This is a genomic window from Paenibacillus planticolens (genome assembly GCF_013141725.1).
GTDB lineage: Bacteria > Bacillota > Bacilli > Paenibacillales > NBRC-103111 > Paenibacillus_E > Paenibacillus_E planticolens.
Window position 1 is genome coordinate 1 of sequence record NZ_WHNZ01000045.1, and the last position, 115,343, is coordinate 115,343.

A 115,343-nucleotide genomic window follows, 5' to 3' on the forward strand; every position below is an offset into this window, starting at 1 on the left:
CTGACTTGCTCAATTGACTTGCTAGCGAGATTATTCATCTCATTTATAGTCGATTACTCGACTGTGCTTACTCACTCGTTGTTCAGTTTTCAAAGATCAAGTTTTCTTGTCCAACCCGCTCTCTTTCGAAAGCCGGAAGACCAATATACCATACTTGTATTTCTATTGCAACTTGTTTTTCTCGAGTTACTTGTTATTCCCGCGTGTCTCAGCGGCAACTTTTATAAGATACCACAGATACTTCAGCTGAGTCAACCCTTCAAACAACTGTATTTTTTTTCCACCTAAAGTAAGGTTAGTTTTAAGCCTACGAGGAGCAGAAGCCCAGGCACGCCTAGAACCGTTACCGTCCCTATTGTAGCCGTATTAATCGGCAGGTCCATATGCGTGTAAGCACTCAGTAGATTCAATGTGTATAGGAGGAATGCCGCCACAACAACATTTAATCCAAGAGCAGATAACAGCCTGCCACCGCCACGGTTACGCAAAACAATAACAAGCAGCATTAGTGAGGACAGCACGAGTAATCCCCATACCGCGTATTTGATATACACGTTTTACACCTCCAATAATCGATCCGTATCAATCATGCTCAGATTTAGCTTCTTAGCTTGCTTAATTAGCATTTCAAACCTTTTTTCTGCGGCTTCCATCGCATAGATGGCATAATCAATCTGATCCTTGTCCAATGCAAATTCAAAATGTGCCTGAGCTGCCACCCAATTGGCATGAGCCGTACGAATTTCTTGAATCAGCATCTGCTTGTCCCTCAAAAGCTCCTCTTTCACGCTTTTTTTGGTTTGTGGATTTTTCCGTCCATACATGCCTAATAATGCTGGTCTCATTCAGCAAACCCTCCATGACCCCAAATGCGGGTTAATCTATCCTTATGCATATGGGAGGAAAGGAACAATTAGAACTTTTGCACTTCTTTTACATAAACAAAAAAGAGAGCTTTTCAGCCCCCTTTTTTTACAGAACTCTATTTATAATTCCCTGCGGCCTTCCATAGCTTTGGACAGCGTCACTTCATCCGCATATTCCAAATCTCCACCCACAGGCAGTCCGTGTGCGATACGCGTAACCTTGAGACCGAATGGCTTCACTAATCTGGACAAGTACATAGCCGTAGCTTCGCCTTCGATATTCGGGTTCGTTGCCAAAATTAACTCCTGTACGGTTTCATCCCCCAACCGCTTGAGCAATTCTGCGATATGAATTTGATCCGGTCCGATCCCCTCCATCGGGGAAATCGCACCATGCAGAACATGATAGTAGCCTTCGAACTCTTTGGTTCGTTCCAAAGCGACCAAGTCCTTAGGCTCCTGCACGACGCAAATGACAGAACCGTCCCTGTTCTTGTCTTGACAGATCCGACATGGATCAACATCCGTAATGTTGCAGCAGACTGAACAATAGTGGAGGTTCCTCTTCACATTGACGAGCGCCTTCGCGAAATCAATCACGTCTTCTTCTTTCATGCGAAGTACATGAAAGGCAAGGCGCCCCGCCGTTTTGGGGCCTACTCCCGGCAACCGGGAGAAAGCATCGATTAACTTGGAAATCGGTTCGGGGTAATACAAAGGAAGTTCTCCCTCATCTTTCAGATTTGTAGCTCATGGTTGTGACTAGAACAAGCCAGGGATGTTCATTCCGCCGGTAAATTTGCCCATATCTTTGTTTGCGATCTCTTCCGCTTTGGCCATTGCATCATTTACTGCTGTCAGCACGAGATCTTGCAGCATTTCAACATCGTCCGGATCAACAGCCTCAGGCTTGATTGTGATGCTTTGCACTTTCTTGTGTCCGTTTACGATACAAGTAACAACACCGCCGCCAGCTGTACCTTCAATAGTTTTTGTACCTAGTTCTTCTTGAGCCTTCATCATTTGCTCTTGCATTTTCTTCACTTGCTTCATCATTTGATTCATGTTATTCATAGTCGTTTGCTCCTTTGTATTTAGTCTAGTCTTCTTTAATGGTTACTAACGCTTCGCCAAACAATTGAATCGCTTCGGAGATCCACTCTTCTTTGGGAGGAGCTCCGGGACTCCCCTCATCCGCCACGAGTTCCATGACTTCAGGCGGGGAACTGGTCGCTTCATTCTTGGCGTCGTCCCACTCTTTGCGCATAACCGTAAGCAGCCGCATTGGCTTGCCGAACACAGAGGTCAGCACTTGCTCAATAATGAGCTTGTTCTCCGGTTTCTCCGTGGTGTTGCGGTGCATCTCATTTTTGAAAGCAACCAATACCACATCGTCCAGCATCGATACCAAATCACCATTCACAAACCAAGCATGGACAGTAATCTTCTTCTCCTTGACCAGACCCAATACCTGGCTCCATTTCATTAAAGCCGCCTTGGTTTCCGGACCTTCCGAAGCTTTCAAGTAACCATCCAGTTTGATGCCTGACTTCTTAGATGGCGCCGAAGCCACCGGTACTCTGGGAGCAGGCTTCGCTTCAGCCGGCGCACCCGTTACTCCCGATTTTACCAGTCCGGCTATCTGATCTTCAAGTTGTTTGAGCTTTTGGCTCATTTGGGCAAAAAGATCGCTTTGAGGCATCCGACTGCCTGCATCCGCCGCCTGGCTTACAGAAGCACTGCCTTCGCCTCTGTGGCCGCCGCACATTTTCATAATGGAAATTTCGAGCAGCGTTTGGGGCTGTACGGAGTATTTCATTTCACTCTGATAATGATTCAGCGTTTCGATCATACCCATCATTTCACTTGGCGTGAAGTGACTGGCAATCTCGCTGAGCTCGCTCATATCAAAAACGCGTTCTGCAATGACCGGCGAATTAGGAACCATGCGAACCATGAGCAAATCGCGGAAGTAATTAATCAAATTCTCGATACATTTGTCAGCGCTTTTGCCTTCCTGCATAAACGTATCGATAAGCTCCAGCGCGGCTCCAAGATTCTTCTCCTTAACCAAGAGCACGAGCTTCTTGAATTGATCGGAAGCCACACCGCCGGTGATGGACAAAATGTCTGAGAGCTGCACTTCACCCGTCGCAAAAGACGTCGCCTGATCCAACAGACTAAGCGCGTCGCGCATTCCGCCATCGGATAGCCGTGCAATATAATGAAGAGCTTCCTCGTTAATCGAGATCTGTTCCTGGTCGCAAATATATTTCAGCCGCTGCACCTGATCATCCATCGAAACCCGCCGAAAGTCGAAACGCTGACAACGGGAAATAATCGTTGCCGGAATCTTATGCGGCTCGGTCGTCGCTAATACGAACATGACATGGGCCGGCGGCTCCTCAAGCGTCTTAAGCAGGGCGTTGAAAGCCTCCGTCGTGAGCATGTGCACTTCGTCAATGATGTAGACCTTCTGTCTGACTTCGGTAGGGGCATACTTCACTTTATCCCGAATATCCCGAATTTCTTCAACGCCTCGGTTGGAAGCGGCATCGATCTCTACCACATCCATGACAGCGCCATCCGTAATCCGTTCACATGCGGAGCAAGCGTTGCAAGGCTCCTCAGCCGGGCCGTTTAAGCAGTTAACCGCTTTGGCTAATATTTTGGCCGTACTTGTCTTCCCTGTTCCCCGTGGACCGTTGAACAAATAAGCATGGGTAAGGCGATTTTCCCGCAAAGAATTCTGCAGTGTCTGCGTGATATGTCTCTGACCGACAACTTCACGAAACGTCTGAGACCTCCACGTTCGATATAGAGCAATATGTGCCATAGTGTTCCTCTCCAATAATCCCTGCGTGGAATGCTGAATCCATTATACTATAACCCACCTGGGGATGAAATAGAGGATCAAGCATAGGCTTACCCGGACAAAAGAAAAAACGCCCTGCGAGATGGCGTTCTAGTTCAAATTCATATTGGATAATCATAAAACCGTGCACCTGTTATTGATAAAGTGATACAAGCGAACTCTTATCGTTAGCTCAAGTCAGGCAGCCCTTCGGCACATGAAACATCTCACTTACGGCTGCTTCCTTCCGGACCTGACCGGATTCATGAGCATCCATTGCGAAGGACCCAACTCTCAACACCACGTGTAAGAGCCAGACCTCACATCACAGTACCGCTAACAGGAATTCAACCTCGCTACAGCGGATTGCGAGTTACAGGGCACCGCTACCTCCCCGTCTAGCACAGTAAAAATAGTATAGCCGATTCCCATCCAAATAGCAACTAAGGGGTAAAATCTACCTAAGTCCGGCTTCCTACATCGTTTTCACGGTAATTTTGTATCGTGGCATATTCGTAACCAAAGCATTTCGGGCTTGCGAGAGCAGCTCTTCGACCTGAGCCGCCGTCATATTCGGTTTCGGTTTTATTTTCACCCGAGCATTCGGTCCGTTGATGGCAATATTGGATTTCTCAATTCCTTGAAATTGTGAAAGTACACCCTTCATTAAGTTCGCATCATCCTCATAATGATGATACGTAGGGTTAAGCGGATCGTTCGGATTCACACTTGTGATTCCCAAATAGCCGTCCTTCTTGTAGTGCTGCGCTTTATACTTGGCCTCATTCGTCTGCGGCGGATTCTTGTTATCCGAACTAATACCGCAACCAACCAAGCTCATGGCAAGCAGGATGGCTGCTGTTATTCTAAGCATACCCCTGAACATAAAAACACCTCCCATTGGCCTCTAAGTCTAAGCTTAGGATGACCAAGGAAGGATGTCTTATGCTGATTGGCAGCAAAGAAATTGATACCAATTAGATTCCGTATTTCTTTTTGAACTTGTCGACACGGCCGCCTACATCGATAAACTTTTGTTTACCAGTGTAGAAAGGATGGCAATTGGAGCAAATCTCAACGCGAAGATTTTGCTTGATTGAACCCGTTTCGAACACATTACCACAAGCGCAAGTCACTGTGGTTGCATGATAAGTAGGATGAATACCTGCTTTCATGTTGGTTCACCTCTTTCCGCCCTGAATCATTTGCTGAAACAGAGTTAATGGACGTACTTTTGCATTGTAGCATACCCGGAAGTTCTATTGCAATGGAAAAAACAACTAGAAGCCTCTCTCTTAGAGAACCATTGTCGCATTTCGATCGCTGGTGTAGAACTTTGGCGTATGCGAGTAAGATCCAAGCACAACATCCGGCAATTCCTGTTCGAAAATCTCGATCATTTGCTTCATTCCGAGCAGCTCGCCGCGAGCTTTAGGGATAATCCCCAAATAACTTTCAGGATCAATATTCAGGTTGCGCAATTGAATTAATTTTAATCCCGTTCTGCGCACGAATTCGATCATCGCTTCAATCTCTTCCTCCCGATCAGTAACACCTGGAAAAACGAGATAGTTAATCGAGGTTATGACACCTTTGTCGGTAGCGTAGCGGAGAGATTTCTCCACATTCTTGAGCGTATACGCTCTTGGCTTGTAATACGCATTATAATGATCATCCAAAGCACTGATCGTACTAACCCGCATCAGATCAAGCCCGGCATCTACGATGCCGCGGATATGGTCTGTCAGCCCGGCATTCGTGTTGATGTTAATGTAGCCCATCTTCGTCTGCTCGCGCACCTGCTTAATCGCCGGAATAATGAGCGCAGCCTGTGTGCTGGGCTCCCCTTCACAGCCTTGACCGAAGGAGATAATGCTCTCCGGTGTGCGCAGATGCTCCAGCATGATTTGGGTGATCTCTTCGATCTGCGGTTTGAAATTCATGCGCGTCTGCGGCGCCACAAAGCCGCTCTCATCAGGCTGTTCCGATATGCATCCGAAGCAGCCGGCGTTGCAGGAATAGGAGACCGGAACGGCCCCTTCCCAACGCTGGAGAAACGTATTGGAAGCGGTCAGACACTCATAGCCGAGCGCGCAGTTGGACAAGTGGGCATACAGACGATTTTCCGGATACTTGGCCGTCAAGGTCTTGACCTGGGATTCCAGCTCCGTAACATCGCAATGAATCGGATTCCAGAAGTATGGATTATCCGTCAAACGAGCGGCTACATAGAAAGCGTCATCCTTCCATACAACGGCGGTATAACCGAACAGCGGCAGTGCCTTGGTCTTGTCCGATTTGACATAGCCGGGAAGCAGCAGGCGCGTGAAGCCCTGCGGCAGCAGTGCGCCAACGGCATGATAGTCGCCCGGAACGAGCTTCATATCGCCAGTCTCAGCGTCAATGCCTACCGGTCTTGTAAAAGGAAGACTGACAAGTGTTGCCCCTTCAGGCAGCGGAATCAGCTCGTCTTCCATAATTTCTGTTATCATTTCCGCGTTTCGACCAAGCGCCAGATAATCCGGATGATCAAACACGTTTCCTTGTGAGTCTGAATAAACCAAATTCATAACGGTACTCCTCTATATGCGTTAAGCATCTTCCGCATCGCTTTAGGATGCAGAGTTTTTCACTTTCCCTTTGCTTGCACCACCTGATGAACCGCCGGCTGAAGGAGATGCCAAAGAGTCCAGGAACTCTTGATTCGTCTTCGCTTCGGCAAGCTTCTTGATGAAGGATTCGGTATATTCATGGGAATCGTTCATGCCTTTGCGGAGTGCCCAAATTTTCTCGAGTTCTTCCTTGCCCAGAAGCGCTTCTTCGCGGCGCGTACCGGATCTGCGAATGTCGATTGCAGGGAAAATACGGCGCTCCGCCATTTTACGATCCAGATGAAGCTCAAGATTCCCTGTCCCTTTAAATTCTTCATAAATGACGTCATCCATACGCGAACCCGTTTCTACGAGCGCCGTGGCGAGAATCGTCAAGCTGCCGCCTTCCTCAATGTTACGGGCAGCCCCGAAGAAACGCTTCGGACGATGGAAGGCACCGGGATCAATACCCCCGGATAGCGTCCGGCCTGTAGGCGGAACGACAAGGTTATACGCCCTGGCCAAGCGGGTGATGCTATCCAGCAGGATAACAACATCTTTCTTATGTTCAACTAAACGCATAGCGCGCTCTAGGACTAGCTCCGCAACCTTAATGTGATTCTCAGGCAGTTCATCGAACGTAGATGCAACAACCTCACCTTTCACAGAACGCTGCATGTCGGTAACTTCCTCCGGACGCTCATCGATGAGCAGAACGAAAAGCTCAATGTCAGGGTAGTTGGTGGAAATACTGTTGGCGATCTCTTTCAACAGCAATGTTTTACCTGCTTTAGGAGGCGCTACAATCAAGCCTCGTTGTCCCAAGCCTACTGGAGCAAGCAAATCCATGATGCGCATGGATATTTTATTAGGCTCTGTTTCCAGGGTAATGCGCGTGTCCGGATAGAGCGGCGTCAACGCTGGGAAATGAAGCCGCTCAGCGGCCGTTTCCGGCTTCTCACCATTGACCGCTTCAACCTGAAGAAGCCCGAAATAGCGCTCATTCTCCTTAGGCGGACGGCATTTGCCCGAGACAATATCCCCGGAGCGCAAATCAAATTTGCGAATCTGGGACGCAGAAATATAAATGTCCTCTGAGCTTGGAAGATAGTTAATTGGTCGCAAGAAACCGAAGCCCTCTTGAAGGATCTCAAGGACACCTTGCATAAACATTAGACCACTCTCAGCAGCTTGTGCACGTAAAATTGCAAAGATGAGTTCTTTTTTCTTCAGCGTACCGTAATATGGAATCTGATGTTTCTTAGCTAGTTTATATAATTCAGTAAGCTTGAGTACTTCAAGCTCAGCAAGCTGCATGCTCATGATTCAACCACCAAACTATTAAATTTTCAATTGGATTCTAGCATTGCCTGTTGTATGGAACTTTATTCCTTACTCCGCGTTCTCGCGCCAAACCTCGGCACCAAGGGAAGACAGATTGAACACCAAGTTCTCATACCCTCGGTCAATAAACTCAACGCCTGACACTTCGGTGATACCGCCCGTTCTTACACTAAGACCGGCAAGCACAAGCGAAGCTCCCGCTCTCAAATCCGTGGCTCTGACTTTAGCCGAGCTAAGCTGAGAACCTTCGATAATCGCAGAACGTCCTTCGACTTTCATTTTCGCTCCCATTCGCACAAGCTCAGGGATATGTTTGAACCGATTGCTGTACACATGATCCGTAAGTATGCTGACTCCTCTGGCTTGGCACAGCAGGCTTGCCATCGGAGATTGCAAATCGGTTGCAAACCCAGGGTAAATTAATGCTTTTACATCGACGCTTGAGTATTCTGGCTGACCTACTACACGAATGGACTCATCCATCTCGTAGATATGTACACCCATTTCTTGAAGCTTCGCCGTCAAAGCCTCCATATGTTTAGGAATGACGTTGTCCACGGTTACATCGCCGCGCGTAGCCGCTGCAGCAATCATATACGTCCCCGCTTGAATGCGGTCAGGAATAATGGAATGACGGCAGCCATGCATTTCCGTTACCCCTTCGATCCGAATGGTATCCGTACCGGCTCCCTTAATTTTCGCACCCATCGAGTTTAAAAGTGTAGCCACATCTATAATTTCAGGCTCTTTCGCCGCGTTTTCAATAATCGTGTTGCCTTTCGCGCGCGAGGCTGCCAACATAATATTAATCGTCGCACCGACACTCGCCATATCCAAGTAAATTTTCGCGCCTCGGAGCTCTTTTGCCCGAATTCTTAAAGCGCCATTCTCATTGCTCACTTGAGCTCCTAAAGCTTCAAAGCCTTTGATATGCAAGTCGATCGGACGCGGTTCGAAATTACATCCGCCCGGGAGACCGATGTTAGCTTCACCGAATCTTCCAAGCAGCGCTCCCATCAAATAGTAGGAGGCTCTCAATTTCTTAACTTTCCCATTAGGCATCGGCAGGGATTTCATCCGGCTTGGATCAATCGTCATCCGGTCTTCATTCCAATCGATCGTAGCCCCTAAATCCGTCAAAATTTCTGTATATGTAGCCACATCACTCAAATGCGGCAGATTATCCAACGTTACCGGCGTTTCAGCAAGAATCGCAGCTGGAATAAGTGCAACTGCACTATTCTTAGCTCCGCTAATTTGAACAGTCCCTCGCAGTGGACGTCCCCCGACCACCATTAATTTCTCCAACATCATTCTCCCCCTAAATCCAGGTGCCATCCTGCAAAAGCAAACTCTACAACTCTATGAACATAAAAAGGGCTCTAACGACATATAAAAAAATGATAATAAAAAACGCTTACAGCTCCCATGAAGAACAAAAGACAAAAAACAGAAGAAGGAAACGCTCGTAAGAACACAAACGATGGATATTTCGTCATCCTTCGTCTGCGCCTTACTGCATTTCCTACTGCATCTATACAATTAATGATTAAGCTTGGTTGCTGCTTCCGAACAATTGAATTTTGGATTTTACAACTTCGACCATTGCGTTACGAGCTGGGGTGAGATATTTACGAGGATCATAAATTTTTGCGTCCTTGTTCAGAGCCGCGCGGATCGTTTCTGTGCATGCCACTTGGTTTTCAGTGTTAACGTTGATTTTGCCAACGCCTGCTGCGATCGATTTGCGGATCATTTCGTCAGGTACGCCGGATCCGCCGTGCAATACAACCGGAACTGGAATCGCTTTGGAAACTTGTTCGATAATATCAAAGTGAATGTTAGGCTCGCCAGCGTACATACCATGTGCAGTACCTACTGCGATAGCCAGACAGTCAACGCCTGTTTCTTCGTAGAAGCGGATTGCTTCTTCTGGTTTTGCAAGGTTAGCATGCTCTTCGTCCACCGAGATGTCATCCTCAACACCGCCGATTGTTCCAAGCTCACCCTCAACGGATACGCCCATTGCACGAGCAGCTTTAACAACTTCTTTCGTCAAGCGGATGTTTTCTTCGAATGAATAGTGTGAGCCGTCGAACATAACGGAGCTGAATCCTGCGCGGATACATTTCATTGCTACTTCAAAGGAGCTGCCGTGATCCAAGTGCAAAGCAATCGGCAAACCGGATTTTTTAGCTGCTGCTTCCGCAATTGCTACTGTAAATTCGATACCCATATATTTCAGTGCGCCTTCGCTTACACCGTAAATGAAAGGGGATTTCAGTTCCATTGCAGCTTCCACGATCGCTTGAGCAAATTCAAGGTTGTTCATGTTAAATTGACCTACCGCGAATTTGTTCGCTTTTGCCTTAGGTAAAAACTCATTCATTGAAACCAATGCCATGTTTCTCTTCCTCCTAGAACCTTTTTGTAGTTTTGCGTTGACCGCTCTTGTCATACCTGAGTTATTATAGCACATATATTTTCAAATGATAACCAAGCCCTTGCTTCTCAGCCACAAAAAAAGACCCTATGACTAGGATCCCACTGCAAAACCGCTGCTAGATTCATTATTTAACTGCATATTAACCGCCATGCGCAACTCATCAATATCAAACGGCTTCGTAAAATGCATAATTGCACCCAGATCCGTCGCTTCTTTAATCATATCCAGCTCACCATAAGCCGTCATCATAATTACTTTGATAGAGGCATCGATTGCTTTCACGTGCTTCAAAATATCAAGGCCGTCCATCCCGGGAATCTTCATATCCAATAATAGTAGGTCAGGCGAAGAATTTTTGACGATTTCTAAAGCCAGTTTACCATTAGAGGCTTGATAAGTATCGTATCCTTCGTTGCTGAATACCTCCATTAACAGTACGCGAATTCCATTTTGATCATCGACAATCAGTACTTTCTTCTTCATCAGCCTAGTTCCCTCCCGAAAAAACGAATAGCAAATCCCCTGCACTTCACAGTAGATAAGGTATTCGCTATTCATTTCCGTTTTCCTTCAAGAGGGATGGCCAAATTGAAAACTTTTACAAATAAGTTGTTTTTCAGGAGGCGCTTGGCCTCACCTAGTGTTGGATACCCTGAGCCGCCTTCACAAACTCACGGAACAACGGTTGCGGACGGTTCGGACGGGATGTGAACTCCGGATGGAATTGCACCGCTAGGAACCAAGGGTGGCCTGGAAGCTCTACCATTTCGACCAAGCGGCCGTCCGGCGAAGTACCGGAAATGCGCAAGCCGGCAGATTCAATCAACTCGCGGTATTCATTGTTGAATTCATAGCGGTGACGATGTCTCTCATAAACAAGCTCATCATTGTAACATTTCTCCGCCAAAGAACCTGGAACGATTTTGCAAGGATACAGACCAAGACGCATCGTACCGCCAAGATTCTCGATATCCTTCTGTTCCGGCAGAAGATCGATAACCGGATAGGATGTCGTTGGATTGATCTCGGAAGAGTTCGCACCATCCAAACCGGAAACGGAACGCGCATACTCGATGACAGCCACTTGCATGCCCAAGCAAATACCGAAGAATGGAATTTTCTTCTCACGAGCATAGCGGATTGCAGATACTTTGCCTTCAATACCGCGATCGCCGAATCCGCCAGGTACCAGAATGCCTTGAACGCCGGAAAGGAGCTCATCCACGTTATGATCGAAAACTTCTTCAGCGTTGACCCAACGAATGCTAATCTCGGAGTCGTTATCAATGCCCGCATGTCCAAGAGCTTCAACAATACTCAAATAAGCGTCATGAAGTGCAACATATTTCCCTACAATTGCAATTTCGGTTTTCTTCGTTAAGGATTTCACTTTGCGAACCAGACTTTCCCACTCGGTCATATCCGGATCGTTCGTTTTGAGCTTCAGGTGATTGACGACATAATCGTCAAGTCCTTGCTCGCGAAGCATCATCGGCACTTCGTACAATGTTTCCGCATCTTTACACTCGATCACTGCCGCCGGATCAATATCGCAGAATAATGCAAGCTTACGCTTCATCTCTTCCGTCAAGGAGTGTTCGGTGCGGCAAACGATAACGTGAGGCTGGATGCCTAAGCCGCGAAGTTCTTTCACACTGTGCTGCGTCGGTTTGGTTTTCACTTCACCGGCCGCTTTAATATAAGGAATCAGCGTAACGTGAATGTACATCACATTCTCGCGGCCGATATCATTTTTCATTTGACGAATTGCTTCTAGGAAAGGAAGGCTCTCGATATCGCCGACCGTACCGCCGATTTCCGTAATAACAACATCCGATTGCGCTTCACGACCTGCACGCAGGACACGATCTTTGATTTCATTCGTAATGTGCGGGATAACCTGAACGGTGCCCCCGAGATATTCCCCTCTGCGTTCCTTGGTAATAACGGAGGAATACACTTTTCCTGATGTTACATTGGAGCTTTTGGACAGGTTGATATCGATGAAACGTTCATAATGGCCTAAGTCCAAATCCGTTTCTGCTCCATCATCGGTTACGAAGACTTCACCGTGCTGGTAAGGACTCATGGTCCCCGGATCCACGTTAATGTACGGATCGAACTTTTGAATCGTAACCTTCAGACCTCTGTTCTTAAGCAGTCTTCCTAAGGAAGCTGCCGTAATTCCTTTGCCAAGGGAAGAAACTACGCCTCCCGTAACGAAAATGTATTTTGTCACTATGTACGCCTCCTTTTAGTTTTCGCCAGATAACTGGCGTCGTGAGCTCGAGCTGGTTGTTTGCCAACTGTCTTTCTATGCAAAAAGCTTACAGCGTAAGCATTCGCTATCGTTGTTGTGATGCCACTGCCTCGGATTTAGTTTCTACTAAATGAGGGTTTTCATGAAAATATGGTGAAAAAACAGCCTGAAAACAAAAAAAAGTGACACCCGTAGTGACGGGGCACTTTTTTGAACGCTTGCGCGATTTGTTAAGATTCTTTTAAAGCCCATGCAATAGTTTACTCTGAACGGGCAGCGGCTGTCAAGACAAGTTATTTGTCGTCTTCCTCGTCATCCACATCGGAATCGTCCTCATCCAGATCGGCATCGTCGTCCAAATCGTCGTCTTCCTCATCGTCGGACTCCTCAATGCCTTCTTCGCCAATATCCTCTTCGATCTCTTCATCCTCAAAGAATTCAGTATCCTCTTCCGCTTCTTCCTCTTCGGATTCCGTACCAAACGCATCGTACTCGTCTTCCTCAGCGTATGTATCTTCTTCCTCAGCGTAGATGTCTTCATCCAGATCGTCGTCTTCATCGTTGATGATTCTCGGACGCTTCGCGTTACCGACCGCATCGTCTGACTTCTCGACAGGATACCAGCGTTTCAAGCCCCATAGGTTCGTACCTACGCAGGCAAAACGTCCATCGATGTTGATTTCCGTATATAGTTGGGCAATCACTTGCATCACATGCTGCTCGGACAACCCTTTAATTTTTGCAATTTCTGCCATCAAGTCACGGTAATAAAACGGCGTATTCGCCGACTTCAGTAATTCAAACGCCAAATCCACCATCGGCATTTCGCGTGCTTGTTCTGTGGTGATTTTGAGTGTGTATTCGCTACTCATCTAAGGCACATCCCTTTCGACCGTCTTCTTCACTTCTTCTATCTACCTTATCCAATATCTTCATTAAGTAAAACCTATTTTTTCTAAAAATGCAACTACCCTCAAAAAACCTTACGGACAGCCTGCCTAAAATGAATACAAGCGAAGGTCCCCCTCCGCTTGTGACTGTATCCTAAGGAAACGATGTGAGCGAATCACAGGCGTTTCCATTACCTGAGGAAGAGACACTCCTGCTCGCGCCTCTCTATTTATCCTATGTAAAAACAGCTCATCTGACACGGCTTCGCACCCATTTATTTCTATAAAGGCTATCACACGGTCAGAAGAGGTGACCTGTACATAAGATAGGGGAGACTCGATTCTAAGTTGTCATGGGGGGATGGCACGTATGGATATAGCCACCTTTCTTCATTTGCTGCATGAGGAAATCGGACTCACCAAGCAGTCGGGCAAAAAGCACATGATCCGTTTCTCATCGGCTAAGGAGTACTACGCATGCAAATCCCAGCTAAAACGAATGAGATCCCGGCTCAGCAACCTCTCCAAGGTTCGTGCTCTAGACATCATTCATGCCTTCTCCTGCACGCTCCGTCCCGATTCGAAACTTAAGCATTCTGCAGGCTGCCCGGTCATCGAAGAAGATACGAAAGTTACCGTTCACCAATTGATCGGCAGCAAACCCACTATTAAACGCGCAAGCGCGCAATCCGGTTCCGGCTCCAACACAATCCCTTGGGGCGTTAATCAAATTGGGGCGCCTGAAGTTTGGAACAAGTCATTAGGTTTAAACGTCCGGGTAGGCGTCATCGACACTGGGATCGACTACAATCACCCTGACTTACGGAATTCAATCTCACGGGGGATCAATCTATTAAACCAGAGTATGCTTCCTTTTGATGATAACGGCCATGGTACGCATATCGCAGGCACCATCGCGGCAACCGGCCGTCAAACAGGCATCATCGGCGTAGCGCCCAGGTCCATCATTCATCCCGTCAAAGCATTCGACCACAGCGGAAGCGCTTATGTTTCAGACATTATTGCCGGCATCGATTGGTGCGTTAACAACGATCTCGATATTATCAATATGAGCTTTGGCATGAAGTCATACAACCGCGCCCTGGAGCAAGCGGTATTGAACGCCTACTACAGAGGCAAAGTCATTGTTGCCTCATCCGGCAATGACGGCAAAAGAAAAACGATCGATTACCCCGCCCGCTTCCCGCAGGTCGTCTCCGTAGGAGCGACAACACGGCTGGGCCGTATTGCTCCTTTCAGCAACCGCGGAAAACAAATTGATATTTATGCACCGGGAGAACGCGTCTATTCTTCCTGGCTTCACGGCAAATACAACGAGCTCAGCGGCACTTCGATGGCTACCGCTCATGTCAGCGGCGTTATCGCCTTGATGCTGTCCGTCAAGCCCTTGTCGCCGCAGCAAATCAAAAGCGTGCTGCGCCGCTGCGCGATTGGCATTAACAAGCGCGAGAGCAAGCGCTGGCAGCCCGGGCATCTTAATGCCCGGCGGGCCTTGCGTGCTGCGAGACAGGTGTGAGGCTCGAGAGACATGAAAGGAGTTAAGCGGCGTGCTGCTGCTTAACTCCTTTTTGGGGTGTATGGATTGCTGAGCGGGTTACATCCGCTCAGGTGCGGACACGCCAACCACGCGAAGCGTGTTGGCCAGGGTCGTGCGCAGTGCGCCAAGCAGCGCGAGGCGCGCTTGAGTCAAGGCAGCGTCCTCCGTGATGACGTAATGGCCTCTGTAGTAGCTATGGAACTGGCTCGCCAGTTCGTAAACATAGCGGATCATCCGGTGCGGCGCGTACTGTTCCGCCGCAATGGCGATTTCCTCCGGCAGCTCGCCGATCTTGCGCAGCAAGTCGAACTCAGCTTCCGAGGAAAGCTGGTGCAGGTCAACCTGCTCCAGCGGGAGCACCGCGATGCCTTGCTCTTCCGCCTGGCGGAAGATGGAGCAGATCCGTGCATGTGCGTACTGCACATAGTAAACCGGGTTCTCATTGGACTGGGAAACCGCTAAGTCCATGTCAAAATCCAGATGCGAGTCCATGCTGCGCATCGCGAAGAAATAACGGATCGGGTCGACGCCAACCTCGTCCATGAGATCCTCCATCGTGACCGCTTTGCCGGTCCGCTTGGACATTTTGACCTTTTCCCCGTTTTGGAAAAGGCTCACCATTTGCGCGATCAAGACGACGAGTCGATCTGCCTCGAAGCCCAGCGCCGTCATAGCCGCTTTCATCCGCGGGATGTAGCCGTGGTGGTCGGCGCCCCAAATGTTGATCAGGCGCTCGAAACCGCGCCCGAATTTGTTTCGGTGGTACGCGATGTCAGGCGTCAGGTAGGTGAAGGAGCCGTCGTTCTTGATCAACACGCGGTTCTTGTCGTCACCTAGCGGAGTGGTATTCAGCCATGTCGCGCCTTCTTCTTCATAGATATGTCCATTATCGCGCAGTTCTTGCAGCACGGGCGGAATGAGATTGTCTTCATAAATCGACGTCTCGGAAAACCAGTTGTCGAAACGCACGCCAAAGCGGCCTAAGTCGCGTTTGATTTTGTCGAGTTCCTTTTTCAAGCCATAAGAACGGAAAAACACGCGGCGCTCCTCTTCAGGCAAGCTGAGCAGGCGGTCCCCTTCCTCTGCGGCAAGGTCTGCCGCAAAGCCTTTGATGTCTTCTCCGAAATAGCCGTCTTCCGGCATTTCAGCCTCTTGACCCAGCGCTTGCAAATAACGGGCTTCGATCGATTTGGCCAAATTCACGACTTGGTTCCCCGCATCGTTAATGTAGTACTCCCGGGAAACGTCGTATCCTGCAAGGTCCAGGACGTTACACAGCACGTCGCCGACTGCCGCCCCGCGGGCATGTCCTAAATGAAGAGAACCTGTCGGGTTGGCGCTGACAAACTCAACTTGCACATTAAGCCCTTGACCCACGTTTCTCGCTCCGTAACGCTCCCCCTGTTGAAGAACATCCGCAATGATAGGGTAAAGGTATACTTTATTCATTTTAAAATTAATAAAACCCGGTCCGGCGATCTCCGCTTCTGCGATATTCGCTTTATCCTTCTGCAGATTAGCAATAATCTGCTCTGCGATTTGCCTTGGATTCTGCTTCGCAATCCGGGTTAGCTGCATCGCAATGTTCGTTGCGAAATCTCCGTGCGTTTTCTCCTTCGGCACTTCAAGAATAATTTCCGGCAATTGCGCCGCATCCACAATCCCCGCAGCAGCAACTGCGTCCGCAATCGCTTGTTTCACTATGACTTTGACTTCGTTTAATACGTCCATTCTTCCTACTCCTCCTGAATTAACAACTTAATCCTGTATGTCCCCGCGTGCGTGCCGGAGGCATATAAATCATATTTCCATCGTGTGATTCCGATGCCGTGCTCGGCCTCGCTTGTCAGCTCATGCGTGTCGATTTCGAGTTCCAAGCGGCCTTGCGGCGTATGATAAAATCCGATTCGTTTCTCGCCGGGCACAAACGTTTGCTCCGCTTGTACGTCTCCTTGGCGGACGATGCGGATTTGATTCTCTTCCAGCTTGATGAGCGTCACCGTTCGTCCAAGCTTGCTGGGTTCTTCTTCATAGCGAATGTAGGTGTGAGTGCCTTTGCGGTAGAGCTCTCCCCGCGCCTTCTGCACCGTTGTCTCGCTCCCGCTCCGACTTTCAATGCGAATGCGCACACGCGCTTTATCCGTCATGATTCGTCATTCTCCTATTCTGCAGGTCCTCTTTGCACCTTATGTCAAGATAAGGCAAGTTAGGTATTAGTTTATATGAAAGGATCGACGAATTCAATGCATTGCCACGTCCAGTCTGCGGAACGCCGTCGAAGACAGGGCTTGTCTCACGCAAAAAAGCCTCAAATTTCACGAAATCGTGAAAACTGAGGCTTTTTGTTCGCTATTATAGGGCTGGAATCGGCATCCCCATGCTTGCCCACTGCTCCTTGGCAGGACCATAGGCGCCGATCACAGGCAATCCCGCTTGACGCATCAAAATGGTGAGCTGTCCGCGATGGTGAATTTCATGCTTCAGGTAGGCGAACAACGTTTCGCTAATTGTCCATTGCATGCCGAACATGTTCACAACTTCCTGCAGTTTAGCGTCCGTAAACTGCGTGCGAACAGCTTCGAGAATGCCGGCTGTTGTTGTCCGGTAGGCATCCGCAATGGCTGCGGCTTCTGATGGCGGCATGCTGGCCGCGGATGGCGCTTCGAACTTCAGGCCAGTTCCAAGCAGCATGCCACGATCAGTGTGGACCAAATGCCACGCTATATAACCAAGCGGCCTGTAGCCTTCGGCTTGCGGCTGATTCAAGGACGCGTCAGTTAAGGTATCTAGCAGTTGCTGGGTTGTATTCGACTCCCGCTGATACTCGTTAATAAAGCTTTCTACGGTTGTAAACATGTAAATTACCTCCAGGAATGTTGGATTGATTTCTTTTCACTTCATGTACCTAGTATATCCGAACGACACTGACATCAGTGTGGCAGCATTGTAGAGGCAGGAGGGATTTTTTTAGTCGGAGCTGCTAGTTGGCTGGGTGCGGAATAAGGGGGTCAGGTGCGGGTGGGTTCGTGGGTCGGGGTGTGGTGTGTGTGGATTCAGGAGTCTGGTGCAGGTACGGGTGGGGCGCTTCGGAAGGCTGATTGATGAGCTGCTGTTAGTGGGATCAGGGTACTTTAACTAGTTGGCGCTTTTGGTGGTGTTCATGTTACTATGACCGCCATGTTACCGTCTGTGATTCTCTGGCGGCTAACGGACTGAGATAACTCTATTGGCTACTTTTGGGATAGGATTAGCATCTAACGGACACACGAGCCGCTAATGGCCATGAAATTGTCTTTAACAGTGACAAAATCAATAGATAACGGCTCCTCAGTCCGATAGCTCCTCATATATGCTGAATTGGCGGAATAACGGCCTCTGAGTCCGTAAAAGATTGGCTACTGTCGGGGTTGGGGGGCGGGTACGGTTACAGGTGTGGTTGGGGTTTAGTGGGGTCGCTGCGGTGGGTGCTAGGGAAAGCTGACTGATGGAGCTGCTGTTGGTGGGATTATGGTACTTTAACTAGTTAGCTGCTTTTGACGGTGTTCAAGTTACCGTTGGGGTTGGGGTTGGGGTTGGGGTTGGGGTTGGGGTTGGGGTTGGGGTTGGGGTTGGGGTTGGGGTTGGGGTTGCCTTTGCGGTCGCCGTCGCCGGTGTGGTTATCGTTGCTGTTGCGGTTGCCCACGCTCAGAAGCCCCCCCTTCTCATGTGAAAGGGAACTGGAGTCCTCTATTTCAAAGAAATCGGTATGTTTCACCGTTTAGACGGAACTACAGGGCCTTATTTGCCTGATTGTCCCCTTTTTCAGCTCGAAATGGCGAAATAGCGGACCATTGTTCCCCCTCGTCTGCCAAAGGGCAATTTTGGGGCAGAATAGCGCCCTCCAGTTCCCTATAAACCTGCCGCTCGCCCTAGAGCCGTTATTTCGCACGATCCGCACACGCCAATCTACTAAATCTCAGCATCTCGCCCCCTCCTCGTTCGCCCGTTGCCTGTTCACCCATTCGCTGGTTCGTCCTTCCGTCCTTCCGCCCGTCCGTTCACCCGTCAGCCCGCTCCCCCCTCCACCCCCGATCAACACAAAAAAGCCGCCAACTCCTCCTGTTTCCAAGACGGGTGACGGCTTTTCCTATTATTTAATCAAATCTTCAACAAATCTAGGCAAAATGAACGCTGCTTTATGCAGGCGTGCTGTGTAGTACTTCGTTGGGAATTCCGGAATGGACGCTTCTTCAACTTGAAGAGGGTCGTGCTTTTTGCTGCCCATCGTGAACGTCCATAGACCGCTTGGGTACGTAGGGATATTCGCGCTGTATACGCGTACGATAGGGAAGATTTCTTTTACATCACGGTTAACCGTTTGGATCAAATCTGCTTTGAACCAAGGGTTGTCCGTTTGCGCAACGAAGATCCCGTCTTCTTTTAACGCATCATAAATACCTTGGTAGAAACCTTTGGTAAACAGTTCAACCGCCGGACCAACAGGCTCCGTGGAATCGACCATGATGACGTCGTATGTATTTTTGTGATCATGAATGTGCATGTAACCATCGTTTACGATAACTTCAACGCGCGGGTTGTCCAGTTCGCCGGCAATCGTTGGCAGGTACTTTTTGGAGTACTCGATGACTTTCCCGTCGATGTCGACCAGAACGGCCTTTTTAACTTTCGGATGCTTCATAATTTCACGGATCACTCCGCCGTCGCCGCCGCCTACAACAAGCACGTTCTCAGGGTTCGGGTGAGTAACCAGCGCTGGGTGCGCCACCATTTCGTGATAAACGAACTCATCTCTTACGGTTGTCATAACCATGCCATCAAGCGTCAGCATCGTTCCCCACTCTTCGGTTTCGATCATCGCAAGGTCTTGAAAGTCCGTTTGCTCTCTCACGTAAGTCTCTTTCACTTTCGCTGTAATGCCGAAGCTGTCCGTTTGTTTCTCTGTGTACCATAAATCCATGTTCATACCTTCTTTCGCTTCTATATTGGATGAATAATGACTGGCATTCGTTATCTCTAACAGTGTTCCACCGGTTGGAAAAGTCATGCAAGGACCGCTAGAATTTCCCGTCCCTTCATACGCACAAATTGTATTATAGTTCATTACCCCCAAAATGCAATAATTTCCTAGGGCTTTTACCTATTTCATAAAAAAAATTTACAATTTGTTGAATACGGACTTCCATGCTTTTCCATACTGAGTAATACAGCCTTTGGACACAAGGGTAAAAAGTCAATGGAAGTAAGGAGGTAGGAATCGATGTCCGAAAATGAAAACAACCGTCAGCCATCCAAAGGCAATACGCACAAAGCAAAGGAACAAGAGATACCTGCGTCTATGCGATGGATGCGCCGCATCAAGAAAATGTTCTCCTTTTTCTTCACTTCCTGCGTCCTTCTGCTCATTGCTGCGGCTGCCTTTTTCGTGTATTTGCGCGCACAGACGCTGCCTGTGACCAAGATGCTGCAAACCTCTCAAATGTTTGATACGCACGGCGAACTCATCGACACGTTCTATTCCGGACAAAACCGGCAGGTGGTCTCACTGAATGAAATTTCGCCATATCTCATAAAAGCAACACTTGCTGTAGAAGATCAGCATTTCTACGATCACTTCGGCGTCGACGTGAAAGCGGTAGCTCGGGCGGCGATTGTCAATGTGCAGGCGATGGCGAAGGTACAGGGCGCAGGCACGATAACCCAGCAGTTAGCGCGGAATTTATATCTGAATCACGATCGTACGTGGACGCGTAAAATCAAAGAAACGATGTATGCGGTCCAAATGGAAATGCAGCTAAGCAAGGATGAAATTCTTGCGAATTATTTAAATCAAATTTACTACGGCCATTCGACCTATGGCATCGAAACGGCTTCCGAGCTGTTCTTTGGCAAGCACGCCAGCGAATTGACGTTAGCCGAGAGCGCCTTGATCGCCGGTGTCCCGAAAGGGCCGAGATACTATTCACCCTATTATGATATGAAAAACGCGCTGGACCGGCAAAAAATCGTGCTGCAAACGATGGTGCGCAGCGGGTTCATCACGCAGTATGCGGCAGATGCCGCCGGCAAAGAGAAGCTGACGATTCAACCGCTGACGAAAAAGAAGCCCGCAGCAGCCCCTTATTTCCGGGATTATGTGCGAGCGCTGGCCACGGAAAAGCTCGGCATCCCTGAGGAACAGTTCGATGAGGGCGGCATACGCATCTACACGACTCTCGACAAGAAGGCGCAGGAAATCGCCGAAAATGTCGTCACCCAGCAGCTTAGCGGCAAAGCCGATCTGCAAGCCGCCCTCGTTGCCATCGACCCGCGCACCGGGGAAATCAAAGCGATGGTCGGCGGACGCGACTATACCGAGAATCAGTTTAATCGGGCCTTGTCGAATACGAGACAGCCGGGGTCTTCTTTCAAGCCAATCGTGTATATGGTAGCCCTGCAGAACGGGTACACCCCCGTCACACAAGTGAAAAGCGAGCCGACGGTATTCACGTATGATGAAGGACGCCAGCGGTACACGCCGAGAAATTTCAACGACCAATATGTGAATGCGAATATCGATATGCGGCAAGCGATTTCCAAATCGGACAACATCTATGCGGTCCATACGATTCTGGATGTCGGCCCTGCGAAGGTCATTGATTTGGCCCGCAAGCTGGGCATCGACTCTCCGATGAAACCATTGCCGTCATTAGCGCTCGGTTCCTTCCCTGTTAGCCCGCTTGAAATGGCCTCGGCCTTCGGCACGATTGCGAATCAAGGCGTTCATAAGGAAACGAACGCGATTATGCGAATTGAGGATGCCAATGGCCGTATTCTATATGAGGCCCATCCGAAAACAGAGCAAGTGCTGAACCCGGCCGTTGCTTATGTGATGACGAATCTCATGGAGAGCGTGTTCGAGGAGGGCGGCACTGGCAACCGCGTAGCCAGCACGATCAAACGGCCGATCGCCGGCAAAACCGGCACGACCGACACCGACGCTTGGCTGGTCGGCTTCACGCCCGAGCTGGCAACGGCCGTATGGGTCGGCTATGACAAGGACCGGGACATCTCAACCGTCGAGTCGCATCTGGCTTCGCCCATTTTCGCCGAATTCACGGAACAAACGCTGGAGGCCATACCGCCTAAGCTGTTCCAAATTCCGGAAGGTGTGGCAAGTGTCTATATTGATCCCGCGAGCGGAAAGCTGGCTAATGAGGACTGCCCGAACTCCCACCTTGAGGCTTTTATTGCCGGTACGGAGCCAACGACGTACTGCACGGGCAAACCCGCCAAGCCCGCTTCGGGCGGAGATAAGAAAGATTCGTCAAAAGGCCAGAACAGTTCATGGTGGAATGATATCAAACGCTGGTGGAACGACTGATTCGCAGTCCCCACGCAGCTTCCAGACAACACAAAAAGGCAGAACTAAGCGCGTCTTAGTCTGCCTTTTTGCTGTCCTAGTATATGAGGTAACATACACTAGGGTCTAGTATACTCGGTTCACATGAACGTAACAATGGATGACACATAATGTTCATAACTTCAAATTATGCCTTGGTACAATTACGAAAGGGCATCTTTCAGCGCTTGATCCGAGCGGTTCCACCATTCTTCGTTGTGTGCGATCAGCTGTTTTTTCAGGGCTGCGCGCTCACTGTCGGACAAACCGTCAAGAATGAATTTACGCTTCATGGCGCCATCCATCTTGTTTACGTGTTCGGCCAAAATCTTCCATCCCCTGCGTGCTTCAGTATCAATCAGCATCTCGCATGCCGACATTCCGGCGTAGTACGCTCCCTCTTCGGTGCGATCTACCGCAACCCAGATAATCCACGCTTTGCGTCCGTTCGGCACATCCTCTTTGTTCGTTGAGAATTTGATCCCTTTCTCAATTTTGCTCTTGGCGTGCAGCGTACCTTCATCGAGATAAGCTTCATCCCCGTCGATAATAATTCCCGATATGTTGCTAAGATCAATCGCTCCCGCGCCGAATCCTTTGTGATTGACTTTGGAGCTTACTATATTTAAGGCCAGCTTCTTTTTATCCGCTTCCATAAGGGCACCTTCCACTCTTCGTAATGTTAAAATAACGCTTTGCTTTTATTGTAGCTAAAGTCCTCCACGAGAACAAGAGCAGAGGAACGCCGCTTGGCCTAAGCCCTCTTTTGAAGCGAACCAACAAATCTTTTCCACTCACAGAAATATTCCCTAGGTTGTCTACATATACATGCTGTAGATGCTTGTTAGGCGGGGTGAATCTATTGAGTGTTTTATTCAAAAACCGCAAGGTACAATGGTTCGTTGTCATGCTCCTTGCAGCAGGCACAGTCTTGCTGTCTGAAACTTTGCTCCCATCTGCAAGTAAACTGACGGTGCCCGTCGTCTCTAAGGAGGAGCCGTCAGCTCCGGCGCCGGACATGCAGCCTGCAGATCGCGGCAAATCTTCGGACAAACAAACACAGGAGCCGCTGAGCTACCGCATTGCGGAATATCACATGAACGTTGCCTACACGCCTGAAACGAGGCAGCTCCAAGGGCAGCAAACGTTAACGTGGGAAAATCCGGGAACGGTTCCTGTGCAAGAACTTTATCTGCATTTATATCCGAATGCATTCGCATCTAAGAAGACGACGTTTATGCGGGAATCCGGCGGCAAGCTTCGGCAGGACGAAGCCACGGCTGACAGTATCGGCCGCATGGACTTGCTCTCTGTGAAAACGGCTGACGGAGAGGATCTTACACAGCGAATGGCTTTTGTACAACCCGATGACGGCAATAAAGACGACCATACCCTGCTCAAAATCCCGCTGCTGAAGCCGGTAGGAGCCGGCGAGCGAGTCACCATCAAGACGGAGTTTCTCGTCAAAATGCCGCAAGCCTTCGCCCGAATGGGCTATGTGGACGACTTCATTATGGCCGGGCAATGGTTCCCTAAAGTAGCGGCCTATGAACGGGCGGGAACAAGAGGACGTACCGAGCCGGGCTGGAATCTCCACCAATACCATGGGAATTCCGAGTTTTATGCGGATTTCGGCCTGTATGACGTGAAAATTCAAGTGCCGGCGAACTATACCGTTGCCGCAACCGGTTTCCCTGTGAAGCCGGCTGTGACGGAGAACGGAACCAAAACGTATCAGTTCTATGCCGATGACGTGCATGATTTCGCTTGGTCGGCTTCGCCTCACTTCGTGTACGTGGAAGAACCGTTCTCTACGCCGCAAATTCCCGGGGTGAAGATCAAGCTCTATCTGGATCCGAACCATCAGGAATTAAAAGACCGATATATGTACGCTGCCAAAAAAGCTCTCTCCCGCTACAGCCAGTGGTACGGCACGTATCCTTACTCGACCCTTTCCGTTGTCGTCCCTCCTCCCGGAGGCAACGGCGCAGGTGGAATGGAGTATCCTACATTGGTAACCGCTTGGGGCGCAAGCGACAAGAAACCGGATCTCGAATTGGAACGCGTTGTCGTGCATGAGATCGGGCATCAGTTCTTCTATGGCCTTGTGGCCAGCAATGAATTCGAAGAAGCTTGGCTGGATGAAGGCTTTACCTCCTATATCGAGGACAAAGTAATGGAAGCTGATTTCGGGACATCCCCTAATTTGCCGATTGAATCCAGCTATATCACATCTCCCAGTTCGCTCCGGCAAAATGCATGGGACTATACCGGACATGATCAGTATGCTGAAAATGTGTATACAAGGGGCAAGCTCGTGTTGAAGGAAATCGAGAAACAGGTTGGCGTTAAAACGATGGATCGCATCATGCGCACTTATTTTCAGAAGTGGGAATTCAAGCATCCTTCTACCAAAGACTTTCAAAACGTTGTCGAAGAAGTAACCAAAACGAATTGGGACGGCTTCTTCAACGAATATGTCTACGGCTCAATGATGATGGATTACTCTGTTGAGAGTATCCGTGTGAAAGCCACTGGCAGCAAAGGGACAGGGCCTTACGAGAGTACGATCCTCATCACCAAGCGCGGCGGAAATTCGCCGGAAGTGCCGATCCAGTTCCATTTCGCTGACGGCACCGTTCTCGATAAAACATGGGACGGCAAAGAAAGCAGCATCGAATTCAAACTAACCCATGCGACGCCTGTCGATTGGGTACGCATCGATCCGCACTACTCGCTCATTCTGGAGAACAAACATATTAATAACTTTATGAAAACGGAAGTAGATACCAAGTGGAAAATCCGCTGGAATCTCGGCATTATTCAGTTCCTGCAAGCAATTTTCGGGTGGGTCGCCTGGTAGGCGCCCACTCAACCTATGCTTACGAAGATAGTTAAACTCTTAGGAGGGACACCCATGACAACCTATCTCAAATCCGGCTTTAGGGCGGCTCTGCGGCAGCCCTTCGCTACGATCGTCTTATTCATGTACCAAATGTGCTGGGGCATCCTTCTCTATAAGCTTGTGCAAGGGGTGCTCGTCCCACTCATGCACCGCTTTCCCGGCGGCGACCAGCCGAAGGAAGCGCTCCGGCTGTTTCTCGCCGAGAGCCAGTTCCAACTGCTCAAAACAGATCTCAGTCATCCCTATTTGAGATGGCTGGCTGCACTGCTCCTGGCTCGCATGCTGCTCACTCCGATATTGAACAGCGGCGTCTACTATTCGCTCACACATTCCGAGCAAAATGCCGGCTATCGCTTCGTACGCGGCGTTAAGGAACTGACACTCCCCTTCCTCCTCACCTATATCGTCCGAATCGCCTTGTCCCTTCTGCCCCTCATCTGGGTGCTGCCCAAAGCGCAGAAGGTGTTCGCACACAGTACATCCTATGAACAGGCCTCCCTAGATTTACTGCCATGGCTGATGGGCTTCTTGGTTTATGGCTTTCTGCTCCACCTGCTCTTCATGTATGTGCAATTCGCCATTGCCGCACACCTCGGCATTTTATCCACCGTCATTACATTCATCCGGTTTTCGTTTCCGATCATCGGCCTTTCTCTTATTCTTTTGCTCAGTTCAGGACTTTTGGCAGGGATTACAGTTACTGCGACCTATATCTGGGCAGGTCTGTTAGCGCTAATCATTTATCAGCTCTTCCCGCTCTTCCATATTTTCATGCAAATGTGGGCCATAACCTCGCAATTTCAGCTTCTTTCCGCCAAAATGAACCCCTAAAAAGCAATAAATAAAGCTATATATGGTTTATATTTGTTCAATCCCCTTGCAAAAGGGGATTTTTTTGTCTGGAAAGCGAACGATAGCACATTTTTCCGGCCCAAATTGCGCTCTAAAGGAGGAATTTCGATGTTTATGACGAATTACAGTGATTAGCATTAAAAAACCAAATATTTCATGCCGAATTCCTCATTTCTTGGGGAAACGGGGGAACCACTACCCGGGTGAATTGATCTTGCAAGACAGGGATCATAGGGAACCTTCAACCGAACCCTCCAGCTAACCTCGTAGGCACCGGAAGGAGACAAGCAGTTGAAAAAGGTTGTTGCTCTTTTTTTTAGTCTTGTTTTGTTTTTGAGTGTAGCGTTAGGAAGTGCTTCTGCGTCACAATCTAAGTTGGATGAAACGGTTGACGGATTGCTCGGAATTCCGTACAAAGATGCGGGAACGACAACAAAGGGCTTTGATTGCTCTGGGTTTACCTCATACGTTTTCGACCAATTCGGCATTGACCTTCCTCATAGTTCTGCTGCTCAAGATAAAGAGGGCTATTGGATTGACAAAAGTGATCTTCGCAAAGGCGATCTTGTGTTCTTCAACACAGGCGGCAAAGGCATTTCTCACGTTGGTATCTACCTTGGCAACGGTGAATTCATTCATTCCGCTTCCAACGAAGGTATCGTGAAAAACAAGCTAAGCGAATCGTATTACGCGAAGAGGTATGTATCCGCCAGACGTGTTCTGTGGGATGATATCTACAATCAACTAACTGCTGAATCCAAGTAATTTTTTTGTACTTATGAATAAAGCCCCGGCAAGCGCCAGCTCGTAAGAGCTGCTTCCAGGGCTTTTATTCATGAGTGCTCATGCTGCCTCATTGACTAGAAGATACAACTTGACATAGCGTGTGAGCCGTCCTATAATAACGGCATTAAGTTTTCTAGGGTTCCGTGGCGCTGCAGCGTCAGTCTGGTCCGAGAGAAAACACACAGCGGATACGCTGTGGTCACGGAGGGAGAAAAGCCCGGGAGTCATATCGCACAGCGATATCGCTTCCGGGCTTTTTTTCTTTTTACCGCGGCCTTACACCGCATCCAAGTAAACTGCTTAAGGAGTGATTCATTATGGCATGGTTGTATCTCGTCATTGCAGGTGTTTTCGAGGTGGTTTGGGCCATCTCATTGAAATTTTCCAATGGTTTTACCCGACTGATCCCGTCCGGCGTAACAATTGTCGGCATGATTATCAGCTTTTATTTTCTGGCCGTCGCAACGAAAACCTTACCCATCGGCACAGCCTACGCGGCTTGGACAGGAATTGGCGCAGTCGGGGCGATTATTATCGGCACCTTATTTTTAAATGAGCCCGTCAGTTTGCTGCGCATCCTATTCATGATTCTCATCTTGGTCGGTGTTCTCGGCCTAAAATTCACATCCGGACACTAGTTACATGAGCTGGCGTTCGCTGCCATAGCGGCGCTTCAACTGGCTTAAGAAGAATTGCAGCGAGAGGAAGAGCAGCGAGAAGCTCGCTCCTACGCTCAAAATAATCCAAGGGTGCAGCCTGATGTACCGCGAGCCGTAAGCGATAAGGGAAAGCCATTCTCCTGATGTCGTAATGGTAATGGAATAGCCGGCGTCGCTGTCGCCGATTGTTTCCATGCCGCCCAGTACGATGTTAAAGACAGCGAGCTGCCCTAATAGGAAAAGCACCTGCATGAATTCGCTAAGGAAGATGAACAATATTTCATTTCTCATGCAGGGGACCAGATGCCGGACCGTGCGATGAAAAACAGTACCTCCCATCAAACGGGAAGCCTCAATAAATAACTTGTCGTTATAATAGCGGGTCCGTTCGGCTATTTGATGAGCTAACGGGAATAGGCCGATGAACGTGACGAGAACGACGAAGGTAACGGAGAAGAGCATCTTATACTGCGGATCCGCTTTCACCCACTGATCCAGCCGCAGCCCGAAATACATGCCGGCTAGTGGCGGAAACAAGAATACAAAGGCCGGTACAGAAGCGACTACCCACTGCATAGCCTTGAGAATGCCCCACCCTTTGCCGGTAGTCCCGCTCCACATTCCCCAAGGGACCGCAATAACAAAACGGAGCAGCGTTAGCGCCAGTGTCGTGCCCAGCGTATACTTCAACCCGTTAAGCAACAGGCTCAGCATATCAAAGCCTCGATGTTCCGTCCCGAGCAGGAACGTGCTGTTCGGTGAGAACGGCGGAATGCTGTAGCGTGTTTTGCCGTCTTGTTGATATTGAAGCATGTTGATTTTGTCCTCCGGCGAAATGCCGTGAGGCTTCAGCCATGTGCCGAAGAGAGCCACAAGGAGAATTAGAACGATAAGTGCAAGGGAGATATAGAATGCGCTTGATGAGCGTTTGATCATGATGAGACGGCCTCCCCCGTACGAACGATAAACTTTTTACGCAGTAAGGCGTACAGCACGTGAAATGCCATAGCAAGCAGAGCGAGCGAGATGCAGATGACCGACATCGAGGAGACGCTTTGCATAACAGGCGAGATAATGAAGCCCCCCAGGCCGGAAATGCCGCAGATGGCTTCCGCGACCGCCATGCTCGCCAAGGCCAGCGTCGTCGCCTTCGGCAGGACGGAAAGCAAGTCCAGCATCACGTTGCGCAGTACATGGGCGACAAGCACCTCGCCACGGGTTAACCCTTTTGCTTGCGCGGTGATAACATAGTCCTGGCCCAGCTCACGCGCAATGGCGACGCGCATCGTGCCGTAAATCGTAACTGACGGAATAAGCGCAATGGTGAGAAACGGGATGAGGAACGGCGTTTTATCGCCGACTTGTACGATCAACAGCACATAATGACCCAATAGCTTCGTCGCATAAATCGCGCCTAATTGGATAAGAACAATTAAGAAAAAGTCCGGCAAGCCCACAAGCAGAGCGTGCACGCCATCCAGTAAGGCACCCAGTCTGCGCCACATGGACGCCAGCATCGCCGTAAGCATGCTAAGCACAATGGCCATCAGTAAGCCAGGGATGAAGTACGTGCATGTACGAAGCAGCATGATGGGAAGCTGCTCAATCACAGCGACCTCTTTGCGGTTGAACGGATTACGGAATTTGCCAAAATCCCCATGAAGGAAGCCCTGAATTTGGTCTTTCACCGAATACGCGTAATAGCGCCATGAAATGACAGGGCGTTCCAGAGGAATGCCGGTCGCGCGAAAAATACCTTTGATCGTCATCGTCTTTCCGATGTAGTCCCATGTCTCGCCGTAGGGAACGGCTAACAGCCCCGTTTTCTCATTGAGTACGCGGCTCCCCGGCAACTGCTCGCTTACTTTCTGGATGCTAGTATCCGGTCCGACAGTAACCCGAATCTGATCTGGTTGGGTAGACAAGAATGCATTTCGGATGTTACTCAGTAAGAAGATGCACACAAGTGTAAACACTCCGAGTAACAGCCACCGAATCGTTGACTTCAACTATTGTCACCTCATTCTTTTATTCACCGTTGGTAGATTACCATTTTCATATTTTACCATGATTCATTTGGGAGTACTATCCATTTTATTTGGGAAATATGCGCGTTTGTTTAAACCAAAAAACCTGACGAACGATCCGAAGATCGCCGTCAGGTCTCCCTTAAGAGCTAAACTGCGCTTGATGCAGACGGCTGTAAACGCCGCCCACCGCGATAAGTTCCTCGTGGCCGCCCTGCTCGGTAATGCCCTGCTCCGTCACGACGACGATGCGGTCGGCATTCTTGATCGTGGCCAGCCGGTGGGCAATCACCAACGTCGTCCGGCCCTGCGACAGCTCGGCGAGCGACTGCTGAATCGCCGCCTCGGTCTCGGTGTCGAGCGCCGATGTCGCCTCATCGAGGATAAGAATCGGCGGATTTTTCAAAAACATCCGCGCAATCGCAAGGCGCTGCTTCTGTCCGCCCGACAGCTTGACGCCGCGCTCGCCGACAACCGTGTCCAGCCCCTTCGGCTGGGACTGGATGTAACCCTCCAGCTGCGCACGTCGCGCAGCTTCCCAAATCTCGGCATCCGTCGCGCCCAGCTTGCCGTAAGCGATGTTCTCCCGCAGAGTGCCGGAGAACAGGAACACGTCCTGCTGCACGATGCCGATTTGGCGGCGCAGCGATTCCAGCTGGATACGGCGTATATCCAACCCGTCGATGGCAATGCTGCCTTCATTGACATCGTAAAATCGGGGCAGCAAGCTGCAGATCGTCGTCTTCCCTGCGCCGGAAGGACCTACGAAAGCAACGGTTTCCCCTGCCCGAATGGATAAGGAAATGTCGTTCAAAACCCGGGCTTCATTCCCATATCCGAAGGAAACGGAATCAAATGTAATATGGCCTTCCAGATGGCCAACACGCACAGCGTCGGGCCGGTCAGACACCTCGGGCTCCGTATCCATGACTTCGCAATACCGTTTAAACCCGGCAATGCCTTTGGGATAGCTCTCAATGACGTTATTAATTTTCTGAATCGGGCCCAGAAACACATTGGTCAAAAGCACGAACGCAATAAATTCCCCATAGGAAATTTGTTTATCGATCACGAACCAGGTTCCGCAAATAAGGACGAACACTGTCACCAAGCGCATGAGAATGTAGCTTAAGGATACGTTCCATGCCATGATTTTATAGGAAAGCAGCTTCGTTATACGGAACCGCCCATTATTGTCCTCGAACAGCTTCTTCTCATAAGACTCATTCGCGAACGCTTGAACGACACGAATGCCTCCGATGTTATCTTCCACTCTGGCATTAATATCGGCGAGATCCCCCATCATCCGGCGGAACGTTTTCGTCATTTTTTGATTAAAATACACAGCAATCCAGAGCAGAACAGGAACGATCACAAAAGTTAACAGCGCCAGCTTCACATTAATACTCAGCATCAGCAGGAGTGCGCCGATTAGCGTCATAACTGCAATAAATAAATCCTCGGGGCCATGATGGGCAACCTCGCCAATCTCCAGCAAATCATTCGCCATTCGCGACATCAATTGACCTGTTTTGTTATTGTCATAGAATCGGAAGGACAGCTTCTGCAGATGATCGAACATCTTTTTCCGCATATCCGTCTCGATATTAATACCCAGCTTATGACCCCAATACGTGACGATGAAATTTAGCACCGTGTTTAGCCCGTAGACGGCAAGAAGGCCTGCGCAAGCCCATAGTATCCACGTCCAATTCCCGGCAGGCAGCAATTTATCGACAACCTGATTCACAGCAAGAGGAAAACCAAGCTCCAGAAGCCCGGCCACAACCGCGCAAGTAAAATCCAAAATAAATAAGTGCTTATAAGGCTTATAGTACGAAAAAAAACGCTTTAACACGTGACTTCACACCTCCTCCGCTTATTATACATGAAAGAAAAATGGATTGACGTAAAAAAATAGGCCGTTAACCGAAGACAGATGTCCACTATTTTTCATATATATAGTTAAACAGCATTCTGTGTTTGTGTGGAGGAACTGACCATGCTAATCAACTCATTGGACATACGAACCGCCATCTTCTTAGCCGCTATGTGCAAACAGAGCTACGAGCTGCTTGAGAAAGGTCCGGAAGGCGTCATTTTGCCCCGCAATTATCGGATGGTTTCTCCCTTTACGGCAACCTCGATCCTTAGTAGGAAAGAGCTATTCGGTTTTATTGCGGAGTCCGATAGGCAGATAGTGATTGTCTTTAGAGGCACATATGGGGCGTCGGATTGGATTTCCGATGCCATAGCCAGGCAAACCGTATTTCCTTATGCCAAAGACGGCGGGCTCGTGCACAAAGGCTTTCTCGATATTTACAACAGCGCCCGCAAGCAGATTATGGCCGTCACAGCCAAGCTTTCTGCCCGTAAAACCCTCTATCTCTCCGGCCACTCCCTCGGAGGATCCCTCGCCTCCTTGTGTGCTGTTGATCTTGCTGCCAACACCAAGTTTAATGAACCTTCCATCTATACCTACGCCTCTCCGCGTGTCGGAAATCCGGACTTCGCTAGTCTTTTTAACCGGATAACCGGTCCGCGCTATCGCATATACAATACCAATGATATCGTGCCTGAACTTCCGCCTATCATATATAAATCCCCCCGGACCGACCAAGTCTACCATTATCTGCATGTCAAAAAAGGGGCCGAACTCACCTTCCAGGCAGGTTCCGTGTCCGCCAATCATGCGATTGGCAATTATTTCACCGAGCTGGCCAAACTTGATCCCCGCTATGCGGAGCAATTGCAAAGTCGAACTCCCGGCTTTTGCCCGTGAAAAATAAACATACCTCCGGCAAATAATCCTGACAGACTCTTGTCAGGGTTATTTGTTTATACTTCATTTATATCCAAATAAGATGGAATGAAAGGAATGGATCACCTGATGAAATCGACGAACCAAACCGGCATCGTTGTAGCCGGATTATTGCTCGCCATTCTCATGGCTTCAATGGACAACACCATCGTCGCCACAGCTATGGGCTCTATCATCGCAGACCTCGGAGGGCTGGATAAATTTGTTTGGGTCACATCGGCCTACATGGTCGCAGAAATGGCGGGAATGCCGATCTTCGGCAAGCTCTCGGATATGTATGGACGCAAACGCTTCTTCATCTTCGGCATCGTAGTATTTATGCTTGGCTCCGCGCTTTGCGGAACCGCTTCATCCATTGTGCAGTTAAGCATTTATCGCGCTGTTCAAGGGATTGGCGGGGGTACCTTGGTGCCTATTGCTTTTACCATCATGTTTGATGCGGTCAAGCCTGAAAGCAGGGGCAAATTAATGGGACTATTCGGCGCGGTTTTCGGCATGTCCAGTATTTTCGGACCGCTGCTTGGCGCTTATATGACCGACTATGTGAAATGGGAATGGATTTTCTATATTAATCTTCCACTAGGCTTTATTGCCTTCCTGATGATTGCCATTTTCTATAAAGAATCGCTCCAGCATGTTAAGCAGCGTATTGATTGGTCCGGTGCCTTAACGCTTGTAGGCGCAATCGTCTGTCTCATGTTTGCTATGGAACTTGGCGGTAAGCAGTACGCCTGGAATTCCGCTTTCATACTTGGACTGTTCGCCGCATTTGCCTTGCTGACCGTCTCTTTCATCTACGCGGAGAACCGGGCAGAAGAACCGATTATCTCCTTTCGCATGTTCCGGAACCGTTTGTACGCCGCAAGCAACGCCATTGCAATGTTAAGCGGTGCCGCCTTTATTACTGCATCGGTCTATATTCCAATCTTCATTCAGGGCGTTCTCGGCGGAAGCGCCACAAACTCCGGTCTCGTGCTGCTGCCCATGATGTTGGGAACCGTCGTTACCGCTACGGCCGGGGGCTTCCTGATTAGCAAATTTACGTATCGCGCTATTCTCCTTTCAACCCTCGTGCTGCTTGTTGGGGGAATGGCCTTGCTCATGACGATAACTCCGGATTCAACGCGTTCGACGATCACACTCCATATGATTCTCGTGGGCCTTGGAATCGGCGCTTCTTTCTCGGTTCTGAGCAACGCCGCCATTCACTCCGTTCCTGCCACCCAGCGGGGAGCAGCAAGCTCGACACTGAACTTTCTCCGCTCACTGGGCATGACCATCGGGATTACCGTCTTCGGAATTATTCAGAGCCATTCGCTGACGAAGCATTTGGCGGAAGCCTTCACAGGTGGCACTTCGGCTTTGCCGCAAGGCTTTGATGTGAAAGATCCGCATGCGCTGCTCGACCCTGCAACCCGTACCCAAATTCCCGCAGGGGTGCTCGGACAAATTTCGGGCAGCCTCTCGTCATCTATCGCAACCACGTTTGCTTGGGGACTCATCCCTGCCGTACTCGCTTTAGCTGCCGCATTTGCCATGAGCAGAGAGAAACTCGAAATCCAGCCAAACACCGAGACAGAAACGGCTTCCCTTTAAAAAAATAAATGCCCTCTTCCACTCATCAACGAGTCGGAAGAGGGCCTTATCGATTGTTATGCTTTTTCCTTCACGGCAAAATGCTTCTGGATCAAGGAAATTTGCCCGGCATGGATGCCTGTATGGTACATCAAGCGTCCAACCGCTTCCAGCGGCGTAGACGTACCTATCGATGTTTCAACGGGAATAAGCCATTTATCTTCCGGCAATTCACGCATAGCTTCGATCAAATAGGCGTTTGAAGCTGTCAGCAGGTCGATCAGCTCCTCTTTGTTCGTAAACACCGCTTTACTCGCAGAAGGACCACCGCTCGTTTGCAGCTTAAGTCCTTCCGGAAAGCTCCGGCCAAAGAACCAATTGGCGAACATATACTCGACTTCTGCATTATGACGAAGCATATATCCGATCGAGGCCGAACCCAGTTCAAGGGTCAAATCGGCCTCGGGTAATTTTTTCATCGAAGCATGAAAACGGTCTTGAATCGCATTCCAAATCGGCAGTACGGTTGTGAAACTCATAGCCATTACACTTCCTTTTTAAGAGAATTTATTAGGAGGACTTAGGTTGTTGGTGGCCATCTCTGGCTACATGATCAAATCGCTCTGCCGTCAAGTCGATATCAAACGCTTGCCCGAAGCCGGCAACATAGCGACCTTCTAAGGTCGTCAATTCAAACAACGAGAAGTCGAGCGTCTTCAATACATTAATCATAGGTTTGCCGAAAGCTTCGCCGAAAAGATCAAAAATCTCCTCATGCCCTTCATTGCCGATGTTCTCAGCTTGGCATACGAAACGGGCGCGTTGTCTGGCAAACAAATTTTCAGAGGAGGCTTCGTCCTCAATCAGCATGACATCCACAGAGGGATTGGATTCCAGATAGCGGAAATGGTTGGCGATGCGGCTGATATAGATGTACAACTTGCCATTCTTTTTGACAAAAGGAGCATACGAAATGAACGGCTTTCCATTCTCATCGACCGTGCTCAGCATTAATGATTTAAGACTGTCTGTGAAATTCAGGTATTGAAGTTTAATGCTTTCTTTGTCTAATTGTTTCATAGGGGATCCCTCAACTTTTCTTTAAAATATGTATACGTGGACCGGCACCGTCGGAGGTATATTGAATATCGGTTTCAACCTCGTAGACGTGCCTAATCAAATCACTTGTAAATACCTCTTGCGGCTTGCCGTACTCATACATCGCACCGTTTTTAATGACACATACCCTATCGCTGTAGGCACTGGCATGATTCAGATCGTGAAGCACCATGATGACCGTCAAGTTAAGCTCGCGATTCAGCTTGCGTACCAACTCCAGCACATCCAGTTGATGCGCAATGTCCAGATAAGTGGTCGGCTCATCCAACAGCAGAACCTTGGGACGCTGAGCGAGCGCCATGGCGATCCAAGCGCGCTGCGCTTCTCCTCCGGATAGAGAAACTACCAGGCGGTCTTTGTAAGCAAGCATGCCTGTTTGTTCCATAGCCCAATGAATAATTTCATAATCTTCCGTATTAAAACGCTCATACCACTTCTTGTGCGGAACCCGGCCATAGCCGACAAGCTCTTCGATCGTCATGTCCTCAGGACTTGTGTTAGACTGGCACAGCATGCACATCATGCGTGAAATCTGCTTGGTGCTAAGGGATTGAAGCTCCTGATTGGCAATGCAAACGCGACCGCTCTCACAGGGGATGAGTCTGGAAACCCCTTTGAGAATCGTCGATTTCCCGGAACCGTTCGGTCCGATAATGGAAACGACTTCCCCTTCATTAACGTCCAATGAAAAGCTGTTTACAATGGTGCGCTCTGCGTACCGAATCGTTAAGGATTGCACCTCAAGCACGTGCCCCATCCCCCTTTCGCATCAAATAAAGAAAATAAGGGCCTCCAACCATCGCCATTACAATACCGGATGGAATTTCTAACGGAGCAAATGCGGTACGTCCAAGCGTGTCGGCGATAAGCAAAATAAGCGCGCCCATCACCAAACTTAGAGGCAGCATTTGCCGGTAATCCGATCCGATCAGCATCCTTGCGATATGCGGGACAACAAGTCCTACGAAACCGACAAGACCGACAGATGAGACCGAGATTGCCGCCAAATAGACCGCAATGAATGAAAGCGTGACGCGGATGCGCGTCAGGTTCTGCCCCAAATTGTGAGCCGCTTGTTCACCCAGCCGCAAAATATTCGCCTGACGGATGCACAGGAACGCTGCAATCCAGCCGATGATCGAATACGGCAGGATCACGAGGACACCGCTCATCCCTTTACCGGAGAGACTCCCGTTCATCCATTGCAGCGCAGCCGGGAGCTTATCGCTGTACAAAATGGTCAGCAGGCCAATCCCCCCGCCAAAAACGGCATTCACAGCCACGCCTGATAAAATGACACGGATCGGCGCAAATCCGCTGCGGCGCTTCCAGGCCCAGATGTACACCATTGCTGCAGCGCCCGCTCCTCCGACGATAGCTGCCAAAGGAACCATGGAGGAATAGCTCGGCAAGACCAGGAGGATGAACAACACGGCAACCGCTGCGCCGCTAGATACCCCCGTAAGCCCCGGGTCTGCCAGGGGATTCTGCATGACCGCTTGGAGCAGTGCGCCTGACGCCGCCAGATTCGCCCCGATGAGCAGTGCAAGAAATACTCTGGGGATGCGAATATCCCATAGAATCGTATGGTTCGCACTCTCCCCCTGGCCGATAAGGGTTAAGACCGTTTCTTGAAGGGTGAGGCGAACGCTGCCCAAACCGATTGAAAGCAGGGTAGCCACGAGTAGTAATAGACAGGCGACCCCAATCAATGTTGTTTTTCTTTGCTGCTTCCCAACCACTTGCACTCCCCCGGTCTATTGGTACAGGACTTGCGATAACTCTTTATAAGCGGCAGGCGCATTCACAATGGATGCAATGCCGAATAAATTATAGTCGAGCGTTTTCATCTTCCCGTTTTTGAATGCGTTTAGCTTTTCCCAGGACCCGTTCTTCTTAACATCTTCTTCGAACTTCTTAGCCGCAGCTGCAGGGTCGCCATGCGCAACGATGAGAATGGCATCCGGATTAGCAGCGACAATGCTTTCCATATTTACAGGAGCATAGGGCTCTTTCAGCTTCATGACGTCGCTCACCACATTGGAGGCGCCTAATTTCTTAGCAAGACTTCCTGCAAATGTATTCTCATTCATAAGCATGAGAGATTCGGCAGATCCGAACAGGAAAAGCACTTTCGGTGCCGTTTTCCCTTTGGCTGACTCTAGTGCAGCCGACTCTTCTTTAGCCACTTTATCCAAAAAAGCTGTTGCCTTGGACTCTTGTTTGAAAAGTTTGCCAAGCACGGTCGTTGATAATTTCAGCTCATCCAAGGAATCAACCGGTATGTAAGCAGAAGGCAAATTTGCAGGTTTAAACTGTTTCTCAAGATTATCTTTAATGGAAGCCGGTCCAAGAATGACATCTGGCGATAGCTTCGCGATTTGCTCCAAATTAGGCTGATGGGAGGTCCCGATTCGAGCCACCTTGGCAAAGGCATCCGGCAGCTTGCTGCTCGAAGTTGGCACACCAACCGGCTCCACACCGAGCTCATTCAAAATTTCAGTGATCGAAACGGAAATTGTCGCCACCTTTGCGGGTGTTTGGTTGTTGAATTGCGCCAAGATTTCGCTTACTTTCTTCTCATCCACAGTTGACTCGGCCACCGGCGCTTTCGTTGCCGCTGCCGTTGCAGCAGCTGCCGGTGCTGCAGATGCTTGCGGAGAAGCCACACTGGCAGATTGGGATTGACTGCATGCTGCCGTCAAAGCCGCCATAATGACAATGAGGCTAACTTTCATTGAAGCACTTTTCATTCTGTTTCCCCTTTAAGTGATAATGGTTTTCATTATCATTATATTGATAATGAAAACCATTATCAATACTTAAATAAAATTTTGGCTGCACATTTTTTTATTGACCTTATTTTTAGCAAACTTTTGGCAAAGGTTTACAAAAATCTTGTTTTAATTTACAATTTTCTACAGGATCATTAAAATTTCGACACAAACCTACAGAAGGTAAATTTCGATAGGGGCAATTAAGTATGGATCTATTGATAAGCGAGAATCGCAGTCAGAGAAATACGATTGCTTTGCGGTTAATGCTTTTTAATTTCACGATATTAATGACGGTCTTCTCTTTTGCATACCTCAAACTTGGGTTATCTGCTCCCCATTATTGGTATATGTTTACGGCCAATATGCTGAGTCTATCCGTCTACATCATATGTTATTGCTACCGCAAGGATTCAGGCTGGATCGGCTATATTCCTATTTTCGGACAGTTTCTAAACACGATGTTGATTATGCTTTTCACACCTGCTGTCACGAATACATTCAGCAGTGTTTACATTGTCGTTATAGCAACCGTTTTTATGCGTAGAAAGGTGATTTATATCGCCATTTCGCTTGCTTTGGCAGCGAATGCTTACTTTTTTTTATTTGTACAAGCCGAAAGGCTGGCATTATCCACTCACATGCTTATAGGCACCCTAATGTGGTCGCTGATGATTATTTTCAGCTTGCTCATGGTGTCCAGCAGCAATAGGAAGCTCATGGCGCGCTTCTTCACATTACAGAAGGAAACGCTGGATAAAGCCGAACAAGTCAAGCTCCTGGCTACCACTGATACGTTGACTCTTCTTCCCAATCGGTTCTCGGCTTATGAACATCTAGAAAATGCGATCCAGAAAGCTTCAAGCTCCGACGGCCGGATCTGTGTGATTTGGGTCAATGTCGATAACTTCCAAATGATCAATGATTCTCTTGGGTATGCCACAGGCGATCAATACCTGCGATGTTTTGCGCGTAAAATGGTACATGCGCTTACTCCCGGCATACACATTTCCCGTTCAGGAGGAGACGAGTTTAACCTCATTTTGGATGTTGGCAGCAACGATTCGGACTTTAGGAGCACTGTTCTTTCGATTTGGGAAGCCTGCCAATCTCCTTTTCAGGTAGCCGGCGTTTCTTATCCGCTCAAAGCAAGTATGGGAGTCGCTTTGTTTCCGGATCATGGCCATACTGCCGAGCAGCTGCTCAAATGCGCCGATGTCGCTATGCGTAAAGCAAAAACCGGCGGAAAGCATCAGTTCCGTATTTTCGATGAAACGATGCAATTAAATCTGCTTCATAGACGTAAGTTGGAGGATGCGCTGCAAGGGGCTCTTGCGCAAAATCAATTCACTCTGCATTTTCAGAAACAAGTTCATGTGCCAAGCGGAGAGGTTAAAGGATACGAGGCTTTGCTGCGCTGGCAGCAGCCGGACGGGCTATATATTCCCCCTGCGGAATGGATTCAGCTGGCCGAAGAGACCGGGCTCATCGTGCCCATCGGCTACTGGGTGCTGCAAACGGCCTGTCGAACGGCCAAAAAGTGGCAGGACGCCTCGCAGACGTTTTTTACAATATCCGTTAATATTTCTGCCCTTCAGTTAATGCAGCATGATTTTGCGGATCAAGTGCTGGTCATCATAGCCGAGACTGGGCTCGACCCCCGCCACCTGGTGCTGGAGCTCACCGAGACCCTGCTCATTCAATCCATTGAAACCTCAACCAACCACTTAAACTTCCTTCGGGATAAAGGTGTGCGAATCGCGCTCGATGACTTTGGAAAAGGCTTTTCTTCCCTAAGCTATATCAAGCAACTGCCTGTGGACATTATTAAAATTGATAAATCCTTCATTGATCATATTGACGATTGCTCCGAGGACAGGGTGATCATGGAATCCATCGTCTCGCTCGTTCAGCGAATTCATAAAGAGGTTGTCGCCGAAGGGGTCGAGAAGCAAGAGCAGCTTCATATTTTGCAAGCGATCGGTTGCGATTTTGTGCAAGGGTACTATTTCAGTAAACCGCTGCCCGAGCATCAGGCTTTCCATGCACTCGTTCAAGCCTAGTATGAAAAGACCGCTCCCGGTATGGGGCGGTCTTTCGCTTATATTATGAAAATGACTCTTCAATTACTCGTCGAACAGTGCTGTAGACAAATAGCGCTCGCCGGTATCCGGCAGGATGACCACAATGTTCTTTCCTTTGTTTTCCGGCCGTCTGGCGATTTCCGTCGCTGCGAATGCGGCTGCTCCGGATGAGATGCCGACCAGCAGCCCCTCCGTCTTGGCCAGCGTGCGGGCCGTCGCAAACGCATCCTCATCGGATACGCTCAAGATTTCATCGACAACGGAACGATCGAAATTGTCCGGCACGAAGCCGGCGCCAATGCCCTGAATCTGGTGAGCGCCACGGCGGCCGCCCAGCAGCACGGGTGAATGGGATGGCTCTACGGCAACGACTTTCACGGATGGATTTCTTTCCTTCAAAATGCTCCCTACCCCTGTAATCGTCCCGCCTGATCCCACACCTGCAACGAAAATATCGACTTGCCCTTCCGTATCCCGCCATATTTCCTCTGCCGTCGTCTTTCTGTGTACCTCTGGATTGGCAGGATTGCTGAATTGCTGCGGAATGTAGGAGTTCGGCAGCTCAGCCGCCAGTTCCTCCGCTTTCTTCATCGCCCCCAACATCCCCTCCGAGGCAGGCGTAAGCACGACTTCCGCGCCCAGCACTTTTAACAACTTCATTCGCTCTATACTGAACGATTCCGGAATCGTAATGATTAGGCGATACCCCAATGCCGCAGCAGCAAAGGCAAGACCAATCCCTGTATTTCCGCTGGTTGGCTCTATGATAACAGTGTCCGGATTTATTTTGCCGGCTTTCTCCGCTTCTTTGATCATGGCGAAACCGATACGATCTTTGACACTTCCAGCCGGGTTAAAGTACTCCAACTTCGCCAATATTTTAGCTTCAACACTCTGCTGTTTATTGTAATTCCAGAGCTCTAATAGCGGCGTATTGCCGATTAGCTCTGTCAAATTCGTATAAATGGTCGCCATCTCGTATGACCTCGCCTTCTTTTATATTAAACCCATGAACTTACTCGGATAATAAAAGTATAGCTTGTAGAGGTTCAGAAATGAAATCAATAATACTGATGGCGGAGCAAGGTATTTTCTTATATATCGGCGATTTGGTATACTGGTGTAGACGAAGAACGTCCTTTCGCCTTGTGGCGCGAGGGCGTTTTTTTTATTTTCACAGGGAGGTTGAAGGAATGGATTTTGAAAGTTTACATGCATCGTTTATCACGGGCCATGCAGCACTTCGGAGCGGTGAGCGAAAGGGGCGGCTGCTCAGGGGACATGCGTATGCGGAGAAACTTTTTCTCCAGCAAGTGTGGGTGCCGCTGTTCGGGCATTTCGACAATTTGCACCCCGAATATGAAATCTATGATTGGAACCGTAAATCCCAATTTCTCGATTTCGCTTACCTCACGCCCTTTGGGAAATTTGGCATTGAATGCGACGGCTTTCAGAGCCATGTCAAGGATATGGATCGCGAAAAGTTCAGCTACGCGCTGAATCGTGAAAATTTTCTAATTGCTATGGGCTGGAAAATGGTGCATTTCTCATTTGACGATATCCAAAGCCGTCCCGAGGTATGCCGGATGCTTCTGCAAATGGTTATTGGACCTCAGATGATCAGGAATGATGCCGCTGTTCTACTGTCTATCATGGAGAAAGAAGTGCTGCGGCTGGCTTGGATGCATGGCCGATCGATTCGCCCCCGGGATGTCATCGACCATTATGGAGTCGATTTCCGCACTGCCCGCAAGTGGCTTCGCGCTTTGGTGGAGAAGGGCTGCCTGTCCCCCGGATCTCGGGGGAATGGCGTTCGCTTTTATGAGCTGAAGGAAGGATCGTGGGAGCATCTTTGACGCAGAATCCAGCGGGGATGGAGCGCGCGGAGCGAGACCGAGGCGCGTGGCGCGAGCTGACCCCGACGGGCGTTACATTGGATAAAATCCAATGTAACTGGCTCAAAAGCTGCCAAACCGCTGCTTTCATTGGATGAAATCCAAGGAAGTGCTCTGAATTAGGGGTAAAAGCGGCTATTTCAGAGGCTCCTATTGGAAATCGTCCAATGAGATTGCCTTTTTAAGGCTGAAAGAGCAGCTTGCATTGGATTTCGTCCAATAAAGAGAGGACGGGGTGGCCCAGGTCCAGCTTAATCGACTCCCCTCTCCATCCACATGCCCTCCAAGTCCAACTTATGATACACTATAACGAGAAATCATGTGAACGTAAGGAGAATATGGACGAATGAAACTGGTATCGTGGAATGTGAACGGGTTGCGAGCATGCGTGAATAAAGGCTTTCTGGGCTATGTCGAAGAGACGGGAGCCGATATCATCTGTGTGCAGGAGACGAAATTGCAAGAGGGACAAATCAACCTCGAGCTGGGCGATAACTACAAGCAATACTGGAATTATGCCGTCAAAAAAGGCTACTCCGGCACCGCCGTTTTTACGAAAATCGAGCCCCTTTCCGTCCGGTACGGCATGGAGGAAGATGAAGAGCCCGAAGGCCGGATCATCACGCTCGAGTTTGAGGACTTTTATCTGGTGACGGTGTATACGCCGAATGCCAAACGCGACCTTTCCAGGCTGGACTACCGGCTGGAATGGGAGGATCGCTTTCGCAGCTACCTTCGGCAGTTGGATGCGAAAAAGCCGGTTATCGCCTGCGGCGATCTAAATGTCGCTCATCAGGAGATCGACCTGAAAAATGCCAAAGGCAACCACAACAACTCCGGTTTCACCCTGGAAGAGCGCGGGAAAATGACCGAACTGCTGGAAGCCGGCTTCCTCGATACGTTCCGGCATCTTTACCCCGACCGCACCGATGTGTACAGTTGGTGGTCGAATATGCCCGGTGTGCGCGCAAGGAATGTCGGATGGCGAATCGACTATTTTATCGCTTCTGCGAGGCTGAGTCCGAACATCGTCAGTGCTGACATCGACTGCGATACAATGGGCAGCGATCACTGTCCCGTTCGTTTGGAAGTGGATTTCAACCGGGGAGAAGACTAGATCCTTCTCTCGGGGGCTCATCTAAGTTGAAACAAACAAAAAGCTCTTCAACCATTGGCTGAAGAGCGCTCCATTTTAATAGTCATATGTCATTCTTCTTCGTTGACGGAAATAAGTCCTGATGCATCTGTACATATAAAATATGAGCAGAGACATTTCAAGTCCCCATATGATATAGGTCGACGTTTCGCTAAGTTCGATTTGCAAATAGTCAAAATCCGCAAACTGTTTTCGCACAAACTGGTCAGCCACCATCTGCGCCACATGATCGACAATCGGCACGAAGTCGCTGCCGTAGCCTTGTGCAGTCATATAATCCTGAACCTCGAGCTTGAGCATATCGACTTCACTCCATGAGAAGGCATGCACCCACCTCATCGATCCGTCCGCAGCCGGGCTAAAGCTCACGACGAAATCGTTCTTGTTGCCGTTCTGCCATTTATCCTGCAGGGCGTAACCATATTCTTGCGGCATGTCAGTCCCCATATTCACAAAAATCAGGTTCACCTGCTTCCACGACTTGGTCTCTCCGGGATGATCCGGGTCGGGCACCGCTTTGTTCAGCTCGGTATTCCAGGCTGCCAGCGCCTCCAAAGCTTTCCTCTTGTTGGGCACAGCACCCACAATTCTGTCGACATGAAGGACCTCCGAGACGAAGCCCGGGTATTCCGGAAGTTCGGGATAATCCTTCAAATCAATGTCGCTATGCTTAAAAAGGCTGTAAGAACCCCTCACCTTATTCACATACAAATGTGTGGAAGCCGAAGGCGTTCCCAGCGGAAACAATTTGGCCAGCTCAGCTGTGCTATTCGGGTAACGATCCGTAAACCGGGTCCTCCCGTCCATGGACTCGTTCACCTCGAACCATCCGTTATCCGAGGTTTTTATTTTGTTCTGAGCATCGTGGTGCTTGTAGTGCCCCGGCTCTTTGGTGCAGCTTTTGCGGCCATTGCTGTCCGTCGAGCATTCCTCGCTGCCTGCGATCCACTCGTCCCACTCCTCTTTGTGCTGCCAGTCCGTAACGGCCCCCGACCAAACCTCCGTATCGACCGTCCGCAGAAAAAAATCACTGACTGTCACACCCGCGAAAAGGATGACGGCCAATACCGATACCAGCACATATCGCCACCACTTGCGGCTTGTCACAAGCTCCATAGCGAAACCAACCACCAGTACAAGAAACAACGCCGCCCAATACGCCATCTGCTACCTCAGCTTCACTTCGTTGTCTTTGCCCGTTTGATAAGCGTCACTCGTACGGTCCGAAGTAATGATATATTTCTCTGCATCCAGCGTCTGAAAATGGAAAATCGCATTCATCAGCACGTGCTTCCGAATATGCGTGTTATATTCCCGAACCTGATCAGCAATTTTCTTTTGATTCCGGTCGAACTCTGTACGTGCCGCAGAAATTTCATTTTGGAGCTTGGTATAAAGATCTTTGCTCATATTCGGATTTTGTTCTTGCACCACTTTAAAAAGCAACTGTGTATCCGTGTAACGGCCGGCGATGAGGTCGGTGTACACTTTCTTGATATCATCGGCTTGCATATCAGTAACTTGCGCCATCTCTTTGAACCGTTTCCACATGTTGTCGTAATTGGATTTATTCGCGACGTGCTGCGATTTGATTTGCTCATCCAGCGCAATCGCCGTCCCCCGTTGCCCCCATACAACAGCCGCCGTGATGATCGCAATCAAGACCAGTAAACCAATGAAGCCCAGGCAACCCACCGCGAAAATCCCACTCTTGTTTCTCATGCTCGAACCCCTCTGCATATGATTTCCATTGTTTCTATCATTCTAGCATATCGGGATAGCAGATTAGGTCAAGTTTTTACAAAATTTTCGCGGTTTCCGCCAGTTCCTGCAACTACGACTCTATTGCTACTCCTCCGACAAGGAGCGCATCCGCCGAAGCGATGGGAACAGGTACATCCATAACCCTGCCACAACGAGCGTACCGATGCCGCCGACGAAGGCGGCTGGAGCCGCGCCGAGGAATCCGGCCACAATGCCCGACTCGAATTCGCCGAGTTGGTTCGATGTCCCGATGAACAGCGAGTTGACCGCGTTCACTCGGCCTCTCATGTCATCCGGTGTCTGAAGCTGCACCAGCGACGAGCGGATAACAACGCTAACGACATCCGACGCGCCGATGAAGAACAAGGCTACGAGCGATACGACCAGATTCGTAGAAATGGCGAAAAGCATCGTAGCGAGTCCGAACACGCCCAGCGCAGCGAACAGCTTGAGCCCCACGGATTTGCGCAACGGGAAGTAGGCCAATACAATCGACATCAGCAGCGCGCCGACCGCCGGGGCCGTACGCAGCAACCCGAGACCGACCGGACCCGCATGCAAAATGTCCTGAGCAAAAATCGGCAGCAGCGCCGTCGCCCCGCCCAAGAGCACCGCAAACAAGTCGAGCGATATCGTGCCCAGAATCATCGGATGCCGATAAATGAACGACAAGCCCATGAAGACGGATCGCAGCGTAACCGGCTCGAACTTGCGCTCAATCGGCTCTGTGCGAATGAGAAACGTCAAGATCGCCCCGATGAAAAGCGCGGCCGCCGCCGTGCCGTATACGGAAACCGGCCCCAGCGCAAAGAGCAGCCCACCCAAGGACGGGCCCAAAATTTGCGTCGTCTGTCCGACCGATGTACTCCAGGCGATCGCTTGCTGCAGCATCGCTTTGGGCACGAGCTGTGGCAGCAGGGCCGACGAAGTTGGCCCTTCAAATGCCCGGCAAGCGCCAAGAATGGCCGCCGCCGCATAAATCGCTTCCTTGCCCAGCCAGCCGCCTACATTGCCGAACAGGAGCAGCCCGGCGATGAGCGCCTCGATCAGTTGGCAAATAAACACGATCCGGCGGCGATCGAAGCGATCCGCAACCTGTCCCACTACAAAAGTAAGCAGCACCATCGGAATAAACTGAGCAAGGCCCACGAAGCCCAGACTGAACGCATCGTGTGTCAAGTCGTACATCTGCCAGCCAATCGCGACGGAGAGCATCTGGAACGAGGTCGAGGAGAACATGCGCGAGATCCAGAATTTGTTGAATGACGGATGCCGCAGAATGGAATCTTTCTCTTTAAACAACATGGTCACGCCCTTTTCTTCATGAAGTGAACATCACAAAGCGGTGGGGCTTGTCCCTTCCCTGCAAATGGATTCTTTCTATTATACGACTGTCGCGCGGCGTAATGGAATGCAGGAAACAAGAAAACAATTGGAAAAAATTTTATACCATGTTAGTATCCGGAATGTAGTCGAATTTGCCGAGAGAGGATGTAGAAAAGATGGATTTCAACGTCGAAATGATTCCAAATTATCGGATAGCCTATGTACGTCAAGTCGGCCCCTATGGCCCAGCCAATGTACAAGCCATGCAAAAGTTAAAGCAATGGGCAGGGGAGCGAAACTCGCTTACCCGATCTGCGATCCTATTCGGAATTCCGCAAGATAACCCCCTAACAACGCCGCCTGACAACTGCAGATACGATGCCTGCATCGTCCTTCCAGAGACGGAGCCTATCGATCAGGCTGTTTGCGAAGGCAAGTTCGCCGGCGCCACCTACGCCGTTTGTAAAATAAAACACACGACCGAAGAAGTCCAAAAAGCATGGGCTGAAATTTTTCCAGCCTTACAAAGCGGCGGGTATCGCATCGCTGACAAACCCATTGTGGAAAGATATACGGGGGATTTGCTTGATACTGAATTTTGCGAAATTTGCGTGCCGCTCAGTGATAGCCGCGACCGCCAAGAAAGCTAAACAAGCTGACGTCGGCAGAGTACCGACATCAGCTTGCAGCATTGGACTTTTTTCATTGACCGCTATTAGGAGAGCTTCTGGCATTGTTTAAATGATGAAAAATTACAGCGGATTATTGCACGTCATCTTCCATCTTTTTCAACCACGAAGTGACACTCATCAACCATAACCTGTTCCAGCTGCCGGACTATGGTTAACTCCGAGTCGCTTGTAACTGCTTTACTCGGGTTCTGTTGAACGGAAAACCCAAAAAGGGCCGCAACAACCTGCCTCTCGGCAACCTGTTACAGCCCCTAAACCCATGCACGACGCGATTTTTAGCTTACTCTTCCTCCCCCGTCGCCACCGGGTTGTCTTCCCAACTAATCCAATCGCTCCAGCTTCCGCTGTAGAGCTTCACATTGTCGAAGCCCGCTTCGCTCAGGCCCAGCACGTTCGGACACGCCGTCACGCCGGATCCGCAATAAACGATAATTTCATCGGCATCGCGCAAGCCGGCAAAATGCTGCTCCTGCTTCGCCGCAGCCAACCATGAGCCATCCGCGCCGAGCACGCCTTTCCAGAAGTAATTCCGTGCGCCAGGAATGTGGCCGGCTACGGGATCGATCGGCTCTTCCAAGCCGAGGTAACGGCGCTCCTCGCGCGAGTCTACGAGCACAACGCCCGGACGGCCAAGTTTGTCCTTGACCTCGTCCATGGAAGCCAGCATCGTGCGCTGCACCTTCGGCGAGAACGTCCGCGGATATACAGCGGGCACTTCATCCGTTACGGGATACCCGGCTGCTTTCCAAGCGGCGTACCCTTGGTCGAGAACGTAGACCTCTGAGTGCCCGAGGAATTTCAGCATCCACCATAAGCGTGAAGCCATGGCTCCGCCTTGATCGTCGTAAGCGACGACGGTTTTCGTGCTGTCGATCCCGAGGCTGCCGACAAGGATGGAGAAAGCCCCGAGATCCGGGAGCGGATGCCTGCCGCCGTGCGCCATTTTGGCACCGGATAAGTCTTTCTCCAAATCAACGTATACAGCTCCCGTTATATGATCCTGCTCATAATTGTTTCTGCCGGATTCAGGTTGTCCTAACGCAAACCGGCAATCCGCAATGACGATGTTGGCATCGCCCAGCTGCCCGAGCAGCCACGATTGGCTCACGATATTTTCCACAGATTCTGCCACCTTCCTCTACCTGCAATAACTTGCCCATTTCACTTAACCTCCACTTATTTTATCGCAAAAGTCTTGCGCACGGAAGTTATGTTTGGAACTTGGCTGCGGTACATTCAGCTACCTATAAGAAAGACCGTCAGGCTGTGAGCCTAACGGTCTAATGGTCTCTTCTATGTTGTATTTTATACAACCATTATGGGTCTGATGAGGCTAAAGCATCCTCTACATTGTATTTTATACAACGCGAAGGGCTGTAGACTGTTGATTTCAAGCCATTTGGGCTGAAATGGTTGCACTTTATACAATGAGATGCCACTTCGCAAGTCACAGACACCTTTTATGTTGTACTAAGAACAACATAGGCCAGCAGCTGTGAAAATCCCCTAACACAGCTGCCGGAGCATCCTCAGTCCAAATGACCTCCTCCCCCATTACCCGCGATCAACCGCCGGCGCAGAGACTGGTGTTGGGGCTGCATCGGTTGGATCTTCTTGCGGTTTCACCTTACGGATGAAGAACGCAAGTACAAGCGCAACAACACTCAGCCAAGTAGCGATGACGAAGGAGTGATTGATGCCGTAGATCGTTGCCGCTTGCGTGACTTCTACCATTTTGGCTTTGTTGCTCGGATCGATTTGGCCCGAGATGATAAGCTCTTTTGCATGAGAAGCCGCTTTGTTCGTCATGAATGTCACGAGAAGCGCCGTTCCGAGCGCGCCTGAGACGTTACGAAGCGTCTGCGACATCGCAGACCCGTGTGCATTCAAGCGCCGCGGCAATTGGTTCATACCGGCTGTCTGAATCGGCATCATGAGCATAGACATACCAAACATCCGCGTTGTATATACCAGCATCAAATGATTGTAAGTCGAATCTGCTGTAAGCTGGCTGAACTCGTAAGTGGTGATAGTTGTAATGATAAGGCCGATAACAGCCAACCAGCGAGCGCCTACTTTATCGAAAATCATCCCCGTAATGGGGGACATAATTCCCATCAGGATAGCTCCCGGCAGTAAGAGCAAACCGGATTCCAGCGGTGTGAAGCCCCTGATGTTCTGCAGGAAGATTGGAAGCAGAATCATGCCTGAGAACATTGCCATCGTAATAATGGCATTGATTAGTGTCGTTAGCGAGAACATCGAGTATTTAAATACGCGGAACTCGAGCAACGGCGTCTTGCCTTTTATCGAGCGTAGAACGAAGAGCAGCAAGGAAATCCCGCCCACGACAAGACAGGTAACAACATTCGCGCTTCCCCAGCCATCGGCCCCCGCTGCACTGAAACCGTAAAGAATCCCACCAAAACCGAGCGTTGAAAGAATAACACCCAGGATATCGAGATTCGGCTTTGAAGTTTTAATAACGTCCTTCATAGAAATAGCGCCGAATATAACAGCAAAAATTGCGAGTGGCAGAACGATATAAAACAGAACATGCCAATGGTAGTGCTCCACAATCCATCCGGACATTGTCGGTCCAATGGCTGGCGCAAAAATCATCGCGATCCCCATCATGCCCATGGCTTTACCGCGTTCAGCGACAGGGAAAATCGTTAGAACCACAACGGACATCAGCGGCATTAGAATCCCAGCACCGACAGCTTGCACAAGACGGCCAGTCAAAAGCCAACTGAAATTGCCGGATAATGCACATATAATCGTTCCGATAGCGAATAACGTCGAGGCTGTTAGAAATAACCTGCGCGTTGTGAAACGGTTGATGAGGTAGGCACTGATTGGAACAAGAACACCGTTCATGAGCATATAGCCGTTTGACAACCATTGGATCGTGCTTTCATTCACGTTCAAGTCAGTCATCATTTTGGGCAATGCCACATTTAAAACCGTTTGACTTAATAAGGCCACGAATGCTGCGATCAGCAACGAAGCCATGATAGGGCCTTTGCGTAGCGTTGCATTAACCATGCTAGTCATTGAGATCATCCTCACTTATGTTCTTTAAAATCGTTAAAATCTCATTTTGAACCCGGTTGAGCTGCTCTTGATCCTCTTCAGACAAGCTAAGCAATGGCCGAAGGAGTGCCATACGCGTTGCATTGGATTCCTCCCACAGCGCCGCTCCTTTGTCCGATAGCTTCAGCGTCATCGCCCGGCGATCATTTTCGGTGCGTTCACGCGTCACCAGCCCCGATTTGAACATCCGATCAACGATCCCGCTCGTCGTGCTGTTCCCAAGTCTCAGCTTCTCAGAAAGCTCCATAAGCCTAATTCCCGGATACTCTTCAAGTATTCGAAGTACGATGAGCTGGAGCGGTGTAAGCCCATGACGTTGAGCAACCCTAGTCATAACTTGATAAAAAGCCTGATTGACTTCCCGGTACGTCTGGAAAATTTGCATAAAGCGCTGCTGTTCGTCCAAAAGAGCCCCCCTAATTATTTCGTATACGAATTAATATTATGTTCCAAACTTAATGATATGTCAATTTTTATATATGGAAAACTTGGAGACATCCTTAGTATTTGTGATTCTCCCTACATTATGAAAACGATTTTCAGGTCGCATCTGTCGAAAAAACTTCACGCAAAAAAACCTCCAATCCCTAGAAGCGGAGATGAAGGTTAATCAGTTATAGGGATGAAAGGTTCAGAATGGTGAAAGATTAATCGCCGATCCCAATCGTCGGATTCACAGAATACGTGAGCCAATCGCTGCGATCTCCGCCCACTTTGTCATAAAAAGCTTGCGCACGGAAGTTGTCCTTGGCCGTGGTCCATGATAAATTGGCATATCCATGTCTGGCCGCATACCCTTTGCTAGCTGCGAAAAGCTTCGCCGCCGCACCTTGGCCGCGCTCTGCTTCAACGACGTAGAGATCGTTCAAGACCGCTATTTTGGAAGCACGCAAAGTACTGAAGGTAAAATATAAGGTCGCAAAACCGACCAATGTCCCGTCTTCCGTCTCGGCCACGAATTGAATGCCGTCCTTTTGCTCCAACAGATGATGGATCAATCCGTTCAGCTTCTCATCCTCAGGCTGGCGATATTGATAGAAGTCCACGATATAAGCGAGCATTAACGTTTTTAACTGAGAAATATCTTGTATAACAGCTTCACGAACTGTAACTTGGGTCATATAAATGACCTCCTCTTCCAAATAAAAATCTTTATCTTCATTGTACCCAAAAACGGTCTGTCACATGGATCGAACTTCAACAACAAACGACTTACAGCTCATCCATCTCCTTGCGATACAACAAGTAGAGCATCCACACCAGCACGATGCAAAAGCCCGCAGCCCAATAGAGTATGGACGCCACATGCATGGATACTCCATAATAAGCCGAAGAGAATAACACAAAAGCAGTCAAAAGAGCGGGAAAAAACACATAGTTCTGCGGATGCCGCACATTCCTGACGTTCCAGACCTTCCAAACCTTCCAGGCGTACCGAGGATCCCTGGCACTCCCCGCATTCTTCCCATGCCGCTCCAGCCGCAAAGTAAAACCTAATCGGTTCATATGCAAGAGCAGTGCGGTAAGGCACGTAAGGAACGCGGCATAGATTTTCAGCGGATGAAATAACGAGTCGAGCCTGTCAAAATAATCGTACACGGGAACACCCGTCCCTATGGATACGGCAAATAAAACAATAGCCAAATAAACGCTATAGCCTACTGCCCCAATCATTACGATCATGAGCGCATGAAGCCCGCGCAATCGAAATAGATAGTGAACGCAGACGGCTTCCAGTACAATAACAAGCATAGGACTCCAAGACTTCGTACCCGCCATTAGGGTGAATAGTTCGATACAAGAGGAGATACCTGCGGTGCAGATAAGCGCAATCGGCCATTTTTTATTCACCGAAATACGAAATGTATGTAATCCTAACATGAGCATAGAAAACAGAATACATGAACTACCTGGAATATGTAAAAGCCAACCCATGTGAACCTCCAGCAATAGAAGAAAGGGTGATAGTAAAATGGCCTATGCAGGCTTACCCTGGCAAGTCGTGCCCCTAACTGACACGCACTGCGTAGAAGTATGTACATGGAAATACCCGTCTCCCTATGAGCTGTACAATTGGCCATCATGGGACATTATGCTCCGGGAGCAGACCGAATTCGCGGATGGGGACATTCGAGCTGAACAATACCGAGCCATCGTCGATGAAAAAGAGAGCCTATGCGGCTTCGTTCAGTTCTTCCCGATGCTTGGCGTCACACGCCTGGGACTGGGCCTCCGTCCGGATCTCTGCGGGAAGGGCAAGGGAATCGGCGAACAATTCGTGCGGCTCATTACCCGCGAAGCGCTGCGGCGAGCTCCAGGGCAAGAGATCGATTTGGAGGTGCTCGTTTGGAATGAGCGCGCCATCCGCACTTACGAGCGTGCCGGTTTTTCCATCACCGATACGTATGAAAAGAGGACGCCTACCGGCATGGCGCTTTTTCACTGCATGGTGTACGACGATTACTCAAAGTCATAAGCAACCGCCTCGGCCTCGCTCTCTCCCGCATACGTGCGAAGAAGATCGAGGAAAGGCTTCCCGTAGTTGCGGTATTTAACCTCGCCGACACCTTTGATCCGCAGCATGGCGGATTCGGAGGTCGGACAGCTCTCGCTCATTTCACGCAGCGTGCTGTCGGAGAATATAATATACGGCGGCACTTTTTCGCGTGCGGCAATTTCCCGGCGAAGCAGACGAAGCTGCTCGAACAAGGTATTGTCGACGGCAGCGGCTTTGACCTGCTGCTTGCGCACCTTTTGGAATACGGGCAGCTTCCCTTGAAGCACTTCCGCTGCTGGCTGCATCAGCCTGACCACCGGGTACTGGCCTTCGGACAGCTGCAGGAACCCTTCCGATATCAGCACATTGATCAGATCGGAAATCTCTTTTTCCGGCAAATCCCGCATAATGCCATGCGTCGGCAGTCGATCGAACCGATATTCGACAATTTTCTTCGCTTTGGAACCCTTGAGGACAGAAGCAACCATCGAAATGCCGAAGCGTTCGTTCATGCGGCGGATGCAGGAGAAGATTTTCTGCGCTTCAACGGTAATATCGACCGTATCGCGGTCGTCTTTGCAGGAGGAACAGTTGCCGCAGGTGTCTTTGATATTCGTTTCATCAAAATAGTGCAAAATAACATTCCGCAAACACCGTGGCGAATAGCAGTAATCGATCATCGTCTGCAGCTTCTTATACTCGTTCGCTTTGCGCTCAGGCGAAAGCTGGTTCTGTTCGATAAGGAATTTCTGCGTCATAATATCCTGCGCACTGAACAGCAGAATGCATTCGCTCGGCTCCCCGTCTCGCCCTGCGCGGCCGGCTTCCTGGTAATAGGCCTCCATATTTTTCGGCATATTATAGTGAATCACATAGCGCACGTTCGATTTATCGATGCCCATTCCGAACGCATTCGTCGCGATCATCACCCGGATATCGTCATAGAGAAACGCTTCCTGCATATAAGAGCGCTCGTCATCCGTTAAACCGGCGTGATATTTGCCTGCGGCGTAGCCTTTTTTCCGCAAGGACTCGTACAGCTCCTCCACATCTTTACGGGTAGCAGCATAAATAATACCTGGCTGATGCGTATGCTCTTTCACATAATTGTGGATGTAATCTCGCTTATTCTCTCCGCGGAGAATCGTAAGCTCCAAATTATCGCGGGAAAAGCCGTTCACGAAGATGCCCGCTTGATCCAACTCCAGCAGCCTTGCGATATCGGCCGTCACCTCTGCAGTGGCTGTAGCGGTAAAGGCCGCTACGATCGGACGATTCGGAAGCTCGCGAATAAACGGAGCAATGGAGACATAGCTGGGGCGGAAATCATGCCCCCATTGGGACACGCAGTGCGCCTCGTCAATGGCTACAAAAGGAAGATTCAGCGCCGCCATCCGCGCGCGAAACCGCTCCGATTCAAGCCGCTCGGGCGCAATGTACAGCAGCTTGTATTTGCCCTGCATCGCGCCCTGCATCCGTTGTTCGACTTCTCTGGCTTCCAGCGTGCTGTTAATGAACGTAGCCGGAACTCCCAGCACACCCAGAGCATCCACCTGATCCTTCATTAAGGAAATCAGCGGCGAAATGACGAGGGTCACGCCCTCCATCAGCATCGCGGGAACCTGGTAGCAGATTGATTTACCGCCACCCGTCGGCATAATGCCAAGCGTGTCCTTCCCCTCGAGTAGATGGGTGATAATATTTTTCTGCCCTTCGCGGAATTCGGGGTATCCATATACTTGTTGTAAAACCTTCCGTGCACCATCCAGCATAGCTTGTATACACCTTTCTTTATCTCACTAAAAACACATAACAGACTCTATCTAAACCAAGTAAATGACGGAAACCAGCTTTTCCCCATCATGAACCTTCAACACATGATTTCCCGGGTCGTGGCGAACCGAGCCCACACCGATCTGCATCACAGGGCTGCTTCCTAATCCATAGAAAATATCGTCAGCCAACGTACGCAGGCATTCCTCCTGCTCATTCTGCTCAAGCTCCTGCCAGTCGTCCGCGTTCATGTCCAGCAGCTCATAGAAACCGTCCACCATCTCAATGCCGCGCACGAAATCCGTCACAATGTCCTTATATTCTCTTCCGAATTTTATACCCATGATCAAGTCTCCCTTCGGTAGCTAACCTTCTGTCTTCACTTTATCATATTATAGGTTGGAATGCAGGGTTAACCGATTTTCCCCCGGATAAAAAAATACCGTTTGGCATAAACTGTGGAAATGGGCAATTTCGGAAAAAATCTGTTACTATGGAAGAAGGAATGTACCGCTCGGAGGGTAGGAAAGCACACATGCTGAAACTGCAGATTCCCAAAAATCGAATGAACTACCTAATCAAGCAAATCCCGCTGCATTTCGATGCTGCCGTTCTGGAGCAGGGCTGGGAGTACTATCATAAAGGCCGTGTGGCGGATGTCGATCTGAAGGGCACCAGCATTCAGGCGACGGTTGCAGGCAAGAGACTGCACAACGCGACGGTGAATTTGGAACATTTTGCGGACAGCTCCTGCAGCTGTTCCTTTGATGGCTTTTGCCAGCATATCGGGGCAACGTTCTTCAGCTTGTACGCCCCTTATGGACGGCCGGAGCTGCTTCTTCAACAGTTAAAGCAACAAATATACGCCCGGAAAAGGCCCGTACGCGGCGCTTCCCCGGCACAGGAACGCAAAGAGGCCGCCAAGGCGAACAAACCCGAGGAAACGGCTCTGCCCGCTGATTGGCATCGTTTTTTCGAAGGCAGATTTCATGGCTTTTCGATTTCGCATCAGCACTCCATTGAAACGTTCTATGACTCTGCGTTGGAGTCGCTGCCAGGATTTGCGGCCGATTGGAAGAGCTCGATGCGCGAAATCTACATGCTTCATATCGTGCTTTTCATGATGCGCAAAATCGAACAATTTTATCAGGAGACCAAAAGCTCCTATTTGTCTTATTATCACGAAAACGGCTGCAAAATCGCCGCAAAAAACTGCGAAGACAAGCTCACCGAGCTTGCCCAGGGGATGGATATGAACGCCATCTTCGCGGCTGAGCCCAAACACCTTCTTGCTACGCTGAAAATGCTCGGGGAATTCGCGCTGCAGGGCAAAGACAGCCCGATCGACTGGCTGTTCGTGTATCGCTTCATCTGGTGGAAGCTGTCCGGCCAAAAAGAGGCGCAGAAAGAGGAGATTCAACGACTTGATGCCCTGCTTTCAAAAAAGGAACAGCTTGCCAGGAAGAAAGATGCGCTGATTGCAGCAAGAGCTCATTTTCACATTATTCAGGGGGATACGGACAGCGCCTTCAAGTTGCTGGAGCTTCTGGCTCATCCCAACGCGAAGGATTATTTCCTGTACCTGAATTATTATTATAACGATAAACAGTGGAACAGCATGCTGGTATGGCTGCGCTGGTTGTTTAAGTCCATTGCGCAGGCCAATCACGATGATTTCCGGACCTTTTGCCAATATTGGCTCGATACCACGAAGCACTTGGAGTCCGATAGCGAATGGGTACAGGTCATGGAGTCTCTGCTGCCTCGCTCGTATTATTATTACACAGCCTATTTGCTGCAGACCAAACGGTACCGCCAATGGGTGGATTTACAGCTCGCAAACCGCATTTCGCCACTGAACCTGTACACGCTGGAGCTGAAAGCGATCGAAGAGCACGATGCAGCTTTGCTCCTTCCTCTGTATCATCAAGCGGCGGAACGGGCCGTTCTGGAGAAAAACAGAGCTTCCTACAAGACTGCCGTCCGTCTTCTGAAGAAGCTTCATGCTCTTTACAAACAATTAGGCCAAAACGATCGCTGGGAGCACTATGTGTACCGTTTAGCGGATAAATTCTCACGCTTGCGTGCCTTCCAAGAAGAGCTCAAGAAAGGAAAATGGATCCGATGATCGAAACCAGCGCGCTGACGGTTCATGTCAATTCCCTTCCCGGCGGCTCCTTGTTCCTATGGGGATCTCGCGAGAACGGCGGCATTTGGGACGCCCTTGATTTGAAAAATATGCTCTTTGCCTGGCACCGCTCTTCCTTCTACGGCACCTTCATGGAGCCGAGCGAATGGCAAAATCGCGAAGGCATTGAGCTGCAGCCCCTTGAGGCGCTTGACTATTTCAGCGATCCGCAGCCTGTCCAGCATCTGCAGCTGAGCTGGCATCAAGACTGCGCGGATTTCATTCGCTTAGCGCCTGCGGTTCGCGAGGCACTGGCAGCCGGAAGCTTCATGCCGGATTATGAGAAATGGAAAGCGGGCGAGATCGGCTGGAAGCTACAGCTTCCAACCGACCTGCAATCGCTGGAATCGCCAGCCGTTTCCCGCTGGATTCATGCGCTCATCCCCGAATGGGTGGACGCTGACGGCATGATGAAAGATAATTTGCGCAAACTCGAATCCGCTTATCCGCTCATGCGCCGCGGTGAAATCGCCGCCGATCTCTGGCTCGACGAGGAGGACTGGCTCGTCGCCATCGGTTGGCGCCAAGACCGGTCGCCTATGCGCACGTGCCTGCAGCTCGCAGAGCCGGACCTGGCGCACAGCGCCGGCTGGCAGCTGCGCGTACTGCTGCAGGACCGGCTTGCGCCGGAGGTGCTGCGCACGGTGACGCCCGCCGGCGAGCCGGTGCCGGGCGAACTGCCGCTGCCGGAAGCATGGCAGCCGGAGCTGAGCCGCGTTGAGCGCGACGCGGCCAAATGGGTACGCATCCTGCCGTGGCTGGATGCGGGCGAAGGCGCCCTCCGTCAGACGCTGACGGAGGAGGAGGCTTGGCGCTTCCTCGCAGAGGGAAGCGTGCGGCTCGTGGAGGCCGGGACGAGTGTGTTCCTCCCGGCCTGGTGGGAGCGCATCCGCAAGATGAAGCCGAAGCTGCGCGCGAAGATCAAGTCTTCCGTCGGTTCGGGACGGGAGACGATGTTCGGGCTCACCCAGTTGATGCAATTCGACTGGAAGCTGGCTGTCGGCGACTTGGAGCTGACGGAAGAGGAATTCCGTCTGCTGCTTGAGGAGAAGCGCAAGCTGATTCAGATTCGCGGCAACTGGATTCAGCTCGACCCGAAATTCATGGCGCAAGTCGAGCAAATCATGAAGCAGGTGCAGAAGAAGCAGGGCCTCTCCTTCCGCGATGTGCTGGAGCTGCATTTCGCCGGCGATGCAGCCGGGCTGCTTCCTGAAGAGGACGATCCCGATGCGATGCGCTACATCGAGATGGAGGTCGAGCTGAACGAACAGCTGCGCCACATGGTCGATCAGCTGACACAAACGGCGGCGATTCCTACGGTGGAGCCGCCGCCCAGCTTTCAAGGCTCCCTGCGCCACTATCAAGTGGACGGGATTTCTTGGCTGCTGTTCCTGCGGCGCTTCGGCCTCGGCGGCTGCTTAGCCGATGACATGGGGCTCGGCAAAACGATCCAATGGATCACCTATCTGCTCACGGTCAAAGAGACCGAGCAGCCTGTCGCACCTTCCCTGCTCATTTGCCCGACCTCTGTTCTTGGCAACTGGCAGATGGAGCTGAAACGTTTTGCCCCCTCGCTGAAAGTGCATCTGCACTATGGACCTCAGCGTTTAAAAGGAGCTGCCTTTACAGAAGCAGTCGGCAACATTGATTTAGTACTGACTTCATATACGCTCTCCCATCTGGATGAAGCGGAGCTTGGCGGCATCGCCTGGAACTCCATTTGTCTGGACGAAGCGCAAAATATAAAAAATGCTTATACGAAGCAAGCCTCTGCGATCCGCCGCTTGAACGGCTACCACCGCATTGCTTTGACGGGTACGCCGATCGAGAACCGGCTCACGGAACTATGGTCGATCTTCGACTTCGCGAATCCCGGTTATCTCGGCACGGTGCGCGAATTTACGCATCGCTACGTGAATGCGATCGAGAAAACGCGCGATAGCGAGATCATCGGCAAAGTTCAGAAACTGATCCGCCCGTTCCTGCTGCGCCGCGAGAAGAAAGACCCGGCGATTCAGCTGGATCTGCCCGAAAAGAACGAGTCCAAAACGTTCATCTCGCTGACCGCCGAGCAGGGCTCGTTATACGAAAACTATATCCAGGACATGTTCGACAAGTTGGATACGCTCTCCGCGATGGAGCGGCGCGGGCTCATCCTCGCCGCGCTGACGAAGCTCAAGCAGGTGTGCAACCACCCTGCTTTGCTGCTCAAGGAAGGACTGTCCGCCCCGTGGAGCGGACGCTCGAACAAGCTGGAGCGCCTGCTGGAAATGGTCCAGGAGCTGCGCCAAGAAGGCGACAAATGCCTGATCTTCACGCAATTTGTCGAGACCGGCAACCTGCTTCAGCATGTGCTCCAGCAGGAGCTGGGCGAACCTGTGTTGTTCCTGCATGGCGGAACAACCAAAACCGGGCGCGATAGCATGATCGCGCACTTCCAGGATACTGATGACCGGCCGGCGGAGGAGCAGCGCAATGTGTTTATTCTTTCGCTGAAGGCCGGGGGCATCGGACTCAATTTGACGGCGGCGAACCATGTGTTCCACTATGATCGCTGGTGGAATCCCGCCGTCGAGAATCAAGCGACGGACCGCGCCTTCCGTATTGGGCAGACGCGCCATGTGCAGGTGCACAAGTTCGTCACGCTCGGCACGCTGGAAGAGCGCATCGACGAGATGATCGAGCGCAAGCTCGGCCTCAGCCAGCAGATCGTCGGCTCCGGCGAGAACTGGATCACCGAGCTGTCGACTGACGAGCTGCGTGATTTGTTCTCGCTGCGCCGCGAGTGGGTTGAGGCGTAGGCCGTGCTGAGCGCCGTGGATGCGGCGGCCCCGGTGGTCTCGGCGGATGCTGGTGCAGAGGCATCAAGCAGCATCGTCGCGACGGACGTATTGTTCCGTTAGCGGACTTTGTTTGAACCATGCGCGAGTCCGCGCTATATAAGGGAACTGCAGGCCGCTATTTAGGCCAAAAACGGAGTTTTCACAGTTTCAGGGGAACTGCAGGGCCTTATTTCACTGAAATGAGCCCTTTTCTAACCAAAACGGCAAAATAGAGGATCACAGTTCCCCATCGCTGGCTCCAAGAGCTATTATCGGTGGAATAGCGTCCTCTCGTTCCTTTAACTTTGAAGGGAGCTGGGCACGCGTTTTATGCGTCTTTTGTGCCTCCCCATTCCCATGTGACAAGAAAAGACCGTCTAGCTTAATGCCTGACGGTCTTTCTCTACGTTGTATGTCGTACCACAGTATTGCTGTATTGTCTCTTTGTTCCACTCTATGTTGTACTTTGTACCACAGCATTCCTGTATTGTGTCTCTGTTCCACTCTATGTTGTATTCCGTACAACATTATTTCTGTATTTCCGCCCCTGCTCCACCCTATATTGTACAAAGTACAACGTTTCGGGCTGAATTAGACTGTTTTCGGGCTATTTCATCAAAATGAGTGTATGTTGTACAATGAACGGCGGGATGGCGAGGTGAATACCACCTTTACATTGTACTTTATACAACGAAGCCAAGCGTTAAAGAGGCATCTCTACCTTGTCGTAGTTGTGCCTCTGCCTAAATCATCAAATCCAAAAACAAATAATACCCATCACCCAACGCACAGGAGTAGGTCTGAATTTGATGCGAAGTATCCAAATCTGTGTATACTTGTGATAAAGTTCCTTGCTTTTGCAGGTTCATCATAAGGATGTTGGAGATGAAATACGGACGCCACGTCCAGTTCGCTCCGCGGTAGCTTTCATCTTTGTTCCAGGCATCGTTTTTGCGGATGTAGTTGGAAGAAATTTGAGAGCCGTCCTCCATGCATATGTAAATCCGTATACAATTACCGGTCACGGTATTAATCGTATGTTCAATAAGCCGGTCCGCATCTTCCGCCGATACAATTCGAGAAGCCGATTGGGTGAGTGCGTCCAAATTTCGATGAATGGCTGACAGGTGGCTGTTCCGTTGAAACTCGCCTTGGCCGAACAGGTTCATTTCTTCTTTGAGCAGCGGCTTGAAAGCATCCTTATATTGCAGGTACGGCTCTGCTTTGGAAAAGAGGTAGCCTTGAACATACCTGGCTCCCACTTGCAGCGCACTGTGCAGCTCCTGCTTCGTTTCAACTCCTTCCACGAGCAGGGAGGCGCCCATTTGAGCCGCCAGAATGGAGAAGGATTGCATCAATGCTTTATAACCCGCGTGGATCGCGCTTTTTTTCAATATATTCAGATCGATTTTCAATATTTTTGGCTGTAAGCTGGCGATGCGGTCAAAGTTGCTGAATCCGCTGCCTACATCATCTATCGCGATGGTACAGCCGAATTCCCGATACAGTTCCACAATTTGGGTAAGCTCATGCAGCTTCCCTGTGAACTCTTCTTCCGTAATCTCAATCACGATACGCGCCGGATTGATGTCATATTTTCGCAATAGTTCTATCGTAGGCAGTACACCCGTGCGTTTATAGGTCCGATAAATCCAGGACGGTTTTAAATTAATAAATAATGAACTTTGGTCGTGCGTGGAGGCAAGCTGTTCAATCGCCAGCTCCCTTAGGTGTCGATCGATGAGTAGCTGCACATCTTCCGGAATATCAGGGTTTTTGAAAAAAGGCCCCAAGCTTTCGACATGATCTCCGCCAATTCGCCTGCCCAGCGTCTCGTAGCCGATGATCTCCTGCGTCTGAAGAGAAAGAATGGGCTGGAAGAATGGACGTACTTCATGTCTCAGCGGAATCCTGCTGTCATTAACCTGCACGGTATGCGCCCTCCTCATCTGAACCTCCATGTTGTCAAACGTAACATGAACCTGGTAATGAATAGTATTGTAAACGACATTGTCGATTCTTGCAATCCAATTCATGGGAGAAAACATAACACAATTGTGATTTGAAGGAATATTGTTGAGTCTTGTCGAATTTCATTTTAGAAATCTCAATCCATCATTTATTCTATATAGAATTCAGGTGACCAAGTGGCTATGAAAACCTTCACGAGATCGAGAATCTCCATGCTATACGTTATTTTAATCGTGGTTTTACTTGCTTTTGTCAGCGTATCCAACTACATTGCTTCTCGCAATATGGAGAGTGAAAGCAATGCGATCGTGAATGATTCCATTCCGATCACCAAAACAACGAACAGCTTGCTAACCGATCTGATCAATCAGGAAACCGGCATCCGCGGTTATGAGATAACCGGCATCGAGCAATATTTGGAGCCTTATACGACAGGCAGAAAGCAGCTGGAGGAAGATCTGGACAACATTCGTATGTACGATAAAAAGTATCCGACCCTGCAGCTTATTATGGATACGCAAGCGATTCCGGCCATTACCAATCTGCAGAAGTTCTTTGACTCCCAGTTGGAACTGATTCGCGCGGGCAAATTTGATGAAGCCAAGGCCCGGACGGCAACCGGCAAGACAATGATGGATCGTTACCGTGTCATCCATACGAGCATCGAGAAGATCATTATACAGATTACAGAAAATGCCTACGAAACTTCGCTCAAAGCAGGCAAAACCTCTCGGACCATTACACTGGTTGGAGGCATTATCGCTTTAATTGCAGGGGTGCTGTCCCTCTTCATCTCCTTCCGGGCTATTCACGCCGAAGAAGAGCTTCGTAAAAGCGAGGAAAGTTACCGCTATATGGCCGAAAGCCTCGAAACACAGAATGAGGAAATCATTGCGCAGCAGGAAGAGCAGCAGGTCACTTTAGCCAAGTTGTCCGAGAGGGAACAAGATCTTGAGCTGATTTCCTCCTACCAAGAGAAACTTACCGGCTACGTGGAGCTCAAAGATTTCTTGAAGCATACGCTGCCTGCGCTGTTGAATTCCCTGTTGCAGGATGCGGCCCTTGTCGTTATGAAACGGGAAAACGCGGGCACGGCTCCCTCCTATGAGGTCATACATTCCATTGGGTATCCGAAGGAGCACATCCAGGTACATCAGAAGGAGCTTTTTGGGCCGGCAAGACGGGTTTTCGAAGAAGGAACGAATCTGATTCACACGCGGGATGTCTCCGGGCATGAAAAAGGTGTGCATGGCGGCATGACTCATGCCGTCGATCATTATGTTCCTCTTCACGACGATAAACAGACGGTGATCGGCTTCCTTCTGCTCACGAGCTACCAAAGCTCCGTGTTCCAAGAAAACAACCAACGCCTGACCAAAGGCTTGGTGCGTCAATTCGGCTTGGCATTCTTCGCGCAGGTGATGAATGACGAGAGAGTGAAGCAAGCCGCTCATTTGGCGGAATTAAACGATGAACTCATTGCCGAAAAACTGTTGATCGAAGGCCAACGCGACCTGATCCAAAATATTTTGGAATCTGCGCACGAAGGCATGATGATGTGTGATTCCGAAGGGACGATCCTTTTCTCGAATCACCGGATGAACCGCTATTTTGGCCTGAATGAGCGCATCGGCGAGAATTTGGTGGCTTGCTGCCACGCTATCGCTGCTGAAACGACGAGCTTTTTCGGTGCAGCTGCGTCGATTGAATCGCTGATTAACGGCACGCACACGCATCTTACGCAGCGCTTTGGTTTCGTGCTTGACGATCAGCCCCAGCACGCGGAGCTTTATGCGACCGTCGTCAGTGAAGATACGGAACAGCAAGGGTACCTCTTCGTTTTCCGTGACCGGACAGAAGAAGAACGCGTGGATGAAATGAAGAATGAGTTCATTTCCATTGTCTCTCATGAGCTGCGGACCCCTTTGGCCAGTGTGCTCGGCTTCATCGAGATTCTGCTGCATCGCGAGCTGCCGCATGATAAGCAGAAGAAATATATGGAAACCATTTATAAAGAAGCTCACCGTTTATCGAATTTAATCAACGATTTCCTTGATTTGCAGCGAATGGAGTCCGGCCGGCAGTTATACCATTTCTCTCCGATTAATTTGCTGCCGACTGTACAGGATATCGTCGATCAATGGCAGGACAAGCAAAACCACAGCATCGTTGTTCACCAGCAAGAGCAAGAACTATGGGTACGGGCTGACGCGGACCGGATCCGGCAAGTGTTCCATAATCTGATCTCCAATGCGATTAAATATTCTCCCGGGGCGGAGCGCGTCGACATTTATTTATCCGCAGCGAACGGTAAAATTGTCGCAGCCGTGCAGGATTACGGACTTGGCATCCCGGAGGAAGCCCATGATCAAATGTTCTCCAAGTTTTTCCGGGTCGATAATTCCGACCGCCGCCAAATCGGGGGAACCGGCTTAGGTTTAGCCATTGTGAAAGAAATCGTCGAAGGGCATAACGGACAGATCTCCTACGAGTCTCAAATGGGGGAAGGCACTACTTTCCGGATTGAATTCGAGCAGTACAAGCTATCTTCCATGGAGGGGAAAATCGTTGTTTTCGAAGATGATGACGACCTCGCCAAACTGATCCAAATCGCACTGACTAAGCTGAATCTCCCTTCGATCCAATTGCGCTCTGCGGAAGAAGGCATCATCGCTCTGAACCGCTGCAAGGGTGAGCCGATTCTGTTCATCGTGGATATTCATCTTGAAGGCGTTAAGAACGGGTGGGATTTCATCTCCGACTTATCCAGGCACCCGATGTACTACCAAACTCCGGTGATTGTATCGACCGCACTCGATCAGCCGCTTGATTTCCACGAAAAGGATATTCAGAAATACCTTAAAAAACCTTTCTCCATGGAGCGGCTCGTCCAAGTTGCCAAAAATTTGCTGGATAACAAGAAAAGCAATGCGTACGTTTTTCCGGCGCAGGACAAAGACTCTCTCTCCAGTACTCTACAGCGCAACGGAATCGATGTGCTTGAGATGAAAGAAAATATGGATATGATTGAAGTAGAAATTAAGAAGCCGAAGTTAGACGCCTAGATCAGCCTAGTCTCTCCTTCTCCGATTTGGGGAAGGGGAGATTTTTTTATTGTAAAGCGACAGGGATTTCTCTGCCCGGCGGCCAATATACTAGAGGAAACGCAACTCATCATTAGGAAAGGGTGACCCCCGGTGGCAAAGCTCGAACCCGCTTCCAACCCGATACACACGCGCAGCGCTTGGACATTGTTCTTTTCCCTGCCGATATTCGCTTGGGCCATGTACGATTTCGCGAATACGATTTTTTCCTCCAATATTGTAACGGTCTTCTATCCTTTTTATTTAAAAGAAACGTTAGGGAAAAGCGAGGAACTCAATCAGATTGCCAGCACGTTCATCACGTACTCCAACGCTTTATCCAGCTTTTTTCTCGTGCTGCTGTCCCCCTTATTCGGCGTGTGGATCGACCGGACGGGCAAAAAGAAAGCCTACCTCGTCCCTTTCACCTTAATTGCCATTCTGGCGACACTGCTCATGGGCGCTTCTGCCTTTTGGCATACGGATCAGCAATGGGCAGGACTCAACGCATCGATTCTGGGTGTCATCTTCTTCTTCATGATCGCCAAATTCTTTTATAATTCGAGCTTAATTTTCTATGATTCCATGATTTCGGATCTGGGCAGCGAACGTGAAATCCCTATCATTTCCGGTGTTGGCGTAGCGGTTGGTTATGTCGGCACTTTGGTCGGACTCGTGGTATTCCCGTTAATTAACGGCAATCATTTTGAAAATACATTTATTCCCAGCGCGCTTATGTTCTTACTTTTCTCCCTGCCGATCATGTTCCTCTACAAAGAGAAGCCGCATAAGCCGGTTAGCGAGAAAAAATCACTCATGAGCGGCTATCGCGAGATCTGGGCTACGTTCAAAGAGGCGCGTAAGTACCGCGCCGCGTTTCTGTTCATGATCGCCTACTTCTTCTTTAACGATGCCATTGCCACGGCAATTGCCGTCATGGCGATTTATGCGAATACGGTGATGGGCTTCACCACCGGGCAGTTCATTCTTCTCTACTTAGTGTCGACCGTATCGAGCATCATCGGCTCCTTCCTCTTCGGCTATGTCACCCGCAGTGTGGGGCCTAAGAAGGCCGTGACCATCGTTGCCTTCATCCTCATCATCGCGATTGCCATAGCGGCTCTTGCGACAAGCCAAAGCCTGTTCTGGGCGGCCGGCAGCCTCTATGGCGTATCCATGGGAGCCATGTGGGTAACGTCCCGTACACTGATCGTGCAATTAACGCCCGAGGAGAAACGCGGCCAGTTTTTCGGCTTATTCGCCTTCTCCGGCAAAGTATCCTCGATTGTCGGGCCTGCGCTATACGGATCAATCACCTGGGCACTCGCTTCTACAGGCAATCTCGCCAGCCGCGTCGCGCTCGGTTCCCTGCTGGTGCTGGTCGTCATCGGACTCCTTGTGCATATGCGCGTGCCGCAGAAATTGCATTCTTCCACTTAGTTCGTGTACAATAGCTTTTAATCATAAGCGAAAGGTGTGAGGAGTATGAAGGGTCCTGTGATCAAGCAGAAACGTTTCCTATTTCTCATTCCCGTTAAACACTAAAGCGTTCGCTGCTTTAGTGTTTTTTTTCGCGCCGAAGCTGATCTTCCTAAGCGGGCAGCGGTGATTTTAAAGCAAGAATACAGATTATCTCAAAGGGAGGAGAGATCGACATGCGGTATAAACGGGTCCTCATTAAACTAAGCGGCGGGGCTGTTGCGGGAGAAAGCGAGTTCGGCTTCGATCCTAAACAGCTGGATCATATCGCGAACGAGATTATGACTGTCGTTCAGTTAGGCGTTGAGGTGTGTCTTGTCATTGGCGGAGGCAATATTTTTCGCGGCAATATGGGCGAGAGCTGGGGGATCGAGAAGGCGGAGGCCGACAATATCGGTACGCTGGCTACCGTCATCAACAGCCTGATGCTGCGCGGGGTGCTGAAAGCGAAGACCAACGCGGAAGTGCGCGTCATGACAGCCATTCCGATTGCTTCTGTGGCGGAGCCTTTTATCCGGCTTCGTGCCATTCATCATTTGGAAAAAGGGTACATCGTGATTTTTGCAGGCGGCAACGGACAGCCCTTCGTCACCACCGACTATCCGTCGGTCCAAAGAGCCATTGAAGTGAACTGCGAAGCCATTTTCGTGGCGAAACAGGGCGTTGACGGTGTGTTCGATAAAGACCCTAAGCATCATAAAGAGGCGCTTCAGTACAAATCTCTCCACTACAACGACGTTATCCATCATAATTTGAAGGTCATGGATCAGTCCGCCTTCATTCTCGCACGTGATTATCACATTCCCATTCATGTGTTCAATTTCGACAAACCCGGCTCCATGAAAGAAATTTGTGCAGGGCAAAATACAGGCACGATTATCAGCGGCTCCTCCCAGCTCATTTATCATTAGGGATAACCGGACGACGTAAAACTTCACCAATAAAAAAGGATAGAGATCAGTTTACAACTGCCGCTCTATCCTCTTTGTTTATTCGTTTTTGTCCAGCATTAGCACGTAATAGTCATTCGCATTCTTCGTTCTAAAGCCGCAGGATTCATATAAACCGAGTGCTTTCTCGTTCTCGACCGCTACTTCAAGCTTGACCTTGCCTGCCTGATGCCGCTGCTTAAGCTCTACAATGGTCTGGCTCAGTATTTGACGCCCGTACCCCTTGCCACGATAGGCCGGCAGGACGCAAAAGCCGTAGATGAATCCGCTGCTATCCTCCCCGATCATGGCTCCGATTTTAGCAATCGGTTCTTTCTGCTCGCCGAGCCCAAGCTCTGCGACCCAGGTTCGTTCTTTGTCACCGGTAATCGTTTGATTGACGTATTCTCTCGCATCGTCCTCCGGCATGTTGAAGCCAGACGTGTTAAGTTCAACGAGCAGCTCCGTATCCTGCACACTGGCGGAACGAAGCGTGATCGGCTGTTCGCCGGTTTGCGGAGCCCCTGCCGCATCCTCCTGAAGCTCCATCACATACTCGGAGAAACTGCAGCCCGCTCCAAGCTCCGCCAAAAATGCCTTGCCGCTCGCCGATCCGCGTTCATTAATGAAAATCGCTTTCGGCACTCCCCTGCCTCTGCACGCTTCCAGCGCCACCTGCACCAATTGGCCAAAAATACCTTGATTCCGCACATCCGGATGCACCATTCCGCTAATTTCCACTTCCGTAGACAGGAAGCTGTATATCGCCAGAAAGCCGACAATCCGGTCATCCCGGTAAAATAAAAAGTCATTCACCACGCCTGGCGGACGATCTGATAATGTGCTCCAGTTCAGTTTTATATCAATATGATCATGGCTGTTGCAAGCCTCCCATAATTCCCTAACTTCCTTCAGCTCCTGCGGCGACAGTCCTGCCCGTGGAATAATGCCTTGTTTCACTAGGTTGTCCTCCATAAGACTTAATTACTTGCCTACTGTCATTATACAGGTCTGGTCTGCGGCGTGGTAAGCTAATAAATCGTTTTACAGAAAGTTTCGTCACTGTGAACGATTGACCCTTAGCCCCCTAAGGAGCCGGCTCATCTTATTGCGCCTGCCGGGCGTACTCATCCGGCGTTTGGCCGGTAATGGATTTAAAATCTTTAATAAAATGCGACTGATCGTGATAGCCAAGATCCATCGACAGCTTGGACCAGTTCGGCTTCACGCTGACATCAGTCGCCTCCGCCGCATTCTGGATGCGCGCCAGCTTAATGACCCACTTAGGGCTAACGCCTACATAGTGGTCGAACAAGCGCTGCAGCGTTCTTTTGTTTACGCCGAAGCGGTCGCAAAGGGCATCTACCTTCGTGACGTCAGGCTGCTCGTTAATGAAATCAATGATTTCATTGATAAAAGTCACCTGCGCATCCCGCCCGGGCAGCTTCAGCCGGATCATTTGCTCCATAAGCGCTACCATTCCCTGCTCATCTTCTGCAGCAAACATAGCCGTCTCCAACGCAAGCGGGTCGACGTCAAAAACGCTCCGAACGCTCAGCGGACTGAGCTGCATGTCGGAAACCGCCCGCCCCACGAACGGATAAAAACCGCCAGGCTTGAATTTGACGCCAAATACGCAGCCTTGCCCTTCCAGGTAATGTCCGTATTTCTCTTTGCCTGGACCGTAAATAGCTGTTCGCCCCGGCTCCACGATCAGATTGACGCAGGGATTCGGAATGACATGCTGCTCGTAAGGTTCTTGGCCCCTTAAATCCCACCGTACGATCCAGAAATGGCGAATGAAAAAGGCCAAATCCTCCGAGGGAGTCACTCTGGAAAGCTGAAATTTCCTCGGTACTTGCTGGAGATTCATAATGCCCAGACTAGGTGTAATGAGGTCAGACATGATGCCGATCACTCCTTGTCGCGTTTTTACAATACTTGAGGCGTACAATCCTATATCATGAATTTAACACATAACGAGGGAGTGAGTGGCAGTGGAACTGAGATACGAATTTTATATTGGTGCAACATGCAAAGAAGTGTGGGATATTCTGGTGACACCGGAGGGGACGCGTAAAATTTTGTTCGGAAGCGTGCTGGAGTCCACATTCGAGATCGGCTCTGATTTCAGATACATCGGGCCTGGCAACGACGGCGATGAAACCGTTCATGTATACGGCACGATTCTGGCCTATGAACCGGGAAAGCATTTGTCCTGCATCGAACATGCCGGTCCGTCCTACAACCCGAATCATGCGGATTTCCAATCCCGGATGACATTTACCCTGGAGACGGTCGGCAGCTGCACGAAAATGACGCTCGTCAATGACGAGTGGACGCCGAACCACCCTAGCTTCGAGAGAACAAAAGCAAGCTGGTGGATGATTCTAAGCAATATTAAAACACTTGCGGAGACGGGTAAAACATTGGATTTCGGCTGGTAAAATTGCGGCTATCCCAGAAGGTCATCCTTTCAGACCTTTTGAGATAGCCTTTTTCAAATCGCCTTTATAACGGCAAAAGCGCGAGCGATGTTTTCTCCTCCAGCCCGGCAACCATATCATGCCAAGCCTGTGGTTTATTCGCCAGGACGGAATAGTAGCGTTTCAAGAAGTTCACAACAATCGCTGCGTCAAGCTGTGACATGTCCTCATCTGTTGGTAGAAAACAGAGATCCAGCTCCTCCACCGCTTGCCCGTTGTTCTCCCAAGAAGGATGAACGTATGGGAAATCAATCCGTTTGTAACCGAGATGCGACAACACTTCACGCCGCACATAAGGATCCATCGGCTTCACGCCGCCAAATGCATGGCTTTCGATCCGATACGGATCATAGATCTCGGCAAACATCCCCAGCATCGGCTTACCCGATTCAGCTGCTAAGGCCTCCAGGTCGTTCCAGCGCTTGCGCGCCAGGAAACGGCCAATGCCCAGTCCCGCTTGACCGATAATCGTGAAATCCGTCATCGCTACCTGAAAGTCTTCGTAATAGCGGTACTCTGTCGTGCCAACGACCTTCCCTTCATGGACGGCGACGAACACCCGAATACCGGGGTCCTCCAGCGGCTCTTTCCACAACGCGTATTCCAGTACCTCCTCAGGCGGGAATACCTCTTTCATCAGATCATGCATCGCGCGAAACAAAGGGTTGTCTATACTTGTAATCCGTATGTACTCCATTAGCTTCTCAAGCTCCTTTATGTCAAAATTCGAAATGGATTTCGCCACTCCATCAAAAGCGCATAGTTCTGCGACTCTTTATCCTCCAAATAGTCCGGCACCACCTGTACCGGCGTCCTGCCGCAGCGCAGCAGGAAGGTAATAACTGGGTCCTTGCAGGTCCCTGACATGACCGCTTTCCCATATTCCTCCGCACTCATGGCTTCGGCATACTTGTGGTAACCCGGCATGCGCCCGCCCCCGAGCAGTCTGCGCAGCCCCAAATGCACAACCACCTCATACATGGATTGCATCATCCATTTGCCGAGGCCGAACTTGCGGTAGGCGGGCATCACGCAGATATCCACAATGTATAACGTATCGCCGTCCGGCCGATGCGTGCGGATGTAGCCATCGTCTGTCAACGTCGACCAGCTATGATCGCTAGCGTGCCCTTCCTCGTAGCTGACGAGCAGCCCCGTGATCGACCCGACAATCCGGCCTTCCACCTCGACACAAAGTGCGCCTTGGGGGAAACGCGAGACGTGCTCCGTGAGCTGCTCTTCGTTCCACCAAAGCTCTGACGGAAACGGCGGCGGAAAGCTTTCCTGCTGGACGCGGATCAGCGCGTCGAAATCCGCTTTTTCATAATTGCGTATGATCGCCTCGATCGGCTTGTCTCCGTCGAAGACATACAGCTTTTTAGCATAAAATCGGTGCGAATTTACGTCCATAACACTATGGAACCCCCCAGCTTTGATTACGCCCAATCGGTGTACAGATCCGTTCTGCGGTCACGCCACGTAGTGACAGAGCCTTTTTCGCGGACAAGCGTCAGCAGGTCTAGATCCAAATCAGCCGTGACCACCATGTCGCCGTTGATTTCGCCTTCAACCATAATGCCTTTTGGCGGAAAAGGCACGTCGTTCGGGGTAATGACAGCCGCCTGGCCAAAGTTCGCGCGCATAAAATCTACCGTCGGCAGAGCGCCGACCGTCCCCGTTGTGACGACATAGATTTGATTTTCGATCGTTCGCGCATGGCACGTGTAACGCACCCGGTGGAAACCATGCCGGTCATCCGTACAGGACGGAGCGAACAGCACATCGGCGCCGCGGGCTCTGGCAATCCGGACAATTTCCGGGAACTCCACGTCATAACAGACGAGTATCGCAATACGCCCTTTGTCCGTGTCAAAAACCTGCAGCGAATCGCCGGCGCCCATATTCCACTCCTTCACCTCGGTCGGGGTAATATGGAGCTTCTTCTGCTCCCCAATCCGCCCGTCGGGATAAAATAAAAACGCCGTGTTATACAGCTTGCCTTCCTCAGAGGTAATGTGCGTACCGCCAATGATGTGCATGCCCGTCGTCTTCGCCAACCCTTGGAAAAGCGTCCGGTAAGCATCCGTATATGTAGGCAACGCCTCAATCGGCAGCGCTTTGCCGTTCTCATCGCCAATGGACATGAGCTGTGTCGTAAACAACTCAGGAAACAGCACAAAATCCGCCTCAAACTCTTGAGCCACCTTCACATAATGCTCCACCTGCGCGGCGAACTCCTCAAAATTACGTATCGAGTGCAAATGATATTGTACAGCCGAAACTCTCATTTTCAACGTTTATCTCTCCTTATCTTGTCATTGTTCCAGTACCGGATTTACAGACTAACAAGCACCCGTCCTCTTACTTTCCCATCCAGCACCTCTTGCGCCGCCTCGGGAGCCCCGTCCAGCGCAACTTCTCTGTACACCATCCGCTCAAGCAGCTGCGGCTTCAATTCAGCGGCTATCCGCTCCCAAAGGGGCTTCCGGATCTCCGCCGGACAATACACCGAATCAATGCCCAATACATTCACGCCTCGCAGAATAAAAGGAAACACTGTCGCTGCAAAATCGCCACCGCCCGTCAGACCGCTCAAAGCGACGGAACCGCCGTATTTGATCCGGCTCAGCACATAGGCGAGCGACTCGCCGCCAACGGGGTCCACGCAGCCGGCCCAGTACTCCTTGTCCATCGGCTTCCTCACGGACGGGGAAAGCTCTTCCCGCGGCACGACACGCTTCGCCCCCAGCTCAAGCAAATACGCATGATCGGCGGACTTGCCTGTGCTTGCTTCTACCTCATAGCCAAGTGCGGCCAGCATCGACACGCTGTTGCTCCCTACCCCGCCCGTTGCGCCGCGAACGAGCACGGGGCCCTTCTCCTTGCTCAGTCCGTTCTCTTCCATTCGCTGAATCGAGAGCGCTGCCGTAAAGCCTGCCGTTCCCAAGATCATCGCCTCGCGAGCGGACAGCCCTTTCGGCAGGGGCACGACCCAATCGGCCGGAACACGCGCATAGGCGCTAAATCCGCCGAAATGTCCCGTTCCCAGCTCATAGCTGGTCACAAGCACCTCATCGCCCTCGCGAAAGCGCGGGTCCGACGAAGCGGCAACCGTCCCTGCCAGATCGATGCCCGGCACCATAGGGTACGTGCGCACGACGCGTCCGTTCGGACTGCAGGCCAACGCATCTTTATAATTAATACCCGAGTATCGCACACGAATCGTCACTTCACCCGGCGGTAAATCTTCCATTCGCAGCTCTTTCACTTGTGCGGAAAAACGCTCCTCCGTCCGCTCCACCACCAACGCATTAAAGCTTTCCATTCGGTTTAGCCTCCTCGATCCTCGATCCATATAGGTTTCGATCAGGTAAATTTCCATCAACTACCTATTTAGTGTACTAGAATCGGGAGCAGGATTCAAAGGGTTTGCAATGCATCAAAACGCTAGTCTTTAACGCAGAAGTTGGCGCACTTTGAAGCGACTGACTCATTAACAGGAAAAGCTACTGCTAATTCGACTCTTTTCGGAACAGTAGGAGAAGATTAAAAGGATTTTCTCCGGTTTATGTGTCGAATCCAATGAAGAAAGCTCGTTGCAGGAGCAATTTACTGGAGTTTTTCCTGTTAATCTACCGACACAGCCGCAGGTCGCTCGAAATAGCAGGAGGTTTTCCCGCTAACAGCGGAAAAACGCAAAAAAAACTCCCCGGCCTCATGACTCATGACCAGGGAGTTCCCCTTACTGCTGCTGGGCAAAGCCCGCAGCTTCCAAAAACCGTCCAAAAGCCGCTTGCCCGACTTCATCACGCTTGAACACGCCTGCGTCGAGCAGCACGTCCATGAACTTGCTGCCGACCTCCGCCTGCAGCGCCGCCTTCGCGCCGTCTGCCGTCAGCGCAGCGCCGTGCTTCGCAAGCAGCGCATCGATCCATGCCTCATGCTTATGCAGCGGATGACCGGCCTCCTCGCGGATCGCTCTGTCGAAGTCGGCTTCGCGGGTGAGGATCTTGGCGATATCCGCCAGCTCCTCTTGCAGGCGGCCTGGCAGTACCGCCAGCCCCATGACCTCAATCAAGCCGATGTTCTCCTTCTTGATGTGGTGCAAGTGCTGGTGCGGATGGAAGATGCCATCCGGATGCTCTTCGCTGGTGCGGTTGTTCCGCAGCACCAGGTCAAGCTCGTATTCGCCGCGCGCATTGTTGCGGGCGATCGGGGTAATCGTGTTATGCGGGACACGCTGTCCGTCCTTCTCGCTGAAAGCGAGGACGTCCGCTTCCGCATCGCTGTATGCGCGCCAGTCGTCGAGCAGCTTGCTGGCCAGCTTATACAGCAGCAGCTTGTTATGGCCGCTCAAGCGCACAACCGACATCGGCCACTTCACGATGGCGGCCTTCACGCCGGCAAATTCAGCGTGAGCGAACATGTTCTCGCTCGCAGCTTTCTCCATCGGGAATTGATGGCGGCCGCCCTGGAAATGATCGTGGTTCAGAATCGAACCTCCCACGATTGGCAGATCCGCATTCGATCCGATGAAGTAATGCGGGAATTGATCGATGAAATCCAGCAAGCGGTAGAACGTATTTGCCGTCGTTTTCATCGGGATATGCTTCTCATGGAAAATAATGCTGTGCTCGTTGTAATACACGTAAGGCGAGTACTGGAAGTACCATTTCTCATTATCCAGCTCTAACGGAATAATGCGCAGATTTTGCCTTGCCGGGTGATTCACACGGCCTGCATAGCCTAAGTTGTCCGCGCAAAGCAGGCATGCGGGATAGCTGCTTTGGGGCAGCGTTTTGAGCAGAGCAATTTCCTTCGGATCCTTCTCCGGTTTCGAGAGATTGATCGTGATTTCAAGATCGCCGTAGGCCGTATCCGCCAGCCAGTATTCATTCTTCTGAATACGGTCCATCCGAATATAGTTCGAATCAATGGATTGCTTGTAAAAATAATTCGTTGCCGCCTCGACCCCGGTGGTCTTGGCCGTGCTCCAGAATTGATTCACAACCTCGGAAGGACGGGGCATAAGCAGCCCCATAATCCGTGCGTCCAGCAAATCGCGGTACGTCGTTGTATTCTCCTCCAGAAGACCTGCCTCATAAGCCGCATCCAACAGCTCTTCCAGCAGGGCAACAGGACTGCTTAGCTTCTCAGCCGGCACTGCTCCTGCATAAGGCTCGGCAAGACCGAATAAATCAAGCAAAGCATTGCGTGACGTATAAACATCCAACTGCTCAATCAGGCCATTTTGCTGCGCGAACTGAAGGAGCCTTTCTATGGTCAATGCTGCAGATTGCGATGCTTCAACTGTCCGTTCCATGTGCCACATTCCTTTCTTAAACAAGCCTACTCGGCATAACCGCTCGGGTTATTTTGGTGCCAGTTCCATGCGCTTTCAATGATGGATTCCAAGGAATCGCGGCTCGGCTTCCAGCCAAGCTCCGTTCTTGCACGCTCGGAGGAGGCGATCAGCGTAGCCGGGTCGCCCGCTCTGCGCGGTTCAATTACTGCCGGAATCGCATGCCCGGTTACTTTGCGGGCGATATCGATGACTTGCTTGACCGAGAATCCCGTACCGTTGCCAAGGTTATAAATATTGCTTTCCGCTCCGCCGCGAAGCTTCTCAACCGCAAGCACATGAGCGCTCGCCAAATCGCTGACATGAATGTAGTCGCGCACACAGGTTCCGTCTTCCGTTGCGTAGTCATCTCCGTAGATGGAGATATGCGCTCGTTGACCTAACGCTACTTGCAGGATGATTGGAATAAGGTGCGTCTCCGGACTGTGATCCTCGCCGATTTTGCCGCCGGCATGCGCGCCAGCCGCATTGAAGTAGCGAAGGGATACATATTTGATGCCATGGGCCGTGTCGAACCATTTCATCATTTTTTCCATCGCCAGCTTCGTCTCGCCATACGTATTCGTAGGCAAGGTCCGGTCGCTCTCCAGAATCGGAATGTTCTCAGGCTCGCCGTAGGTGGCGGCTGTCGAGGAGAACACGATATTTTTCACGCCGTATTGGTTCATTTTCTCAAGCAGGCATAGCGTTCCGTACACGTTATTATGATAGTATTTGGCAGGGTTCGTCATACTCTCGCCAACCAGCGAATTCGCCGCAAAATGGATAATCGCGTCAATGTTGTTTTCCGTGAAAACCGTATCCAAAAACTCGCCGTCACGCAGATCGCCGACATACAGCTTGCCGCCAAGCACAGCATCTCGGTGTCCTTGCTGCAAGTTATCGACAATAACGACTTCTTCCCCTTTTTCCAGCAGCTCAGCTACTGCATGCGAACCGATGTAGCCGGCTCCGCCCGTTACTAATATCGCCATTTTACAACGCCTCCTTGACCTGTTCGACACCATTTCCGATTTCACATACATAGAAGCTTGGTGTTAAACCTGTTTGTTCTGTATATTCTTTGCCGACTTGATCGATAAATGTTTGCACGCTGTCCTCATGAACCAAGGAAACCGTACATCCGCCGAAGCCTGCGCCTGTCATGCGCGCACCAAGCACACCCGGAACCTTCAATGCTGCCGCAACCATCGTATCCAGCTCGAGACCGGTAACTTCATACAGATCACGCAGGGAGTCGTGGGAACCGATCATCAGTTTGCCGAAGGCTTCAAGATCGTTCTTTTCCAGAACTTCGATCGATTTGAGCACGCGATCAATTTCTTCTATGACGTGCTGCGCTCTGCGGCGGACCGTTTCGTCCGGAATGAGATGCTTGTATGCGTTGAACTGATCAAGGTTCAATTGGCCCAGCAGCGTGATCGCAGGGAACTGCGTTTGCAGATAAGCAACGGCTTGCTCACACTGGCTTCTTCTCTCGTTGTAAGCGGAATCGACAAGGCCTCTGCGTTTGTTGGTGTTTCCGATCACCAGCTTATAGCTGCCGCTTTGGAACGGCACATGGCGGTACTCCAGCGTGTCGCACATGAGCAGAATCGCATGATCCTTCTTGCCGTTAGCTACAGCAAACTGGTCCATGATTCCACAATTTACGCCAACGAATTGGTTCTCTGTTTGTTGTGCCAGCAGGGCGATTTTCACCGTGTCTACCGGATATTTCTCAAGCGTTTCCAATGCAAAAGCCGTAACAACCTCGATGGAAGCCGAGGACGAAAGTCCGGCACCGTTCGGAATTTCACCGTGGAACAACAGATCGTAGCCTTGTGTGACCGGTAAGCCCGCTTTGGCCAAGTGAACGAAGATTCCCTTCGGGTAGTTGATCCAGTTATCTTCTTCTCGATAGGACATGTCATCTATGGATATTTGTTTGCAAAGCGCCATGTTGGTCGATGCAAATCCGATGACACGGTCTTGTCTTGGACGGATAAGCAGCGTTGTTCCGAACGTTAACGCCGCCGGGAATACATAACCGCCGTTGTAATCCGTGTGCTCACCGATCAGGTTTACCCGGCCAGGAGCATGAAACGCTGAAATTGGCGCTGCGGTTTCCCCGTAAATTTCAATAAACGTGTCTTTTAAAGTTTGCAAATCTGCCATTCTGGCACCGCCTTTAGTTTATTTAGGATTGCTGCAGGAGCAAGTTTGTAACTTCAGTATAAGAGAAGTACGTGCAATTGGCTATGGAGGCATGTTATTTTCGCATGGAAAAATGTGATTTCAACCTTTCTTCCCTTCTGCGAAATATGGTAAATTAGAAAGACCATAAGGCCATATCAATGGGAGCTGAGGATACGTCATGTCAAAGCAGGAAAGCTACTACGTCGTTTCGAACCCGTTACCGTCCGGAGAGAGCGCTCTGACCGTGCTGTTTGCCGGAGAGAGCCAGACAAAGCCTGTGCACCGGTTAGGTCCCAAAGTGTACGACTACTACTTGATTCACTATGTTATTTCAGGGAAAGGCGTGTTTTCTACGCAAGGGGAGGAGTATGCGCTAGGCGCCGGCGACAGCTTCGTCATAGAGCCTGAGCAGCTCATCAGCTACGTTTCGGATGAGAGCGATCCTTGGCATTACTGCTGGATTGCTTTTACAGGCGAGCAAGCTCCTGCGCTGCTTGCTTCAACAGGCGTCAATCCCATGCGGCCTATTCTTCATACCACCCGCAACCGGCATATTCCTGTGCTGTTTCGGCATATTCAACGAGCCTTGCGTACCAGAAAAGCGAACGCACAGCTGAAATCCGTCGGATACTTGCTGCTTCTATTAGGTGAGTACTGCGAAGCTTTATCCGCCTCCACAACTACCGGCATCGTCACGGAAGTTGAGAGCGACCGGATTGTTCAGCAGGCTATTCACTATTTGTCTACGCAATATGCCGAGCCTATCACCATTGAAATGATGGCGGAAAGCTTGGGCTATAACCGCGCCTATCTGTCACGCTTGTTCAAACGGCATACGAAGGTCACTCCGGTTACGTTTCTGCTCAAGCTTCGAGTAGATAAAGCGCGCCAACTGCTGCGCGAACGGTTGGAGCTGACGATTGAGCAGATCGCAGCTTCTGTGGGCTTTTATGATCCGCTATATTTTTCCAAGCAATTCCGGCGATTATACGGCGTTTCACCCAGCGAGTATCGAAATCAAATCAAATCTCTTTGAGGATTGATGCTATCTCTTCAAAACAAGCTATTTCATTCCATCTGATTAACGGGAAATGTTCCTGCTATTTCGCGCACATTCAGGAAAATTGCACGATTAAATGGAATTCCTCCTGTTATTGGCTAGAATTAATCACACACACATGGGATAAGGGCAAATTAACAGGAGTTTTTCCTGCTAACTGGCACATATAACTAAAAATCACTTAAATAACGGGAATTTTTCCTGCTAATGCTCTACAAACGAAAGAAAAGCAAAACACCACCCCAGGAGCGTGCTCCCAAGGTGGTGTTTCTCGTATCTTTTACCGTTTGCCCGGATCGTAAGGCTCGCCAAGAGCCGACGGTGCTTTAGCACGGCCTACTGCGCCTGCCAACACTAAGATCGTCAGCACGTAAGGCAGCATGTAGAGGAATTCTTGCGGAATGTTTTTCGAGAATTCGAACAATCGCATGAAGTTGTTCAGTGCCTGCGCCATACCGAAGAATACGGCAGCGCCAAGGGCGCCAAACGGGTGCCACTTACCGAAGATCATCGCAGCCATCGCGATAAAACCTTGACCGGAAATGGTGTTATGCGAGAAGGCGCTTGTTGTCGTCAACGTAATTGTCGCGCCGCCAAGCCCGCCCAACAGACCGCTAATCAATACAGCGATGTAACGCACGCGTTTAACTTTAATCCCAACGGTATCCGCGGCACTCGGATGCTCACCTACGGAACGCAGGCGCAAGCCGAATGGGGTTTTGAAAAGAACGTAGTACGTTAAAGCTACTAGAATTAGCGCAATATAAGTGGTTGGATAAGCGGTAAATAACGCGTATCCGAGATACGGGATTTTCGACAATAGCGGAATTTCCCATTTGGAAAACACATCGTTTAACGTTTCGGTTTGACCAGCACCGTTGAACAATACTTTAACCAGATACAGCGTAACACCAGCGGCCAAGAAGTTAATGACCACACCGCTGATTACTTGATTGGCCTTGAAGGTAATTGTCGCTACCGCATGAATGAGAGCGAAAATTAGCGCAAACAACATCGCTGTCAGCAACCCGATCCAAGGAGACCATACGCCCATGTCCGCCTGTTCCGCATAATATGTGCCAACCGCGGATGCAAAGGCACCCGACACCATAAGACCCTCAATCCCGATATTGACGACACCGGAACGCTCCGAGAAAATACCGGCAAGAGCTCCGAAGATCAGCGCCGTCGAGTATACGAGTGTTGTGTTAATAAGTTCACTGAATTTCGTGAAGAACGCGTTGAGCATTGTGAGCAGGTCCATGTTACGACGCCCTCTCTTTCTTGCGTTTGCTATAGAACGGGATGAGCACCCATTTGACAATCCCTTGTGTGGCAACGAAGAAGATTACCGAACCGATGACGATACGGATAATCTCAGGTGGCACATCGGCACCAAAGCTCATTCCCGCTGATCCGTAGGATAAGCCGCCGAATAGCGCAGCACCGAGGATAATCCCGATCGGATTGTTAGCGCCCAGCAAGGATACTGCAATGCCATCGAATCCGTAACCCGGCGAACCTGCTGCAACAACTTGATAATGGAATACGCCCAAAATTTCAAAAACGCCGCCAAGTCCGGCAAAAATACCCGAAATAAACATCGCTTTAACAATATTTCGATTTACATTCATACCCGCATACTTCGCAGCATCAATGTTATGGCCGACGGCACGCAGCTCGTAGCCCTGCTTTGTTCTCCATAAGATCACATAGAAGACGACTGCTGCAAGAATCGCAATCACGGTCCCCCAGTGAACCCTGGCATGATTCATAAGGTCTGAGAGCCAAGTAATGCTTAACGAAGCCGAGTCCTGAATCATGTAGGAACGCTGCTGCTTCGGCTCCAACAGGAACGCATTTACGATATAGTTCGACAGGAATAACGCGATCCAGTTGAGCATGATCGTTGTGATAACTTCGTTAACCCCGCGTTTCGCTTTTAAATAACCCGCGATTGCTCCCCAGAGTCCTCCAGCGAGCGCACCGACGATAACGGCTAGCGGAGCATGAATGATCCATGGAAGCCCTGTTACTTTTACACCAATAAAAGTAGCTCCCGTCATGCCCATGACGAATTGTCCCTCGGCTCCGATATTAAATAAGCCTGTCCGGAACGCAAATGCAACGGATAATCCCGTCAAAATCAAAGGGGTAATCGCACGAATCGATTCACCGATGTCATATGAATTACCAAAAACACGGGAAAACAACGCCCCATAGGCAGCAATCGGGTTGTAGCCCCCTGCCAGCATGACGAGCGCTCCGAATAACAGCCCGAGCACAATCGCCACGATGGGATTCACCGCTGATTCACTTGTAAAAATACGAACAACCTTATTCATGAGCAGCTCCTTTCCCTGTGCGCTTGCTGCCAGCCATCAGAAGTCCGATCTCTTGATCGTTCGTCTCTTGCGGCAGCACTTCTCCCACAATCTGTCCTTCATAGATAACGGCAATGCGATCCGACACATTCATAATTTCATCCAGCTCAAAAGAAATCAGCAAAACAGCTTTACCCTTATTCCGCTGCTCAATCAGTTGGCGATGCACGAATTCAATGGCACCGACGTCCAATCCGCGCGTAGGTTGAGCGGCAATCAACAGATTTGGATTCTTGTGTATTTCCCTGGCAATAATTGCTTTTTGCTGGTTGCCCCCCGATAAGGAACGGGCCTTATTGTAAATGGTTGGCGTTCTTACATCGAACTCCTTAATAAGCGCTTCCGCGTGGCGGTCAATCGCTTCATAATTAAGGAAGCCCGCTTTGTTATAAGCAGGGTGGAAGTACGTTTCCAACACCATGTTTTCACTCATCGAGAAATCGAGTACCAGTCCGTGTTTGTGCCTATCCTCTGGAATATGAGACAAGCCTGCCTCGGAGATCTCCCGCGGTGTCCAGTTCGTGATGTCGCTTCCTGTCAGCATGACTTGTCCGCTATCGATGGATCGCAGTCCTGTTAACGCCTCGATCAATTCACTTTGTCCATTGCCATCGACTCCGGCGATGCCCAGAATTTCTCCGGCTTTTACCTCGAAGTTAAGCCCTTTCAAAGCAGCAAGCCCTTGATGATTCCGCACAACCAAATCCTTAACTTTAAGAACGGATTCCCCTAGTTTCACTTCTTTTTTCTCAACCTTGAAAGAAACATCGCGCCCGACCATCTTCTCCGCCAAAATCTGCGGATTCGCGTCTGCGCTTGCAATGGAACCGATTACTTTCCCACGGCGAATAATCGTCACGGTATCGGCAATCTCCATGATTTCTTTCAGCTTATGTGTAATGAGAATGATGGATTTACCTTCTTTGACCAAATTGCGCATGATGACCATCAATTCGCTAATTTCTTGCGGCGTTAGTACAGCTGTTGGTTCATCAAAAATGAGAATATCGGCGCCGCGATACAGCGTTTTCAATATTTCAACGCGCTGCTGCATGCCGACGGAAATATCTTCAATTCTTGCTTTTGGATCAACGCGCAACCCGTATTGCTCGGATAGCCGGCGCACTTTGTCTTGCGCTGTTTTAATGTCGACATTAAACCCTTTTTTAGGCTCCATGCCCAAAATAATATTTTCCGTTACGGTAAATGGCTGAACCAGCTTGAAATGCTGATGCACCATCCCGATACCTAACTCAATCGCCCGATTGGGGCTATCAATAAAAACTTCCTTGCCTTGTACTTTAATAATGCCTTCTTCAGGCTGATACAGCCCGAACAAAATATTCATCAGTGTGGATTTACCTGCACCGTTCTCGCCCAGCAGGGCATGGATTTCACCCTTCATCAGCTTCAAGCTGATGGCATCATTCGCTACAATGCCCGGAAACCGCTTCGTTATGTTGCTAAGTTCAACAACAGGGACTACTTCGCTCATCAGATCACCCTAAGGATCAATTTTTTATTACTTTAAACTAAGAACAAGGCTAGTTATTGTAACTAGCCTTGTTTGAACAGAAAGCAAATCTATCGTTCGTAACCGCTATGCCATTTATACACTTATTATGGTGTTTCAGGAACTTTGATTTCGCCGCTGATGATTTTTGCTTTGTACTCGTCAACCTTTTTCATGATATCGGCTGTTACATTTTTCTTGGAAGTCTCAGGAAGGCCTACACCGTCATCTTTCAGACCAAGTGTAACGGTTTTGCCGCCTTGGAATTTGTTGTCGATTACGTCTTTGGAAACACGAGCAACCGCGTTGTCAACACGTTTCAACATGGAAGTCAGTGTCACTTCATCGCCGAACTCAAGGGATTGGTCTTTATCTACGCCGATAACCCAAACTTTTTTACCGTTTTTCGCACGGTCTTTAGCTTCGTTGAATACGCCGTTACCTGTGGAACCAGCTGCGTGGAAAATGATATCAGCGCCGTCGTTGTAGATCGTAGCTGCTGCCGCTTTACCAAGGTCAGGCTTGTCGAATGCGCCTGTGTAGTTAATTTGGATCTTCGCATTTGGATTTACCGCTTTCACACCAGCTACGAAACCGGCTTCAAAACGCTTGATAACTGGGATGTCGATACCGCCGACGAATCCGATTTTGTTGGATTTTGTCGTAAGACCTGCAACCACACCTACAAGGTAAGAACCTTCTTGCTCGGAGAAAGTAACGGATTCTACGTTTGGAGCTTCAACAACGTTGTCAATGATCGCTAATTTCGCGTTCGGGTTTTGCGTTGCAACCGTTTTAAGTGCATCGCCCATCAAGAAACCGATACCCCATGTCAAGTTGTAGCCGTCTTTAACGAATTGGTTCAAGTTAGGCGTGTAGTCAGCATCGCTTTTACTTTCCAGGTTCTTCACGTTAGCGCCGGTTTGCTTTTTCAGTTGTTGTAAGCCTTCCCATGCGCTTTGGTTAAAGGATTTATCGTTGACCCCACCAATGTCTGTAACCATCCCGATTTTGAAATCTTTACCGCTGTTGTTGCTTGGTGCTGCGGATGAACTAGCTGCTGGAGTTGCGGATGCCGCCGGTTTAGTTTCTTCTTTTTTGGCGCAACCAGTCAGAGCAAGCGCGGAAACAGTGACAGCCATCAGTGCTGTTGTGAGTACTTTCTTCATCATTTCTACCCCCAAAAAATAAATTTAAAATTGTACCTTAAATCCCACATTCTAGGTTGACCAGAACCACCATAATTATGCGTGTTTGGCTATAACCGAGTGTATCACTTTATAACGAAAGTTAAAAGCAATCCACAGCATAATTCGTGATGTCAAACAAGTTGACACGGCCTTTTTTGTAAGCCCCTACAATATAGGTTTTAAGACCCAATGACTTATTATACTACCGCCGGTTAATAAAATCTAGATGACCTTTTCTTTTATTTTTCGACTATTAATGTCATAAATTGATCAGGTACCAGCGGTTGGCTAAATAGTTCTCCTTGCACCTCCGTACATTGCAAAAATTTCAGGTATTCGAACTGTTCTTCCGTTTCGACACCTTTCGCAATCAGATTTAATCCCAAGCGGTTAGCCATCCGAACGATAGCTGCAGCGAGCAGTTGATTTTCGTCATCATCGACCAGATCCCTGATCAACGTGCTGTCCAGCTTCACACTGTCAAACGGCATGCCCTCCAAGCCGCTTCGCGCAAACAGCCCGGTACACAAATCATCCATCGTAATGCGTACGCCAAGCTTCTTCAGCATTATCAACTTCTTGCTCGCTTCTTGCACATTCGACGACGTAATGCTCTCTGTCAGGTCAAGCTCGATCTGCCCGGGATCAATTCCCGTCTCTTGCAGGATATCAGCAATTTCTCCGGTGAAATAGTCACTTTTGAATTGTGAAGCCGTAATCGCAATCGTCATCCTTAGCGGTTCATGGCCTGCGTCCTGCCAGGTTCTCATCTGCTTGCACGCCGTCCGAATCGCCCAATGGCCGATTGGTACCATGAAGCCCAATTCTTCGGCTGCTTTCCGCCAATCCATGACGGTGCGCAGCTGACTGCTCCCTTTCTCCCAGTGAAGGCTGACTTCCATGCCGATCAGCTTACGTCCGGCAATTTCATATTGCGGCTGATACCGTAATTCAAATCGTTCCTGCTCTAGGGCCGCACGGAGCTCGTTCTCCATATGGGCTTTGCTCTTCACCCTGACATCAATGTCCGATGCATAGAATTGAAAACGGCTGTTCTCCTGGCTTTTGGCCTCATACATAGCCTCATCCGCACGCTGCAAGAGATGCTCGGGCCGTGTGCCATCTAGCGGATAAAGCGCAATTCCCATGCTGGCTGTGATCGCGACGGGCTTTCCATCCAGTATAAATGGCTCCTCCAAAACCGATTGAATGCGCGTAGCTACCACTCTCACATCTTCCGGTTTGGTAAAAGATTCAAGCAAAATAATAAACTCATCGCCGCCCTGCCGATAGACCGTGTCAGATCCCCGCAGACAGCCTAGCAATCTTTCGGCGGCCAATCGAATGAGACGGTCTCCGCAAGCGTGCCCCAAAGAATCATTGACTTCCTTGAACCTGTCCATATCCAGAAAGACAACGGCCGCAAGATGATCATGTCGCTGAGCATGAAGCAGCACACTGTTCAACCGGTCTTCGAACAACCGGCGGTTAGGCAGTCCCGTTAATGTATCATGGTAGGCCAGATAGGCAAGCTCTTTACTCTTCTCCTCCTGCTCGAGTCCTCTTAACCGCAAGTGACGTATAAATACGGCAAAAAAGAAGCAGATAAACGCTTGGATGAGGACGAACAATAAAACTTTAGGGGTAACTTTAAAAGAAGCAACGGCAAGCAGATTGACTGTCAGCAGAAAAAAGCCCAGTATGCCCAAATAGCGGAGCTCCTGCGCTTTGGTCCGTTGGATCCACTTTATAAAAAAGCTTCTCATTGGGGGGGAACCTCCATTCCGGTGATCAAAAAAGGCTATTCCAAATGGGAATAGCCTCGGTGTCGTAAACAGCATCCCATTGGCTGCCCAGCCGTCGTTGTTGGCATGGCAACCTTAGACGCCTATAGCGATATTCAGGTTAAAAACGTAAAAAACGGGACTAATTAACTATATCATAGTTATTCCTAGCCTGGCTATTCTTTCTTAAATCAGCAAATTAAACAGTTTCGGATCCTTATTGATTTCGATGTAACCATAGTCCTTCTGGGACAGGCGCTCGATGAGCCCTTCGTAATCGTCTTTATTTTTGAGCTCAATACCGACTAGTGCAGGAGCATCATCCCGGTTATTTTTTTTCGTATACTCAAATCGGGTAATATCGTCAGTCGGTCCCAGGACTTCTTCCAGAAATTCACGTAAGGAACCTGCACGCTGCGGGAAATTGAGAATAAAATAGTGCTTCAAACCCTCGTACACGAGCGATCTTTCCTTGATTTGCTGCATCCGGTCAATATCATTATTGCCGCCGCTAATGATGCAAACCACGTTCTTGCCGCGAATCTGATCCCTGTACGCATCAAGCGCCGCAACAGGAAGCGCGCCTGCGGGCTCGATGACAATGGCATTGTTATTGTAAAGTTCCAGAATCGTCGTACACTCTTTGCCTGAAGGGACGATGACGATATCCTCCAGTTTCTCTTTGCAAATGTCAAAGGTCAGCTCGCCTACCTGTTTGACTGCAGCTCCATCTACAAACTTTTCGATCGTAGACAAGGTTACGACTTTGCCCTGCTTCAGCGATTCCTGCATGCTGGCTGCGCCCTCCGGCTCGACGCCAACGATTCGTGTGCGCGGAGAAACGCTATCCACATAAGTCGCCACGCCCGCTACAAGGCCGCCTCCGCCAATCGTCGCGAAGATAAAGTCCGGCGTCTCGGACATTTGATTCATGATCTCCAGACCGACAGTGCCTTGCCCGGCAATCGTACGCACGTCGTCAAACGGGTGAATAAACACTTTATTTTCTTTCGCACAATACGCCTTCGCATGATTGGAGGAATCATCGAACGAATCCCCGGTCAGAATCACTTCTACAAAAGCTCCGCCAAACAGTTTCACTTGAGAGATTTTTTGTCTTGGCGTAGTCGTCGGCATGAAGATTTTCCCTTCGATGCCAAGCTGCTTACAGGAGTAGGCCACGCCCTGTGCATGATTGCCGGCGCTTGCGCACACAACGCCCGCTTCGCGTTCCTCCGGCGTCAAGCTTTGAATCACATTGTACGCTCCGCGAATTTTAAAAGACCGTACGACTTGCATATCTTCACGTTTCAAATAAACGTTGCATTCATACAAGTTAGAGAGCTGCTCATTGCGTTGCAGAGGCGATGGTTCGATCACCTTGCTGAGCACATGATTGGCCCTAATAATATCTTCCAAACCTACTTTTCCGGAAACAACCATTTTCTCTTACTTCCTTTCTCACCAAATGCTTAATAAATTTTAAAGATTATTGTAGCATACTGGAGAGCGCCTGTAAGAAAATATTATTGGAACATTTTTTGAACTCCTCGATATAGCCCAAATAATGCCCTACAGTTCCCTTTCGCACAAGTGGGCAGGTACTGCCAAGCGCAAAAAGCTGCCCTCAAGTAGAACACTCCGCTTGAGGACAGCTCTTTTTTTTCCTTGCAGCGTCCTAGTAATAGTAACGCGGCGAATCCTGCAGCTCCGCACGTTTTTGCAGGAAGCGGTAAAAGGCGCTGGCTGCTTGAGCCTTCGAAACTTCTTGCTTCGGCGCAAACTTGCCGCCGTCAAGAGACATAATGTTCAGCCCGACAACAATGGCTGCCACACCCACTTGCTTGATTTCAGCGGCATCCGAAAACCGGTTGTTGAATACGCCGTCGAATTTCGCCAAGTTTTGGTACCCAAGCGCCTTCACGATCAGTTTGGCCACCTCTTCGCGATCCAGCGTAGCTTCTGGATTGAATTCAGAGCCAACCTCCAGCAAACCGCGGTCGACCGCATTCTCGACATATGCGAAGTAAGGCGAAGCGCTGCCTACATCCACAAACGAGGCTTTGCGTTCCGCTCCGTAATAAATGCCCCCGTTCCCGCCATTCATGGCGATGACAAGCATTTTGACCAGCTCGCCCCGCTTGATTAGTTGGTCCGGGTTGACTTTGCCGTCTTTCACATCAAGCGCTTGATAATCCACCATCAGTTGAAGTTCGTTTTTCGCCCAGTGGCTGTCGATATCGCTTACGGTTACCTTATCCAAAGACATGGCTTCACCGGTTTGGCTGTTTCTCCACTTTCCGGTTTGCGCATCGAGCAGGAACGCCTCACGGTTGAACTTCGGAATGAGCGAGTAAACAAGCTTAGCTTCCACTTTCTCATTGGCATTAGTCGGAACTGCAGTTGGAGGAATCTCTCCTGCGGCTACCATGACATTGTATTTCTCAATCGGAATGACGCCGTTGTACCCGCCGTTTTCGAGTACATAGTTTAATTGAATATCGAACTGGGAGAGCCATAGATCCTTGGCTGTATCAAGGGCCAGAACCTCCGGTTTTTGGCTCGGATACGTCATGTCGCTGAGTCCGAACTGATAGTTCACGATTTGGCCGGTTACACGGTCAATGCCGATCGACACAGCCTCATAGCCTGCTGCAACGCCGTCGATGACGCGATTGAAGCGGATATCCCAATTCCGCATATGTTTAAGCTGCTCTTCCGGGTAATCCTTTGCGGATTGTTTGCTGAGCACCAATTGATCGGTATATGCAGGGATTTGTTTTTTTACGAAATCAATGCTCTTGGCCACTGCCTCCTCTAAGGAAATTTTGCCTTCAATCTCCTTAGCAGTGTCAGGTCCGTACGGCACATAGCTATTGAAATTCGTAATTTCACCGGTTTTGCTGTTCACACCGGCCCAAGCGCTCCCACTACCCAGTTTACCTGTAGGGTCATTCTCAGAAACTGTGTTCCAGCTCAGGTTCCAACTGGAATTCGTTTCCTCGGTTTCAGGGTTCGTCCCTTCGTTGTAGGAAGCCTCCTGGAGCTTGTAGTTCGATGAAAGATTGAACACGCTGCTTACCTTTTTAACAGCCTCATCCTTGGTCAGATTCAATGTTGCCGTCGGGCGTTCGGCTAATGGTTTGTCCGTCAACGGCTTGCTTTCCTCCGTCTGCGGAACTGCCTGCCACACGTCTCCCGTTACCGCATTCAGCGAGAACGCGTTCATCATATAAGAAATAATCGGCAATTTCTTTCCTTTGGCGCCGTATGGAATCTGGTAAACCAGCGATAAATCAGCTTTGTCACGGAACAATTGTGCGGCTTTCTCTTTCGTAACTGGCGTCACGTTCTGCTGGAATGTCACGTTATCCATCCAGTTAAAGTTATAACTCGTAACTTGGCCTTCTCCATTGACGCTTACCGAAATACCATTGATGGCAAATGGAACACCGTCAACCGCTCGGTCGTACCGGATATTATATTGATAATTGCCATTCAGAGGCGTGCGGAACGCCTTCTCTTCCGAATCGTTGTAAATGAGCTCTTTTTGCTTGTCTGGGTTAACTTTAGCGATGAAAGCGGAAGCGACATCTTTGGCTGCTTTGAAGTCAACCTTTGGCGGATAACTTGGCTTACGGTCGGGATCATTGTCGTTCATGGAATAAGAGGTTAGCGACCCGTCCATGCCATTAATGGCTACGTTCATATAACCATAGTTTTGATCCTTCACCTTTTTCACATAGTTAATGTTCCACGTCGGAAAATTTCGGCCGTTGATCCCATAATAAGCGTTTAAGCTGATCGATTGAAATGTGTAGCCTTCAGGCAGCGTAATGTAGGCTTTCGCCCGTTCCAGCGCTTGCTCTTTCGTGATTTTGGCATCCAGCGTCTTAGCGTCGCCACCAGGCATAACGGGTAGTGAAATGGCCTTGCTACCCACACTCACCTCATTGGCCCAAACGGCCGGAGCAGCTGTGAGCAGCAAACTTGAAGCAAGTGCCAGCGTTCCTGCTTGTTTGACTAATTTCAAAGTCCTCTTCCTCCTTTTTGAACGTAAAAATTCCCATAATACTCCTTGACGCAGGTGACGAACAGAAAGTTGCTGACAACCCGCACAAAAATTAAAAAACACATCTCCAAGCACCCCTCAAGGATGCATGGACATGTGTTGTGGTTTATAGATCGTTTGGAGAATTGTTCGTTTTTGCGTTTTCTTTGCTCAGGGTGAGCATGAGATCCTTCATTTCCCCTTGCGTTAAATCGCGCCATCTGCCCACCTTCAGATTCCCCAGATGAATATGCATAATCCGCACACGCTGCAAGCGCACCACCCGGTAACCGAACGCTTCGCACATGCGGCGGATTTGCCGATTAAGACCTTGTGTAAGAATAATCCGAAAAACACGGTCGCCAACCGGATAAATTTCGCAAGGCTTCGTGACCGTACCGAGAATTCGAACTCCGCTCGCCATTCCCTTCAAAAACATCGGCGTTATCGGGCGGTTCACCGTCACGATGTACTCTTTGTCATGATTATTTTCCGCACGCAAGATCTGATTCACGATGTCCCCGTTATTCGTTAGAAGGATAAGACCCTCGGAATCTTTATCGAGTCGGCCTATCGGAAAAATACGTTCCGAATGCCCGACAAAATCTACAATATTGCCTCGAATTTGAGCTTCTGTCGTGCTTGTAATGCCCACAGGCTTGTTGAGCGCAATGTAGACGTGCTCCTTCTTCTCGCCAATCGGTTTGCCATCGATCCGAACTTCGTCACCCGGACCTACAACGCTCCCCAGTCCAGCAAGCTCGCCGTTGATGGTAACGCGTTTCGCTTCCACCCACTTGTCCGCTTCCCGCCTGGAGCAAACCCCTGTTTCACTGATAAACTTATTGATTCTCATGCTTGGGAAATCCCCTTCTATGCCGTGATCCTATTCCCTAGGTATCTTCTATTATGCTGGATTCACCTCGACGGTTCAAGTCAGTAGTGGCAAGGAACATTTCCTCCTGGCAGGCAAGGAGCGTATAATAGAAACCACACTGATCCAACATGGAGGCTAGCATGCATTTTCTTATATTGGGAGCTACTGGAAGAGTAGGGTCTCGCGTTCTGGAGCAAGCGTTGGCAGACAACCACAAAGCAACCGTGCTTGTGCGTGATCCTCATAAGGTAAAAATCAGGTCCGAACAGCTGACCTTGCTGCAAGGAGACGCCTGTGACCCTGACAACATCCGCCGCTCCCTTGACGGCGTAGATATCGTAATCAGCTGCCTCGGCACCGATGGCGGTACCGTACTGACGGAGGTCACGCCCCTTCTCATCCGGGCTATGGAATCTCATGGCGTGAGCCGAATCGTCACGGTCGGTACGGCCGGCATCCTGCAAAGCAAGGAGCACCCCGGACTGCTCCGCTATGAAACGCCGGAAACCAGACGCTCCTCTACACGGGCCGCCGAGGAGCATCGTAAAGCATGGGAGCTGCTGCAGGCCTCTGGCTTGGCGTGGACCATCGTCTGCCCAACCTACTTGCCAGACGGCGAGGCGCTTGGAATCTACCGTGTGGCACGGGATTTCTTGCCGGATGACGGTAAATCCATCTCCGTAGGCGACACGGCGGCTTTTACCTACCTTACCGCTTGCGCAGACGAGCACATCGGGCACCGCGTGGGATTGGCCTACTAGAGCTAGATCGGAAAGAGTAGGCATAAGAAAAGGATGGCTGCCGGTTGGGCGTCCATCCTTTTTTGCGGTTTAGTAGCGTCTGCCTCTTTCCCTAGATAAGGCTGCGATGTTGAGCCCCGAGATCACAATGCCGACAATGCGGAACACATACCCCGCTACCGGAATAAAACTTAAAAAAGCCATAATGATGTTGATAATCGACTTCATCGTTGTACCATTGTTAGTGAGAATAGCAAACACTAAATTGACGAAAACGAGCGGGATTACCCACGCACAGGACCACAGGTACACGAAAGGGATAAGCCCCAGCAAATACCCAACCGCAATCGCGATTTCCGATAGCAGCTGAAGCAAGTTGAGTAAACGAATTGTATCTGAACGCATACAGCTCCTCCAATTCAATAAGGAAATTATTTCTATACCATATTGTAGCACAGGGCTGTGTGTTCTCGAAATACCGGTAGACCCAATTTTAAGGAAGAAGTCTAACAGACAGCCTGAGCGGGCAGGGATACGGCGAATCGGGTACCTACAAGCATGAGATGTACAACAAGGGCTAAACATCAGCATAAAAAAAGACCGCTTGGCATTCCCGCCTAACGGTCTTTTTTATGTTGTACTTTGTGCAACATTATAGCTGTAATTAGGCCTCCGCACGCAGCTATATTGTACTTTCTGCAACGCTTCAGGCGGAAAATGGCCATATTGGGGGTTTTTCCGGCTAAATGGTTGCACTTTGTACAACGAAGTGCGGGATTTCGGCGAATAAGCCGCTCTTACGTTGTACAAAGTGCAACGTAGTGCGGAGCCTCGGCGTGCTGTTCGAGTCTACGTTGTACGCCCGCGCGCCTACAAGCCGCTCCGCAGTCCGTCTTCGCCAGCGGCGGCTGTCTCCGGATGTCCCTGCTGCAGCTGGTACATCTGATAATACCGCCCGAGGAGCCCCATCAACTCCTCGTGACTGCCCCGCTCGACGATTTCGCCGTGGTCGAGCACAAGAATCTGGTCGGCGTTCTTAATCGTCGACAAGCGATGGGCAATGATGAAGGTGGTCCGCCCCTTCGACAGCACCTCGAGCGCCGCCTGAATGACGGCCTCGGTCTCGGTGTCGATGGAGGCCGTCGCCTCATCGAGAATCAAAATCGCCGGGTCGAACGCCAGCGCCCGAGCAAAAGAAATCAGCTGCCGCTGCCCGGCCGACAGCGTGCTGCCCTTCTCGATCACGGGCTCATCGATGCCGTGCGGCAGACTTTGAAACATCTCCGCTGCGCCGACCTCGCGCAGCGCCGCCTCGACCCGTTCCCGGGTGATGGACGGATCGTCCAAGGAGACATTGGACGCAATCGTCCCCGTGAACAGGAACGGATCTTGCAGCACGATGCCCATATGCTGCCGCAGCAGCTGTTTGGGCATCTCGCGCACATCGCGGCCGTCCACCGTGATGCGGCCTTCGTTCACATCGTAGAAGCGGAAGAGCAAATTCAAGATGGAGCTTTTGCCCGATCCGGTATGCCCCACAAGCGCTACCGTCTGCCCCTGTTTGGCCTCGAACGTGATATCCTTCAGAACATTTTCGCCTTCTTTGTAAGCAAAACGAACATGCTCGAACTTCACGTTGCCCAGATAGCGCTCTGATTTCCCGGTCTCTACGTTAATGCCCTGCTCATCCAGCAGCTCGAATACGCGATCAGCCGAAACAATGGCCCGCTCCAGGTTTGGCAGTTGATTCACAATGCCGACCATCGGGTGGAACATGCGATTCAAATAATCAACGAATGCGTATAGAACGCCGACCGTGATTAACGAATGCAACGAACTGCCGCCGACATACCAGATGAGACCGAAGAAGAACAAGTTCCGTACAACGTTCATCAAGTTATGGGAAGTCAGCGAGTTTAAGCTGAGCAATTTATTTTGATACTTCGTGTACTCTTCGTTCAATTGCTCAAACTCTTGCGTCGTTTCCTTTTGTCTGCGAAAAGCCTGAATGATCGTCATCCCTTGAATCGCCTCATTAATCATCCCGTTGATGGAACCGATCCGCTCCCGAATTTCATGATTATAGTGCGAGGCATATTTGCGGTAAACAATAATCCATACATAGAGCAACGGCAGAACAGGCAGCGTAAATAACGCTAATCTATAATCTAGAATGAACAAGGCCGCTATGATACCCACGATATAAATCGTACCTGTAAAAAAGTTTGCTAACACCTGAACGTACAGGTCTTTGACAGACTCCGTATCGTTCGTGATCCGGGAAACAATTTTTCCCGCCGGCTGATTGTCAAAATAGTTGATTGGCAGCCGTTGAATCTGGGCAAACACATCGCTCCGCATCCGCTGAATGATCCGATTCGCCGCGGACTGCAGCAAATAGCGCTGACCATAAGTAAAACCTGCGCCAATGAGAATCAGCACAAAATAAAGGGCTGCCAGCTTCATTAGGCTGGTAAATTCAGGCTCGTAGAACGTGTAGAGCTCCTGAATCCCGAGCTTTTTAACCGTATACTCCGCCTGTTCCGTTCCCTGCGTAATCGTAAGCTTCCCGTCCGGCGTCAGCTTGCGGGCGCCGTCAAATGCGAGCGGCTGATCCAACCAGACAAACTGGGTGCCTGCCTGCAGAATGCGAACCTCCTGCCCCTTCGGCTCCCCTGCTACGAAATGATCGATCCGCTTATAGAAGGTCCCGTTCCATGGGACAGCCTTCTCGGTTTGCGTTGCTGACGCCGTCTCATACCAAGGCTTCTCAATGCCAAGGATGTGCGTGTCGATCATCTTCTTGGCGATGAAAGGGCCAGCCAGCTCCGTGGCTACCGCGACGGATAAGCACAGCAGCGCGATCAGCAGAGGCTTTTTGAAAATCGCAGCATATTGAAATAACCGCTTCCCTGTTTGTTTCATAAGGGTTCTCACCTTCTTTTCACTAGATGTCTTCGTTCCTCTATTTCTTCCGTTCAGCTAACCTGCTCCTCTAATTGCTGACGGTCATACTGCTCTTTATACCAGCCGCCGAGTGCCAGCAGCTCTTCATGTGTGCCTTGCTCCACGATATACCCCTCATCCAGCACCAAAATCAAATCGGCATGCTGAACCGCAGACAGCCGGTGCGTCGTGATCAGCGTCGTTTTGCCGGCGCGCTCGGAGCGGATGCCGCGGATGATTTCCGCCTCTGTCTTGGCGTCCACTGCGGAAAGAGCGTCATCCAGCATGAGGATTTCCGGATCTACATAGAGCGCCCGCGCAATCGATACGCGCTGCTTCTGGCCGCCGGATAAGGCCACGCCTTTTTCGCCAACCAAAGTTTCCAAGCCGTCCGGCAGGAACTGGACGTCCTTGCGGAAAGCCGCAAGCTCCAGCGCTTGAATGAGCTGTTGCTCCGTGCCTTGGCTGCCGCCGAACATAATGTTCTCTCTCACCGTTTTGGAGAAAAGAATCGGTTCCTGCGGAACATACCCGATCCACCCGTGCATCGTGTCGATCTTCAGCTGCTCAATCGGTGTATCCGAGACAGCAACCGTGCCCTTTCCTAGCGGATACTCGCGCAGCAGCTGTTTGAGGAGCGTCGTTTTACCGCTTCCAGTACGGCCTACAATGCCGAGCGTCTGCCCGCGTTTAAGGTGAAAGGAAATATTGACGAGATTATCAATGGAAGATGACGGATAGCGGAAGGTAACGCTTTTGAAGCTAATGGAGTTGGGCAGCAGCAGGGTCGTAGCATTCGGCTCGTCTTTGACATCCGGCTTATAGCCAAGCGTCTCATTCACCCGATCCAGGGAAGCATTGCCGCGCTGCATGATGTTCATGAGCTCTCCGATTGCGAACATCGGCCAAATCAGCATGCCAAGGAACGTATTGAAGGAAACAAGCTCCCCAAGCGTTAATTCACTATGGAACACCATGTACCCTCCGTAGCAGAGTCCGATTAAATAGGAGATCCCTACGAGAATTTTGACCGTTGGTTCAAAAAGGGCGTCGATCAGAGCAACCGCTATATTTTTGCGGAATACGTCGTCAGTCATTGTTTTGAAGCTTTGTTCACTGGCTTTTTCCTGGACAAAAGCACGTATGACGCGCACCCCGGCAATCGTCTCGAGCACCCGGTCGTTCATTTGACCGAAAGCGTCCTGAGCTCGGATGAACCTCTCGTGGATGCGCTCCCCATAGATCGTGATGGCAGCAGCCATAAAAGGCAGCGGCAAGATCGCCGCGAGCGTCAGCTTCCAGCTAATGAAGAAGCCCATCATACAGAGAATGGTCAGCATGAACAACGTTGAATCGACGAAGGTCAAAATCCCGAAACCTGCTGTTGTCGAGACCGCCTGCAAGTCGTTCGTGGCCCTGGCCATGAGATCTCCCGTACGGTTGCGCTCATAGAAGGTCGGCGTCATCCGCAGCAGATGCCTCATTAATCGCGAGCGAAGCACGCGCTCCAGGACAAAAGCGCCCCCGAACAGTTGGTACAGCCAGACATAGGACAATCCATAGCCGGCTACAATTAACGTCCCCCAGAAGGCGAGCAGTTGGAACAGCTTGCTGCCTGTTAAAGTCCCCATGTGTATTCCGTCAATCGCGTAGCCAATCAGCTTCGGAGGTATCACATCAATGATTCCGACGATAATCAGAAGCACAATCGCTAACGTGTACCGCTTCCAGTTCATTCGGAAAAACCAGGCTAATTTTTTCAATACGGTAAACATGAATTTCGTCACTCCTTTACTTTACTTCTTCACGCAAAAAAGGCACACCGCACGCAGCGATATGCCCTTTCTAAAAACAGAAAAGCGCTCGTTACGAACTTCTTCGTAACCCGCGCTTCTTCATCAGCGTATGTGAAGGGGTTGCAGCAGCCAAATAAAAAGCACCGTTAAGGAGCTTCTGTTTCGGCCAACAGACGGGTTACTAAGTATGAAATTGGCAGGTCGATATCTTCGTGCTCAAAATGAACAATTGGATCCAGAACCATCTTAATCATCTTGAAACCCTCCTTCTTAACCGCAATCAGCTTGCGTCTTTATAATTTACAAAAGTTGTATATTCGCGCTTACAGAGGTGATCTTAACACCCTTTTCAAGCCCCTGTCAATCGGAGAAAAAAACTATAAAAGAACTCTCTTACCTCGACATTTCGGATGCATTTACTTGCCATTGAGCCCCTTTTCCATTGTCACACATGTTTCAAAATCTTCCGGCATATTCATAGCATATGGGTTCATATCGCGCTGGGGGAGTGGATGGGCATGGTCGACCAAGTAATTGCTTTGATAGGATGGATTGCCGCATTCGGGGTGGCCATCGGAGGTGTTGTTGCACTCATTGCCCGGTTTGTTAGCCGCGATTCGACAAAGTATGATATGGCTTTTCTGTGGGATAACCGTTTCACGTTGGAGGAGTTGGAGCTGGACGAGCCTGTTTGACCATATAGCATTATGAGCTAAAAAGGGGCTAAAAGGGAGCTATCTTATTGGGTCTGAATGGACCTAGTGGATAGCTTTTTTGTATGAGCGGGAACGTTCAGCACCTTATTCTACTTGCCGGTGCTGCCAAACCAAAAAGGGCTCTAAATGAGCCCCATCAGCAGGATAAAGGTGAGCAGCGAAATCGCCATTCGAAGCAAAGGCCAAGGAGGAACTAAGTTCATTTGCGGATCAAGAATATGCTGGATGCGAACATTCATGGACGTTTCGGCGAATGAAGCATGCGATAAGGATAGATGCTGTGTCGGCGCTTGTTGTTTGAGCAGTTTGAGGAGAGCGCTGCCTAAATCTGCAGATTGATTCATTTGGCCAATCGCATACTTATCCGCCCTAAGCTCAATCATGATAGGGTATTTCTCAGCCAGCCAAGCGAATAACGGAATGTACCAAAACGCCTTGGAGATGACGGAAAGCAGGAAGACAGCGAGCGGATCGCGGTGCTTCATGTGGCTTTTTTCATGTTCGATCACAGCCTGAAGCTCACCCGGTTCCAGCATATTGAGCAGTCCGGTTGACAGAATGATCTGCGGCTTCCAGAAGCCTATCGTCATGGCCGTTGGCGTTTTGATAGACATAATTCGCAGTTGATGCTCGTCCAGCCGGTGAATGCCGCGGTACTGCAAGGCGAGCTGATCATTTTGATGTTTTTCAACCAGTTTCTTCGCTTTAGCCGCCTGAAACGCCTGCCGAACCGTCAACCAAACAACGGCACTGAGCGTATAAATGATCACAACATTCACCAAAGTAAGTGCAAGAGGCGCAGGAACATGGAGATTTTTAAATAGGATGACACACAAATCAAAGATGTTGTAGCGAGCTTTCGAGTTGAAGAGAAACTGGCCAACAAACAGCAGCATTTGTCCCAAAACAGCCCCTGACAAGCCTAAAGAAGCCGCATACAGCCATTTCAATCGCTTTTCCATGTCGGTTATCGATCCTTTTTCATTTCTTTGATTTTCTGCTCCAATTGGTCCAGCAAACCGGGATCTACTTTATCCAGCGCATCCACCATATGGGTTACTGCCAGCGAGCCGAACTCTTCAATGAGATCAAGTGTGAGCTCTTTGGACTGAGCTTCCATGAATTCATCTCTTGTTACAACCGGCTTGTAGCGAGAGGAACGGACAATGGCTTTCTTTTGCAAAATACCTTTGTCCACCAGACGGTTCATCACGGTCATGACGGTGTTGAAATTATTCGCTTTGTTATCGTTGTCGTTATCAAGCTTCTGTTGGACGTCCTTAATCGTCATTTCCTGAGCTTTATCCCAAAGAATCTCCATAATTCTGGCTTCCAAGGGGCCGAAAAAACGGTTAAGTCCGCTTCCTTCATATTTAAAATTTTGCATTTTCATGATATACACACTCCTTACACTACAAATTGTAGGTTGAGTTGTGCAGAGAAGTCAAGATACGCCTTTGAAGAAATGGGATAACACTTTACATAGGGTTAAAAAAGATTTATAATACTTACATATAGTTAGTAATTAAATATTTTATAGTGAAGGAGCGATTCTTATGCATATACAAGTATTTTCGGCTGATCAACAAGGTGTTGGCGCATTTGACGGGGGCAAATTTATGGAGCAGCGAGCAATCAGCTTTCCGGGCGAGAAAACAGCGGTAGATCGGGTAGGTTCCTTATTTTACTGGGCATGGGGGAAAGCTGCCGATGTTGCGGAAATCGGGATGCACCCGCACAAAGCGTTCGAAATCGTTACGTATGTGATTGAAGGACTCGTGGAACACCGCGATTCGCTGGGCTCTCTTGAGACCGTGACAAACGGGGGCGCTCAAGTCATTCAAGCCGGTTCAGGCGTCTATCACGCGGAAGCGTTCCGGACCGTTGGGTCCGAGGGCATGCAAATCTGGTTCGAGCCTCATCTCAGCGAGACGGTGAAGAAGCCTGCCACTTACAATCAGTACGAGCATGACCGATTCCCAGTCCGCCAGCACGACGGCGTAACAGTGAAACATGTCATTGGCGGTGACGCTCCGATTCAACTGGACACCGATGCGAACATGTATGATTGGAGCTTCGAACCGGGCACATCGTTCACTTACTCCCTTGATCCAAAGCGGCAGCTGGCCTTTTTGGTTATTAGAGGGCAAGGGTTCAGCGAAGCCACCGCGGCTGGCAAAGCGCCTCAAGCTTTGTCTCATAAGGATTTTGTCGTTGTCGGGCCGGATAACCCGGCAGGCGAAACGCTTCAACTGAAGGCGGATAGCGAGCAAGGCCTACGGATCATCGCGATCGAAGTGCCGGTGGACCCGGGGTACGCGCTGTACCGCAAGTAAGGTTGGGCGGCTGTTTTGGTGCGGGGTTCGCGGCGCAGGTCTGGGTGGTGCGGACTCTGGGGCTGGTGCGGGGGCTGGTATGGGGCGGACTGGGTGATGCGGACTCTGGGGCTAGTGCGGGGACTGGGCGGGGCGGACTCTGGAGCTGGTACGGGGCAGACTGAGCGGTGGGACGATGGAGCTGTGGGCGGACTGGGCGAAAATGGGGCGAATGGGAACTATGATCCCTTATTTTCCAGATAATCGAAAATCCAGCTAGTTGAAGGGAACTATGATCCTCTATTTGATCAATTCCCCCTAAATTGTCAGCTTTTCAGCCAAATAAGACCCTACAGTTCCACCTAATCCCTGATAATGGCCCATCCAGCTCAAATAGAGCCCTGTAGTTCCCTCATACAAGTCATCACGGCAATATTCATTGCGACAATAACGAAATATACACATAGCACCGCGCTAACTCAGCAAAAAAAACCAAAGGGGCTTCCCCAAAGTAGAAAACCTACTAATGGGCAAGCCCCTTTTGGCTTTATTCCAGCGACTGAAGCCTAGCTTCATCCTCGCTGAGGGATTCAATTGCTTGCTGCACAGCAGGCGCATCGGATTGATCCGTTGCCTGCTCCAACGAATTTTCCGCTTTGCCGATGGCATTCCGGGCCTCTTGCAGTGTTTGAGGCGTAGGGTGTGACATGGCATGATTAACGGCTTGGTGAACATTATCGACTGAATTTTGCGCGGATGATATCGGGTTTTGTGACTGTAAGCTTGAATCTTGCTTGGTCATCGCGAATAGAAACCTCCTCAGAATTGAAATCGTTACAAGGGCTATATTGAGGCAATTGCTCACATTTTATACCCTGTATTTCATTTCAATCCGATCTGAGCCATACCGCCTTTCGAAAACCACATATAAGCCATAAGCCAAACTTGCCCCCATCGTGTTCAAAATCACATCATCCACGTCCATGCTCCCCACCCTGAGCAACATTTGCAGCACTTCCAAGACAACAAGCGGACAGCAAAAAACCAACAGAAAAGCACGGTACCTTCGCGCCTTCCCAAACAAGAGCGGAAGCAGAACCCCAAAAGGCATGAAGACGACGATATTGCCTAATAAATTAATCACCCGCGTCCGTATTGGCAATGAATCGGAATTCCATATATACATCCCAATGGTCCTGAAAGGAACTACATTGTAATCGTAGTCGAAATGATCGAAAGCCAGCAGACTCCGCCGCCCAAATCCCAAAAACATCCAGTACAGCAAACAGCTCGTGTAACCTATAAAACACAGCCATACAAGCAGCCGGACAAGCTTCTTCCTCATGATGACCGTCCCCTCTTCAGCCAACATAAGAACCCTCCCTTCAGCCTCAAGCTGATGAGAGGGTTCAAACGGAGCGCTATTTTTTCACAAGATCCAAAAATGTAAGAGAAGCAAAAGCTTTATTCAACCGGGCCTCATTGGCTTCCGTTCGAACCGCTTCGTCTATGCGCAGCGTTACGGTATACGAAATCTGATTTTGATTGAAGATGTAGGTTGTTTCCGTATAAGGAATTTTAGCGCTTGTATAGTGTACTTCGTATTTTTTGGCCTTCACGCCGCCTAATACAGTGGTGTCCTCAGCGGTAAAGGCATATTCCTTATCGTTATCATGACTCTTCTTATGCGCGGCGTCTCCTTCTTTTACCGCATCTTCATAAGATGTTTTGGTGTCCGCCCCGATCGTCAAGTAACCGCCTGTGAAGAGGAAGGACTTATTCACTTGATCTTTGTTGTTGTATGACTTGCTGCTTGTCCACATCTCCGGAATTTGCAGCGAATATTTATATTTCTCATTTTTATAAGTAACGGTACGATTCGGATCCATCAGCTCATTCAAATCTTGAATGAAACCAAGCTCCTGATCCATGCTGGCTTTATCCACTTCGACCGTGGAGGTTAAGGTATGCAGAAGATCATTCAGCTCAGCCCCCTCGTCATCCTGCGGATAGCTGACTTCGAGCTCGTACTTATATTTATCCTTGATGAATAAAAGGGAATACCCCGCGTTCCACTTGTTGCCTAGCGTTTGAGCATAAGCTACCTTCAGAGCCGGAACACCGGCCACAGTAAGCTCTTCAGGGTCCGCGATTTTACGGTATTTCGACACATACTGCGCTTCGAATTGCTTGCGTTCACGGTCAACCCAAGCGGCAAGCGTATCGCCGGAAGAAGCGGAGGTGACGTGCACCTGAAGCATTTGGGAATAATCGTCGTTAAAGAAAGACGAGCTTCCGGTGTAACTGCTTTTCTGCCAGCTGGAGGGCAGTTCGAAGGTCAAGCCGTACTCATTCGTGTAGGTCGTATTGCCGTTAGAGAAAACAGAGATATCCTTGAGCGATTCATCCTGTGCGTTAAAGGAAAGCTTAAAAGAATCCAGCAAATCATTATAGCTATTTTGTTTAAAATCATTGTTGTAGTGGTCTTTCATTACAAATAACTGCACTTTGTACAAGCGCCCCTGGTGAAGGAAGCCGCGGGTTTGAATATAGCCGCGGTCCCCGGAGCGACCGACTATTTTGGCAAAAGGACTGCCCTCGCGCTTCACATATTGACGCTCCAGAATGGTCGACGGCATGTCATCGCCGTAATCATCCTCATTGCCCCCGGTTAATTTATTCAAAAGCGCAGACGGGGACAGCTCGTCGCTCTCATTGTCTACCTGAATGGACAGGGAAAATTCTCCTTTGGCATCCACGAAGTTAACGGAGTTCCCATCCTCGGACTGCCGCCCTTTCACTAGGCCGGCCGGGTATTTCATCGACCATCCGAAATGGCTGTCGCCGATTTTTGTTTTGCCGCGGTCTGCATCCAAATCGGAACCATCGGCGTCTTCCTTCCATTTCGTTTCGGAATGAAGCGCTTCTCCCAGCGTGATAGTCTTAGTGACGGTCGAACTTCCCGACTGGACGGTGATATCCACTTTATCATCCGGCAAATATTTCTTAATCGTTTCATTGTAGTCGACCAATGTCTTCACCTTGTTCGCACCGATGGAAACGATCAGATTATCCTGCTCGATGCCGGCTGCAGCCGCCGGAGAATCCGGATCGACGTAAGCAACCCGGAGGCCTGTGGAACTTGGCAAGCCAACGACGGCTTCCCAGCTTTCTTCCAGCTCAAGTCCCAAATAAGGGCGTTTCACTTTACCGTACAGCTGAAAATGTTTCAGTACATATTTGACGGTGTCCACCGGAATGGCAAACCCGAGATTTTCAACGCCGAATTCGGCATATTTCATCGTATTAATACCGATAACCTCGCCGTTCATGTTGATCAAAGCGCCTCCGCTGTTTCCGGGATTAATGGCGGCATCCGTTTGGATAAGCTGATACTGCGAGCTCACCGAGCGGTCAAGTCCGCTGACAATCCCAACCGTAACGGAATTGCGCAAAGCAAAAGAAATCGGCGTGCCGATAGCAGCTACGGTTTCCCCCACTTTAATATCGGAGGAGGCAGCGAAAGTCGCCGGCGATAAGCCGGAGGCATCGATTTTGACTAATGCCAAATCGCTTTCCTCATCGATATTTGTGGCATGCCCGTTATAGGTAGTTCCGTCCGATGTAACAACGACGATATTCTTCATATTTTTGACAACATGCGCATTCGTCACAATGACCCCATTGGATTCAACAATTACGCCAGTGCCGTGCGCAAGATTAAAACGGTTCTTCTCTAGTGTTTTATTTGAATCGTAGGAAGGCTTGCCAATAATCGCAACGACCGACGGCGAAGTCTTCTCAATAACCTTAGGAACCTCCGCATTCGTTTCGGCTGCAAATGATGGCGACGGCCCCGTGACGGACACAAGCAAGAAAGCTGCAATCAGTACGGTGATCCCTTTTTTCGTACATGTACTCCAAATTCCCATGATGGTCTTCCTCTCTTAACAAAATATGGCAGTAGCTAGAATCTAGCATATTTGTGATAGAGAGACAATACATATTTTCCCAAAAATGACGGCTTTACCGACAATCCATGATGCGCTGCGGATGGGTGTAGACCGCTAACTGATCTCTTCGGATGAATCCAACAACCGTAATACCCAAATCATGGGCGAGCCGAAGCGCCAAATCGGTAGGAGCGGATTTCGAAAGCAGTATGCCGACTCCGATTTTGGCGGCCTTGAGAGCGACCTCGGAAGAGACTCTTCCGCTAAAAGCGATCACCTTATCCCGGACAGAAATTCGCTGCCTCAGCAGGTGGCCGTATATTTTATCCAAAGCATTATGACGTCCGATATCCGACCTGCTCATAAGCAGCTCATCAGCCGTACACAGGGCTGCATTGTGCAGACCGCCTGTCGCCCGGAAATCCGACGATTGCTCCTGCAGTTGGTTCATGAGATGAAAACACTGCCGAACAGATAGCTGAAGCTTCGTACTAACGGTTTTGGCCGTGCGGGCGTCATTGTGAAAATAAAACTGACGGCTTTTGCCGCAGCAGGAGCCGATGAACCGTTTGGACACCATTTGCCGGCTTAACTGGTGCAAATGACGCAGCTTCACATGCGCAAAGCCACGCTCCTCTTCCAATACCAGCGACTCGATCTGATCTACGAATCGAATCAAGCCCTCGGAAGCCAGAAAGCCGGTAACCAAATCAACCGTATCCTTAGGCGTGTACACCAGCGTGGCAAACTCCTCGCCATCCACTTTGATCGTAAGCGGCGCTTCTGTGGCGATCGTGTCCTCCTGAGGGAGAATCTCCATACCGTTATAGCGGTAGATGGGCCAAGTTGTCGTTGAAGAAAGCATGGCCCCCGCCTGCTCCTGCTCCTGCTTCTGCTCCTGTTCCCGTTCCTGTCCGTTATCCATCGTCTTCACCCCGCTTCGATCTCCAGTTCCTCAATCCGTTTCTCCACGTATCGCGTATCCTTGTGCGCATGGTATGTTTCCGCCTTCTCAACGATGACGGCGGTATTATATTCGGGGATGCCCGCGTGCGGCTCGTAGACGCCTTTGGGAATCAAGCTGTTCCCCTCAGGCCAATGCACTTCAATGTTGCCGGTTTTGACCTCGGCAAATTTGACACGACCGTGCATGCTGCCGAACCGGTTATAGACCACAATCGCCTCCCCTTCGCTTAGAGCAAGGGGGGCCGCGTCCCCGGGATGAATCAGCACATCGTAGCGATCCGCTTCATTGAACGGATCGATGTCGCTGTAGATCATCGAATTGAACTGCTTGCCGCGCCGCGTCGTCACGGCAAAGTGCCCCTCCGGCTTCCGCAGCTGCGGAAGCTCGATCGGCAGCAGCGCGCCGCGGCCATCCGGCGTCGGACAGACGCCATCCTCGCACAGCCACGCGCCGCCGTACTGAAACACATCACCGCGCTCCTTCAGGTGCTGAATGCCGTTGTAGCTCGGCGCGGCCAGGGCAATCTCCGCGCGGATCGCTTCGGCGCTGCCGCAGCCCAGATGCAGCGCGGCGGCCTCGGGCTTCACGCGGCGCGCGAGATCCGCGTAGATCGCCCACTCCGCGCGAGCCTCGCCGATGCGCGGGCCGGCGATCTCGGGCGAGAAGTAAACCATCCGCTCCGTCGAGGTGGATGTGCCTCCCCCGGGCTGCTCGTAGCGCGTCATCGCCGGCAGCACCACCACGGCCTCCCGCGCGTCCAGCAGCGTGGAGGTGTTCAGAATGATGTCCTGGTGAACACGGACATCGACGGCCGTTAGGGCTTCGCGGACGAATGCCGGGTCCGGCATCGTCTCCAGGAAGTTGCCGCCGGATGTGTAAAACAGCCGGAGCTTCCGCTCCTGATCCTCAGGCAGGAGCGCGTTCTCCAAGGTGACACCGACGATGTCACCCTGCCAGCTTGGCAGCGCGAAGCCCCAAAGCTGCTCGATGCGGCTGCGGTCGGCGGCGCTGCTCATATCGCCGCCGGGCAGGGAGAAGGGATCCGTGCCCATTTCGCCGGAGCCCTGTACGCCGCTGTGGCCGCGAATGGGCATCAGCCCGCAGTGTTCGCGGCCGAGGAAGCCCCGCAGGAGGGCGAGATTCGCCACCTGCGAGATGTTGTCCGTGCCGAAGCGGTGCTGTGTGAGCCCCATGCTCCACACGAAAACCGCGGAGGCGGCACGCGCCAGCAGTTGCGCGAACTCGCGCATGCGCTCGCGGGAGAGCCCGGACGACTGTTCTAGCGTCGTCCAGTCCTGCTGCGCGACATGGGCGCGCAGCTGCTCGTAGCCGTTCGTGTGCGCCTGCACGAACGCATGGTCGATGGCGGAGCCTTGCGCAGCCTCCTCCATCTCGAACCAGACCTTCATGACGCCGTTCATGAAGGCAATGTCTCCGCCGATGTTCACTTGGTACACATCGTCGGCGAGCTTTGTCCCGAATAGCGCGGATTCGGGAATGGAAGGAATCCAGTACTGCTCCATGGACGGCTCGTAGTACGGGTTAATGACAATGATCTTCGTCCCTTTGCGTTTGGCCGCATACATATACTTCGTCGAGACCGGCTGATTGTTCGCGGCCACGCTGCCCCAGAACACAAGGACGTCCGTGCCGATCCAGTCCTTGTAATTGCATGTCGAAGCGCCCACACCCACGGAGCGCTTCAAAGCCGTCTTTGACGGCGAATGGCAGATGCGCGAGGCGTTGTCGATGTTGTTCGTCCCAAGCAGCCTCGCCACCTTCGCTGCCGCATAATACGACTCGTTCGTAATCCCGCGAGCCGTCAGATAGAAAGCCATCCCCTTCGGGTCAATCGCCCGGGCCTTCGCTGCGATGGTATCCAGCGCCTCATCCCATGTGGCGCGGCTGAATTTCCGCTCCCCTTGCCGGCGAATGAGCGGATAGGGAATACGCCCGAGCTGTCTAAGCTCGGTGCTGCTCATGCGGCTCAGCTCGTCGATGTCTGCATGCAGCAGCTCCTCGCGAATCGCCGGCATCGTATTCAGCCGCAGCACGTTCAGCCGCGTCGTGCAAAGATGCGGTCCTGCCAGCGTCTGGTCGTACAGTCCGGATACCCCAAGCGCGCAGCCGTCGCATACCCCCTGTGTCAAAATCCGGTACGCATACGGGAGATTATCCCGGTTCTGCCAGGCGATTTTCGCCGTTTCCCGAATATGCTGCGGCTTCACTTTGCCAAGTCCGAACGGCACCTTGCTGACCCACAGCTTCGGATCTGGTTTGGCGGGCAGCTTGATCGGCCCGGTGTGCTTCGTTTTTCCCATTTTGAGCAGCTCCTTTATCGCGGTATTGGTTATATATTTCGTGTATTCGTGCATGTAGCAAAAAAACCACCGCAAAACACGCCCTACGGCTTCCTTCATAAGGAAGTCTCACAGCAATGTTTCACAGTGGTTAGTCTCCGGCAGGTTCGCTACCAAGTGCCAAGCACTTTTATTTTTTTACATGATAGATGAGGTTCGCCACGCAGGGTCCGGATCATCCGATACGGCGCCTTATGCAGGTTGGCCTTTGCTGTAACAGCCTACTTCCCGCTGAACTTCTTTTCCAAATCCTGATCAAAGACGAATACCGACATCCCCAAATCCTGCTCAATGTCAATGTCAACGAACAGCTGAACGAATTTCGCGCCAAGCAGTTCCTCCATCTCCACAGGAGGATGGTCGCGGTATATTTCTTTGACCATTTCCGTGCGAGCCGTGCGGAGCATTTGTCTGCCATCGCCCGTCTTCGCCATAAACTTCTCCACCGGAGAAAGGTTTCCCGCCATCTCGCAGATCGCCCAACACTTGCAGAAAGTCGTTATTACACGCTCCGGCCCTTTGCCCATATGCTTCTTACGATAAGCTTTGACCAGGTTACTGAATTCGGCCTCTACTCGGTTCATCGGCCAGCCACCTTTATGTTTGCTGCTTCAATCATAGCAAGAAAGCGCATACCTGACTAGGGGGAGGATGCTCTCCTCAACCTCAATCGTGATCCTCTTCATCCCATCTGCGGGAGTAAGCCTTCCGCGTTATCCAGAACGTTGCCCCAAGTATGATAACAAGGGCAATAATGCTCCAAATGATAGCACTCGTCATTTCCTTCCACTCTCCTTTATGCCTTATCTATACAATAACTGAAAAGCGCCGAGGCGCGCAAAGAACATTTTTCTTTGAATGCAAAACGAAACATCGTATTGACAGGAGGGAAAGACCTCTCTAAGATATTAATTAGCCGACTAATTAAAAAAGGAGGGTGTTCCATTGTCCCGTCACACTAATCCAGAATCTCTCACCCATATGATGTCTCATTTGCTAAAAATGCACCGCCGCACGATCGATCAGATCATTCATCCGTATGACGTCTATCCCGGCCAACCCCCTTTGCTGCTTGCCTTGTCCGTCGAGGATGGCCTCAGCCAACGCGATCTTGCTTCGCGCATTCACAACAAACCCGCCACACTAACGGTCATGGTTGACCGTATGGAGAAGACTGGCCTTGTTGAGCGCCGGCCTGATCCTGATGATCAGCGGGTGACTCGCGTCTATCTAACGGATAAGGGCCGGGAAGTCACCGTCCATGTCAAAGAAGCGATTAAGGCGACGGACGAGTTAACCTTTTCTCACTTTTTACCGGAGGAATTGCTCTTATTTCGCCGTCTTCTGCTTCAAATGCAGGAGAATTTGCGCCCCAAAGAAGAATGAAATTAGTTAGCCGACAAACAAAAGAAAGGATATCTTGCGATGTGGAAACTACGATCGTTTGTTAAACCTTATTGGCTGATTACGCTGCTTGCCCCCTTGCTGATGGTGTTGGAGGTCTGCATGGATCTGTCCCAGCCCCGCCTCATGGCGACTATTGTGAATCACGGGGTTGCCGATGGCAATCTTGCCTTGGTGTGGTCGACAGGCCTGCACATGCTTGGCGTCGCCCTTGTCGGTCTTGTCGGCGGGGTCGGCTGTACGTTTTTTACAGTGAAAGCCGCTCAGAGCTTCGGCGCAGACCTGCGGCTGAGCGTATTTGAGAAAGTGCAATCCTTCTCGTTCCGGCAGCTGGATACTTTTTCAACCGGTTCCCTGATCACCCGCTTGACCGGCGATGTCATGCAAATGCTGAATATCCTGCAAATTCTTCTGCGCCAATTTACGCGGGAAACATCGCTGCTCATTGGCAGCATCATCATGGCGATTGTCATCTCGCCGCGGCTTTCCTTGATTTTGCTGGCCGTCGTCCCGATTCAATTTCTTATTTTGTATGTACTAATGAAACGCTCTACGCCACTGTTTCGCCTAATGCAGACGAGGCTCGATCGCGTCAATACCGTTATGCAGGAAAGCACCACAGGCATTCGGGTGATCAAAGCTTTCGTTCGCGCCGCCTTCGAGCGGACCCGCTTCGGCAAAGCGAACACCGCTTTGCTCGACGCCAGTCTCAGCTCCGCCCGCGCCTTGGCGACAAGCGGCCCGCTGATGACATTGATTCTGAACATGAGCATCGTAGCGGTTCTCTGGTTCGGCGGCGGACAGACCTGGAGCGGCTCTATGGCTATTGGCGATTTGGCCGCTTTTATCATCTATATCACGCAAGTTTTGTATTCGCTTGTTTCGATCAGCAATACGCTGATGAATATTTCCCGGGCTCAAGTTTCCGCCGAACGCATCCGTGAAGTGCTGGAGACGGAACCTGACATGAACGAACCTGTGCAGGAGCGGCATGAAGCCCATGCGGAGCCTAAATCGCCAATGGCCGGCTGTGAGCTGGAATTTGAGCGCGTCTCTTTCGTTTACGAGTCGGCTCCTGATCAGCCTGTGCTCGAGAATATTTCTTTTAAATTGCTGCCAGGCCAAACGATCGGGATCCTTGGAGCGACCGGGTCCGGTAAATCGACGCTCGTCAGCTTGATCCCCCGGCTCTATGACGCAACGAAAGGGCGGATTCTCCTGAATGGCGTCGATATTAAAGAGATGCCCGTGGAGCAGCTGCGCAGTCAAATCGGGATCGTGCTGCAGCAGTCCATTTTGTTTAGCGGGACGATTCGCGACAACCTGCTTTTCGGCAAGCCGGGAGCTTCCGATGCCGAAATCGAAGCAGCCGCTAAGGCAGCCGAAGCGGATAGCTTCATCCGCCAGCTGCCCGAGGGGTACGAGGCGAAGCTGGGACAGCGCGGCGTGAATCTGTCCGGCGGTCAAAAGCAGCGAATCGCGATAGCGCGAGCTCTGCTTATGCGATCGCCGCTCCTTGTGCTGGATGACAGCACCAGCGCCATCGATCTCGGCACGGAGAAACGCATCCAGTGCTCCCTGCAAGATTTGATGGCCGGCAGCACACGCATCATTATCGCGCAGCGCGTCTCATCGGTTCTGCATGCCGATCAAATTCTTGTTCTGGACGAGGGCCGCGTCGCCGCCCGCGGAACTCATGAGGAGCTGCTGGCGACAAGCGCCGTTTATCAAGACATTTACCGCTCCCAGCAAGGAAAGGAGACTGCCCTTCATGGCTAAAAAGATGACACCGCCGCGCAAGCCGCGTGCCAAACATATCGGCACAACCCTCCTTCGCATGTGGGGCTACCTGCAGCATCAACGTGCCGGATTGCTTACCGTCATTATTCTTACTGTGCTCGGCAGCGGTCTTGCCCTGCTCGGACCTTATTTAATCGGCGTCGCGATTGACGATTACATCGTACCGCGGGACCGGAGCGGATTGCTTGGGCTCTGTCTCCTTTTGCTTGGCTGTTATTTGTTCAGCGGCGCCGCGACGTGGATCCAGTCGTATGTCATGGCCGGAGTCTCCCAGCGGACCGTTTGGGAAATGAGGCAGGATTTGTTTCGTCATCTGCACAAGCTGCCCATCTCCTATTTCGACAAAACTTCGCACGGCGAGCTTATGAGCCGTACGACAAATGACGTCGATAACGTTGCGACCACGCTTAGTCAAAATTTAACGCAGATTATCACAAGTATCATTATGATTGCCGGGTCTTTTATCATGATGCTGACTTTGAATATTTGGCTTACTCTCGTCGCGTTGATTACCGTTCCGATCGTCCTCTTCACAACGAAGCAAATCACCAAACACACCCAGCGCCTGTTCAAAGAACAGCAGCAGCGGCTCGGCGAGCTTAACGGCCTAATCGAAGAAACGATTTCCGGGCAAAAGGTCGTCAAAACGTTCCGCCGCGAAGCCGCAACTGTCCGTCAGCTCGATACGATCAACAAGCAGCTGCGTGCAGCCGGCACTGGGGCTCAGCAGCTTTCGGGCATGATGGGACCCAGCATGAATATGATCAATCATTTCAGCTTTATTTTGCTGGCTGCCATCGGCGGCTGGATGGTGCTTAAAGGTTGGACGATGGTTGGGGTTATTATTAGCTTTTTGAACTATTCCAAACAGTTCAGCCGTCCCATCAACGATCTCGCCAATCAGTATAATATGATTCAGTCCGGCATTGCGGGGGCTGAGCGTGTTTTTGAGGTGATGGATCGCGAGACGGAATACGATGCGAGCGTTAGTGCTCAGCAGCTAACGGACGTTAAGGGGGAAGTCGTTTTTCAAAACGTATCCTTTCGTTATACGGACGATGTGCCTACGCTAAGCGATGTTTCGTTCGCCGCAGAACCCGGCGATTTGATCGCCCTGGTTGGGCCGACGGGCGCGGGCAAAACGACGATCATCAACCTGCTGACCCGCTTCTACGACATCGGCGAAGGCTCCATCACGATCGACGGCCGCGATATTCGCAGCCTCGACAAAGACAGCCTGCGCAGCCGCCTCGGCATCGTGCTGCAGGATGTGTACCTGTTCTCGGATACGGTCCGAGAAAATATCCGGTTCGGCCGCTTGGACGCGACGGACGAAGAAGTCGAAGCCGCCGCGAAGCTGGCGAACGCGGACGGGTTCATTCGCAAGCTGCCTAACGGCTATGACGCCATGTTGACCGCCGGAGGCGGCAACCTGAGTCAGGGCCAGCGGCAGCTGCTGACCATCGCGCGGGCGATCCTCGCCGACCCCGCGATTCTTGTGCTCGACGAGGCGACGAGTTCCGTCGACACGCGCACTGAGCTGCACATCCAGCAGGCGATGGGCGTTCTGATGAAAGGGCGCACGAGCTTCGTGATCGCCCACCGGCTCAGCACGATTCGCGAAGCGAGTGCGATTCTCGTCATCCACGGCGGCGAGATCGTGGAACGGGGCACGCACGAGGAGCTGCTGGAGCTCCGTGGGCATTATTATGAATTGTATGCCAACCAATTCAGCCAGGTTAGCTCGCTTTAGCTTTGGGCAGTACCTTCCCTGTCACTGGAGCGGGAACTAGAGTCCGCTATTTCCGGCAAAAGCGGCTTTTGATCGGCTTAAGAGGAACTATGATCCGTTATTTAAAGGGAATTGGCCTATTGGGGCCTCTCAACGGGCAAATAGAGCCCTGTAGTTCCGCTTCCATACTGAAATCAGCTGATTTCACTTAAATAGCGGACTCTAGTTCCCTTTCAGTAGATTCATAATATAAAGAGCTGTTCTCCGTAGAAGATTCTACTCGAGAGCAGCTCTTTTATTTGACCTTCCGGATTCTGCCACAGTAGTCGTTCACGGCAAGGTATAGATAATATACTATAATAAATGTAAATTAATAGAAATATATTGTATTATATAGAAAATAGAATCTATATTAGGAGGATGAGTGATTTGGACTTTTCGGAACTTCACCAGTTTTTTAACGATATTAGCAGCAGGATTGGAAATGTAGCTGATCAAACCAATAACCTTTCACTAAGATTACAAACAGATATAGCCCAGTTAAAGGGAGAACTGCATACCACGAATATTTTGCTTACTATATTTATAATCGTGAATATTGCTAGTTTGATTCTCAATTATGTTAAAAGAGAAAAAAATAAAGCTAGCTAACGATTTCTATTTCCAAAACTGCTACCACGTTTCCCCTGCACAGCCGCAATGAACTGTCGGATCTTCAACTACTCCCGTTTCTCCTGCCGCATTGTTTTGGAGCTTATTGCATTGACTGCTCTTCGTGATGCTCTGCCGCACGTTCATTCCCGCTTGCATAGCGCCGTATTGGATTGCATTTTAAACTGGGTGAGTATGTCTATTCACTTAGGAAGGTGCCCTCCTAATAGGGCTTTTTATGCTTGAAGGAAGTAAATCAGCACTCAATCAGGGCATCCTATCCCTAACATAAATTATCTTCAGCCCTAGTTATGCATCTTGAATCTTAGTTATATCAACACCATACAGGTATCGGGTACTCTTAGAGATGTAAACACATTCATTTCTAAGTACTTGGGAGGTCATAGATTAGATGAAAAAATCACTCAAACAATGGATCGGTGCCGGGACGACGGCTGTTATGGCTGCAACGTTATTGGCAGGCTGCGGCAGTACGGCGAACACGGCGCAACCCTCTACTCAACCAACTGCGGGAGCAGCAGCAACGGCTAACGCAAAGCCATATGCAGGTAAAACGATCTCGCTCGTGACAGCCAACCATCCTTGGGGAGAGGCCATCAAGCCGTTATTGCCGGACTTTGAGAAAGAGACGGGCATCAAGGTGAATGTTGAAAGCTTCTTCGAAGATCAGCTGACACAGAAGCTGACGGTTCAATTCACGTCCGGTTCCGCAACGCCTGATGTTTTCATGTACCGCCCTCTGCAAGAAGGCAAGCTTTTTTACAAAAACGGCTGGGTACAACCCCTTGATGACTACGCACAAAAAGCAAAGGATTACGACTTTAACGATTTCTCCAAGTCAGCCATCGGCTCGACAACGGTTGAATCTAAATTAGCGGGTATTCCGATTATTACGGAGCAAGAGATTTTGTACTACCGCAAGGATCTGCTGCAAAAGGCAGGCATTGCCGTGCCAAAAACGATGGATGAGCTTACGGCTGCGGTGAAAAAACTGCACGATCCGAAGAATGAAATGTACGGATTCGTCGCTAGGGGCCAACGCTCGCCACTCGTTACCCAGGTGTCTTCCTTCCTGTATTCGGAAGGTGCGGACTTCACTACGGGCGAGAAAGCCAGCATCAATACGCCTGAAGCGATCAAAGCTTTTACGACTTACGGTACGCTGCTGAAAGACTTCGCGCCTCCGGGTGTGCTTAACATGTCCTGGCCGCAAGCTTTCGGTATCTTCGCTCAAGGGAAGGTTGCTTTCTTAACGGATGCGAACTCCCTGTATCAAAATGCGACAGATCCGACGAAATCCAAAATCTCCGATCAAGTTGGCTTCGCTGTTTTCCCTGGCGGCAAAGCAGGCTCCAAGCCTTACAGCATCACTTCGTGGGGACTTGCGATGAATGCCAAATCGAACAATAAAGATGCGACTTGGGCGTTCATCCAGTGGGCAACGAGCAAAGATATCGTGCTGAAAACGCAGCAAAAAGGCAACCCCGGCGCCCGCGCTTCGGTCTGGGATAAACCGGAAGGCACAACCGGCTTCCCGGCTGAGCTTGTACCGGTTATCAAGGAAAGTGCCAAAACCGGTATTGACCACGACCGCCCAACGGTTATTAGCGTAGGCGAAGCCCGTGATGCTGTCGGTGAAATCGTACAAAAAGTGATGACTGGCGAAACGAATATCCAGCCGGTTGCAGACAAGGCGAATCAAGCGCTGCAAACAATTATCGATAAAGATAAAACGAGATAAATAGCTGTTTGATGGGTGAAAAGGGTCATCTGATGACCCTTTTCTCCTTTCATACGGGAATTCAATACCATCAGGAAGGGTGAATGCAGCGTGCAATACAGTTGGTTTAACCGCAACTTAAAATGGATTTATACACTCCCGGCCGTCATCTTCGTCATGCTGATGATGCTGTTTCCAATCATCTACACGGTTCGAATCAGCTTCTACGAATGGAGCATGTCAGCTACTTCGCCTCCCGTTTGGGTGGGCCTGTCCAACTATTTAGCCTTATTCAAAGATGAGCGCTTCTGGCATGCCGCCGGCTCAACGTTTTATTTCACCTTTGCGGCGCTTGCTCTGGAGGTTATTCTTGGCATCGCCATCGCTTTGCTGCTTTCCAGAGAGTTCCGCGGGAAAAATCTCGTCAAAACCGTTTTCCTGCTTCCGATGGTCGCCACACCGGTAGCCATGGGCTTGGTCTGGATGCTCATCTACGAGCCGACCATCGGTGTCGCCAACATGCTGCTCAAAACATTCGGACTCGAACCTCTGCTATGGCTGGCTTCCCCGAATCAGGTCATCCCTTCTCTTGTCATTGTAGACGTCTGGGAATGGACGCCGATGATCGCGCTCATCATCATGGCCGGTTTGGCTACGCTGCCATCAGACCCTTATGAAGCCGCTGATGTAGACGGCGCAAGTACGTGGAGAAAGTTTGTTTCCATCACACTTCCGCTTTTAAGACCAACGATTATTGTGGCAGCTATGCTCCGTTTAATCGACGTTTTGAAAACATTCGATATCATCTACGCAACAACGCAAGGCGGGCCTAACTTTGCATCGGAGACGCTCAATCTATACGGCTATGTGCTCGGCTTCCAATACTTTAAGCTCGGCATGGCTTCGTCCCTGCTTGTCATTTTCTTCGCCTTGGTGATGGGGCTTACTTTATTCATGATTTGGATGCGTAAACGAATGGAGGGAGCGACATCATGAAGAAAAAAAGAGGTTCAAGATTCCTGCAAACTTTGCTCACCTTCATCGTTCTCATCGTGTTTGCATTCCCGTTTGTCTGGATGCTGCTCGCCTCCTTTAAGACACAATCGCAAATTTTGTCGACAGGTCAAATGTTTATTTTCAAACCAACGTTTCATAACTATGTCAGCGTGTTTCAGGAATACGATTTCTTGAAATTCATCTGGAACAGCTTCCTCGTGGCTTTTGGTTCAACGCTGTTATCCCTTATCTTAGGCCTCCCGGCGGCCTACGCGATTGCAAGGCATCATCTGCAGAAGCTTGGGCTTCTCATTCTTGTCGCACGGATCATCCCTGGGATTACGTTCCTGATTCCTTGGTTTATTTTGTTTTCCAAAATCCACTTGGTGGACACGTATACCGCACTCATTTTAAGCCATATGCTCGTCGGTCTGCCTTTTATCATCTGGATTATGATCTCTTTCTTCGAGGCGCTGCCAACGGAAATCGAGGAATCCGGGCTTATTGACGGCTGTACGCATCATCAGGTATTTCTGCGGATTATTTTGCCGATCTCCGGTCCGGGCGTCATTACAGCATCTTTGCTTTCGTTTATCTTCTCTTGGAACAACTTCATGTTCTCGGTCATTCTGGCCGGAGAAAAAACGAAGACGCTGCCGATTGCCGTATTTAACTTTATGTCTTATTCGGAAATTAATTGGGGTGCTCTCATGGCTGCCGCCTGTATCATTACGCTTCCGGTGTTGATCATCGCTCTTGTTTCACAGCGTTATGTTGTCAGCGGACTTTCCGCAGGTGCTGTTAAAGGCTAATCATTCATGGTTCTTCATTTGGATGGCTTCTCTTGTAGGCGTATACTCTTAGTTATAACGCTTAGCAGAACCGGAAGGTGATTTGGCATGCCCTATAAACTAAATATTTTCAGCAAAATCTTAATCATGCTGGTCTTACTGCTCATTCCTATCGTACTTCTCTACAGCTATACGAACCGGATCACGAACAACGTGGTGCAGGATCAAATTCAATCATCGAATTTAAATCAGTTGTCCTTCTTTATGCATCAACTGGATACGGATGTGGAGCGGCTAGCGATGTCTCCGGTTATTCTGGGCAGCGATCCTTATATGCGGGAATATATCAACCGGAGCGACTCGCCGAACTATGACGTGTTAAAGGAACAATCGCGAATCATTCAAAAGCTTAGCCTGCAAAGCGTATCCAGCGGATGGGTCAATGAGCTCACCGTGGCTATTCCGAAGGGGAAGCAGGTGCTTTCCTCCAGTATTTTCGTCAATGGCACGGATGTATGGCCTTGGCATAGAGCGATTCAGCGCACTTGGACCTATGAGGAACGCGAAGGCGACAAAGGCGTCGGGTCTTTCATCCGGGAAATTAGCGAGCCGATTCGCGCGCAGACGGTGGATCAGGCCAATGTGCTCTATCAGGTGAGGTTCAGCGTACAAAACATGGTGCAGCTGTTGGATGTGTACAAGCAGGACAAGCGAAGCGATCCTTTTTTTATGAATGGTCAACAGGGGTTGATCGTGAACAGCTCCTCTAACTCGAAGTTTATTACAACCGTGAGGGATCAGCTCATCGGACAGAGTCTCCAGGGCTCCGGTCAAGTTCAATTCAAGATCGACCAACAGCAGTATTTGATCAGCTATGTGAAATCGGCGCAGCTCGGTTGGTATTTGGTGGATTATGTGCCAGTCGAGAAGATTCTCTCCCCTATTACCATGACACGCAAATTATTTTACATCTCTATTGGGCTTCTGCTTGTAATGAGTGTACTGGCTTCTTTCCTGCTGTATCGAAATGTCCAAATCCCGATCGGCAAGATGATTCAAAGTGTGCAAAAGGTGAAACGGGGCGATTTGT

General features: G+C 50.2%; 102 protein-coding genes, 1 other RNA gene and 2 riboswitches (1 of these 105 running past the window's edge). Of the genes, 33 read left to right on the top strand and 70 right to left on the bottom strand.

Translation table 11 applies throughout. The features are described from left to right. Window positions 1-284: 284 nt before the first annotated feature. From GC097_RS21185 to rpoE, 15 genes are all read right to left on the bottom strand, one after another. Complete coding sequence (locus tag GC097_RS21185; protein ID WP_312875713.1) at window positions 285-554, bottom strand: pro-sigmaK processing inhibitor BofA family protein; 270 nt, start codon at window positions 552-554, stop codon at window positions 285-287. A gap of 3 nt (window positions 555-557) precedes the next feature. Further along, window positions 558-845, bottom strand: a complete 288-nt coding sequence (locus tag GC097_RS21190; RefSeq protein WP_246294385.1) for a DUF2508 family protein — start codon at window positions 843-845, stop codon at window positions 558-560. Between the two features lie 141 nt (window positions 846-986). Next, on the bottom strand, window positions 987-1,583 hold the full coding sequence (gene recR, locus GC097_RS21195) for a recombination mediator RecR (RefSeq protein ID WP_127457620.1): 597 nt from the start codon (window positions 1,581-1,583) through the stop codon (window positions 987-989). Window positions 1,584-1,628: 45 nt separating this feature from the next. Beyond that, entirely contained in the window at window positions 1,629-1,940 is a 312-nt protein-coding gene (locus GC097_RS21200; protein WP_171685305.1) for a YbaB/EbfC family nucleoid-associated protein, read from the bottom strand. Window positions 1,941-1,965: 25 nt separating this feature from the next. Continuing rightward, entirely contained in the window at window positions 1,966-3,702 is a 1,737-nt protein-coding gene (gene dnaX, locus GC097_RS21205; RefSeq protein ID WP_171685306.1) for a DNA polymerase III subunit gamma/tau, read from the bottom strand. Between the two features lie 161 nt (window positions 3,703-3,863). Next, window positions 3,864-4,127: signal recognition particle sRNA large type (ffs, locus tag GC097_RS21210), an RNA gene on the bottom strand. Between the two features lie 68 nt (window positions 4,128-4,195). Beyond that, on the bottom strand, window positions 4,196-4,606 hold the full coding sequence (locus tag GC097_RS21215) for a hypothetical protein (protein ID WP_171685307.1): 411 nt from the start codon (window positions 4,604-4,606) through the stop codon (window positions 4,196-4,198). Window positions 4,607-4,697: 91 nt separating this feature from the next. Continuing rightward, entirely contained in the window at window positions 4,698-4,895 is a 198-nt protein-coding gene (gene rpmE / locus GC097_RS21220; RefSeq protein WP_029197218.1) for a 50S ribosomal protein L31, read from the bottom strand. Between the two features lie 120 nt (window positions 4,896-5,015). Next, window positions 5,016-6,290, bottom strand: coding sequence for a radical SAM family protein (locus GC097_RS21225; protein ID WP_171685308.1), 1,275 nt, complete (start codon window positions 6,288-6,290; stop codon window positions 5,016-5,018). 42 nt (window positions 6,291-6,332) lie between these two features. Next, a complete protein-coding gene (rho, locus tag GC097_RS21230; RefSeq protein ID WP_171685309.1) occupies window positions 6,333-7,634 on the bottom strand; it encodes a transcription termination factor Rho in 1,302 nt (433 codons plus the stop codon). Between the two features lie 69 nt (window positions 7,635-7,703). Further along, a complete protein-coding gene (gene murA / locus GC097_RS21235; protein ID WP_171685576.1) occupies window positions 7,704-8,963 on the bottom strand; it encodes a UDP-N-acetylglucosamine 1-carboxyvinyltransferase in 1,260 nt (419 codons plus the stop codon). A gap of 241 nt (window positions 8,964-9,204) precedes the next feature. Beyond that, window positions 9,205-10,059, bottom strand: coding sequence for a class II fructose-1,6-bisphosphate aldolase (fba, locus tag GC097_RS21240; protein ID WP_171685310.1), 855 nt, complete (start codon window positions 10,057-10,059; stop codon window positions 9,205-9,207). Window positions 10,060-10,191: 132 nt separating this feature from the next. Continuing rightward, entirely contained in the window at window positions 10,192-10,584 is a 393-nt protein-coding gene (locus GC097_RS21245; protein ID WP_079418635.1) for a response regulator, read from the bottom strand. Between the two features lie 154 nt (window positions 10,585-10,738). Beyond that, entirely contained in the window at window positions 10,739-12,340 is a 1,602-nt protein-coding gene (gene pyrG, locus GC097_RS21250) for a CTP synthase (RefSeq protein ID WP_171685311.1), read from the bottom strand. A 314-nt stretch (window positions 12,341-12,654) separates the two neighbouring features. Continuing rightward, window positions 12,655-13,233, bottom strand: a complete 579-nt coding sequence (rpoE, locus tag GC097_RS21255) for a DNA-directed RNA polymerase subunit delta (protein WP_171685312.1) — start codon at window positions 13,231-13,233, stop codon at window positions 12,655-12,657. Window positions 13,234-13,621: 388 nt separating this feature from the next. Here rpoE and GC097_RS21260 point away from each other — a divergent pair, with 388 nt between their 5' ends. Continuing rightward, a complete protein-coding gene (locus GC097_RS21260; RefSeq protein ID WP_171685313.1) occupies window positions 13,622-14,788 on the top strand; it encodes a S8 family peptidase in 1,167 nt (388 codons plus the stop codon). A 78-nt stretch (window positions 14,789-14,866) separates the two neighbouring features. Here GC097_RS21260 and argS read toward each other — a convergent pair whose 3' ends face one another. The 5 genes from argS to speE form a co-directional block, all read right to left on the bottom strand. Beyond that, a complete protein-coding gene (argS, locus tag GC097_RS21265) occupies window positions 14,867-16,540 on the bottom strand; it encodes an arginine--tRNA ligase (RefSeq protein ID WP_171685314.1) in 1,674 nt (557 codons plus the stop codon). Between the two features lie 5 nt (window positions 16,541-16,545). Next, complete coding sequence (locus GC097_RS21270; protein ID WP_171685315.1) at window positions 16,546-16,956, bottom strand: YwiB family protein; 411 nt, start codon at window positions 16,954-16,956, stop codon at window positions 16,546-16,548. A 205-nt stretch (window positions 16,957-17,161) separates the two neighbouring features. Further along, a complete protein-coding gene (locus tag GC097_RS21275) occupies window positions 17,162-17,665 on the bottom strand; it encodes a DinB family protein (RefSeq protein WP_171685316.1) in 504 nt (167 codons plus the stop codon). Window positions 17,666-18,332: 667 nt separating this feature from the next. Further along, window positions 18,333-18,491 carry a hypothetical protein gene (locus GC097_RS21280; protein ID WP_171685317.1) on the bottom strand — a complete coding sequence of 53 codons (159 nt, stop codon included), beginning with the start codon at window positions 18,489-18,491 and terminating at the stop codon, window positions 18,333-18,335. Between the two features lie 447 nt (window positions 18,492-18,938). After that, window positions 18,939-19,766, bottom strand: coding sequence for a polyamine aminopropyltransferase (gene speE, locus GC097_RS21285; protein ID WP_167054979.1), 828 nt, complete (start codon window positions 19,764-19,766; stop codon window positions 18,939-18,941). A 300-nt stretch (window positions 19,767-20,066) separates the two neighbouring features. On the opposite strand from speE, the gene GC097_RS21290 reads away from it, so the two are divergent. Then, entirely contained in the window at window positions 20,067-22,169 is a 2,103-nt protein-coding gene (locus GC097_RS21290; RefSeq protein ID WP_171685318.1) for a transglycosylase domain-containing protein, read from the top strand. Between the two features lie 182 nt (window positions 22,170-22,351). Here the strand turns inward: GC097_RS21290 and GC097_RS21295 are convergent, their stop codons facing one another. Continuing rightward, a complete protein-coding gene (locus tag GC097_RS21295) occupies window positions 22,352-22,843 on the bottom strand; it encodes a YwhD family protein (RefSeq protein ID WP_171685319.1) in 492 nt (163 codons plus the stop codon). Window positions 22,844-23,094: 251 nt separating this feature from the next. Between GC097_RS21295 and GC097_RS21300 the strand changes: the two genes are divergently transcribed. The 4 genes from GC097_RS21300 to GC097_RS21315 all read left to right on the top strand — a co-directional run bounded on the left by GC097_RS21300 (window position 23,095) and on the right by GC097_RS21315 (window position 27,368). Further along, window positions 23,095-25,050, top strand: a complete 1,956-nt coding sequence (locus GC097_RS21300) for a M1 family metallopeptidase (RefSeq protein WP_171685577.1) — start codon at window positions 23,095-23,097, stop codon at window positions 25,048-25,050. A gap of 54 nt (window positions 25,051-25,104) precedes the next feature. Further along, complete coding sequence (locus GC097_RS21305; RefSeq protein ID WP_171685320.1) at window positions 25,105-25,923, top strand: hypothetical protein; 819 nt, start codon at window positions 25,105-25,107, stop codon at window positions 25,921-25,923. A 168-nt stretch (window positions 25,924-26,091) separates the two neighbouring features. Next, a riboswitch (cyclic di-AMP (ydaO/yuaA leader) is annotated at window positions 26,092-26,232 on the top strand. Window positions 26,233-26,235: 3 nt separating this feature from the next. Next, the gene (locus GC097_RS21310) at window positions 26,236-26,709 is read left to right on the top strand and encodes a C40 family peptidase (protein ID WP_171685321.1); all 474 of its coding nucleotides are present in this window, start codon (window positions 26,236-26,238) and stop codon (window positions 26,707-26,709) included. A gap of 143 nt (window positions 26,710-26,852) precedes the next feature. After that, window positions 26,853-26,956, top strand: a riboswitch (guanidine-I (ykkC/yxkD leader). 91 nt (window positions 26,957-27,047) lie between these two features. Further along, window positions 27,048-27,368, top strand: coding sequence for a DMT family transporter (locus GC097_RS21315; protein WP_171685322.1), 321 nt, complete (start codon window positions 27,048-27,050; stop codon window positions 27,366-27,368). Here GC097_RS21315 and GC097_RS21320 read toward each other — a convergent pair whose 3' ends face one another. The 3 genes from GC097_RS21320 to GC097_RS21330 form a co-directional block, all read right to left on the bottom strand. Next, on the bottom strand, window positions 27,369-28,325 hold the full coding sequence (locus GC097_RS21320) for a hypothetical protein (RefSeq protein WP_171685323.1): 957 nt from the start codon (window positions 28,323-28,325) through the stop codon (window positions 27,369-27,371). Then, on the bottom strand, window positions 28,322-29,398 hold the full coding sequence (locus GC097_RS21325; RefSeq protein WP_171685324.1) for an ABC transporter permease subunit: 1,077 nt from the start codon (window positions 29,396-29,398) through the stop codon (window positions 28,322-28,324). The genes GC097_RS21320 and GC097_RS21325 overlap by 4 nt, the downstream gene beginning before the upstream one ends. A gap of 160 nt (window positions 29,399-29,558) precedes the next feature. Then, the gene (locus GC097_RS21330) at window positions 29,559-31,274 is read right to left on the bottom strand and encodes an ABC transporter ATP-binding protein (protein ID WP_171685325.1); all 1,716 of its coding nucleotides are present in this window, start codon (window positions 31,272-31,274) and stop codon (window positions 29,559-29,561) included. 144 nt (window positions 31,275-31,418) lie between these two features. Between GC097_RS21330 and GC097_RS21335 the strand changes: the two genes are divergently transcribed. Together GC097_RS21335 and GC097_RS21340 are read left to right on the top strand one after the other, a co-directional pair. Further along, a complete protein-coding gene (locus GC097_RS21335; RefSeq protein WP_171685326.1) occupies window positions 31,419-32,198 on the top strand; it encodes a lipase family protein in 780 nt (259 codons plus the stop codon). Between the two features lie 108 nt (window positions 32,199-32,306). After that, entirely contained in the window at window positions 32,307-33,833 is a 1,527-nt protein-coding gene (locus tag GC097_RS21340) for an MDR family MFS transporter (RefSeq protein ID WP_171685327.1), read from the top strand. A 56-nt stretch (window positions 33,834-33,889) separates the two neighbouring features. Here the strand turns inward: GC097_RS21340 and GC097_RS21345 are convergent, their stop codons facing one another. The 5 genes from GC097_RS21345 to GC097_RS21365 are packed head-to-tail and all read right to left on the bottom strand — an operon-like array spanning window position 33,890 to window position 37,684. Continuing rightward, window positions 33,890-34,351: a DinB family protein gene (locus GC097_RS21345; RefSeq protein WP_171685328.1), complete on the bottom strand. Its 462-nt coding sequence runs from the start codon at window positions 34,349-34,351 to the stop codon at window positions 33,890-33,892. A 31-nt stretch (window positions 34,352-34,382) separates the two neighbouring features. Further along, window positions 34,383-34,892, bottom strand: a complete 510-nt coding sequence (locus GC097_RS21350; RefSeq protein ID WP_171685329.1) for a HugZ family pyridoxamine 5'-phosphate oxidase — start codon at window positions 34,890-34,892, stop codon at window positions 34,383-34,385. 10 nt (window positions 34,893-34,902) lie between these two features. Then, window positions 34,903-35,679, bottom strand: a complete 777-nt coding sequence (locus GC097_RS21355; RefSeq protein WP_171685330.1) for an ABC transporter ATP-binding protein — start codon at window positions 35,677-35,679, stop codon at window positions 34,903-34,905. Then, a complete protein-coding gene (locus GC097_RS21360; protein ID WP_171685331.1) occupies window positions 35,672-36,673 on the bottom strand; it encodes a FecCD family ABC transporter permease in 1,002 nt (333 codons plus the stop codon). Before GC097_RS21360 ends, GC097_RS21355 begins: the two co-directional genes overlap by 8 nt. A 15-nt stretch (window positions 36,674-36,688) precedes the next feature. Beyond that, the gene (locus tag GC097_RS21365) at window positions 36,689-37,684 is read right to left on the bottom strand and encodes a helical backbone metal receptor (RefSeq protein ID WP_171685332.1); all 996 of its coding nucleotides are present in this window, start codon (window positions 37,682-37,684) and stop codon (window positions 36,689-36,691) included. A gap of 230 nt (window positions 37,685-37,914) precedes the next feature. On the opposite strand from GC097_RS21365, the gene GC097_RS21370 reads away from it, so the two are divergent. Then, a complete protein-coding gene (locus tag GC097_RS21370) occupies window positions 37,915-39,768 on the top strand; it encodes a putative bifunctional diguanylate cyclase/phosphodiesterase (RefSeq protein ID WP_171685333.1) in 1,854 nt (617 codons plus the stop codon). A 63-nt stretch (window positions 39,769-39,831) separates the two neighbouring features. On the opposite strand, the gene cysK is transcribed toward GC097_RS21370, so the two are convergent. After that, window positions 39,832-40,764, bottom strand: coding sequence for a cysteine synthase A (cysK, locus tag GC097_RS21375; RefSeq protein WP_171685334.1), 933 nt, complete (start codon window positions 40,762-40,764; stop codon window positions 39,832-39,834). A 218-nt stretch (window positions 40,765-40,982) separates the two neighbouring features. Here cysK and GC097_RS21380 point away from each other — a divergent pair, with 218 nt between their 5' ends. The 3 genes from GC097_RS21380 (at window position 40,983) to GC097_RS21390 (ending at window position 42,801) form a co-directional block, all read left to right on the top strand. Beyond that, a complete protein-coding gene (locus tag GC097_RS21380; RefSeq protein ID WP_171685335.1) occupies window positions 40,983-41,645 on the top strand; it encodes a hypothetical protein in 663 nt (220 codons plus the stop codon). Beyond that, complete coding sequence (locus GC097_RS21385; protein ID WP_171685336.1) at window positions 41,630-41,782, top strand: hypothetical protein; 153 nt, start codon at window positions 41,630-41,632, stop codon at window positions 41,780-41,782. The genes GC097_RS21380 and GC097_RS21385 overlap by 16 nt, the downstream gene beginning before the upstream one ends. A gap of 248 nt (window positions 41,783-42,030) precedes the next feature. Beyond that, window positions 42,031-42,801 (top strand): exodeoxyribonuclease III, encoded by a 771-nt coding sequence (locus tag GC097_RS21390; protein ID WP_171685337.1) that lies wholly within the window; start codon window positions 42,031-42,033, stop codon window positions 42,799-42,801. Window positions 42,802-42,876: 75 nt separating this feature from the next. On the opposite strand, the gene GC097_RS21395 is transcribed toward GC097_RS21390, so the two are convergent. The 3 genes from GC097_RS21395 to GC097_RS21405 form a co-directional block, all read right to left on the bottom strand. Further along, a complete protein-coding gene (locus tag GC097_RS21395) occupies window positions 42,877-44,004 on the bottom strand; it encodes a hypothetical protein (RefSeq protein WP_216625847.1) in 1,128 nt (375 codons plus the stop codon). A gap of 3 nt (window positions 44,005-44,007) precedes the next feature. Continuing rightward, a complete protein-coding gene (locus GC097_RS21400; RefSeq protein WP_171685338.1) occupies window positions 44,008-44,562 on the bottom strand; it encodes a hypothetical protein in 555 nt (184 codons plus the stop codon). Window positions 44,563-44,688: 126 nt separating this feature from the next. Next, complete coding sequence (locus tag GC097_RS21405) at window positions 44,689-45,909, bottom strand: MFS transporter (RefSeq protein WP_171685578.1); 1,221 nt, start codon at window positions 45,907-45,909, stop codon at window positions 44,689-44,691. 197 nt (window positions 45,910-46,106) lie between these two features. Between GC097_RS21405 and GC097_RS21410 the strand changes: the two genes are divergently transcribed. Next, complete coding sequence (locus tag GC097_RS21410) at window positions 46,107-46,580, top strand: AraC family transcriptional regulator (RefSeq protein ID WP_171685339.1); 474 nt, start codon at window positions 46,107-46,109, stop codon at window positions 46,578-46,580. Window positions 46,581-46,902: 322 nt separating this feature from the next. Here GC097_RS21410 and GC097_RS21415 read toward each other — a convergent pair whose 3' ends face one another. The 5 genes from GC097_RS21415 to GC097_RS21435 all read right to left on the bottom strand — a co-directional run bounded on the left by GC097_RS21415 (window position 46,903) and on the right by GC097_RS21435 (window position 51,569). Next, the gene (locus GC097_RS21415) at window positions 46,903-47,742 is read right to left on the bottom strand and encodes a sulfurtransferase (RefSeq protein WP_171685340.1); all 840 of its coding nucleotides are present in this window, start codon (window positions 47,740-47,742) and stop codon (window positions 46,903-46,905) included. Window positions 47,743-48,176: 434 nt separating this feature from the next. Then, a complete protein-coding gene (locus tag GC097_RS21420) occupies window positions 48,177-49,679 on the bottom strand; it encodes a DHA2 family efflux MFS transporter permease subunit (protein WP_171685341.1) in 1,503 nt (500 codons plus the stop codon). Further along, window positions 49,672-50,124, bottom strand: a complete 453-nt coding sequence (locus tag GC097_RS21425; RefSeq protein WP_171685342.1) for a MarR family winged helix-turn-helix transcriptional regulator — start codon at window positions 50,122-50,124, stop codon at window positions 49,672-49,674. The genes GC097_RS21420 and GC097_RS21425 overlap by 8 nt, the downstream gene beginning before the upstream one ends. Window positions 50,125-50,365: 241 nt before the next feature. Next, complete coding sequence (locus GC097_RS21430; RefSeq protein WP_171685343.1) at window positions 50,366-50,839, bottom strand: GNAT family N-acetyltransferase; 474 nt, start codon at window positions 50,837-50,839, stop codon at window positions 50,366-50,368. A 91-nt stretch (window positions 50,840-50,930) separates the two neighbouring features. Then, window positions 50,931-51,569: a hypothetical protein gene (locus tag GC097_RS21435; RefSeq protein WP_171685344.1), complete on the bottom strand. Its 639-nt coding sequence runs from the start codon at window positions 51,567-51,569 to the stop codon at window positions 50,931-50,933. A gap of 121 nt (window positions 51,570-51,690) precedes the next feature. Between GC097_RS21435 and GC097_RS21440 the strand changes: the two genes are divergently transcribed. Next, window positions 51,691-52,194, top strand: coding sequence for a GNAT family N-acetyltransferase (locus GC097_RS21440; RefSeq protein WP_171685345.1), 504 nt, complete (start codon window positions 51,691-51,693; stop codon window positions 52,192-52,194). Here GC097_RS21440 and recQ read toward each other — a convergent pair. Beyond that, window positions 52,179-53,987, bottom strand: coding sequence for a DNA helicase RecQ (gene recQ / locus GC097_RS21445; RefSeq protein ID WP_171685346.1), 1,809 nt, complete (start codon window positions 53,985-53,987; stop codon window positions 52,179-52,181). The two genes, GC097_RS21440 and recQ, sit on opposite strands and share 16 nt — an antisense overlap. 51 nt (window positions 53,988-54,038) lie before the next feature. After that, window positions 54,039-54,332, bottom strand: a complete 294-nt coding sequence (locus GC097_RS21450) for a hypothetical protein (protein ID WP_171685347.1) — start codon at window positions 54,330-54,332, stop codon at window positions 54,039-54,041. Between the two features lie 191 nt (window positions 54,333-54,523). Between GC097_RS21450 and GC097_RS21455 the strand changes: the two genes are divergently transcribed. Further along, window positions 54,524-56,116 carry an SWIM zinc finger family protein gene (locus GC097_RS21455; protein ID WP_171685348.1) on the top strand — a complete coding sequence of 531 codons (1,593 nt, stop codon included), beginning with the start codon at window positions 54,524-54,526 and terminating at the stop codon, window positions 56,114-56,116. Next, the gene (locus GC097_RS21460) at window positions 56,104-58,977 is read left to right on the top strand and encodes a DEAD/DEAH box helicase (RefSeq protein ID WP_171685349.1); all 2,874 of its coding nucleotides are present in this window, start codon (window positions 56,104-56,106) and stop codon (window positions 58,975-58,977) included. Before GC097_RS21455 ends, GC097_RS21460 begins: the two co-directional genes overlap by 13 nt. A gap of 764 nt (window positions 58,978-59,741) precedes the next feature. On the opposite strand, the gene GC097_RS21465 is transcribed toward GC097_RS21460, so the two are convergent. Beyond that, the gene (locus GC097_RS21465; RefSeq protein ID WP_171685350.1) at window positions 59,742-60,929 is read right to left on the bottom strand and encodes an EAL domain-containing protein; all 1,188 of its coding nucleotides are present in this window, start codon (window positions 60,927-60,929) and stop codon (window positions 59,742-59,744) included. Window positions 60,930-61,181: 252 nt separating this feature from the next. Between GC097_RS21465 and GC097_RS21470 the strand changes: the two genes are divergently transcribed. From GC097_RS21470 to pyrH, 3 genes are all read left to right on the top strand, one after another. Next, window positions 61,182-64,034, top strand: a complete 2,853-nt coding sequence (locus GC097_RS21470; protein WP_246294386.1) for an ATP-binding protein — start codon at window positions 61,182-61,184, stop codon at window positions 64,032-64,034. A gap of 132 nt (window positions 64,035-64,166) precedes the next feature. After that, complete coding sequence (locus GC097_RS21475) at window positions 64,167-65,492, top strand: MFS transporter (RefSeq protein ID WP_312875714.1); 1,326 nt, start codon at window positions 64,167-64,169, stop codon at window positions 65,490-65,492. A gap of 215 nt (window positions 65,493-65,707) precedes the next feature. Beyond that, window positions 65,708-66,442: a UMP kinase gene (gene pyrH / locus GC097_RS21480; RefSeq protein ID WP_171685352.1), complete on the top strand. Its 735-nt coding sequence runs from the start codon at window positions 65,708-65,710 to the stop codon at window positions 66,440-66,442. 78 nt (window positions 66,443-66,520) lie between these two features. On the opposite strand, the gene GC097_RS21485 is transcribed toward pyrH, so the two are convergent. Next, on the bottom strand, window positions 66,521-67,420 hold the full coding sequence (locus GC097_RS21485) for a GNAT family N-acetyltransferase (RefSeq protein ID WP_171685353.1): 900 nt from the start codon (window positions 67,418-67,420) through the stop codon (window positions 66,521-66,523). Between the two features lie 145 nt (window positions 67,421-67,565). After that, the gene (locus GC097_RS21490) at window positions 67,566-68,366 is read right to left on the bottom strand and encodes a helix-turn-helix domain-containing protein (protein WP_216625849.1); all 801 of its coding nucleotides are present in this window, start codon (window positions 68,364-68,366) and stop codon (window positions 67,566-67,568) included. 91 nt (window positions 68,367-68,457) lie between these two features. Here GC097_RS21490 and GC097_RS21495 point away from each other — a divergent pair, with 91 nt between their 5' ends. Continuing rightward, window positions 68,458-68,907, top strand: a complete 450-nt coding sequence (locus tag GC097_RS21495) for an SRPBCC domain-containing protein (RefSeq protein ID WP_171685354.1) — start codon at window positions 68,458-68,460, stop codon at window positions 68,905-68,907. A gap of 64 nt (window positions 68,908-68,971) precedes the next feature. Here GC097_RS21495 and GC097_RS21500 read toward each other — a convergent pair whose 3' ends face one another. From GC097_RS21500 to GC097_RS21530, 7 genes are all read right to left on the bottom strand, one after another. After that, a complete protein-coding gene (locus GC097_RS21500) occupies window positions 68,972-69,643 on the bottom strand; it encodes a GNAT family N-acetyltransferase (protein ID WP_171685355.1) in 672 nt (223 codons plus the stop codon). 17 nt (window positions 69,644-69,660) lie between these two features. Further along, a complete protein-coding gene (locus tag GC097_RS21505) occupies window positions 69,661-70,356 on the bottom strand; it encodes a GNAT family N-acetyltransferase (RefSeq protein WP_171685356.1) in 696 nt (231 codons plus the stop codon). A 26-nt stretch (window positions 70,357-70,382) separates the two neighbouring features. Then, window positions 70,383-71,240: a carbon-nitrogen hydrolase family protein gene (locus tag GC097_RS21510; RefSeq protein WP_171685357.1), complete on the bottom strand. Its 858-nt coding sequence runs from the start codon at window positions 71,238-71,240 to the stop codon at window positions 70,383-70,385. A gap of 41 nt (window positions 71,241-71,281) precedes the next feature. Then, complete coding sequence (locus tag GC097_RS21515; RefSeq protein ID WP_171685358.1) at window positions 71,282-72,271, bottom strand: acrylyl-CoA reductase family protein; 990 nt, start codon at window positions 72,269-72,271, stop codon at window positions 71,282-71,284. 417 nt (window positions 72,272-72,688) lie between these two features. Continuing rightward, window positions 72,689-74,269 carry a UDP-glucose--hexose-1-phosphate uridylyltransferase gene (locus GC097_RS21520; RefSeq protein WP_171685359.1) on the bottom strand — a complete coding sequence of 527 codons (1,581 nt, stop codon included), beginning with the start codon at window positions 74,267-74,269 and terminating at the stop codon, window positions 72,689-72,691. Between the two features lie 26 nt (window positions 74,270-74,295). Continuing rightward, window positions 74,296-75,282, bottom strand: coding sequence for a UDP-glucose 4-epimerase GalE (gene galE / locus GC097_RS21525; protein WP_171685360.1), 987 nt, complete (start codon window positions 75,280-75,282; stop codon window positions 74,296-74,298). A gap of 1 nt (window position 75,283) precedes the next feature. Then, the gene (locus GC097_RS21530; protein WP_171685361.1) at window positions 75,284-76,465 is read right to left on the bottom strand and encodes a galactokinase; all 1,182 of its coding nucleotides are present in this window, start codon (window positions 76,463-76,465) and stop codon (window positions 75,284-75,286) included. Between the two features lie 199 nt (window positions 76,466-76,664). Between GC097_RS21530 and GC097_RS21535 the strand changes: the two genes are divergently transcribed. Continuing rightward, entirely contained in the window at window positions 76,665-77,522 is an 858-nt protein-coding gene (locus GC097_RS21535) for an AraC family transcriptional regulator (RefSeq protein WP_171685362.1), read from the top strand. 304 nt (window positions 77,523-77,826) lie between these two features. Here GC097_RS21535 and GC097_RS21540 read toward each other — a convergent pair whose 3' ends face one another. From GC097_RS21540 to rluF, 8 genes are all read right to left on the bottom strand, one after another. After that, window positions 77,827-78,810: an ABC transporter permease gene (locus tag GC097_RS21540; RefSeq protein WP_171685363.1), complete on the bottom strand. Its 984-nt coding sequence runs from the start codon at window positions 78,808-78,810 to the stop codon at window positions 77,827-77,829. Window position 78,811: 1 nt separating this feature from the next. Further along, window positions 78,812-79,891 carry an ABC transporter permease gene (locus tag GC097_RS21545; RefSeq protein ID WP_171685364.1) on the bottom strand — a complete coding sequence of 360 codons (1,080 nt, stop codon included), beginning with the start codon at window positions 79,889-79,891 and terminating at the stop codon, window positions 78,812-78,814. After that, entirely contained in the window at window positions 79,884-81,425 is a 1,542-nt protein-coding gene (locus GC097_RS21550; RefSeq protein WP_171685365.1) for an ABC transporter ATP-binding protein, read from the bottom strand. The genes GC097_RS21545 and GC097_RS21550 overlap by 8 nt, the downstream gene beginning before the upstream one ends. Before the next feature lie 125 nt (window positions 81,426-81,550). Then, window positions 81,551-82,612 (bottom strand): BMP family lipoprotein, encoded by a 1,062-nt coding sequence (locus tag GC097_RS21555; RefSeq protein ID WP_171685366.1) that lies wholly within the window; start codon window positions 82,610-82,612, stop codon window positions 81,551-81,553. Between the two features lie 260 nt (window positions 82,613-82,872). After that, on the bottom strand, window positions 82,873-84,399 hold the full coding sequence (locus tag GC097_RS21560) for a putative bifunctional diguanylate cyclase/phosphodiesterase (RefSeq protein ID WP_171685367.1): 1,527 nt from the start codon (window positions 84,397-84,399) through the stop codon (window positions 82,873-82,875). Between the two features lie 204 nt (window positions 84,400-84,603). Further along, window positions 84,604-85,860 (bottom strand): threonine ammonia-lyase IlvA, encoded by a 1,257-nt coding sequence (gene ilvA / locus GC097_RS21565; protein WP_171685368.1) that lies wholly within the window; start codon window positions 85,858-85,860, stop codon window positions 84,604-84,606. A gap of 235 nt (window positions 85,861-86,095) precedes the next feature. Beyond that, a complete protein-coding gene (locus GC097_RS21570) occupies window positions 86,096-88,450 on the bottom strand; it encodes an S-layer homology domain-containing protein (protein WP_171685369.1) in 2,355 nt (784 codons plus the stop codon). A gap of 145 nt (window positions 88,451-88,595) precedes the next feature. Further along, the gene (gene rluF, locus GC097_RS21575) at window positions 88,596-89,324 is read right to left on the bottom strand and encodes a 23S rRNA pseudouridine(2604) synthase RluF (protein WP_171685370.1); all 729 of its coding nucleotides are present in this window, start codon (window positions 89,322-89,324) and stop codon (window positions 88,596-88,598) included. A 161-nt stretch (window positions 89,325-89,485) separates the two neighbouring features. Here rluF and GC097_RS21580 point away from each other — a divergent pair, with 161 nt between their 5' ends. Next, complete coding sequence (locus GC097_RS21580) at window positions 89,486-90,106, top strand: NAD(P)-dependent oxidoreductase (protein WP_171685581.1); 621 nt, start codon at window positions 89,486-89,488, stop codon at window positions 90,104-90,106. 69 nt (window positions 90,107-90,175) lie between these two features. Here the strand turns inward: GC097_RS21580 and GC097_RS21585 are convergent, their stop codons facing one another. The 3 genes from GC097_RS21585 to GC097_RS21595 all read right to left on the bottom strand — a co-directional run bounded on the left by GC097_RS21585 (window position 90,176) and on the right by GC097_RS21595 (window position 94,806). Beyond that, entirely contained in the window at window positions 90,176-90,490 is a 315-nt protein-coding gene (locus GC097_RS21585; RefSeq protein WP_171685371.1) for a hypothetical protein, read from the bottom strand. A 465-nt stretch (window positions 90,491-90,955) separates the two neighbouring features. After that, window positions 90,956-93,010, bottom strand: a complete 2,055-nt coding sequence (locus GC097_RS21590; protein ID WP_171685372.1) for an ABC transporter ATP-binding protein — start codon at window positions 93,008-93,010, stop codon at window positions 90,956-90,958. 53 nt (window positions 93,011-93,063) lie between these two features. Continuing rightward, on the bottom strand, window positions 93,064-94,806 hold the full coding sequence (locus GC097_RS21595) for an ABC transporter ATP-binding protein (protein WP_171685373.1): 1,743 nt from the start codon (window positions 94,804-94,806) through the stop codon (window positions 93,064-93,066). A 539-nt stretch (window positions 94,807-95,345) separates the two neighbouring features. Here GC097_RS21595 and GC097_RS21600 point away from each other — a divergent pair. Continuing rightward, complete coding sequence (locus GC097_RS21600) at window positions 95,346-95,522, top strand: hypothetical protein (protein WP_171685374.1); 177 nt, start codon at window positions 95,346-95,348, stop codon at window positions 95,520-95,522. A gap of 143 nt (window positions 95,523-95,665) precedes the next feature. Here the strand turns inward: GC097_RS21600 and GC097_RS21605 are convergent, their stop codons facing one another. Both GC097_RS21605 and GC097_RS21610 read right to left on the bottom strand, forming a co-directional pair. After that, window positions 95,666-96,505, bottom strand: a complete 840-nt coding sequence (locus GC097_RS21605) for a M56 family metallopeptidase (RefSeq protein WP_171685375.1) — start codon at window positions 96,503-96,505, stop codon at window positions 95,666-95,668. A gap of 5 nt (window positions 96,506-96,510) precedes the next feature. Then, entirely contained in the window at window positions 96,511-96,936 is a 426-nt protein-coding gene (locus tag GC097_RS21610; RefSeq protein ID WP_171685376.1) for a BlaI/MecI/CopY family transcriptional regulator, read from the bottom strand. Window positions 96,937-97,099: 163 nt separating this feature from the next. Between GC097_RS21610 and GC097_RS21615 the strand changes: the two genes are divergently transcribed. Next, window positions 97,100-97,879 carry a pirin family protein gene (locus GC097_RS21615; RefSeq protein ID WP_171685377.1) on the top strand — a complete coding sequence of 260 codons (780 nt, stop codon included), beginning with the start codon at window positions 97,100-97,102 and terminating at the stop codon, window positions 97,877-97,879. 18 nt (window positions 97,880-97,897) lie between these two features. Next, window positions 97,898-98,122, top strand: a complete 225-nt coding sequence (locus tag GC097_RS21620) for a hypothetical protein (RefSeq protein ID WP_171685378.1) — start codon at window positions 97,898-97,900, stop codon at window positions 98,120-98,122. A 283-nt stretch (window positions 98,123-98,405) separates the two neighbouring features. Here GC097_RS21620 and GC097_RS21625 read toward each other — a convergent pair whose 3' ends face one another. The 6 genes from GC097_RS21625 to GC097_RS21650 form a co-directional block, all read right to left on the bottom strand. Next, window positions 98,406-98,660, bottom strand: coding sequence for a hypothetical protein (locus tag GC097_RS21625; RefSeq protein WP_171685379.1), 255 nt, complete (start codon window positions 98,658-98,660; stop codon window positions 98,406-98,408). Window positions 98,661-98,726: 66 nt separating this feature from the next. Further along, window positions 98,727-99,230: a VanZ family protein gene (locus tag GC097_RS21630; RefSeq protein ID WP_246294388.1), complete on the bottom strand. Its 504-nt coding sequence runs from the start codon at window positions 99,228-99,230 to the stop codon at window positions 98,727-98,729. Between the two features lie 49 nt (window positions 99,231-99,279). Further along, window positions 99,280-101,790: a S1C family serine protease gene (locus GC097_RS21635; protein WP_171685380.1), complete on the bottom strand. Its 2,511-nt coding sequence runs from the start codon at window positions 101,788-101,790 to the stop codon at window positions 99,280-99,282. Window positions 101,791-101,884: 94 nt separating this feature from the next. Continuing rightward, the gene (gene fdhD, locus GC097_RS21640) at window positions 101,885-102,676 is read right to left on the bottom strand and encodes a formate dehydrogenase accessory sulfurtransferase FdhD (RefSeq protein ID WP_171685583.1); all 792 of its coding nucleotides are present in this window, start codon (window positions 102,674-102,676) and stop codon (window positions 101,885-101,887) included. Window positions 102,677-102,741: 65 nt separating this feature from the next. Further along, entirely contained in the window at window positions 102,742-105,099 is a 2,358-nt protein-coding gene (locus GC097_RS21645; protein WP_171685584.1) for an FdhF/YdeP family oxidoreductase, read from the bottom strand. 260 nt (window positions 105,100-105,359) lie between these two features. Beyond that, the gene (locus tag GC097_RS21650; protein ID WP_171685381.1) at window positions 105,360-105,722 is read right to left on the bottom strand and encodes a Na-translocating system protein MpsC family protein; all 363 of its coding nucleotides are present in this window, start codon (window positions 105,720-105,722) and stop codon (window positions 105,360-105,362) included. Between the two features lie 361 nt (window positions 105,723-106,083). On the opposite strand from GC097_RS21650, the gene GC097_RS21655 reads away from it, so the two are divergent. The 4 genes from GC097_RS21655 (at window position 106,084) to GC097_RS21670 (ending at window position 110,725) form a co-directional block, all read left to right on the top strand. Then, entirely contained in the window at window positions 106,084-106,524 is a 441-nt protein-coding gene (locus tag GC097_RS21655) for a MarR family winged helix-turn-helix transcriptional regulator (protein ID WP_312875715.1), read from the top strand. A 39-nt stretch (window positions 106,525-106,563) separates the two neighbouring features. Continuing rightward, window positions 106,564-108,321, top strand: coding sequence for an ABC transporter ATP-binding protein (locus tag GC097_RS21660; protein ID WP_171685382.1), 1,758 nt, complete (start codon window positions 106,564-106,566; stop codon window positions 108,319-108,321). Next, complete coding sequence (locus GC097_RS21665; RefSeq protein WP_246294389.1) at window positions 108,314-110,095, top strand: ABC transporter ATP-binding protein; 1,782 nt, start codon at window positions 108,314-108,316, stop codon at window positions 110,093-110,095. The genes GC097_RS21660 and GC097_RS21665 overlap by 8 nt, the downstream gene beginning before the upstream one ends. A 399-nt stretch (window positions 110,096-110,494) precedes the next feature. Then, window positions 110,495-110,725 carry a hypothetical protein gene (locus GC097_RS21670; RefSeq protein ID WP_171685383.1) on the top strand — a complete coding sequence of 77 codons (231 nt, stop codon included), beginning with the start codon at window positions 110,495-110,497 and terminating at the stop codon, window positions 110,723-110,725. A 21-nt stretch (window positions 110,726-110,746) separates the two neighbouring features. Here the strand turns inward: GC097_RS21670 and GC097_RS34790 are convergent, their stop codons facing one another. Then, window positions 110,747-110,872, bottom strand: a complete 126-nt coding sequence (locus GC097_RS34790) for a hypothetical protein (RefSeq protein WP_281364326.1) — start codon at window positions 110,870-110,872, stop codon at window positions 110,747-110,749. Between the two features lie 265 nt (window positions 110,873-111,137). Between GC097_RS34790 and GC097_RS21675 the strand changes: the two genes are divergently transcribed. From GC097_RS21675 to GC097_RS21690, 4 genes are all read left to right on the top strand, one after another. Further along, window positions 111,138-112,487, top strand: coding sequence for an ABC transporter substrate-binding protein (locus GC097_RS21675; protein ID WP_171685384.1), 1,350 nt, complete (start codon window positions 111,138-111,140; stop codon window positions 112,485-112,487). Window positions 112,488-112,577: 90 nt separating this feature from the next. Beyond that, window positions 112,578-113,462 (top strand): carbohydrate ABC transporter permease, encoded by an 885-nt coding sequence (locus GC097_RS21680; RefSeq protein WP_171685385.1) that lies wholly within the window; start codon window positions 112,578-112,580, stop codon window positions 113,460-113,462. Next, window positions 113,459-114,274: a carbohydrate ABC transporter permease gene (locus tag GC097_RS21685; protein WP_171685386.1), complete on the top strand. Its 816-nt coding sequence runs from the start codon at window positions 113,459-113,461 to the stop codon at window positions 114,272-114,274. The genes GC097_RS21680 and GC097_RS21685 overlap by 4 nt, the downstream gene beginning before the upstream one ends. An 87-nt stretch (window positions 114,275-114,361) precedes the next feature. Beyond that, window positions 114,362-115,343: the 5' portion of a sensor histidine kinase gene (locus GC097_RS21690; RefSeq protein ID WP_171685387.1), read on the top strand. It continues 776 nt past the right edge of the window; only the first 982 of its 1,758 coding nucleotides appear in the window; its start codon is at window positions 114,362-114,364; its stop codon lies beyond the right edge, outside the window.

What these genes read in the sequence shown, in the direction of transcription:
- GC097_RS21190 (WP_246294385.1), bottom strand. Translation starts at nt 845, where the DNA reads ATGAGACCAGCATTATTAGGCATGTATGGACGGAAAAATCCACAAACC.
- GC097_RS21200 (WP_171685305.1), bottom strand. Translation starts at nt 1,940, where the DNA reads ATGAATAACATGAATCAAATGATGAAGCAAGTGAAGAAAATGCAAGAG.
- dnaX (WP_171685306.1), bottom strand. Translation starts at nt 3,702, where the DNA reads ATGGCACATATTGCTCTATATCGAACGTGGAGGTCTCAGACGTTTCGT.
- GC097_RS21215 (WP_171685307.1), bottom strand. Translation starts at nt 4,606, where the DNA reads ATGTTCAGGGGTATGCTTAGAATAACAGCAGCCATCCTGCTTGCCATG.
- rpmE (WP_029197218.1), bottom strand. Translation starts at nt 4,895, where the DNA reads ATGAAAGCAGGTATTCATCCTACTTATCATGCAACCACAGTGACTTGC.
- GC097_RS21225 (WP_171685308.1), bottom strand. Translation starts at nt 6,290, where the DNA reads ATGAATTTGGTTTATTCAGACTCACAAGGAAACGTGTTTGATCATCCG.
- rho (WP_171685309.1), bottom strand. Translation starts at nt 7,634, where the DNA reads ATGAGCATGCAGCTTGCTGAGCTTGAAGTACTCAAGCTTACTGAATTA.
- fba (WP_171685310.1), bottom strand. Translation starts at nt 10,059, where the DNA reads ATGGCATTGGTTTCAATGAATGAGTTTTTACCTAAGGCAAAAGCGAAC.
- GC097_RS21245 (WP_079418635.1), bottom strand. Translation starts at nt 10,584, where the DNA reads ATGAAGAAGAAAGTACTGATTGTCGATGATCAAAATGGAATTCGCGTA.
- rpoE (WP_171685312.1), bottom strand. Translation starts at nt 13,233, where the DNA reads ATGAGTAGCGAATACACACTCAAAATCACCACAGAACAAGCACGCGAA.
- GC097_RS21260 (WP_171685313.1), top strand. Translation starts at nt 13,622, where the DNA reads ATGGATATAGCCACCTTTCTTCATTTGCTGCATGAGGAAATCGGACTC.
- argS (WP_171685314.1), bottom strand. Translation starts at nt 16,540, where the DNA reads ATGGACGTATTAAACGAAGTCAAAGTCATAGTGAAACAAGCGATTGCG.
- GC097_RS21270 (WP_171685315.1), bottom strand. Translation starts at nt 16,956, where the DNA reads ATGACGGATAAAGCGCGTGTGCGCATTCGCATTGAAAGTCGGAGCGGG.
- GC097_RS21275 (WP_171685316.1), bottom strand. Translation starts at nt 17,665, where the DNA reads ATGTTTACAACCGTAGAAAGCTTTATTAACGAGTATCAGCGGGAGTCG.
- speE (WP_167054979.1), bottom strand. Translation starts at nt 19,766, where the DNA reads ATGGATTTATGGTACACAGAGAAACAAACGGACAGCTTCGGCATTACA.
- GC097_RS21290 (WP_171685318.1), top strand. Translation starts at nt 20,067, where the DNA reads ATGTCCGAAAATGAAAACAACCGTCAGCCATCCAAAGGCAATACGCAC.
- GC097_RS21295 (WP_171685319.1), bottom strand. Translation starts at nt 22,843, where the DNA reads ATGGAAGCGGATAAAAAGAAGCTGGCCTTAAATATAGTAAGCTCCAAA.
- GC097_RS21300 (WP_171685577.1), top strand. Translation starts at nt 23,095, where the DNA reads ATGCTCCTTGCAGCAGGCACAGTCTTGCTGTCTGAAACTTTGCTCCCA.
- GC097_RS21305 (WP_171685320.1), top strand. Translation starts at nt 25,105, where the DNA reads ATGACAACCTATCTCAAATCCGGCTTTAGGGCGGCTCTGCGGCAGCCC.
- GC097_RS21315 (WP_171685322.1), top strand. Translation starts at nt 27,048, where the DNA reads ATGGCATGGTTGTATCTCGTCATTGCAGGTGTTTTCGAGGTGGTTTGG.
- GC097_RS21320 (WP_171685323.1), bottom strand. Translation starts at nt 28,325, where the DNA reads ATGATCAAACGCTCATCAAGCGCATTCTATATCTCCCTTGCACTTATC.
- GC097_RS21335 (WP_171685326.1), top strand. Translation starts at nt 31,419, where the DNA reads ATGCTAATCAACTCATTGGACATACGAACCGCCATCTTCTTAGCCGCT.
- GC097_RS21340 (WP_171685327.1), top strand. Translation starts at nt 32,307, where the DNA reads ATGAAATCGACGAACCAAACCGGCATCGTTGTAGCCGGATTATTGCTC.
- GC097_RS21345 (WP_171685328.1), bottom strand. Translation starts at nt 34,351, where the DNA reads ATGAGTTTCACAACCGTACTGCCGATTTGGAATGCGATTCAAGACCGT.
- GC097_RS21350 (WP_171685329.1), bottom strand. Translation starts at nt 34,892, where the DNA reads ATGAAACAATTAGACAAAGAAAGCATTAAACTTCAATACCTGAATTTC.
- GC097_RS21365 (WP_171685332.1), bottom strand. Translation starts at nt 37,684, where the DNA reads ATGAAAAGTGCTTCAATGAAAGTTAGCCTCATTGTCATTATGGCGGCT.
- GC097_RS21370 (WP_171685333.1), top strand. Translation starts at nt 37,915, where the DNA reads ATGGATCTATTGATAAGCGAGAATCGCAGTCAGAGAAATACGATTGCT.
- cysK (WP_171685334.1), bottom strand. Translation starts at nt 40,764, where the DNA reads ATGGCGACCATTTATACGAATTTGACAGAGCTAATCGGCAATACGCCG.
- GC097_RS21380 (WP_171685335.1), top strand. Translation starts at nt 40,983, where the DNA reads ATGGATTTTGAAAGTTTACATGCATCGTTTATCACGGGCCATGCAGCA.
- GC097_RS21390 (WP_171685337.1), top strand. Translation starts at nt 42,031, where the DNA reads ATGAAACTGGTATCGTGGAATGTGAACGGGTTGCGAGCATGCGTGAAT.
- GC097_RS21395 (WP_216625847.1), bottom strand. Translation starts at nt 44,004, where the DNA reads ATGGCGTATTGGGCGGCGTTGTTTCTTGTACTGGTGGTTGGTTTCGCT.
- GC097_RS21400 (WP_171685338.1), bottom strand. Translation starts at nt 44,562, where the DNA reads ATGAGAAACAAGAGTGGGATTTTCGCGGTGGGTTGCCTGGGCTTCATT.
- GC097_RS21405 (WP_171685578.1), bottom strand. Translation starts at nt 45,909, where the DNA reads ATGTTGTTTAAAGAGAAAGATTCCATTCTGCGGCATCCGTCATTCAAC.
- GC097_RS21410 (WP_171685339.1), top strand. Translation starts at nt 46,107, where the DNA reads ATGGATTTCAACGTCGAAATGATTCCAAATTATCGGATAGCCTATGTA.
- GC097_RS21420 (WP_171685341.1), bottom strand. Translation starts at nt 49,679, where the DNA reads ATGACTAGCATGGTTAATGCAACGCTACGCAAAGGCCCTATCATGGCT.
- GC097_RS21430 (WP_171685343.1), bottom strand. Translation starts at nt 50,839, where the DNA reads ATGACCCAAGTTACAGTTCGTGAAGCTGTTATACAAGATATTTCTCAG.
- GC097_RS21440 (WP_171685345.1), top strand. Translation starts at nt 51,691, where the DNA reads ATGGCCTATGCAGGCTTACCCTGGCAAGTCGTGCCCCTAACTGACACG.
- recQ (WP_171685346.1), bottom strand. Translation starts at nt 53,987, where the DNA reads ATGCTGGATGGTGCACGGAAGGTTTTACAACAAGTATATGGATACCCC.
- GC097_RS21450 (WP_171685347.1), bottom strand. Translation starts at nt 54,332, where the DNA reads ATGGGTATAAAATTCGGAAGAGAATATAAGGACATTGTGACGGATTTC.
- GC097_RS21455 (WP_171685348.1), top strand. Translation starts at nt 54,524, where the DNA reads ATGCTGAAACTGCAGATTCCCAAAAATCGAATGAACTACCTAATCAAG.
- GC097_RS21460 (WP_171685349.1), top strand. Translation starts at nt 56,104, where the DNA reads ATGGATCCGATGATCGAAACCAGCGCGCTGACGGTTCATGTCAATTCC.
- GC097_RS21470 (WP_246294386.1), top strand. Translation starts at nt 61,182, where the DNA reads ATGCTATACGTTATTTTAATCGTGGTTTTACTTGCTTTTGTCAGCGTA.
- pyrH (WP_171685352.1), top strand. Translation starts at nt 65,708, where the DNA reads ATGCGGTATAAACGGGTCCTCATTAAACTAAGCGGCGGGGCTGTTGCG.
- GC097_RS21490 (WP_216625849.1), bottom strand. Translation starts at nt 68,366, where the DNA reads ATGTCTGACCTCATTACACCTAGTCTGGGCATTATGAATCTCCAGCAA.
- GC097_RS21500 (WP_171685355.1), bottom strand. Translation starts at nt 69,643, where the DNA reads ATGGAGTACATACGGATTACAAGTATAGACAACCCTTTGTTTCGCGCG.
- GC097_RS21505 (WP_171685356.1), bottom strand. Translation starts at nt 70,356, where the DNA reads ATGGACGTAAATTCGCACCGATTTTATGCTAAAAAGCTGTATGTCTTC.
- GC097_RS21515 (WP_171685358.1), bottom strand. Translation starts at nt 72,271, where the DNA reads ATGGAAAGCTTTAATGCGTTGGTGGTGGAGCGGACGGAGGAGCGTTTT.
- GC097_RS21520 (WP_171685359.1), bottom strand. Translation starts at nt 74,269, where the DNA reads ATGGAACGGACAGTTGAAGCATCGCAATCTGCAGCATTGACCATAGAA.
- galE (WP_171685360.1), bottom strand. Translation starts at nt 75,282, where the DNA reads ATGGCGATATTAGTAACGGGCGGAGCCGGCTACATCGGTTCGCATGCA.
- GC097_RS21530 (WP_171685361.1), bottom strand. Translation starts at nt 76,465, where the DNA reads ATGGCAGATTTGCAAACTTTAAAAGACACGTTTATTGAAATTTACGGG.
- GC097_RS21535 (WP_171685362.1), top strand. Translation starts at nt 76,665, where the DNA reads ATGTCAAAGCAGGAAAGCTACTACGTCGTTTCGAACCCGTTACCGTCC.
- GC097_RS21540 (WP_171685363.1), bottom strand. Translation starts at nt 78,810, where the DNA reads ATGGACCTGCTCACAATGCTCAACGCGTTCTTCACGAAATTCAGTGAA.
- GC097_RS21545 (WP_171685364.1), bottom strand. Translation starts at nt 79,891, where the DNA reads ATGAATAAGGTTGTTCGTATTTTTACAAGTGAATCAGCGGTGAATCCC.
- GC097_RS21550 (WP_171685365.1), bottom strand. Translation starts at nt 81,425, where the DNA reads ATGAGCGAAGTAGTCCCTGTTGTTGAACTTAGCAACATAACGAAGCGG.
- GC097_RS21555 (WP_171685366.1), bottom strand. Translation starts at nt 82,612, where the DNA reads ATGAAGAAAGTACTCACAACAGCACTGATGGCTGTCACTGTTTCCGCG.
- GC097_RS21560 (WP_171685367.1), bottom strand. Translation starts at nt 84,399, where the DNA reads ATGAGAAGCTTTTTTATAAAGTGGATCCAACGGACCAAAGCGCAGGAG.
- ilvA (WP_171685368.1), bottom strand. Translation starts at nt 85,860, where the DNA reads ATGGTTGTTTCCGGAAAAGTAGGTTTGGAAGATATTATTAGGGCCAAT.
- rluF (WP_171685370.1), bottom strand. Translation starts at nt 89,324, where the DNA reads ATGAGAATCAATAAGTTTATCAGTGAAACAGGGGTTTGCTCCAGGCGG.
- GC097_RS21580 (WP_171685581.1), top strand. Translation starts at nt 89,486, where the DNA reads ATGCATTTTCTTATATTGGGAGCTACTGGAAGAGTAGGGTCTCGCGTT.
- GC097_RS21585 (WP_171685371.1), bottom strand. Translation starts at nt 90,490, where the DNA reads ATGCGTTCAGATACAATTCGTTTACTCAACTTGCTTCAGCTGCTATCG.
- GC097_RS21590 (WP_171685372.1), bottom strand. Translation starts at nt 93,010, where the DNA reads ATGAAACAAACAGGGAAGCGGTTATTTCAATATGCTGCGATTTTCAAA.
- GC097_RS21595 (WP_171685373.1), bottom strand. Translation starts at nt 94,806, where the DNA reads ATGTTTACCGTATTGAAAAAATTAGCCTGGTTTTTCCGAATGAACTGG.
- GC097_RS21600 (WP_171685374.1), top strand. Translation starts at nt 95,346, where the DNA reads ATGGTCGACCAAGTAATTGCTTTGATAGGATGGATTGCCGCATTCGGG.
- GC097_RS21605 (WP_171685375.1), bottom strand. Translation starts at nt 96,505, where the DNA reads ATGGAAAAGCGATTGAAATGGCTGTATGCGGCTTCTTTAGGCTTGTCA.
- GC097_RS21610 (WP_171685376.1), bottom strand. Translation starts at nt 96,936, where the DNA reads ATGAAAATGCAAAATTTTAAATATGAAGGAAGCGGACTTAACCGTTTT.
- GC097_RS21615 (WP_171685377.1), top strand. Translation starts at nt 97,100, where the DNA reads ATGCATATACAAGTATTTTCGGCTGATCAACAAGGTGTTGGCGCATTT.
- GC097_RS21625 (WP_171685379.1), bottom strand. Translation starts at nt 98,660, where the DNA reads ATGACCAAGCAAGATTCAAGCTTACAGTCACAAAACCCGATATCATCC.
- GC097_RS21630 (WP_246294388.1), bottom strand. Translation starts at nt 99,230, where the DNA reads ATGTTGGCTGAAGAGGGGACGGTCATCATGAGGAAGAAGCTTGTCCGG.
- GC097_RS21635 (WP_171685380.1), bottom strand. Translation starts at nt 101,790, where the DNA reads ATGGGAATTTGGAGTACATGTACGAAAAAAGGGATCACCGTACTGATT.
- fdhD (WP_171685583.1), bottom strand. Translation starts at nt 102,676, where the DNA reads ATGCTTTCTTCAACGACAACTTGGCCCATCTACCGCTATAACGGTATG.
- GC097_RS21645 (WP_171685584.1), bottom strand. Translation starts at nt 105,099, where the DNA reads ATGGGAAAAACGAAGCACACCGGGCCGATCAAGCTGCCCGCCAAACCA.
- GC097_RS21650 (WP_171685381.1), bottom strand. Translation starts at nt 105,722, where the DNA reads ATGAACCGAGTAGAGGCCGAATTCAGTAACCTGGTCAAAGCTTATCGT.
- GC097_RS21660 (WP_171685382.1), top strand. Translation starts at nt 106,564, where the DNA reads ATGTGGAAACTACGATCGTTTGTTAAACCTTATTGGCTGATTACGCTG.
- GC097_RS21665 (WP_246294389.1), top strand. Translation starts at nt 108,314, where the DNA reads ATGGCTAAAAAGATGACACCGCCGCGCAAGCCGCGTGCCAAACATATC.
- GC097_RS21670 (WP_171685383.1), top strand. Translation starts at nt 110,495, where the DNA reads ATGAGTGATTTGGACTTTTCGGAACTTCACCAGTTTTTTAACGATATT.
- GC097_RS34790 (WP_281364326.1), bottom strand. Translation starts at nt 110,872, where the DNA reads ATGAACGTGCGGCAGAGCATCACGAAGAGCAGTCAATGCAATAAGCTC.
- GC097_RS21675 (WP_171685384.1), top strand. Translation starts at nt 111,138, where the DNA reads ATGAAAAAATCACTCAAACAATGGATCGGTGCCGGGACGACGGCTGTT.
- GC097_RS21685 (WP_171685386.1), top strand. Translation starts at nt 113,459, where the DNA reads ATGAAGAAAAAAAGAGGTTCAAGATTCCTGCAAACTTTGCTCACCTTC.